This window comes from Halomonas sp. H33-56 (assembly GCF_040147035.1).
Lineage (GTDB): Bacteria > Pseudomonadota > Gammaproteobacteria > Pseudomonadales > Halomonadaceae > Halomonas > Halomonas litopenaei.
The window spans coordinates 225,236-340,158 of record NZ_JAMSHP010000001.1; the positions used below are offsets into that span (position 1 = coordinate 225,236).

At 63.7% G+C, this 114,923-nt stretch carries 92 protein-coding genes, 4 tRNA genes, 3 rRNA genes and 1 other RNA gene (2 of these 100 running past the window's edge); 60 read left to right on the forward strand and 40 right to left on the reverse strand.

Annotated elements, in window-relative coordinates; genetic code table 11:
• From NFH98_RS01030 to NFH98_RS01045, 4 genes are all read right to left on the reverse strand, one after another.
• Window positions 1–1,506 carry the 5' portion of a bifunctional diguanylate cyclase/phosphodiesterase gene (locus NFH98_RS01030; protein ID WP_222516180.1) on the reverse strand. The gene continues 1,014 nt to the left of window position 1, outside the view, so only the first 1,506 of its 2,520 coding nucleotides appear in the window; it begins with the start codon at window positions 1,504–1,506; the stop codon falls past the left edge of the window.
• Between the two features lie 461 nt (window positions 1,507–1,967).
• On the reverse strand, window positions 1,968–3,383 hold the full coding sequence (locus NFH98_RS01035) for an ATP-binding protein (protein WP_348828109.1): 1,416 nt from the start codon (window positions 3,381–3,383) through the stop codon (window positions 1,968–1,970).
• Entirely contained in the window at window positions 3,383–4,057 is a 675-nt protein-coding gene (locus tag NFH98_RS01040) for a response regulator (RefSeq protein ID WP_108131824.1), read from the reverse strand. The genes NFH98_RS01035 and NFH98_RS01040 overlap by 1 nt, the downstream gene beginning before the upstream one ends.
• A 252-nt stretch (window positions 4,058–4,309) precedes the next feature.
• The gene (locus NFH98_RS01045; protein WP_108131823.1) at window positions 4,310–4,498 is read right to left on the reverse strand and encodes a DUF3008 family protein; all 189 of its coding nucleotides are present in this window, start codon (window positions 4,496–4,498) and stop codon (window positions 4,310–4,312) included.
• A gap of 613 nt (window positions 4,499–5,111) precedes the next feature.
• On the opposite strand from NFH98_RS01045, the gene thpD reads away from it, so the two are divergent.
• Window positions 5,112–6,038 (forward strand): ectoine hydroxylase, encoded by a 927-nt coding sequence (gene thpD / locus NFH98_RS01050; protein WP_108131822.1) that lies wholly within the window; start codon window positions 5,112–5,114, stop codon window positions 6,036–6,038.
• A 522-nt stretch (window positions 6,039–6,560) separates the two neighbouring features.
• Here thpD and ssrA read toward each other — a convergent pair.
• Both ssrA and smpB read right to left on the reverse strand, forming a co-directional pair.
• Window positions 6,561–6,940, reverse strand: a transfer-messenger RNA (tmRNA) gene (gene ssrA, locus NFH98_RS01055).
• A gap of 54 nt (window positions 6,941–6,994) precedes the next feature.
• Entirely contained in the window at window positions 6,995–7,486 is a 492-nt protein-coding gene (gene smpB / locus NFH98_RS01060) for an SsrA-binding protein SmpB (RefSeq protein WP_045992293.1), read from the reverse strand.
• 221 nt (window positions 7,487–7,707) lie between these two features.
• Here smpB and NFH98_RS01065 point away from each other — a divergent pair, with 221 nt between their 5' ends.
• Both NFH98_RS01065 and NFH98_RS01070 read left to right on the forward strand, forming a co-directional pair.
• Window positions 7,708–8,142, forward strand: a complete 435-nt coding sequence (locus tag NFH98_RS01065; RefSeq protein ID WP_045992292.1) for a type II toxin-antitoxin system RatA family toxin — start codon at window positions 7,708–7,710, stop codon at window positions 8,140–8,142.
• An 88-nt stretch (window positions 8,143–8,230) separates the two neighbouring features.
• Window positions 8,231–8,530: an RnfH family protein gene (locus NFH98_RS01070; RefSeq protein ID WP_045992291.1), complete on the forward strand. Its 300-nt coding sequence runs from the start codon at window positions 8,231–8,233 to the stop codon at window positions 8,528–8,530.
• Between the two features lie 148 nt (window positions 8,531–8,678).
• On the opposite strand, the gene NFH98_RS01075 is transcribed toward NFH98_RS01070, so the two are convergent.
• The gene (locus tag NFH98_RS01075) at window positions 8,679–9,134 is read right to left on the reverse strand and encodes an outer membrane protein assembly factor BamE (protein ID WP_045992301.1); all 456 of its coding nucleotides are present in this window, start codon (window positions 9,132–9,134) and stop codon (window positions 8,679–8,681) included.
• 72 nt (window positions 9,135–9,206) lie between these two features.
• On the opposite strand from NFH98_RS01075, the gene fur reads away from it, so the two are divergent.
• On the forward strand, window positions 9,207–9,653 hold the full coding sequence (gene fur, locus NFH98_RS01080) for a ferric iron uptake transcriptional regulator (protein WP_045992290.1): 447 nt from the start codon (window positions 9,207–9,209) through the stop codon (window positions 9,651–9,653).
• Between the two features lie 228 nt (window positions 9,654–9,881).
• On the opposite strand, the gene recN is transcribed toward fur, so the two are convergent.
• Window positions 9,882–11,555, reverse strand: coding sequence for a DNA repair protein RecN (gene recN, locus NFH98_RS01085; protein WP_213227359.1), 1,674 nt, complete (start codon window positions 11,553–11,555; stop codon window positions 9,882–9,884).
• 396 nt (window positions 11,556–11,951) lie between these two features.
• On the opposite strand from recN, the gene grpE reads away from it, so the two are divergent.
• The 5 genes from grpE to NFH98_RS01110 all read left to right on the forward strand — a co-directional run bounded on the left by grpE (window position 11,952) and on the right by NFH98_RS01110 (window position 17,414).
• Window positions 11,952–12,596 carry a nucleotide exchange factor GrpE gene (gene grpE / locus NFH98_RS01090; RefSeq protein ID WP_045992288.1) on the forward strand — a complete coding sequence of 215 codons (645 nt, stop codon included), beginning with the start codon at window positions 11,952–11,954 and terminating at the stop codon, window positions 12,594–12,596.
• A gap of 159 nt (window positions 12,597–12,755) precedes the next feature.
• On the forward strand, window positions 12,756–14,681 hold the full coding sequence (dnaK, locus tag NFH98_RS01095; RefSeq protein ID WP_045992287.1) for a molecular chaperone DnaK: 1,926 nt from the start codon (window positions 12,756–12,758) through the stop codon (window positions 14,679–14,681).
• A 90-nt stretch (window positions 14,682–14,771) separates the two neighbouring features.
• A complete protein-coding gene (dnaJ, locus tag NFH98_RS01100; protein WP_045992286.1) occupies window positions 14,772–15,908 on the forward strand; it encodes a molecular chaperone DnaJ in 1,137 nt (378 codons plus the stop codon).
• Window positions 15,909–16,121: 213 nt separating this feature from the next.
• Complete coding sequence (locus NFH98_RS01105) at window positions 16,122–17,036, forward strand: DMT family transporter (protein ID WP_348827431.1); 915 nt, start codon at window positions 16,122–16,124, stop codon at window positions 17,034–17,036.
• Window positions 17,037–17,141: 105 nt separating this feature from the next.
• Window positions 17,142–17,414 carry a DUF2218 domain-containing protein gene (locus NFH98_RS01110; protein WP_045992284.1) on the forward strand — a complete coding sequence of 91 codons (273 nt, stop codon included), beginning with the start codon at window positions 17,142–17,144 and terminating at the stop codon, window positions 17,412–17,414.
• A gap of 22 nt (window positions 17,415–17,436) precedes the next feature.
• Here NFH98_RS01110 and corA read toward each other — a convergent pair whose 3' ends face one another.
• Complete coding sequence (gene corA, locus NFH98_RS01115; protein WP_222569905.1) at window positions 17,437–18,402, reverse strand: magnesium/cobalt transporter CorA; 966 nt, start codon at window positions 18,400–18,402, stop codon at window positions 17,437–17,439.
• A 182-nt stretch (window positions 18,403–18,584) separates the two neighbouring features.
• Here corA and NFH98_RS01120 point away from each other — a divergent pair, with 182 nt between their 5' ends.
• The 3 genes from NFH98_RS01120 to NFH98_RS01130 all read left to right on the forward strand — a co-directional run bounded on the left by NFH98_RS01120 (window position 18,585) and on the right by NFH98_RS01130 (window position 21,004).
• Window positions 18,585–19,115 (forward strand): MarR family winged helix-turn-helix transcriptional regulator, encoded by a 531-nt coding sequence (locus NFH98_RS01120; RefSeq protein WP_124805081.1) that lies wholly within the window; start codon window positions 18,585–18,587, stop codon window positions 19,113–19,115.
• Window positions 19,105–20,040, forward strand: a complete 936-nt coding sequence (locus NFH98_RS01125; RefSeq protein WP_348828110.1) for a DMT family transporter — start codon at window positions 19,105–19,107, stop codon at window positions 20,038–20,040. The genes NFH98_RS01120 and NFH98_RS01125 overlap by 11 nt, the downstream gene beginning before the upstream one ends.
• 142 nt (window positions 20,041–20,182) lie before the next feature.
• Complete coding sequence (locus NFH98_RS01130; protein WP_108450016.1) at window positions 20,183–21,004, forward strand: class I SAM-dependent methyltransferase; 822 nt, start codon at window positions 20,183–20,185, stop codon at window positions 21,002–21,004.
• Here NFH98_RS01130 and NFH98_RS01135 read toward each other — a convergent pair whose 3' ends face one another.
• Complete coding sequence (locus NFH98_RS01135) at window positions 21,005–22,090, reverse strand: esterase-like activity of phytase family protein (protein ID WP_348827432.1); 1,086 nt, start codon at window positions 22,088–22,090, stop codon at window positions 21,005–21,007. It lies immediately after the preceding gene.
• Between the two features lie 152 nt (window positions 22,091–22,242).
• Between NFH98_RS01135 and dapB the strand changes: the two genes are divergently transcribed.
• From dapB to greA, 4 genes are all read left to right on the forward strand, one after another.
• Window positions 22,243–23,061: a 4-hydroxy-tetrahydrodipicolinate reductase gene (gene dapB / locus NFH98_RS01140; RefSeq protein ID WP_287163525.1), complete on the forward strand. Its 819-nt coding sequence runs from the start codon at window positions 22,243–22,245 to the stop codon at window positions 23,059–23,061.
• 376 nt (window positions 23,062–23,437) lie between these two features.
• Window positions 23,438–24,583 (forward strand): glutamine-hydrolyzing carbamoyl-phosphate synthase small subunit, encoded by a 1,146-nt coding sequence (gene carA / locus NFH98_RS01145; RefSeq protein WP_348827434.1) that lies wholly within the window; start codon window positions 23,438–23,440, stop codon window positions 24,581–24,583.
• Between the two features lie 51 nt (window positions 24,584–24,634).
• The gene (gene carB, locus NFH98_RS01150; protein ID WP_108131793.1) at window positions 24,635–27,865 is read left to right on the forward strand and encodes a carbamoyl-phosphate synthase large subunit; all 3,231 of its coding nucleotides are present in this window, start codon (window positions 24,635–24,637) and stop codon (window positions 27,863–27,865) included.
• Entirely contained in the window at window positions 27,862–28,338 is a 477-nt protein-coding gene (gene greA, locus NFH98_RS01155; protein ID WP_108131792.1) for a transcription elongation factor GreA, read from the forward strand. Before carB ends, greA begins: the two co-directional genes overlap by 4 nt.
• Window positions 28,339–28,451: 113 nt before the next feature.
• Here the strand turns inward: greA and yhbY are convergent, their stop codons facing one another.
• Complete coding sequence (yhbY, locus tag NFH98_RS01160) at window positions 28,452–28,778, reverse strand: ribosome assembly RNA-binding protein YhbY (protein WP_045992299.1); 327 nt, start codon at window positions 28,776–28,778, stop codon at window positions 28,452–28,454.
• 282 nt (window positions 28,779–29,060) lie between these two features.
• Between yhbY and rlmE the strand changes: the two genes are divergently transcribed.
• From rlmE to NFH98_RS01250, 18 genes are all read left to right on the forward strand, one after another.
• On the forward strand, window positions 29,061–29,729 hold the full coding sequence (gene rlmE / locus NFH98_RS01165; RefSeq protein ID WP_045992275.1) for a 23S rRNA (uridine(2552)-2'-O)-methyltransferase RlmE: 669 nt from the start codon (window positions 29,061–29,063) through the stop codon (window positions 29,727–29,729).
• A gap of 303 nt (window positions 29,730–30,032) precedes the next feature.
• On the forward strand, window positions 30,033–32,024 hold the full coding sequence (ftsH, locus tag NFH98_RS01170; RefSeq protein ID WP_348827435.1) for an ATP-dependent zinc metalloprotease FtsH: 1,992 nt from the start codon (window positions 30,033–30,035) through the stop codon (window positions 32,022–32,024).
• A 112-nt stretch (window positions 32,025–32,136) separates the two neighbouring features.
• Complete coding sequence (gene folP, locus NFH98_RS01175) at window positions 32,137–33,000, forward strand: dihydropteroate synthase (RefSeq protein WP_181248652.1); 864 nt, start codon at window positions 32,137–32,139, stop codon at window positions 32,998–33,000.
• Window positions 32,993–34,342 (forward strand): phosphoglucosamine mutase, encoded by a 1,350-nt coding sequence (gene glmM, locus NFH98_RS01180; RefSeq protein WP_348827436.1) that lies wholly within the window; start codon window positions 32,993–32,995, stop codon window positions 34,340–34,342. Before folP ends, glmM begins: the two co-directional genes overlap by 8 nt.
• Before the next feature lie 182 nt (window positions 34,343–34,524).
• On the forward strand, window positions 34,525–35,271 hold the full coding sequence (gene tpiA, locus NFH98_RS01185) for a triose-phosphate isomerase (RefSeq protein WP_045992271.1): 747 nt from the start codon (window positions 34,525–34,527) through the stop codon (window positions 35,269–35,271).
• Between the two features lie 4 nt (window positions 35,272–35,275).
• Window positions 35,276–35,710 (forward strand): preprotein translocase subunit SecG, encoded by a 435-nt coding sequence (secG, locus tag NFH98_RS01190; RefSeq protein ID WP_045992270.1) that lies wholly within the window; start codon window positions 35,276–35,278, stop codon window positions 35,708–35,710.
• A 17-nt stretch (window positions 35,711–35,727) separates the two neighbouring features.
• Window positions 35,728–35,814: transfer RNA gene (locus tag NFH98_RS01195), tRNA-Leu, on the forward strand.
• 136 nt (window positions 35,815–35,950) lie between these two features.
• Window positions 35,951–36,027 (forward strand) — tRNA-Met (locus tag NFH98_RS01200).
• Window positions 36,028–36,238: 211 nt separating this feature from the next.
• A complete protein-coding gene (gene rimP / locus NFH98_RS01205) occupies window positions 36,239–36,700 on the forward strand; it encodes a ribosome maturation factor RimP (RefSeq protein ID WP_045992269.1) in 462 nt (153 codons plus the stop codon).
• A 73-nt stretch (window positions 36,701–36,773) separates the two neighbouring features.
• On the forward strand, window positions 36,774–38,267 hold the full coding sequence (nusA, locus tag NFH98_RS01210; protein WP_108131788.1) for a transcription termination factor NusA: 1,494 nt from the start codon (window positions 36,774–36,776) through the stop codon (window positions 38,265–38,267).
• A gap of 27 nt (window positions 38,268–38,294) precedes the next feature.
• Entirely contained in the window at window positions 38,295–40,832 is a 2,538-nt protein-coding gene (gene infB, locus NFH98_RS01215; RefSeq protein ID WP_045992267.1) for a translation initiation factor IF-2, read from the forward strand.
• 21 nt (window positions 40,833–40,853) lie between these two features.
• Entirely contained in the window at window positions 40,854–41,270 is a 417-nt protein-coding gene (gene rbfA / locus NFH98_RS01220) for a 30S ribosome-binding factor RbfA (RefSeq protein WP_108131787.1), read from the forward strand.
• A complete protein-coding gene (gene truB / locus NFH98_RS01225; RefSeq protein WP_222516166.1) occupies window positions 41,270–42,223 on the forward strand; it encodes a tRNA pseudouridine(55) synthase TruB in 954 nt (317 codons plus the stop codon). The genes rbfA and truB overlap by 1 nt, the downstream gene beginning before the upstream one ends.
• Before the next feature lie 90 nt (window positions 42,224–42,313).
• Entirely contained in the window at window positions 42,314–42,583 is a 270-nt protein-coding gene (rpsO, locus tag NFH98_RS01230; RefSeq protein ID WP_045992264.1) for a 30S ribosomal protein S15, read from the forward strand.
• A 234-nt stretch (window positions 42,584–42,817) separates the two neighbouring features.
• Window positions 42,818–44,950 (forward strand): polyribonucleotide nucleotidyltransferase, encoded by a 2,133-nt coding sequence (gene pnp / locus NFH98_RS01235; protein WP_045992263.1) that lies wholly within the window; start codon window positions 42,818–42,820, stop codon window positions 44,948–44,950.
• A 109-nt stretch (window positions 44,951–45,059) separates the two neighbouring features.
• On the forward strand, window positions 45,060–46,292 hold the full coding sequence (locus tag NFH98_RS01240) for an MFS transporter (RefSeq protein WP_348827438.1): 1,233 nt from the start codon (window positions 45,060–45,062) through the stop codon (window positions 46,290–46,292).
• A gap of 115 nt (window positions 46,293–46,407) precedes the next feature.
• Window positions 46,408–46,710, forward strand: coding sequence for a hypothetical protein (locus NFH98_RS01245; RefSeq protein WP_348827439.1), 303 nt, complete (start codon window positions 46,408–46,410; stop codon window positions 46,708–46,710).
• Window positions 46,703–48,244, forward strand: coding sequence for a sodium:solute symporter family protein (locus NFH98_RS01250; protein ID WP_349622111.1), 1,542 nt, complete (start codon window positions 46,703–46,705; stop codon window positions 48,242–48,244). Before NFH98_RS01245 ends, NFH98_RS01250 begins: the two co-directional genes overlap by 8 nt.
• Window positions 48,245–48,405: 161 nt before the next feature.
• Here NFH98_RS01250 and NFH98_RS01255 read toward each other — a convergent pair whose 3' ends face one another.
• From NFH98_RS01255 to NFH98_RS01295, 9 genes are all read right to left on the reverse strand, one after another.
• Window positions 48,406–49,581 (reverse strand): acetyl-CoA C-acetyltransferase, encoded by a 1,176-nt coding sequence (locus NFH98_RS01255; protein ID WP_348827441.1) that lies wholly within the window; start codon window positions 49,579–49,581, stop codon window positions 48,406–48,408.
• Between the two features lie 241 nt (window positions 49,582–49,822).
• Window positions 49,823–50,530 carry an HAD family hydrolase gene (locus NFH98_RS01260; protein ID WP_108450006.1) on the reverse strand — a complete coding sequence of 236 codons (708 nt, stop codon included), beginning with the start codon at window positions 50,528–50,530 and terminating at the stop codon, window positions 49,823–49,825.
• Window positions 50,531–50,588: 58 nt separating this feature from the next.
• Window positions 50,589–51,896: a TRAP transporter large permease gene (locus NFH98_RS01265; protein WP_108131780.1), complete on the reverse strand. Its 1,308-nt coding sequence runs from the start codon at window positions 51,894–51,896 to the stop codon at window positions 50,589–50,591.
• The gene (locus tag NFH98_RS01270; RefSeq protein ID WP_108131779.1) at window positions 51,893–52,498 is read right to left on the reverse strand and encodes a TRAP transporter small permease; all 606 of its coding nucleotides are present in this window, start codon (window positions 52,496–52,498) and stop codon (window positions 51,893–51,895) included. The genes NFH98_RS01265 and NFH98_RS01270 overlap by 4 nt, the downstream gene beginning before the upstream one ends.
• 54 nt (window positions 52,499–52,552) lie before the next feature.
• Window positions 52,553–53,566 carry a TRAP transporter substrate-binding protein gene (locus tag NFH98_RS01275; protein WP_108131778.1) on the reverse strand — a complete coding sequence of 338 codons (1,014 nt, stop codon included), beginning with the start codon at window positions 53,564–53,566 and terminating at the stop codon, window positions 52,553–52,555.
• 71 nt (window positions 53,567–53,637) lie between these two features.
• Window positions 53,638–54,615 carry a 2-hydroxyacid dehydrogenase gene (locus NFH98_RS01280; RefSeq protein WP_108131777.1) on the reverse strand — a complete coding sequence of 326 codons (978 nt, stop codon included), beginning with the start codon at window positions 54,613–54,615 and terminating at the stop codon, window positions 53,638–53,640.
• 119 nt (window positions 54,616–54,734) lie between these two features.
• A complete protein-coding gene (locus tag NFH98_RS01285) occupies window positions 54,735–55,706 on the reverse strand; it encodes a sugar kinase (protein ID WP_348827443.1) in 972 nt (323 codons plus the stop codon).
• Window positions 55,703–56,788 (reverse strand): LacI family DNA-binding transcriptional regulator, encoded by a 1,086-nt coding sequence (locus NFH98_RS01290; RefSeq protein ID WP_108131775.1) that lies wholly within the window; start codon window positions 56,786–56,788, stop codon window positions 55,703–55,705. The genes NFH98_RS01285 and NFH98_RS01290 overlap by 4 nt, the downstream gene beginning before the upstream one ends.
• A 258-nt stretch (window positions 56,789–57,046) precedes the next feature.
• The gene (locus tag NFH98_RS01295) at window positions 57,047–57,739 is read right to left on the reverse strand and encodes an HAD-IA family hydrolase (RefSeq protein ID WP_045992255.1); all 693 of its coding nucleotides are present in this window, start codon (window positions 57,737–57,739) and stop codon (window positions 57,047–57,049) included.
• A 250-nt stretch (window positions 57,740–57,989) separates the two neighbouring features.
• On the opposite strand from NFH98_RS01295, the gene NFH98_RS01300 reads away from it, so the two are divergent.
• Window positions 57,990–58,277, forward strand: a complete 288-nt coding sequence (locus NFH98_RS01300) for a DUF4235 domain-containing protein (protein ID WP_052704310.1) — start codon at window positions 57,990–57,992, stop codon at window positions 58,275–58,277.
• Between the two features lie 42 nt (window positions 58,278–58,319).
• On the opposite strand, the gene NFH98_RS01305 is transcribed toward NFH98_RS01300, so the two are convergent.
• From NFH98_RS01305 to NFH98_RS01315, 3 genes are all read right to left on the reverse strand, one after another.
• Window positions 58,320–59,306, reverse strand: coding sequence for a 3-hydroxyacyl-CoA dehydrogenase (locus tag NFH98_RS01305; RefSeq protein ID WP_348827444.1), 987 nt, complete (start codon window positions 59,304–59,306; stop codon window positions 58,320–58,322).
• The gene (locus NFH98_RS01310; RefSeq protein WP_348827445.1) at window positions 59,303–60,394 is read right to left on the reverse strand and encodes a zinc-binding dehydrogenase; all 1,092 of its coding nucleotides are present in this window, start codon (window positions 60,392–60,394) and stop codon (window positions 59,303–59,305) included. Before NFH98_RS01310 ends, NFH98_RS01305 begins: the two co-directional genes overlap by 4 nt.
• Window positions 60,395–60,516: 122 nt before the next feature.
• A complete protein-coding gene (locus tag NFH98_RS01315; RefSeq protein WP_348827446.1) occupies window positions 60,517–61,038 on the reverse strand; it encodes a 2,4'-dihydroxyacetophenone dioxygenase family protein in 522 nt (173 codons plus the stop codon).
• Window positions 61,039–61,457: 419 nt separating this feature from the next.
• On the opposite strand from NFH98_RS01315, the gene NFH98_RS01320 reads away from it, so the two are divergent.
• Complete coding sequence (locus NFH98_RS01320; protein ID WP_348827447.1) at window positions 61,458–62,477, forward strand: AraC family transcriptional regulator; 1,020 nt, start codon at window positions 61,458–61,460, stop codon at window positions 62,475–62,477.
• A gap of 268 nt (window positions 62,478–62,745) precedes the next feature.
• The gene (locus NFH98_RS01325; RefSeq protein ID WP_045992250.1) at window positions 62,746–63,834 is read left to right on the forward strand and encodes a hypothetical protein; all 1,089 of its coding nucleotides are present in this window, start codon (window positions 62,746–62,748) and stop codon (window positions 63,832–63,834) included.
• A 106-nt stretch (window positions 63,835–63,940) separates the two neighbouring features.
• Here the strand turns inward: NFH98_RS01325 and fba are convergent, their stop codons facing one another.
• The 5 genes from fba to NFH98_RS01350 all read right to left on the reverse strand — a co-directional run bounded on the left by fba (window position 63,941) and on the right by NFH98_RS01350 (window position 68,643).
• Window positions 63,941–65,005 (reverse strand): class II fructose-bisphosphate aldolase, encoded by a 1,065-nt coding sequence (gene fba / locus NFH98_RS01330; protein ID WP_045992249.1) that lies wholly within the window; start codon window positions 65,003–65,005, stop codon window positions 63,941–63,943.
• A 145-nt stretch (window positions 65,006–65,150) separates the two neighbouring features.
• Entirely contained in the window at window positions 65,151–66,314 is a 1,164-nt protein-coding gene (locus NFH98_RS01335; RefSeq protein ID WP_348827448.1) for a phosphoglycerate kinase, read from the reverse strand.
• 67 nt (window positions 66,315–66,381) lie between these two features.
• On the reverse strand, window positions 66,382–67,410 hold the full coding sequence (locus NFH98_RS01340; RefSeq protein WP_348827449.1) for a type I glyceraldehyde-3-phosphate dehydrogenase: 1,029 nt from the start codon (window positions 67,408–67,410) through the stop codon (window positions 66,382–66,384).
• Between the two features lie 136 nt (window positions 67,411–67,546).
• Complete coding sequence (locus NFH98_RS01345; protein ID WP_045992246.1) at window positions 67,547–68,263, reverse strand: LrgB family protein; 717 nt, start codon at window positions 68,261–68,263, stop codon at window positions 67,547–67,549.
• Window positions 68,260–68,643, reverse strand: a complete 384-nt coding sequence (locus tag NFH98_RS01350; protein ID WP_348827450.1) for a CidA/LrgA family protein — start codon at window positions 68,641–68,643, stop codon at window positions 68,260–68,262. Before NFH98_RS01350 ends, NFH98_RS01345 begins: the two co-directional genes overlap by 4 nt.
• A gap of 174 nt (window positions 68,644–68,817) precedes the next feature.
• Here NFH98_RS01350 and NFH98_RS01355 point away from each other — a divergent pair, with 174 nt between their 5' ends.
• On the forward strand, window positions 68,818–69,870 hold the full coding sequence (locus tag NFH98_RS01355; RefSeq protein WP_222516157.1) for a class I fructose-bisphosphate aldolase: 1,053 nt from the start codon (window positions 68,818–68,820) through the stop codon (window positions 69,868–69,870).
• A gap of 165 nt (window positions 69,871–70,035) precedes the next feature.
• On the opposite strand, the gene tkt is transcribed toward NFH98_RS01355, so the two are convergent.
• Window positions 70,036–72,027 (reverse strand): transketolase, encoded by a 1,992-nt coding sequence (tkt, locus tag NFH98_RS01360; RefSeq protein WP_222516156.1) that lies wholly within the window; start codon window positions 72,025–72,027, stop codon window positions 70,036–70,038.
• A gap of 371 nt (window positions 72,028–72,398) precedes the next feature.
• Between tkt and metK the strand changes: the two genes are divergently transcribed.
• The 6 genes from metK (at window position 72,399) to NFH98_RS01390 (ending at window position 80,694) form a co-directional block, all read left to right on the forward strand.
• Entirely contained in the window at window positions 72,399–73,619 is a 1,221-nt protein-coding gene (metK, locus tag NFH98_RS01365) for a methionine adenosyltransferase (protein ID WP_045992242.1), read from the forward strand.
• Window positions 73,620–74,521: 902 nt separating this feature from the next.
• Window positions 74,522–74,989 (forward strand): hypothetical protein, encoded by a 468-nt coding sequence (locus NFH98_RS01370; protein ID WP_348827451.1) that lies wholly within the window; start codon window positions 74,522–74,524, stop codon window positions 74,987–74,989.
• A 262-nt stretch (window positions 74,990–75,251) separates the two neighbouring features.
• Complete coding sequence (ligB, locus tag NFH98_RS01375; RefSeq protein WP_348827452.1) at window positions 75,252–77,306, forward strand: NAD-dependent DNA ligase LigB; 2,055 nt, start codon at window positions 75,252–75,254, stop codon at window positions 77,304–77,306.
• A gap of 39 nt (window positions 77,307–77,345) precedes the next feature.
• Entirely contained in the window at window positions 77,346–78,773 is a 1,428-nt protein-coding gene (gene ahcY / locus NFH98_RS01380) for an adenosylhomocysteinase (RefSeq protein ID WP_108449994.1), read from the forward strand.
• A 193-nt stretch (window positions 78,774–78,966) separates the two neighbouring features.
• Window positions 78,967–79,770: a UDP-2,3-diacylglucosamine diphosphatase gene (locus tag NFH98_RS01385; protein WP_108449993.1), complete on the forward strand. Its 804-nt coding sequence runs from the start codon at window positions 78,967–78,969 to the stop codon at window positions 79,768–79,770.
• A 270-nt stretch (window positions 79,771–80,040) separates the two neighbouring features.
• Window positions 80,041–80,694 carry a glutathione S-transferase family protein gene (locus NFH98_RS01390; RefSeq protein WP_349622112.1) on the forward strand — a complete coding sequence of 218 codons (654 nt, stop codon included), beginning with the start codon at window positions 80,041–80,043 and terminating at the stop codon, window positions 80,692–80,694.
• Window positions 80,695–80,729: 35 nt separating this feature from the next.
• Here NFH98_RS01390 and NFH98_RS01395 read toward each other — a convergent pair whose 3' ends face one another.
• Window positions 80,730–81,659 carry an AEC family transporter gene (locus tag NFH98_RS01395; protein ID WP_348827454.1) on the reverse strand — a complete coding sequence of 310 codons (930 nt, stop codon included), beginning with the start codon at window positions 81,657–81,659 and terminating at the stop codon, window positions 80,730–80,732.
• Between the two features lie 248 nt (window positions 81,660–81,907).
• Between NFH98_RS01395 and metF the strand changes: the two genes are divergently transcribed.
• The gene (gene metF, locus NFH98_RS01400; RefSeq protein ID WP_108131758.1) at window positions 81,908–82,756 is read left to right on the forward strand and encodes a methylenetetrahydrofolate reductase [NAD(P)H]; all 849 of its coding nucleotides are present in this window, start codon (window positions 81,908–81,910) and stop codon (window positions 82,754–82,756) included.
• 261 nt (window positions 82,757–83,017) lie between these two features.
• Here metF and NFH98_RS01405 read toward each other — a convergent pair whose 3' ends face one another.
• The 4 genes from NFH98_RS01405 to prlC form a co-directional block, all read right to left on the reverse strand.
• A complete protein-coding gene (locus tag NFH98_RS01405; protein WP_124805095.1) occupies window positions 83,018–85,204 on the reverse strand; it encodes a TRAP transporter permease in 2,187 nt (728 codons plus the stop codon).
• A 73-nt stretch (window positions 85,205–85,277) separates the two neighbouring features.
• On the reverse strand, window positions 85,278–86,270 hold the full coding sequence (locus tag NFH98_RS01410) for a TAXI family TRAP transporter solute-binding subunit (RefSeq protein ID WP_045992233.1): 993 nt from the start codon (window positions 86,268–86,270) through the stop codon (window positions 85,278–85,280).
• A 277-nt stretch (window positions 86,271–86,547) separates the two neighbouring features.
• Window positions 86,548–86,796: a YheV family putative zinc ribbon protein gene (locus tag NFH98_RS01415; RefSeq protein ID WP_108449991.1), complete on the reverse strand. Its 249-nt coding sequence runs from the start codon at window positions 86,794–86,796 to the stop codon at window positions 86,548–86,550.
• Between the two features lie 60 nt (window positions 86,797–86,856).
• Window positions 86,857–88,905 (reverse strand): oligopeptidase A, encoded by a 2,049-nt coding sequence (gene prlC, locus NFH98_RS01420; protein WP_348827455.1) that lies wholly within the window; start codon window positions 88,903–88,905, stop codon window positions 86,857–86,859.
• A 111-nt stretch (window positions 88,906–89,016) separates the two neighbouring features.
• On the opposite strand from prlC, the gene NFH98_RS01425 reads away from it, so the two are divergent.
• From NFH98_RS01425 to NFH98_RS01440, 4 genes are all read left to right on the forward strand, one after another.
• Window positions 89,017–90,357 carry a sodium-dependent transporter gene (locus NFH98_RS01425; RefSeq protein WP_045992230.1) on the forward strand — a complete coding sequence of 447 codons (1,341 nt, stop codon included), beginning with the start codon at window positions 89,017–89,019 and terminating at the stop codon, window positions 90,355–90,357.
• A 41-nt stretch (window positions 90,358–90,398) separates the two neighbouring features.
• Entirely contained in the window at window positions 90,399–90,983 is a 585-nt protein-coding gene (locus NFH98_RS01430) for a gamma carbonic anhydrase family protein (protein WP_348827456.1), read from the forward strand.
• Between the two features lie 431 nt (window positions 90,984–91,414).
• The gene (locus tag NFH98_RS01435; protein ID WP_349622113.1) at window positions 91,415–91,540 is read left to right on the forward strand and encodes a hypothetical protein; all 126 of its coding nucleotides are present in this window, start codon (window positions 91,415–91,417) and stop codon (window positions 91,538–91,540) included.
• A gap of 121 nt (window positions 91,541–91,661) precedes the next feature.
• Window positions 91,662–92,345, forward strand: a complete 684-nt coding sequence (locus tag NFH98_RS01440) for a metal-dependent hydrolase (protein ID WP_045992228.1) — start codon at window positions 91,662–91,664, stop codon at window positions 92,343–92,345.
• On the opposite strand, the gene NFH98_RS01445 is transcribed toward NFH98_RS01440, so the two are convergent.
• From NFH98_RS01445 to NFH98_RS01455, 3 genes are read right to left on the reverse strand one after another with little or no spacing between them, the layout of a single operon-like run.
• Window positions 92,309–93,697, reverse strand: a complete 1,389-nt coding sequence (locus tag NFH98_RS01445) for a sigma-54-dependent transcriptional regulator (protein WP_213227304.1) — start codon at window positions 93,695–93,697, stop codon at window positions 92,309–92,311. The genes NFH98_RS01440 and NFH98_RS01445 overlap by 37 nt on opposite strands.
• Entirely contained in the window at window positions 93,694–95,589 is a 1,896-nt protein-coding gene (locus NFH98_RS01450) for a sensor histidine kinase (RefSeq protein ID WP_287163486.1), read from the reverse strand. Before NFH98_RS01450 ends, NFH98_RS01445 begins: the two co-directional genes overlap by 4 nt.
• A 3-nt stretch (window positions 95,590–95,592) precedes the next feature.
• On the reverse strand, window positions 95,593–96,369 hold the full coding sequence (locus NFH98_RS01455) for a GntR family transcriptional regulator (protein WP_045992225.1): 777 nt from the start codon (window positions 96,367–96,369) through the stop codon (window positions 95,593–95,595).
• Between the two features lie 428 nt (window positions 96,370–96,797).
• Here NFH98_RS01455 and NFH98_RS01460 point away from each other — a divergent pair, with 428 nt between their 5' ends.
• The 10 genes from NFH98_RS01460 (at window position 96,798) to rrf (ending at window position 110,622) form a co-directional block, all read left to right on the forward strand.
• On the forward strand, window positions 96,798–97,553 hold the full coding sequence (locus NFH98_RS01460) for a (Fe-S)-binding protein (RefSeq protein ID WP_045992224.1): 756 nt from the start codon (window positions 96,798–96,800) through the stop codon (window positions 97,551–97,553).
• Window positions 97,550–98,980 carry a LutB/LldF family L-lactate oxidation iron-sulfur protein gene (locus tag NFH98_RS01465; RefSeq protein ID WP_348815188.1) on the forward strand — a complete coding sequence of 477 codons (1,431 nt, stop codon included), beginning with the start codon at window positions 97,550–97,552 and terminating at the stop codon, window positions 98,978–98,980. The genes NFH98_RS01460 and NFH98_RS01465 overlap by 4 nt, the downstream gene beginning before the upstream one ends.
• Window positions 98,977–99,633: a LutC/YkgG family protein gene (locus NFH98_RS01470; RefSeq protein ID WP_108449986.1), complete on the forward strand. Its 657-nt coding sequence runs from the start codon at window positions 98,977–98,979 to the stop codon at window positions 99,631–99,633. Before NFH98_RS01465 ends, NFH98_RS01470 begins: the two co-directional genes overlap by 4 nt.
• Window positions 99,634–99,774: 141 nt before the next feature.
• Window positions 99,775–101,838 carry a hypothetical protein gene (locus NFH98_RS01475; RefSeq protein WP_349622114.1) on the forward strand — a complete coding sequence of 688 codons (2,064 nt, stop codon included), beginning with the start codon at window positions 99,775–99,777 and terminating at the stop codon, window positions 101,836–101,838.
• Window positions 101,839–101,923: 85 nt separating this feature from the next.
• Window positions 101,924–104,839 (forward strand): FAD-binding and (Fe-S)-binding domain-containing protein, encoded by a 2,916-nt coding sequence (locus NFH98_RS01480; RefSeq protein WP_349622115.1) that lies wholly within the window; start codon window positions 101,924–101,926, stop codon window positions 104,837–104,839.
• Between the two features lie 651 nt (window positions 104,840–105,490).
• Window positions 105,491–107,028: ribosomal RNA gene (locus NFH98_RS01485) — 16S ribosomal RNA — on the forward strand.
• Window positions 107,029–107,132: 104 nt separating this feature from the next.
• Window positions 107,133–107,209 (forward strand) — tRNA-Ile (locus NFH98_RS01490).
• Between the two features lie 38 nt (window positions 107,210–107,247).
• A tRNA-Ala gene (locus NFH98_RS01495) sits at window positions 107,248–107,323 on the forward strand.
• A 200-nt stretch (window positions 107,324–107,523) separates the two neighbouring features.
• Window positions 107,524–110,411 (forward strand): 23S ribosomal RNA (locus NFH98_RS01500).
• Window positions 110,412–110,506: 95 nt separating this feature from the next.
• Window positions 110,507–110,622, forward strand: a 5S ribosomal RNA gene (rrf, locus tag NFH98_RS01505).
• Together the 16S, 23S and 5S rRNA genes with 2 tRNA genes alongside form the textbook arrangement of a ribosomal RNA operon.
• Window positions 110,623–111,380: 758 nt before the next feature.
• Here rrf and NFH98_RS01510 read toward each other — a convergent pair.
• The 3 genes from NFH98_RS01510 to hisC all read right to left on the reverse strand — a co-directional run bounded on the left by NFH98_RS01510 (window position 111,381) and on the right by hisC (window position 113,949).
• Window positions 111,381–112,373 carry a 2-hydroxyacid dehydrogenase gene (locus NFH98_RS01510; RefSeq protein WP_349622116.1) on the reverse strand — a complete coding sequence of 331 codons (993 nt, stop codon included), beginning with the start codon at window positions 112,371–112,373 and terminating at the stop codon, window positions 111,381–111,383.
• A 66-nt stretch (window positions 112,374–112,439) separates the two neighbouring features.
• Entirely contained in the window at window positions 112,440–112,844 is a 405-nt protein-coding gene (gloA2, locus tag NFH98_RS01515; protein WP_108131084.1) for an SMU1112c/YaeR family gloxylase I-like metalloprotein, read from the reverse strand.
• Between the two features lie 49 nt (window positions 112,845–112,893).
• Window positions 112,894–113,949: a histidinol-phosphate transaminase gene (gene hisC / locus NFH98_RS01520; protein ID WP_108131085.1), complete on the reverse strand. Its 1,056-nt coding sequence runs from the start codon at window positions 113,947–113,949 to the stop codon at window positions 112,894–112,896.
• A 136-nt stretch (window positions 113,950–114,085) separates the two neighbouring features.
• Here hisC and NFH98_RS01525 point away from each other — a divergent pair, with 136 nt between their 5' ends.
• A protein-coding gene (locus tag NFH98_RS01525) for an AEC family transporter (RefSeq protein ID WP_045994656.1) crosses the window boundary here: on the forward strand, window positions 114,086–114,923 show its 5' portion. It continues 59 nt past the right edge of the window; the window shows 838 of its 897 coding nt (coding positions 1–838); the start codon lies at window positions 114,086–114,088; the stop codon falls past the right edge of the window.

Genomic DNA, 114,923 nt, shown 5'->3' on the forward strand with positions numbered 1-114,923 from the left:
GCTGCGCGCCTTTTCCCTGGCCTGCCCCATGGCATTCTCCGGGGAGACCGAGAGACCGTCGTAGAGCAGCGCAAATTCATTGCTGCTCAGCCGCGCCAGATCGTTGGCTTGCCTGGCCCAGGGCCTTAGACGGGCCGCCAGCGCCTTGAGCAGGCGATCTCCGGTGGCCTGACCGAGGGCATCATTGATGCCCTTGAAGTTGTCGATATCCACCAGCAGCAACATGATGTGCCGGCCACTGATGTCGCTGGCCAGTTGCAGGGCGTGGATGCGTTCCTGCAGCGAACTGCGATTGGGCAAGGTGGTCAGACCGTCGTGATAGGCCTGGTAACGGATATGCTGCTGGGCGTCATGGTGGGCGGAGGTATCGCTGAGGGTGGCGACAAAATGCCCGCTACCGTCTTCATCGGCGCGTACACGATTGATGCTCAGGCGCGCAGGGAAGCGGCGATCTTGGCGGTGTCGGACCTCGACATCGCCGATCCAGGCGCCATTTTCTCGCAGCGAGCGCAGTACTTGGCTGCGATGCTGATCGAGCCGCAGCAGGGTGTTGAGCTTGAGCATCGAGTGGCCCTGGAGGTCGGTATGGGGCACACCGGTCAGGGTCTCGAAGGCGTGGTTGCACATGATCATGCGGGCACGCTGATCCAGCAGTACGACGCCATCGTGCATCGATTCGATGACATCCACCAACTGGCGGCGTGAGACCTGCATGCGCATGGCGCTGTCCTGTAGCCGCCTGTCGACAAGCACCGTGACCAGGGTGGTCAGCGCAAAAAGAAATGCCAGCACGGCGACGGCGGTGGCCAGTAGCGAGCCGTGATGGGCCATTGGTGTTGTCGCCTGCCAGCCTGGGTCCGGCAGAAAGTACACCGCCATCATGGCCGAATAGTGCATGCTGCAGATGGCCAGGGCGGCAAACACCGCGGCCAGAAGGCTGCCCAGGCGAATGCCCTGCACGCGGGGCAAATGTCTGGACGCATGGAAGCTGTAGATGCTGGCGATACCAAAGGGCAGCGAGATCACCAGTGACAGCAGCAAGGGAATGGGAGCGAAGCGCATGCTGGCAGGCGCCTCCATGGCTGCCATGCCGGTGTAGTGCATGGTGGCGATACCTAGCCCCAGCAGGCATCCCGCGATGATCTTGCGCGTGGTGGACAGTCCCCTGCGAGCCATCGCCGCCACGGCGATCAGGCCGGCGACCACCGCCGGCAGCAATGAAGCCAGGGTCAGCCACAGACCATGATGGGCGGGAAAGGGCAGACGATAGGCGAGCATGCCGGTGAAGTGCATGCTCCAGATGCCGAGCCCCATCATGGTGCCACCGGCCAGCCACCAGGCCCTGCGTCGATGTTGCCATCGCGCAGAGTGAACGCGTTCGCCGACGGCCATGGCCGAATACACCGATACCAGTGCTACCAGACACGACAGGACGACGAGCCAGGGCGTGTGTGCTCCCTGTATGGCCTGGGCGACCTGCGGGTAGGTAATAAAGATGGGCGGCATGGGTCGGGGTGGGTCCCTTGTAGTAAGGCCTTAAGACAACCTCTTCATTGATTAGCATGACCTGGCGCGTAGAGCAAAGGCTCCTGCCGGGCTGAGTGGTCGCCACGCCAGCATGATGGATCCGCGTTTGAGTATAGAATTGTCGGTCAATGCTTGCGTGATACAGGGCGCTATATTGTTGTCCTGGCGGTGAAAAAAGTGTAAATGCCGGCGTCTGGCTCAGAGAAGAAAATCATAGTAGGCAGGCGTTGTCAGGCGCTGAGACAGCGCTGATAAAGTGCCGTTGTCTTTAGTCGAGTCGACCTTGGTTGCCGATTCGGGCAAAGCTTTACGTGGCCCCCTGTTACATCAGGCAAGCATTCTGGTATTTCCGTGCCTCTTCACGATGAGCTTTGGAGCAAATGGGCGGACAGCTGTGACGTTTTCCTCCGGGTGGGCCGGTGACGGCCAGTGAAAGCGCTTCACCTCGCGGCGCTGGCGTGCTGACGCCAGCGGAGCGTGGCGTTCAACCCTCCAGACTCACGGTTGTTCAGGCTGACTTCGACCTCTTGCTGATGAGCCAGTGCAAGCACGATGGAAAGGCCCAGACCGCTACCGGTGATGGTGGCGTCGCTGGCGCGATGGAAGCGCTCGGCGACACGCTCCATGTGCGTATCGGGAATGCCTGGGCCGCTATCGAGGATGCTTAGGCGAACACCCTGGGGCTCTGCCTGGAGGATGGCTTCGATGGTGCCACCGTCGGGTGTGTAGCGCAGCGCGTTGTCCAGCAGATTGCGGATCATGATGCCGAGCTCCGTGGCATTGCCCATGACCGTGGTCGGGTCGACGTCTTCCAGGCGGAGTTGCTGGCCACGGGCGTCGGCCAGCGGCCAGAGCTCGGCCGCGAGGTCCAGCAGCAGGGAGCGCAGGTCTACGCTTTCCGGTGCAGCGGCGGTGTGGCGATCGACCCGTGCGAGTACCAGAAGCTGCTCTACCACGCGCTGGAGTCGTTCGACACCCTGACGAGCCTTGGGCAGGGCGTCGCCTTCGCCCGCCAGGGCGTTGTCCAGGTGGATCTTGAGGGCCGCCAGCGGAGTGCGCAGCTCGTGGGCGGCATCGGCGGTAAAACGTCTTTCCTTTTCCAGGGTCGCCTTGAGTCGCCCGATAAAGTCATTGAGCGACCCTCTGAGGCCAGCCAGTTCCGTCGGTACGTCCAGTTCTATGCGGCTGAGGTCGGCGGAGTCGCGATGCTCCACCTGCTGCGATAGTCGCTCGATGGGGCGCAGGCCGCGACGGATACGGCGCAGCACCAGCAACAGGCACAGCGGCATAAGTAGTAGCATGGGCCAGAGGTGATTGAGCGTAATGCGCTCGATGATGTCGAGAAAGAAGTCCCGCTCGATACCGATCTGTAGCCACAGACCACGACTCGGGTCATGCAGGGCAAAGACCCGCCAGCGAGACTCTCCCAGCGATCGCCACTCGAAACCCTGCTCACCAGGTGGCGGCATCTGGGGCTGGCGATCGACGTCTTGCCATCCAGGGCCAATCACCACCGGCTGGCCGGTCTCGGTCCACAGTCCGAAGCCCATCTTGCGCTCTTCGTGGTGATAGGTCTGGCCGGGTGCGACTGGCAGGTCATCGGACGTGCCGCTGTCGGTGTACAGGTGGGCGCTGGCCTTGCGCTGGTCCATCCATCGGGCCAGGCGTTGATAGTCGTCTGCCTCGGGTGCCTCGGGGAGCATGCTCATCAGCCCCCTGCCGGTGAAGGCGAGCTGGGCATCGAGGATCTCCTCCAGCTCGTTTTGCGAGATCAGCCAGGCGGCCACCACCGACAATAGCGCCACCATGGCCAAGGATAGGGCCAGGGTGCGGAAAAGATAGCGATGGATCGACATCACGGGGTGATGGCCAGGAAGTCGGTATTGAGGCGATAGCCGATGCCGCGCACCGTGGTGATCATCTCCTTGTGCAGCTTCTTGCGAAGATGATGAACGTGAACTTCCAGCGCGTTGGACTCGAGTTCTTCGCCCCAGCCGTAGAGCAGGCTCTCCAGGCGGGGACGCGACAGTACCTGGCCGGGATGACGGGCGAGCTCGATCAGCAGGGCGAACTCGCGACGACTCAGGGCGATACCGCGTCCCTCCCAGTCGACACAATGGCGAGCCTCATCGATGCACAGCGTGCCGACGTCGATGGTGGAACTGGCGCGACCGGCCGCTCGTCGAATCACCACGCGCAGGCGCGCCAGCAGTTCCTGGAGGTCGAAGGGCTTCAGTACATAGTCGTCTGCCCCGGCGTCCAAGCCCTGGATACGTTCTTCCACGGCGTCACGGGCGGTCAGGATCAGGACCGGCAGGGCAGTTTGCTGGCGCAGGCGTCTCAGGATCTCCAGTCCATCGCAGTCGGGCAGTCCAAGGTCGAGGATCACCACCGAGAACGCCTCCAGGGCCAGAGCCTCGAGAGCCGGCTTGCCGCAGGTGAACCAGTCGACTGCATAGCCCTCTCGTTCAAGTGCGACCTTGATACCGTCCCCCAACAGAGGGTCATCCTCCACCAGTAGTGCCCGCATGGCGTCTTCTCCGTCGATCTACCCAACTGTCTCTCAGGCAGTATGGGGCGCAAAACCTTAATCTACGCTTAAGCATCGACGGGAGCCTTGATCCGACGCTGTTCTCTGGCTAGGCGCTGTCCGAAAAGTCGACGAGCGAAGGTTAGACAAGGCAAAAATCGGTGAGAAAGCGCAGTTTACGGGGTGTAAATGAGCATTGTGATCCGATTTTTAACGCCGTATTACCGAGCGCAGGCACTTTTCAGACAAGCCCTAGGACTGCGAATCGTGCCTGGGCTTGCCGGTACGCTCGGTCGACGCCATCTTTTCCAGTTCGTCTTCGCTCATCGAGTCGTACATCGACCGGGCGGCACCGTCGAGTTCGCTCACCTTCTGTTCTCCGCGCTTGGCAGCGAGGGCCGCTCCTGCCGCCATCTGCTGGGCTTTCGATTTCGCTGGCATGGTTACCTCCTTGAAGGGAAAGAAGATTGTCGTACCGGCGTAAATAGTTTGCTGCCTGGCAGGCTCTACAGATCCAACGACGAAAAGCCAGACTCCGCCAGGTTCGACCCGGATCAGTCCCAGCATAATCACTTGCCATGAACGTCTTCAACGCCAGTTGCCTGAATACCGAAACGTATCCAGAGGCGAGTGGGCGAAATCACATGGAAGGAAGAGCGACGTTCGCCAGGGAGTGTGTCGGCCTGTGTTCTTTCGTGGAGGTATCCTTTCGCTGGAGGTTTTTGCGCTTTTGCCTGGGCATAGCGGTGCTACCTTGGCCGCCGCCGAATCTGACCGTCGAGATTCGAAGTAATGTGAAGAAGTGAAGTCACACGGCGTTACAACTCTTTTCAATAATAAGTACGAAACAGCGTCCTGCTCTGGCAGCGTCTGATGGCGACGTAAAGGATTACCTTGATGACTTTCGAATTGACGTTGTTCAGACGCTATTGCAACAGCTTTGACATATAGCGCCCATCGAGTCTTGTCCGCGACGGTTCATTGGTGACTCGGCCAGGCATAGCGTCTTCGTCTTTCGTTCAGCGATTCTGCCATGACAAGGGAGCAAGCCACCATGCGAGATACACAGGATCTTTTTCCGACACGCCTGGAGCGCAAGCTGGGCATGTTCGAGCGCATCGACCCGGTCGTTCATTGCGATGAACAGCAGCGAGCGAATGGCCCCCTCAGCGAAGAAGAGCTTGATGAGTTTGATAGAAAAGGCTTTCTCTCTTTCGAGAACTTCTTCGACAAGGAAGAGATGGATGCCTTTATCCAGGAATTGCGGGAGTACGAAGAGGACGAAGACCTCAAATTGTCCGAAGGGACGGTGCTGGAGCCCGGAAAACAGGAGATCCGGTCAATCTTCGGCATACATCAGGTCTCGGATCGTTTCAGCCGTCTGACACGGGACCCGAGGCTATTAGCCATGGTGCAGCAGATACTCGGTAGCGACGTCTACATTCATCAGTCTCGTATCAACTACAAGCCCGGCTTCAAGGGAAAGGGGTTTGACTGGCACTCGGACTTCGAGACCTGGCATAGCGAAGACGGCATGCCTCGGATGCGGTCACTGAGCTGCTCGATCATCCTGACGGATAACGGTGAATTCAATGGCCCCTTGATGCTGATACCAGGGTCCCACAAGCAGTTCGTTCCTTGTGTCGGGCGCACCCCGGAGGACAACTACAAGGAGTCATTGAAGAGCCAGGACATCGGTGTTCCTGATGCCGCCAGCCTGAAGAAACTGATGCTGGAGAACGATATAGAGGCGCCGAAAGGCGATTCTGGCTCATTGGTGATGTTCGAGTGCAATACGCTGCACGGCTCCAATATCAATATGTCCTGCTGGCCGAGGAGCAATCTGTTCTTCGTCTATAACAGTGTCGAGAATACCCTCCACGATCCCTACTGCGGCAACAAGCCTCGCCCCGAGTTCCTGGCCACGCGCAAGGACTACAGCCCGCTCAAACCTGTCGAAGGAAAGCGTCAGGAAGAGTGAGAGCCGACGCCACCTACCTCTCCGCCATGACCGGCACTGTCACTCGCTTACCTGGCCATCGTCGCTGGGACTCGAGAACTTCCAGCAGCAAACGCCACCTTGATACACAAGGTGGCGTTTTCGTCGGTGTTGGTGGAGGCGGCTGGGATCGAACCCCGGGGTCTGTAGAGAGCGCCGACCTCGCCCTTGGCTCTGCTTTTCAGGGGGGGGCTCCCTGAAACGAAAAATGCCACCTTTGGGAAGGTGGCATCTTTCTGGTGTTGGTCGAGGCGGTGGAATCGAACCCCGGGGTCTGTGGAGAGCGCCGACCTCGCCCTTGGCTCTGCTTTTCAGGGGGTGCGCCCTGAAACGAAAAAGACCACCCTTTAACAGGTGGTCTTCTTCTGGTGTTGGTGGAGGCGGCGGGAATCGAACCCCTGGGCCTGTAGAGAGCGCCGACCTCGCCCTTGGGTCTTCTTTTCCGTTGGGATCTGTCGGACACAAAAAAGCCACCTTCAGATGAGGTGGCTTTTTCGTCGGTGTTGGTGGAGGCGGCGGGAATCGAACCCGCGTCCGCCGACACTCGCCCATTGGCTCTACATGCTTAGTTCCGTCATTTGATTTAACGCCTCGGGCTCCGACGGGCAGGATCCCGAAACGCGATTCCTCCAAAGTTTAGCGATTGACGAGAGGACAGCGCCAACCGCGATCTCACCTATCTTGGCTCGTAGCCCATTGGCAACGGATGAGCACGTCGCCGCCGGGTAGGACTAGAAGCTAGCAGTTTTTACGCTGCCAGCGCGCCCTGAGCGTAGTTTTCGTCGTTTGCGACTATTTAATCGTGATGTTGGATTTACGAGATACATCACGCTCTCGGCATGCACCTCAGGGGTTGTCATCGGCGTCGAAACCATGTCGCCCCCGTAACGCCCCGCCAGTGTACCAAAGATCCGGCGGTCTGTACTACATCTGACGGCTCAGGCGCGGTTTTGTTCCCGCATGACGCGGCCCTTCTGACGCTGCCAGTCGCGATCCTTCTCGGTGGCGCGCTTGTCGTGGAGCTTCTTGCCCGTCACCAGCGCCAGCTCACACTTCACCCGGCTGCCTTTCCAGTACAGCTTCAGCGGCACACAGGTGTGCCCCTTGTCCTGGGTGCGCGAGAAGATCTTGGCGATCTCCTTGCGGTGAAGCAGCAGCTTGCGCGTGCGCGTGGGGTCCGCCACCTCGTGGGTGCTGGTGGTGTTGAGCGGCATGATATGGCTGCCGAGCAACCAGGCCTCGCCGTTCTTCACCAGAATGTAGGTGTCGGTGAGCTGGGCCTTGCCGGCACGCAGGCTCTTGACCTCCCATCCCGCCAGCACCAGCCCGGCCTCGAAGGACTCGTCGATATGGTATTCGAAGCGCGCCTTCTTGTTCTGGGCGATGGTGTTGTTGCCGGGACCCTTGTCCTTTCCCTTCTTGCTGGCCATGGAACCTCTTGATGTCTGAATCGGTCGTGGAAGCGGTTTCGTAACCGATGCGGCCCGATATGTAGCCTTCCGGGTCGACGCCAGGCGGTTGCCACGGCGGCGCTGCCCGTCGGTCCCCCTTTCGGCTGTCTCCAGTTCTGCCGGGGAAGCGTGCTACCATTTGAGGCCGAAATAACCGCTCATGATACGCCCTGGGCTTCTGGAAGTCAGCGGAGAGGTCAATGCCAACCGTCAATCGGTCCGCCATGGTGCGGCACACCCCCAAGCAGATGTTCGATCTGGTCAACGATTTCGAGCGCTATCCGGAGTTTCTGCCGGGCTGTCGTCGCGCGCGGCTGCTGGAGAAGGACGAATCGCACCTGATCGGCGAAATGACCCTGGGGCGGGCCGGCATCGAGCAGACCATCGTCACCCGAAATGACCTGCACGAGCCTGACCGTATCGAGCTGTCGCTGGTAAAGGGGCCGTTCAAGCGACTGGACGGGCGCTGGAAATTCATCACCATGGGCGAGAACGTGTGCAAGGTCAGCCTGGAGATGGACTTCGAGTTCTCCAGCCGGCTGCTCGGCATGGCCTTTGGCAAGGTCTTCCAGCAGATCGCGGGCCAGCAGGTGGATGCCTTCACGCGGCGTGCCGATGAGCTCTATGGCCGCTGACAGCGCAAGACCCTCGGCTCCTCGAGTCGAGCCGGCACCTGCCGATCACTCGGCGGGGCCAGATATAAAGGAAGACGCAAGCGACGAGGTGCTTCGCGTGGAAGTGGCCTTTGCCTTGCCGCATAAGCAACGTCTTGTCGCGCTGCGCGTCGCCAAGGGCACGACCGCCAGCGAAGCGCTGGCGTTGGCCGACCTGCCGTCGCTGTTTCCCGAACTGCCTGTGGAAACCTTCAGCGAGGCCAGTCTCGGTATCTTCGGCAAGGCGTTGAAAGAACCCTCACGGCAGATACTGCGTGACGGTGATCGCGTAGAGGTCTATCGACCGTTGAAGATCGATCCCAAGGCGGCGAGGGCAGAGAGGGCGGCTCGTAGCCGCTCTTCCTCCTAGCGACCCTGGGCGGCCGGGGCAGGTGCGTCGCCGTCTGAGCGAAGGCGCTGCGCATGGAAGCACCTAGGTGTAGAACCAACCAGGCGTAGAACCAACCAGGGTGGCCGTTGTGGCCACCCTGATGCGTGTTCTCGCTGGCGCCAACGGCTTACTCGCGCTCGGGATCCACCGTGCGGTTGTAGATCGGCTCGATATTGGCTTCGCCCTCGGGGTTATCGTCGCCGCCGCCGCTGGTGGGGCCTACGCCGTAGCTATGCTTGCCTGCAACGTCCGGGTTCATGCTGAAGTCGCCTTCCCGGTCGATATTGACCAGGTTATTGCCGGCGAAGGTCAGGGTGACGCGTCTTTGCATCACGTCGCCGTAAGCTTCGTCGAGACGGTAGACGTAGTCCCACTGGTCGGCGCTGAACGGGGCCTCCAGCAGCGGCGAGCCCATGAGGTTGATGACCTCCTGTCGGGACATGCCGGGGCGCAGCTGTTCGACCATGCTGTTGGTCACCAGGTTGCCCTGTGCCAGGTCGCGCTTGTACACGCTGAAGTAGGTGCAGCCGCTGGTCAGCGCCAGGGCCAGTGAAAGGGTGACAATTCCGGTCAACTTTTGCATTTGCGCCTGTTCTTCACTATCGTGGGGTCGGTCGATCATACCCGACCCTACCTGATACTGCGAAGAGCAACCATGGCCGACAAGAACCATGAATTGCGCAAGGCTGGACTGAAAGTCACTCTGCCGCGCGTAAAGATCCTGCAGATCCTCGAATCTGCCACCGATCAGCACCACCTCAGCGCCGAGGACGTGTACAAGACGCTTCTCGAAGCCGGTGAAGATGTGGGCCTGGCGACGGTGTATCGCGTGCTGACTCAGTTCGAGTCGGCGGGCCTGGTGATCCGACACAATTTCGACGGTGGCCATGCGGTCTTCGAGCTCTCCCAGGAAGAGCATCACGACCATATGGTGTGCCTGGAAAGCGGTGAGATCATCGAGTTCTTCGACGAGACCATCGAGCGTCGGCAGCAGGAGATCGCCGAGGAGCACGGCTTCGAACTCGTCGATCACGCGCTGGTCCTCTACGTCAGACCCAAGGGTTCCAAGGCGACGCGTCAGGAAGGCATCGCCAAGAAGTAACGGATCCCTCTGCGCGTAGCGCTGAGCAAGAGCCTCTGCCCCCGGGCGGAGGCTTTCTCGTGTCTGGAAGATGTGATCAGCGCTGTGCGGTCAGTGGGTACACAAAAGCGCCACGTCCCCGTCAATTGGGGGCGTGGCGCTTGCGTTGTCGGCTCGCTGTAAAATGCTGCTTTTTCTTGGGTACTGCTCTTCAGTATCGCTTTTCGCTACTGTCTGGGTTCGCCAGACCTAGTGGTGCGCCCGCTGGCTTGCGTCGAGCATCTCGCGGGCATGCGCCAGGGTCTGGTCCGAGAGTTTGACGCCGCCGAGCATGCGCGCCAGCTCGCCGACCCGCCCGGCTTCGTCGAGGTGTGCCATGCGGGTGCGGGTGGAATCCTTGCGCGCCTTCTTCTCGATGTGCAGATGGTGGTGGGCCTGGGCGGCGACCTGGGGCAAGTGGGTCACCGTCAGTACCTGGCCGCCCTGGCCCAGTCGCTTGAGCAGCTGGCCGACGATCTCGGCGGTGGCACCGGATACCCCGACATCGACCTCGTCAAACACCAGGCTGGGGATGGTGGAGTGCTGGGCGGCGATCACCTGAATGGCCAGGCTGATACGCGACAGCTCGCCACCGGAGGCTACCTTGGCCAGCGGGCGTGGCGGCTGGCCGGGGTTGGCGGCGATCAGAAAGCGCACCCGGTCCATGCCCTCTGGGGCGGCGGCATCGCGCCGACTGACGTCGACCTCGAAGCGGGCCTTGCCCATGGCCAGAAACGCCAGTTGCTGCTGGACTTCCTTGCCGAAGCGCTTGGCGGCCTTTTGGCGAGCGGCGCTGACGGTCTCTGCCAGGGCACGCCATTCTGCCTTGAGGGCGTCGGCCTTCTCGGTCAGCGCCTCGAGGTCCTCGTCACCGCCCTCCAGCCCCTGAAGTTCTGCCGTCAGGCGCTGGTGCAGGGCGACGATCTCGTCGGGCAGTACATGGTGCTTGCGAGCGATGCGGTGAGCCTCGCCCAGGCGCTGCTCTACCCAGGCCAGGCGCTCCGGGTCCAGCTCCACGTCGGCGACCACCTGATGCAGTTCGCGACCGGCTTCCTCGAGCTGAATGCTGGCGTCACCGAGCAAGGCGATGGCGTTGGCCAGGGCTCCCTTGTCGCTGCCGGGCAGGGCGGCCAGGCGCTGGCTGGCCTGGTGGAGCAGGGGCAGGGCGCCGCCTTCCTCGCCATCGCAGCAGTCGAGGGCGAACTGGGTCTCCGCCAGGCGCGATTCGGCGTGGGCCAGCAGCTCCTGTTCACGTTCGAGCTGCTCGAGCTCGTCTTCGCCCAGGCCGAGTTGGTCGAGTTCTTCCACCTGATAGCGCAACAGCTGGCGACGGGCGCGGATTTCATCGCCGTCGTCGGCCAGCCGTTTCAGTTGTCGCCGGGTGGACTGCCACTCCCGATAGAGCTCGGCCAGTCGGCTCACCGATTCACGGTGGCCGGCCAGGTCGTCGAGCAGGCGCAGGTGGGTGTCCTCGGCCAGCAGGGCCTGGTGGGCGTGCTGGCCGTGGATCTCGATCAGGGTCTCGCCCAGCGACTTGAGGTCGGCGATGGTGGCCGGCTGGCCGTTGATCCAGGCCTTGGAGCGACCGCTTTTAGTGACCACGCGACGCAGCAGGCAGTCGTCATCGGGCAGTTCTCGGTTGGCAAGCCAGGCCCGGGCGTTGGGCAGATTGGCAATGTCGAAGCGCGCGCTCAGGTCGGCTCTGGACTGGCCGTGGCGCACGCTGCCGGCGTCAGCGCGTTCGCCCAGGCACAGGCCCAGGGCGCCAAGCAGGATCGACTTGCCGGCGCCGGTCTCGCCGGTGATGGCAGTCATGCCGCCCTCGAGCTCGAGTTCGAGGTGGTCGACGATGGCGAAGTCCTGGATCGAGAGTTCGGTCAGCATGCGTGCCTCCTGGTGGCGTCACCGAGCGGTGCGACGGTCAGTGCAAGGGTGGCGGTCGTACAGGGCGATGGGTGCGGCAATCGCTCGCGCAATAGCTAGAGCATCGATATGGCGCAACGGATGGGCTTGTCATTACTGTTTATCCATCCATGTAGTGTCTGTTTATACAGTAGTCCAGGCGCGCCCTCAATGCATCCTTGCGCAGCAGCTTCAGTGGTTGCGGGTCAGCGCTGCGGCAAATCCTGGGCCTGCCGGGGAAAGTCTGATCAGGATCTGCGTCTTTCCCCTTGAGATTGTTGTGGCCAACCCCATATACCTCTGCAACCTCTGGTCCCCGGACCAGCCACTGTACAGGCGGTGCTACCGCAATTGTTGGACTTCTTCAGGAGGCTGCACATGGCCAAAGATCCCCAGACCCCGTTGGATGACGAACTCGCTCGCCAGGAGCAGGAAGGCGAGCCGGAGCAGGCGGTCGATGCTGCCGAGGCCGTCGAGGGCGAACTCGAGGACATCGTCGATCAGGCTGAGGATGAGGCACAGGCCGAGGCCGTGGAAGGCGGTGACAACCCCGAGGCCGAGGTGCTGGCGGCCCGCGTCGAGGAGCTCGAGCAGAGCGTGACCGAGGCCAAGGACCAGGCCCTGCGTGCCGCCGCCGAGGCGCAGAACGTGCGCAGGCGGGCGGAAGCCGAGGCCGAGAAGGCGCGCAAGTTTGCGCTGGAGAAGTTCATCAAGGACCTGCTTCCGGTGGTCGACAGCCTGGAAAAGGCGCTTGAGGCCATGGGTGAGGACGCCTCCGAGGTGCATCGCGAGGGTGTCTCCATGACCCTGAAGATGCAGCTCGACGTACTGGCCAAGTTCGGCGTCGAGATCGTCGAGCCCCAGGGCGAGCCGTTCGACCCGCAGTACCACGAGGCCATGGCCATGGTGCCGAACCCCGAGGTCGACCCCAACACCGTCATCGACGTGATGCAGAAGGGCTACGTGCTCAACGGACGCCTGGTGCGCCCGGCGATGGTGGTAGTGAGCCAGGCGGCCGGCTGAAACATCCGGCCCACGGGGCCTGACCGATACGGGTTGTCGACAGGAGTTGAACATGGGGCCTTGAAATCGGCGGAGACGCCCCCCAGATAGTCGGCAACCCCGCGGCGAACGCCGCAAGCCAAACTTCAGTTACGTAAGACACGAATTCGAGGATTTCCTATGGGACGCATCATCGGCATTGACCTTGGTACCACCAACTCCTGTCTGGCCGTGCTCGACGGCGACAGCGCCAAGGTAATCGAGAACGCAGAAGGCGCACGTACCACCCCGTCCATCATCGCCTACACCGATGATGGCGAGACCCTGGTGGGTCAGGCGGCCAAGCGTCAGGCGGTGACCAACCCGGAAAACACCCTGTACGCGATCAAGCGCCTGATCGGCCGTCGCTTCAAGGACGACGTCGTCCAGAAGGACATCAAGATGGTGCCCTACACCATCACCGAAGCCGACAACGGCGACGCCTGGGTCGAGGTCAAGGGCAAGAAGCTGGCACCGCCCCAGGTCAGCGCGGAAGTGCTGAAGAAGATGAAGAAGACCGCCGAGGACTACCTGGGCGAAGAAGTGACCGAGGCGGTCATCACCGTGCCGGCCTACTTCAACGACAGCCAGCGTCAGGCCACCAAGGACGCGGGTCGCATCGCCGGTCTCGAGGTCAAGCGCATCATCAACGAGCCGACCGCGGCTGCCCTTGCCTATGGCATGGACAAGTCACGCGGTGACAAGACTATCGCGGTCTATGACCTGGGTGGCGGTACCTTCGATATCTCCATCATCGAAGTGGCCGACGTCGACGGCGAGACGCAGTTCGAGGTGCTGGCCACCAACGGCGACACCTTCCTGGGTGGTGAGGACTTCGACCTCAAGCTGATCAACTACCTGGTCGACCAGTTCAAGGCCGACAGCGGTATCGACCTGTCCGGCGACAACCTGGCCATGCAGCGCCTGAAGGAAGCCGCCGAGAAGGCCAAGATCGAGCTGTCCAGCGCCCAGCAGACCGACGTCAACCTGCCTTACATCACCGCCGACAACACCGGTCCCAAGCACCTCAACGTCAAGGTGACCCGGGCCAAGCTGGAGTCGCTGGTGGAAGAGCTGGTGAGCCGTTCGCTGGCGCCGTGCAAGACCGCACTGTCCGACGCCGGCCTGTCCGCCTCCGAGATCGACGACGTCATCCTGGTCGGTGGCCAGACCCGTATGCCGATGGTTCAGGCCAAGGTCGCCGAGTTCTTCGGCAAGGACGCCCGCAAGGACGTCAACCCGGACGAAGCCGTGGCCGTGGGTGCTGCGATCCAGGGCGGCGTGCTCGGCGGTGACGTCAAGGACGTGCTGCTGCTGGACGTGACTCCGCTGACACTGGGTATCGAGACCCTGGGTGGCGTGATGACGCCGCTGATCGAGAAGAACACCACCATCCCGACCAAGAAGACCCAGGTGTTCTCCACCGCGGACGACAACCAGACCGCCGTGACCATTCACGTGCTGCAGGGTGAGCGCAAGCAGTCCAGCGGCAACAAGTCGCTCGGTCGCTTCGACCTGTCGGACATTCCGCCGGCGCCGCGCGGTGTGCCGCAGATCGAGGTCGCCTTCGACCTGGACGCCAACGGTATCCTCAACGTGTCCGCCAAGGACAAGGCCACCGGCAAGGAACAGTCCATCGTCATCAAGGCCTCCAGCGGCCTGTCCGACGACGAGATCGAGCAGATGGTCCGCGACGCCGAGGCCCACGCCGACGAGGACAAGAAGTTCGAGGAACTGGTGGCGCTGCGCAACCAGGCTGACGGCATGATCCACGCTTCTCGCAAGACCCTTGAGGAAGCCGGCGACAAGGCCTCCGAAGACGAGAAGCAGGCCATCGAGAGCGCCATCAAGGAGCTCGAGGAAGCGCTGCAGGGCGACGACAAGGATGCCATCCAGGCCAAGCTCGACGCCCTGACCGAGGCCTCCGGCAACCTGGCGCAGAAGATGTACGCCGAGCAGGCGGACGCTGGCCAGCAGGCGGGTGACGCCGACGCTGGCGCCAAGAAGGAAGATGACGTGGTCGACGCCGAGTATGAAGAAGTCAACGACGACCAGAAAAAGCAGTAACCACGACATCTGAACCTCGGATGACGCCAACGCGGGAGCCGGACTCCCGCGTTGGTGTTGCTGAGCGTCGCGACGGAGGCGGACAGACCCATGTCCAAGAGAGACTACTACGAGGTACTAGGTGTCGAGCGCGGTGCCGATCAGAAGGACATCAAGAAGGCCTATCGGCGCCTGGCACAGAAGTACCACCCGGACCGTAACCCGGACGATGACACCTCGGCGGAAAAATTCCGTGAAGTGTCCGAGGCCTACGAGGTCCTGACCGACAGCGAGAAGCGTGCGGCCTACGACCAGTTTGGCCATGCCGGCGTCGACGGCCAGGGCGGTGGTGGCTTTGGCGGCGCCGGGGCTGGCGGCTTCAGTGACATCTTCGGTGATGTCTTCGGTGACATCTTCGGCGGTGGCGGCGGACGTCGTAACCCCAATGCGCCCCAGCGGGGCAGCGACCTGCGCTACAACCTCGAGCTTGACCTCGAGAGCGCGGTGGCCGGCACCAGTGTCGACATCCGTGTGCCGCGTCACATCGAATGTGAGCGCTGCGACGGCGAAGGTGCCGAGCCGGGTTCCACCAAGGAAACCTGCCCGACCTGTCACGGACACGGTCAGGTTCGCATGCAGCAGGGCTTCTTTGCCGTGCAGCAGACCTGCCCGACCTGTCACGGTAGCGGCCAGCACATCAAGGTGCCGTGCCACGCCTGTCATGGCGAAGGTCGCGTGCGCGAGACCCGCACCCTGTCGGTGAAGATTCCGGCCGGCGTCGATTCTGGCGATCGAATTCGTCTCAATGGCGAGGGCGAAGCCGGTATCAACGGCGGTCCGCCCGGGGACCTGTACGTGCAGGTCGCGATCAAGCCGCACCATATCTTCGAGCGCGAAGGGCGTCACCTGCAGTGTGAGGTACCGATCAACTTCGTCGACGCAGCCCTCGGCGGTGAGCTCGAAGTGCCGACGCTGGATGGTCGGGTGAAGCTGAAGATTCCGGCGGAAACCCAGACCGGCAAGCTGTTCCGACTGCGCGGCAAGGGTGTCAAGCCGGTACGCGGCGGCCCCGCCGGCGATCTGTTGTGCCGGGTGGTGGTGGAAACCCCGGTCAAGCTCAGCGAGGAACAGAAGGATCTGCTGCGCAAGTTCCAGGACAGCCTGGGTGGCAGCAACGCCCAGCACTCGCCGAAGAAGTCGAGCTTCTTCGACGGGGTGAAGAAGTTCTTCGAAGATATGAAGCTGTAAGTCGCGTAGCCTCGGGCCAGGCGTGATCCTGCGCCGACCAGGGCTTAGTGACGATGATCGACCCCCGACGCCTGGCGCCGGGGGTCGGTTTTTTGTGTCGGCTGCACATGGGCCGTCAGCGGGGCGTCACGCTCGGGCGCTTCTGATGGGCAGCTTGATTGGGTGGGGCAGAGCTTGTGGACGGCGCGGCTCTTCTGAACAGGGACGATGATCATGAGTGATAGGGATAGGCCCCTGGCGGGCATCGTGCTGCGCATCGCCTCCGGGGTGCTGTTCGCCGCCATGCTGGTGTGCGTGAAGTGGGTGAGCGACGAGGTGCCGCTGGGCCAGGTGGTGTTCTATCGCTCGGCCTTTGCGCTGTTGCCGATCGTGCTGTTTCTGGCCTGGCGTCGGGAGTTTCCGGCAGGGCTGGCGACCCGGCGCCCCTTGGGCCATCTGCTGCGCTCGAGCCTCGGCGCCGCCTCGATGTTTGCCACCTTTGCGGCCCTGGCGCGCCTGCCCGTAGCCGAGGCCACCTTGCTGGCCCAATTGGCGCCGGTACTGATGGCGATCGGCGGCGTGGTGCTGCTGGGCGAGCGCTTTACCCCACCGCGAGCGCTGGCACTGTTGCTCGCCGTGGGCGGGGTGGCGGTGCTGGTGGTGCCGGATATCGGTAACGCCGACAAGGCCGGCCAATTGTCGGGCTACGCGCTCGGTGTGCTGGGGGCGTCGTTGACCGCCGCAGCGCTGGTCACGGTGCGGCGCATCTCGCGCACAGAGGGGGCCGGTGCCATCGCCTTCTACTTCGTGCTGGCCTGCACCCTGGCGGGGCTGGCGACCCTGCCGCTGGGCTGGGTAGCACTGCCGACCCAGACGCTGACGCTGCTGATCCTGGCCGGGTTGCTGGGGGGCGCGGCGCACATCTGCATGACCTTGGCGCTGCGCTTCGCCGAGGTGTCGAGGCTTGCCCCCTTCGAGTACATCGCCCTGGTGTGGCCGGTGCTGGCCGATCTCTGGCTGTTTGGCCAGCCGTTGTCGAGCGGCTTTCTGCTGGCGCTGCCGCTGTTGCTCGGCGGTGCCGCCCTGGCCGCCATGGAAGGCCGTCGCCTGGGGTGGCCGCGCCGGCGCTCGCCGCCCGAGAACGGCTAGACATGCGTGGGTACGATGAACAGCAACACGCCGTTGCCTGACGCCGAGATGACATGGGGGATATGATTCTGCGATATATTCGTATTCTCAGAAACGGTGGAAAGCATGGTGGAATCCCGAGCCTTCGTCGAGACCGCATCAGGGCAACGCTTGATCAATCGCCTGTGCAAGCACTGGGCCCACAAGCTCGAGGTGGATGCCGAGAGCGGTCACGTGGTGTTCCCCGGCGGCGAGTGCTGGATGAAGGCGTCCGACTCGCAGCTCAGCGTCGATCTCCAGGCCGAGGACGCCGAGCGGCTGGAGCGCCTCAAGGACGTGGTGGCCAGCCACCTGGAGCGGATGGCGGGCAAGGAGCCGCTCAGCGTCGTCTGGCAGTGAGTTTGGCTGGACGCGATTGGCGCTATAGCCAGCCGGTGCGACGGAAGCGTCGGTAGAGCGCGCCGCAGCACAGCACCATCATCCCCAGCGCCAGCGGATAGCCCAGTCGCCAGTCCAGCTCCGGCATATGGGTGAAGTTCATCCCCCAGATGCCGGCGAGGATGGTCGCTACCGCGAAGATCGCCGCCCAGGAGGCTAGGCGCTTGTGCACCTCGCTCTCGTCGATCGCCACCATCGACAGGTTGACCTGGATGGCGGTAATGATGGTTTCGCGAATGGTATCGATGGCCGCCTCGATTCGATGCAGGTGGTCGTAGACATCGCGGAAGTAGTCCTGGGTCTCGTAGCACAGCGTCGGGACGCGTCCACCGAACAGGTGGGAGCTGGCTTCGGCCAGTGGGGTCACCGCGTGCTTGACGCACATGGTGCGGCGCTTGAGCTGATACAGCCGCTCAAGGCTGGCGCGGGCGCTGCCACGGACGAAGATCTGGTCCTCGATACTTTCCAGTTCGGCCTCGAGTTCTTCGAGCACCGGGAAGTAGCGGTCCACTACGACATCCATCAGCGCATAGAGCACGAAGGCCGGCCCCTGCTTGAGCAGTTCGGGCTCGCGCTCGCAGCGGGCGCGCACGTCGGTGAATCCACGCCCGGAGTGCTGACGTACCGACAGTACATAGCCGGGACCGGCAAAGATGGCCAGCTGGCCATGCTGCACCTCGCCCTGATTGACGCTGATCACTTGGGTGACGACGAACAGAGCGTCGCCGTATTCCTCCACCTTGGGGCGCTGTTCGCCGACCAGGGCATCCTCCACGGCCAGTTCATGCAGCGCGAAGATGTCCTGAAAGGTGGAGAGCTCCTCGGCGTCCGGGTCGTGCAGCGCCACCCAGACAAAGCAGTTCGAGCGCGAGCGGTAGTCATCGATCTCGCCTCTGTCGATGTTGCAAAGACGCCGTCCTTCTTCATACGCCACGCAGTTGACGATCATCGTTGTCCCCTTGCGGTTGTTATCGTGGTTCTGAGGAAAAGGTAGACGCTACGTCGCGGTTGCCGACTGCATGTTGCGCCCAGGCGACCATCGCTGTTCGGCGTTGTGGGCATGAGGGGCTTGGCATTTTGCGTCGGAATAACTATCTTCAAGTGAAGATACTTTTCTTGGAGATAAGTGATATGCAGGTTCCGTCCACCGGGCCTAACGATGCCATCGATCGACTGATGGCGGAGTGGTGCAGGGTTCTCCCGGATCGCGACCCTGGCGACATGGGCATCTTTACCCGGCTGTATCGCGTGCTGAAGCATGTCGACCGTCGGGTTCAGGCGGTATTCCGGCAGCACGGCTTGAAGGAAGGCGAGTTTGACCTGCTGGCGACCCTCTACCGGCGCGACGTGCACGAGGGGCTGACACCGAACGCCCTGTGCGAGGCGGTGGTGCTGAGTTCAGGGGCCATGACCCACCGCCTCGATCGGCTCGCCAGTCGTGGCCTGGTGGAGCGTGTTGCCAACCCTGAAGATCGTCGCAGTGTCCTGATTCGTCTCAGTGAGTCGGGAAAAGCCATGATGCCGGCGCTGCTGGACGCCTACCTGGCTGAACTCGCTTCGATGCGCGCCACCCTGGCAGATGATGAAGCGGCAGGCCTGGCAGCTGGTCTTCGCCAGTTGCTGTTGGCGCTGGAAGGGGAGGTCAGCCGTGATGACGACTGAATGCCGGGTGTCCAGCGATAGCAGTGTGTGGTGGGCCCACGCCGGGATGCTGGTGTGGGCGACGCTGGTGGGGCTGTCCTTTCCGGCGGTGGGGATGTTGAGTGAAGGGCTTCCGCCACTGTCGCTGACCGCACTGCGCTTCGTGATTGCCGCTCTGGCGGTGTTGCCGCTGGTGTGGGGTGCGCCTGGTCTCCGGCCGAGTCTGGCCGGGCTCGGGCTCTATGGGTTGATGGGTCTCTGTCTGGCGAGCTTCTTCGGCACCATGTTCTGGGCGGCGCACCTGACCACGGCGCTGTCCATGGCCACGCTGTTCGTCAGCGTGCCGCTGCTGGCCTACGGCCTGGGCCGGCTGGTGGGGGTCGAGCATCGAGCCCTGGCGCTGCTGGCCCTGCTGGTACTTGGCGCCGTCGGCGCGGTGGGGCTGGCCTGGGCCGAGGCCGGTGGCTCCTTTGCCCGCATGCAATTCGGCGTGGGCGAAACCGCCTTCTTCGCTGGCTGCATCGCCTCGGCGATGTATCCGGTGTTGTCCAAGTTGGGGTTGGCGAAGGGCTGGCTATCCGAGCACGCGGGGGTGCGTACCCTGTGGAGCCTGGTGATGGGGGCACTGCTGATCGGGTTTTCGGGTCTGGTCTTCGGGGATCCGGCCGCGCTGGGCCGTATGACGCTGTTCGATCTGGCGGTGGTGGCCTATCTCGGGCTCTTCTCCAGCGGAATGACCTTCTGGCTGCAGCAGCGGGCGACCGCCATCCTGACCCCGGCGGCGGTTACCGCCTACGGCTATCTGGTGCCCTTTGTGTCGATGCTGTTGCTGTTTGCCCAGGCGCCTGAACGCCTTGCACTCGAATGGCTGCCGGGCAGTCTGCTGGTCGTGCTGGCCATCGCGCTCCTGCTGCGGCGGGACGTCAAGCTGCGCAGCCAGGCGTGAGCAGGCGAGTTTTACTCAGACATCTTTGCATCATTGGGCAAAGAGGTGGGCGGTGTACGGATTTAGCCTAGTGCGGTGTGGTGGTGGTTATATGAAGCTGTAAAGGTGGGGCAAAGGCGCATCAATGCCAAGGAGCCCCCCCATGCCGTCAGCCAGCCCCCTTCTCGGCGCACAAGCCGTTTCCCCTTGTCAGCAGCCTGGCGACCGCGGCCTTGCCAACGACGTCTTCTCCGAGGCGCTGAGCGAGCGCTACGACCAGCTGGCCCGCGACGAGCGATACGGCACCTTCACCGGTTCCGTTCTTCACTATCTCAATCTGGAGGAAGATCTGGTCGGCAAGCGTCTTCTTGATGTGGGCTGTGGCAACGGAGCGCTGGCGGCCGAGCTCAAAAGCAAGGGTGCGCAAGAGGTGCTGGGTATCGACATCAGCCCCTCCCAGGTCGCGCTGGCCAGCCGGCGCCACCAGGCACCGGGCCTCGGCTTTCGGGTCGAGGACGCCTATCGCAAGCTTGTTCTGCCGGAGGCGCCCTTCGATACCCTGGTCAGTGTCTTCGCCTTTCACTTCATCCAGCACCAGGCCATGCTCACCCGTGCCTGCCGAAACCTGTTCGAGGCGCTCAAGCCCGGCGGTCTGCTGGTGTGGCTCGATATCACTCACGACTATGTGCTTGACCCGGCGCGCATGGATCGCCTCGAGGCGTTGACCAGCTATCGCTACGACCCGGGTGTGGCGCCGGGTGAGCGGCCCCGGCCCTGGAGCCTGGTGCCTGGTCAGGTGCGCGCCGGTGACGACGTCTTGCCGGTGGACCACGTGGCGATCCCTGGTCGCACCGTGGTCACAACGCTGCAGTCGGTCGGCTTCTCTCAGGTCAGGCGCGAGCCGCTGCGCTTCACCGATGCTGAGTCGGCCTGGCTGTGGGGCCCCGACGGCTTCAATCACCACCTGTTGGTGGCCCGCCGCTGATCAGCGGGCAGTGACATCACCGGCTGTTGGCACGGGTAGATCCAGTGTCGAGAGAGCGCGCGCCTTATCGGGCAGTCGAAAGCAGCCGAGCAGGTTGCGCTGCAGGGCGCTGAAGTTGTCGTCGCTGACCATCAGAAATTCGCCACCGGGCAATTGCGCTAGCCCCTCCATATTGTCGACGCGCCAGCCTTCTCCGGCGGACAGGCTGGCCAGGCGTGTCACCCGTACCTGCGGCGGTGGCAGCAGCTCCACCAGGCTTAAGCTGATGGTCAGCGGACGTGGCGGGGAAAAGGCGCGTTCCAGCGCCAGCAGCCGCGGTGGCGAATTGGTGACGGTGTCGCCCAGTGCCAGCAGGTCGGTCAGGGCGCTGGCGACCGGTGAGGCCAGTGGGTAATGCCACCGGCGCGTGTCGGTAGCGTTCTCCGCCAGGCTGAACAGAAGGGTGTGCCTGACGCCGTTTTGCGCGCTCATGCCATCGGGCGGTGACTCCAGACCCGCCACCAGTCCGATGCCCGGCACCCGGGTGAGTGCTTCCAGGCTTTCGTTATCACCGGCGTTGTGGCTGGCCGTGGAGCGCAGTGGTTCGCCTTTCGGCATCCCGTCGAGAGCGAAACGCTGCACGCGATGATCCTGCTCGAAGCCGATCAGCAGTTCGGTGTTGCCGGTGACGCCATCATCGGCCCTCTCCAGCACCAGCGACTCGGCGTCTGCTGCCTTGCCCTCAAGCGGCGTACCGTCCTGCGCCTTCAATCGATGGCTGGTGATCGGGCGCAGGTCTACCAGGCGGCCGTGTTCAAGTACTGGTCGTGCCTGGTGCACCCGCCCACGATCGGATACCAGGTGCAGCAGGTTGTCGTCTGTGTCCCAGGCCATGGCCGAGAGTCCCCCAAGGGGAACGCCGGATTCGTTTTCGGTAGGGCGCCACTGGCTCGGTAGTGCCAGGGTGCCGCACATGCTCAGCCCCGGCTGGGCGGGGGCCTCGCCCTGCAAGCTGGTCGGCTTGACCTGGGCGGTGCAGCCGCCAAGCCACAGGGTCGCTGCCAGCGTGCTGATAAGGGGCAATCGGAGCATTTTTCTGAACGGCATGGGGCGGTCCTGTCGGGCGGGAATGTCAGCGTGATGGCCAGGGCGAGGCAAGAGGGAGCGACGTTGGTATACTGCGCCGAATCCCTTTACATTTTGGCGTATCTACGTTGATCCGCCTGTCTGTTCGAACTCTCGTTTCTCCAGGAGATTGCATGAGCCGTACCGCCCCCCGTATCGCCATCGTCGGCGTCGCCGGCCGCATGGGCCGCACCCTGGTCAACGCCGTGATGCAGGACGACGACGCCGTCCTCGCCGGCGGCATCGTCGAGCCGGGTAGTTCGCTGGCTGGTGCCGATCTGGGCGAGCTGGCCGGCGTCGGCCGCCAGGGCGTGGCGGCGGTGGACTCCCTCGAGGCCATCGTCGATGACTTCGACGTGCTGATCGATTTCACCGCACCCAAGGTGACCCTGGCCAACCTGGCCTTCTGTGCCGAGCATGGCAAGGCCATCGTCATCGGCACCACCGGCCTGTCCGATGACGAGCAGGCCGAGCTCGACGATTATGCCGAGCGAGTGCCCACGGTGTTTGCGCCCAACATGAGCGTCGGCGTCAATCTGACCCTGAAGCTTCTGGAGACTGCAGCGAAGGCGCTGGGCGACGAGGGCTATGATATCGAGGTCATCGAGTCCCACCATCGTCACAAGGTCGATGCGCCGTCCGGTACCGCCCTGCGCATGGGCGAGGTGGTCGCCGGGGCGCTGGATCGCAACCTCAAGGAGCACGGGGTGTTCGAGCGGGTAGGCCAGTGCGGTCCTCGCGATCCCAAGGAAATCGGCTTCGCCACGGTGCGTGCCGGCGATATCGTCGGGGAGCACACCGTGATGTTCGCTACCGAAGGCGAGCGCATCGAGATCACCCACAAGGCGTCCAGCCGCATGACCTTCGCCCGGGGCGCGGTGCGCGCAGCACGCTGGGTCGCCGAGCGTGAGGCGGGACGCTACGGCATGTCCGACGTGCTGGGCCTGGACTGAGTTTTGTGAGCCTCTGGCGACGTCGCGGGTGGTGTTGCCCATGGCAAAGTGCTTGTTCCGGGGTAGTCAGCTCGGCCCAGATGCTGTAACATTCCAAAAATTTTGGCCGGGCCGGGCATGAAAGTGTCGCGTCGAGAGCGTTTAGTACGTCTCTCGCAGCATAGGTGCCGGCTCTGCATTCCGAGCGAATGACAACAAGCGGGATGAAACCGGTCAAACACCGGGTTTCGTCCCGCTTTTTTACGGCCCGGCTCCTTGTGTGCTTGACGCACGATGGGCCGGGTCGGTGCCGAATGGCCTGGCGACAGGTCGCCGACGCCGGCGAGCGTATGGCGGCGGTCGTAGATACCTTGACGAGCTTTGGGAGGACGTAGCGTTGAACAAACCCGCAATCTTGGCCCTGGAAGATGGCAGCGTATTCCACGGCACGGCCATTGGCGCTGATGGGCAGACCAGTGGTGAGGTGGTGTTCAATACGGCCATGACCGGCTATCAGGAAATTTTGACCGACCCCTCCTATTCCCGACAGATCGTCACCCTCACCTATCCCCATATCGGCAATACCGGCATCAATCCCGAGGACGTCGAGTCCGCCAGCATCGCCGCCGCGGGCCTCGTCATCCGCGATCTGCCGCTCGTCGCCAGCAACTTCCGATCTACCCAGAGCCTCTCGGACTATCTCGCCAGCCAGAACGTGGTGGGCATCGCCGACATCGATACCCGCCGGCTGACTCGAATCCTGCGCGACAAGGGTGCCCAGAACGGTGCCATCGTGGCCGGCGACGAGGCCCTGGGTGACGACGCCGAAGCGCGCGCCCTGGAAGCCGCCCGCGCCTTCCCCGGGCTCAAGGGCATGGACCTGGCCAAGGTGGTGTCCTGCAGCGAGCGCTACGTCTGGAACGAGGGCGAGTGGACGCTGGGCAAGGGCTACGCCGATACCGAAGGGGCCGAGCGGCCCTTCCATGTGGTGGCCTACGACTACGGCGTCAAGTTCAACATCCTGCGCATGCTGGCGAGTCGCGGCTGCAAGCTGACCGTGGTGCCGGCCCAGACCCCGGCGTCCGAGGTGCTGGCGCTCGACCCCGACGGCGTCTTTCTGTCCAACGGACCCGGCGACCCCGAGCCGTGTGACTACGCCATCGACGCCATCCGCGAGATCCTCGAGACCGAAGTGCCGGTGTTCGGCATCTGCCTGGGCCACCAGTTGCTGGCGCTGGCCAGCGGTGCCACTACGGTCAAGATGAATCACGGCCACCACGGCGCCAACCATCCGGTGCAGGATATGGACAGCGGCCACGTGATGATCACCAGCCAGAACCACGGCTTTGCCGCCGACGAGACCACGCTGCCGGATAACCTGCGCGCCACCCACCGCTCGCTGTTCGACGGCACCCTGCAGGGGATCGAGCGTACCGACCGTCCGGCGTTCAGCTTCCAGGGCCACCCCGAAGCGAGCCCCGGCCCCCGCGATGTGGCGCCGCTGTTCGACCGCTTCATCGACATGATGCGCAGCCGTCGCTAAGGCGCCGACACAGACTCCGGTTCATCGTCCAATTTTCTTGCGGGAAGCACCATGCCCAAGCGTACAGACCTGAAAAGCATCCTTATCATCGGCGCTGGCCCCATCGTCATCGGCCAGGCCTGCGAGTTCGACTATTCCGGCGCCCAGGCCTGCAAGGCGCTGCGCGAAGAGGGTTTTCGCGTCATCCTGGTCAACTCCAACCCGGCCACCATCATGACCGATCCGGCCATGGCGGATGCCACCTACATCGAGCCGATCACCTGGCAGGCGGTGGAGAAGATCATCGAGGCCGAGCGTCCCGACGCCGTGCTGCCGACCATGGGCGGCCAGACCGCGCTGAACTGCGCGCTGGATCTCGATCGCCACGGCGTACTGGAAAAGTACGGCGTGGAGATGATCGGTGCCAACGCCGACACCATCGACAAGGCCGAGGACCGCGATCGCTTCGACAAGGCGATGAAGAATATCGGTCTCGAGTGCCCCAAGGCCAAGGTCGCCCACAGCATGGATGAGGCCTGGGAGATCCAGGGCGAGCTGGGCTTCCCGGTGATCATCCGGCCGTCCTTCACCATGGGTGGCTCCGGTGGCGGCGTGGCCTACAACAAGGAAGAGTTCAAGGAGATCTGTGGGCGCGGCTTCGAGCTTTCGCCGACCCACGAGCTGCTGATCGACGAATCGTTGCTGGGCTGGAAGGAATACGAGATGGAGGTCGTTCGTGACAAGAACGACAACTGCATCATCGTCTGTGCCATCGAGAACTTCGACCCCATGGGCGTGCACACCGGTGACTCCATCACCGTGGCGCCGGCCCAGACGCTGACCGACAAGGAATACCAGATCATGCGCGACGCATCCCTTGCGGTGCTGCGTGAGATCGGTGTCGAGACCGGTGGCTCCAACGTCCAGTTCGGCGTGGACCCCGAGACCGGCCGCATGGTGGTCATCGAGATGAACCCGCGGGTGTCGCGTTCCTCCGCCCTGGCCTCCAAGGCCACCGGCTTCCCGATCGCCAAGATCGCCGCCAAGCTGGCGGTGGGCTACACCCTGGACGAGCTGCAGAACGACATCACCGGCGGTCGCACCCCGGCGTCCTTCGAGCCGTCCATCGACTACGTCGTCACCAAGATTCCGCGCTTCACCTTCGAGAAGTTCCCCCAGGCCAACGACCGTCTGACCACCCAGATGAAGTCGGTGGGCGAGGTCATGGCCATCGGCCGCACCTTCCAGGAGTCGCTGCAGAAGGCGCTGCGTGGCATGGAGACCGGCAACGACGGTCTCGATCCCATCGTCACCGAGTTCAGCGACGAGAACATGGCGCTGATCAAGGGCGAGCTGCAGGCCGCCGGCGCCGAGCGTATCTTCTTCATCGCCGATGCCATGCGCTCCGGCATGTCGGTGGCAGAAGTGTTCGAGCTGACCAACATCGACCCCTGGTTCCTGGTGCAGCTCGAGGATCTGGTCAAGATCGAGCAGGATCTGTCCAGCCGTCCGCTGTCGTCGCTGGACGCGCGCGAACTCTATCGTCTCAAGCGCAAGGGCTTTGGCGATGCTCGCCTGGCCAAGGTGCTGGGCGTGTCCGAGGACGATGTGCGCAGGGCGCGCCATGACGCCGGTATCCGTCCGGTCTACAAGCGCGTCGATACCTGCGCCGCCGAGTTCGCCTCCGACACCGCCTACATGTACTCCACCTACGAGGAGGAGTGCGAGGCCGAGGTCAGCGATCGTAAGAAGATCATGGTGCTGGGCGGTGGCCCCAACCGTATCGGTCAGGGCATCGAGTTCGACTACTGCTGCGTCCACGCCGCCTTCGCCATGCGCGACGACGGCTACGAGACCATCATGGTCAACTGCAACCCGGAGACCGTGTCCACCGACTACGACACCTCCGATCGTCTGTACTTCGAGCCGGTGACCCTGGAGGACGTGCTCGAGATCGCCGACAAGGAGAAGCCGGTCGGGGTGATCGTGCAGTTCGGCGGTCAGACGCCGCTGAAGCTTGCACGTGCGCTCGAGGCCGCCGGTGTGCCGATCATCGGTACCACCCCGGACGCCATCGACCGCGCCGAGGATCGCGAGCGCTTCCAGCAGATGATCGACAAGCTGGGCCTCAAACAGCCGCCCAACGCCACCGCCAGAAGCTTTGACGAGGCCTTCAGCAAGGCCGAGGCGATCGGCTACCCGCTGGTGGTGCGCCCGAGCTACGTGCTCGGTGGGCGCGCCATGGAAATCGTCTATGACGCCAGCGAGCTGGAGAACTACATGACCCACGCGGTCAAGGTCTCCAACGACTCGCCGGTGCTGCTCGATCACTTCCTGAGCGCCGCCATCGAGATCGACATCGACGCGGTGTCCGACGGTGAGCAGGTGGTGATCGGCGGTATCATGCAGCACGTCGAACAGGCTGGTGTGCACTCAGGCGACTCCGCCTGTGCGCTGCCGCCGTACTCGCTGCCGGCGGAAGTGCAGGACGAGATGCGCGAGCAGGTCAAGCGCATGGCCGTGGAGCTTGGCGTGAAGGGCCTGATGAACGTCCAGCTGGCCTGGCAGGACGGCGAGATCTACGTCATCGAGGTCAACCCGCGCGCCTCGCGCACCGTGCCCTTCGTGTCCAAGTGCATCGGTACCTCGCTGGCCCAGGTGGCGGCCCGTTGCATGGCCGGCGTCAGCCTCAAGGAGCAGGGCTTCGAGCGCGAGATCGTGCCGCACTTCTACAGCGTCAAGGAGGCGGTGTTCCCGTTCAACAAGTTCCCTGGCGTCGACCCGATCCTGTCGCCGGAGATGAAGTCCACCGGCGAGGTAATGGGGTCCGGCGACACCTTCGCCGAGGCCTTCTACAAGGCCCAGCTCGGTGCAGGTGAGGCGATTCCGGCTCTGACCGGCGATCGCAAGGCGTTCCTGTCGGTTCGCGAGCCGGACAAGGCGGGTGTTATCGAAGTGGCGCGTTCTCTGGTAACATTGGGCTTCACACTCTGTGCGACCCGAGGAACGGCGGCAGCCCTTGAACAGGCTGGTCTGCCCGTCGAGGTCGTCAACAAGGTTTACGAAGGCCGGCCACACATCGTCGATTCCATCAAGAACGACGAGATCGCCTATATCGTCAATACCACCGAGGGCCGCCAGGCCATCAATGACTCCTCGGTGATCCGCCGCACCGCACTCGCCCGCAAGGTTCCCTATGCCACGACGCTGGCAGGGGCCAGTGCCGTTTGTTTGGCGCTCGAGTACGGCAATGCCGTGACCGTGCGGCGGCTACAGGAACTGCATGCAGGAGCGAATACATGAACAAGGTCCCGATGACCGTCGCCGGTGAGCAACGCCTGCGTGAAGAGCTCGAACAGCTCAAGAGCGAGGCTCGCCCGACAGTGATCGCTGCCATCGCCGAAGCGCGTGAGCACGGCGACCTCAAGGAGAACGCCGAGTACCACGCCGCGCGCGAGCAGCAGGGCTTCATCGAGGGGCGTATCCAGGAGATCGAGGGCAAGCTGTCCAACGCCCAGGTCATCGACGTCACCAAACTGCCCAAGACCGGCAAGGTGATCTTCGGCGTGACCGTCGAGCTTCTGAATCTGGATACCGACGAAGAGGTGACCTACCGCATCGTCGGTGAGGACGAGGCCGACATCAAGCAGCGTCGCATCTCGGTCACCTCGCCCATCGCCCGTGCCTTGATCGGCAAGGAAGAGGGTGAGGTCGTGCTGGTCCGCACCCCCGGTGGTGAGGTCGAGTACGAGATCACCGGCGTCGAGCACATCTAGACCCGGATCCTTCGATCCAGACGACACCGCCCCGCCAGGAATCCTGGCGGGGCGGTGTCTTTTCTGGCGACAGGATCGTCGGCGCCCGGTGGTGGCGCAGCGACGCCGGTGCGTCAGTGGCGGCCGTGGTGGTTCTCGAAGCGGGTGATGTTGGACAGCTTCGGATTGGCCTTGGGGTTCTTGCGGTACAGCAGGGCCACCTTGCCGATCTTCTGGATCAGCTCGGAGCGGCTCTGGGCGACGAGTTCGTCGAGCACTGCGGTGCGGTCGTCGCGGTCGGGGATCGCGAGCTTCACCTTGACCAGTTCGTGGTCGTTCAGGGCTCGTTCGAGCTCGGCCAGCATGCCTTCGGAAATACCGTTCTCCGAGGCCGTCACCACCGGGTCGAGGTGGTGGCCGATGCTGCGCATTGCTTTCTTTTGTGCCTGTGACAAGCTCATGGTATCTTGCTTCATTCCGTTTTGGCCGTAGGGCGCGTGACAGCACATGGTACGGGGATTCCCCGTGCGGTGAAAGCGCTTGTGCATGACAATCTCCAGGCAGCCGTTCGCTGGCGGTGGCAAAGCCGCTCGATGCGTCGTGCAGCCCACCCCTCGGTTCCTGCGGCGAGCCTCCCCGCCACGCGGTTCGGCTCCGGCGGCCATGCCGGGTGTCCGCAGTAAATGCACTTCGAGCAACGCCCTTCCGGCAATTGTTCAGGAAATCTTCTTTCAGGTGGCTCAGTGGCAGCATCCCGTCCCCCCTCCGGTAAAAAATCCTCATCCGGCAAGAGCAGCGCGAGCAAGACCAGCGCCAGCTGGTTGAAGGAACACTTCGATGATCGCTACGTTCAGCAGAGCTGGCAGGACGGCTACCGTTCCCGGGCCAGCTATAAGCTGGTGGAGCTGGACGACAAGGACAAGCTGTTCAAGCCGGGCATGACCGTCATCGATCTGGGTGCGGCGCCGGGCGGCTGGAGCCAGATCGCCGCAGAGCGTGTCGGTGACGCCGGCGTGGTCATCGCCTCGGACATCCTCGAGATGGACGCCCTGGCCGGGGTCGACTTCGTACAGGGTGACTTTACCGAGGAAAGCGTGCTGGAAGAGGTGCTGGCAAGGCTCGGTGATCGCCCGGTGGACCTTGTGATGTCGGACATGGCCCCCAATATGAGTGGTATGGCGGCCATCGATCAGCCCCAGGCAATGTACCTGGTGGAGCTGGCGCTCGACCTGGCTCGCCAGACGCTGCGTCCCGGGGGTACCTTCCTGGCCAAGGTGTTCCAGGGCGAAGGCTTCGACGAATATCTCAAGGAGCTGCGCGGCGCCTTTCAAAAGGTGGTGACGCGCAAGCCGGGGGCATCGCGGGCACGCTCCCGCGAGGTCTACCTGCTGGCCCAGGGATTCAAGGGCTGAGCATCGGCGCCGGTCGACGTCTGATAGACCGCGCCTACCGGAGCGATACCGGCAAAAGTGGCCTGGCTGTGCCAGTCTTGAGGCATGGTACAGGCAGGAAAGGACACATGATGGCGTGCGATGGCCTGCCAGGCAGTCATCGCATCGACATTTTTTCGGCATTTTCCGAGGGTGAGTCCCGGCGGAAGGGGCGCTTGCGCCGCTTCGTTGGATCCGATCAGGCTGGCTGAACCAGGCCGGGTCATGTAGTGTCGAACCCTTAGGCACCTAGGCCGACAGATTCTTGCAATTGAGGGTGGTCCCTTGAACGACATGGCGAAGAACCTGATTCTGTGGTTGGTCATCGCGGCGGTGCTGCTGACGGTGTTCAACAACTTCAGCGTCGAGAACGCACCCAACCAGATGAACTACTCCCAGTTCGTCGAACAGGTGCAAAACGAGCAGGTACGCAGTGTAACCATCGACGGTTACACGATCAGCGGTGAGCGCAACGATGGCTCCAGCTTCCAGACCATCCGCCCCTCGGCGGAGGACCCGAAGCTGATGGACGATCTGTTGTCCAACAATGTCACCGTGGTGGGCAAGAAGCCGGAACAGCAGAGTCTGTGGACGCGACTATTGATCGCGAGCTTCCCGATTCTGCTGATCCTGGCCATCTTCATGTTCTTCATGCGCCAGATGCAGGGCGGTGGTGCCGGCAAGGGCGGCCCCATGAGCTTCGGCAAGTCCAAGGCCAAACTGCTGTCCCAGGATCAGATCAAGACCACCTTTGCCGACGTGGCGGGGTGTGACGAGGCCAAGGAGGAAGTCGAGGAACTGGTCGACTTCCTGCGTGATCCGACCAAGTTCCAGCGGCTGGGTGGCACCATCCCCCGCGGTGTCTTGATGGTCGGGCCTCCCGGTACCGGCAAGACCCTGCTGGCGAAGTCCATCGCCGGCGAGGCCAAGGTGCCGTTCTTCTCGATCTCAGGCTCTGACTTCGTCGAGATGTTCGTCGGTGTGGGTGCTTCCCGTGTGCGCGACATGTTCGAGCAGGCCAAGAAGCAGGCACCCTGCATCATCTTCATCGACGAGATCGACGCCGTGGGTCGTTCGCGCGGCGCCGGCATGGGCGGCGGCAACGACGAGCGCGAGCAGACGTTGAACCAGCTGCTGGTCGAGATGGACGGCTTCGAGGCCAATGAAGGCATCATCGTCATCGCTGCCACTAACCGTCCCGACGTGCTCGACCCTGCGCTGCTGCGCCCGGGCCGCTTCGACCGTCAGGTGGTGGTGCCGCTTCCCGATATCCGTGGTCGCGAGCATATCCTCAACGTGCACCTGCGCAAGGTGCCGCTGGCCGATGACGTCAAGCCGACCTTTATCGCCCGTGGTACCCCTGGCTTCTCTGGTGCCGACCTGGCCAACCTGGTCAACGAGGCTGCGCTGTTCGCCGCTCGTCGTAACAAGCGTCTGGTGGGCATGGAAGAGCTTGAGCTGGCCAAGGACAAGATCATGATGGGGGCCGAGCGCCGCTCCATGGTCATGACCGAGAAGGAAAAGCTCAACACCGCCTACCACGAGTCGGGCCACGCCATCATCGGTCTGGTGATGCCGGAGCATGACCCGGTCTACAAGGTGACCATCATTCCGCGTGGCCGCGCCCTGGGTGTGACCATGTTCCTGCCGGAGCAGGATCGTTACAGCCTGTCGCGCCAGCAGATCATCAGTCAGATCTGTTCGCTGTTCGGCGGTCGCATCGCCGAGGAGATGACGCTGGGGCCGAACGGTGTCACCACCGGCGCCTCCAACGACATCAAGCGTGCCACCGAACTTGCCCACAACATGGTGGCGAAGTGGGGCCTGTCCGAGGAGATGGGGCCGATCATGTACGACGAGGACGAGTCTCACCAGTTCCTCGGCGGCCCTGGTCAGAGTGGTGGCAAGCTGAAGTCGGGCGAAACCACCTCGCGTCTGGACAAGGAAGTGCGCAAGATCATCGACGGCTGCTACGAGCAGGCGCGTCAGATCCTCGAGGACAATCGCGACAAGCTCGACGCCATGGCCGAAGCGCTGATGCAGTACGAGACCATCGATGCGGATCAGCTCAAGGACATCATGGAAGGGCGTGACCCGCGTCCGCCCAAGGACTGGGATGAGCCCGGTTCCGGCGGCGGCTCTCCGGTCACCGGTGATCCCGAGCCGTCGAAGGAGCCGGAGTCCGGCGCCGACACCAGCGACGGGGACGAGGAAGAGGATGACAAAGGCTCCGGCCGTCGCCCCTCCGACCCCCTTGGCGGCCCCGCCGGTAGCTGACGGCCCGCCCGCTCACAGAGGCGCCCCGCGGGGCGCCTCTGGCGTTGCATGACCCGCCTCTCGCATTAGTATTCTTTGGTGAATACCAGATTTTCCCAGGACATCCTCTTCGATGGACGCTCGTTACCCCGCTGTACTGCCCTGTGGTCGACACCGCCTCGATCTGACCTTTCCCCGCATCATGGGGATCCTCAACGTCACTCCCGATTCCTTTTCTGACGGTGGCCATCACGTGGTCATCGACGACGCCCTGCGCCATGCCGAACAGATGCTTGCCGAGGGTGCCGCCATCATCGACGTGGGCGGCGAGTCCACGCGGCCCGGTGCGACGCCGGTCACCGCGCAGCAGGAGCTCGACCGGGTGATCCCGGTGGTCGAGGCGCTGGTACGGGAGCTGGATGCCCTGGTGTCGGTGGATACCTCGACGCCGGAGGTCATGCGCGAAAGCGCCCAGGCCGGGGCTGGCATGATCAATGATGTGCGCAACCTGCGTCGTGAGGGCGCCGTCGCGGCGGCGACCGGCACCGGGCTGCCGGTGGTGCTGATGCATATGCTCGGCGAGCCGGGCGACATGCAGGACGCGCCCCGTTATGACAGGCCGGTGGAGGAAGAGGTCGCAGACTTCCTCGAAAGGCGCATCGCCGAGTGCGAGGCCGCCGGTCTCAAGCGAGAGCGACTGTTGCTTGACCCAGGTTTTGGCTTCGCCAAGACCGTGGAGCATAATCTTCGCCTGTTGCATCGCCTGGAGCGCCTGGAAGCCCTGGGGCTTCCGCTGCTGGTGGGGATGTCGCGCAAGAGCATGATCGGCAAGGTGCTCGACCGTGCGGTCGAGGAGCGCCTGTCGGGCGGTCTGGCCTTGTCGGCACTGGCGGTGGAGCGAGGCGCACGGATACTACGCGTTCACGATGTGGGGCCCCATGTGGACGCGGTGAACATGACCTGGGCCGTTCTCGAGGAAGGAGAACACCATGGCTAGACGCTATTTTGGCACGGATGGCATTCGCGGTACTGTCGGTCAGGCGCCGATCACGCCGGACTTCATGCTCAAGCTGGGCTGGGCTACCGGCCGCGTGCTCGAGCCACGCCGTCAGCGGGCGCGGGTACTGATCGGCAAGGACACCCGGATCTCCGGCTACATGTTCGAGTCGGCCCTCGAGGCGGGACTTTCGGCGGCGGGCGTTGACGTGATGCTGCTCGGTCCGATGCCGACACCGGGTATCGCCTACCTGACGCGGACCTTTCGCGCGGATGCGGGGATCGTCATCTCCGCTTCCCACAACGCCTACCAGGACAACGGCATCAAGTTCTTCTCGGCCGAGGGCGCCAAGCTGGGCGATGAGATCGAGGAGCGCATCGAGCGCGCACTGGATGAGACCCTGACCACGGTGTCACCGGGGGAGTTGGGCAAGGCCAGCCGGGTCGACGACGCCGCCGGGCGCTATATCGAGTTCTGCAAGTCGACGATCCCCGACCGGGTCAACCTGCACGGCCTGCGTATCGTGCTGGACTGCGCCCATGGCGCGACGTATCACATCGCGCCGGCGGTGTTCAAGGAGCTCGGGGCCAAGGTCAGCCTGGTCGGGGCCGAGCCCGACGGCCTCAATATCAACCAGGAGGTGGGCTCGACCCATCCCGCGGCGCTGCGCGCGGCGGTGATCCAGCAAGGCGCCGATCTGGGTATCGCCTTCGATGGCGACGGCGATCGAGTACTGATGGTGGACGCCGACGGTCACGAGATCGACGGTGACGACATGCTCTACCTGATCGCCAAGGACCGTCACGAGCGTGGCGAGTTGGGTGGTGGTGTGGTCGGTACCCTGATGAGCAACTTCGGGCTGGCTGCAGCGCTGGAGTCCATGGGCGTGCCCTTCGAGCGTGCCAAGGTCGGCGATCGCTACGTGATGGAGCGCCTGGCCGCCAACGACTGGCAGCTGGGTGGCGAGTCCTCGGGGCATATCGTCTGTCGCCACGTGCAGACCACCGGCGACGGTATCGTCTCGGCGCTGCAGGTGCTGTCCTACATGGTGCGTGAGGAAAAGCCGCTGTCACGTCTGCTGCACGGCTTCGAGAAGGCGCCCCAGTCGCTGGTCAACGTGCGCTTGTCGGCGGGCGTCGACGCCAAGGCGGTGATGGCCGACCCGAATCTCGAACAGGCCACCCGTGCGGTCGAGGCCGAGCTTGGCGATGAGGGCCGCGTGCTGCTGCGCCCCTCGGGTACCGAGCCGCTGATTCGCGTCATGGTCGAGGGGCGCCCTCATCTGGATGTCGAAGGGCTGGCCAGGCGTCTGGCCGATGACGTGCGTGAGCTGGTCGGCTGAACCCTGATCTCACCGCCCGGTTTCGCGGTGCCATGACGCGAGGCCTGGTGGACCCTGATGCCGGCGAGAGCGCCTTGTCGGCTTGCTCCAGCGCGGGACCGAAGGCTTCGATCCCGCGGCAAATCTTGTCTTGACAGGGCCGCTCCTATACCATTTCGGCCCACCTTGAAAGAGGATGTTCCATGCGTGCACCGCTGATCGCCGGCAACTGGAAGATGAATGGCTCGCTGAGCCTGATCGATACCTTCGCCGAGGCGCTGTCCGGCGCCGAATTGCCGCAGGCGGTGACGCTGGCCCTGGCGGTTCCCTTTCCCTATGTCGGGGTGGCCAGGGAGCGGTTGCCGCAGAGCGTCAGGCTGGCCGGCCAGACCCTGAGCGACCAGCCGAGCGGAGCCTTCACCGGCGAGGTGAGCGGCGCCATGCTTGCAGACGTCGGCGCCGACATGGTGCTGGTCGGACACTCCGAGCGGCGCACCCTGTTCGGTGAAGACGACGCGGCGGTGCTGGCACGGGTGCAGGCCGCGCTGGGTCAGGGGCTGACGCCGGTGCTGTGCCTGGGGGAAACCCTGGAAGAGCGCGACGCCGAGCGTACCGAGGCGGTGGTGCTCGGTCAGCTCGAGGCGGTGATGGAAGCCCTCGACGGTGACGAGCGCGCGCGCCTGGTATTGGCCTACGAGCCGGTCTGGGCGATCGGCACCGGTCGTACCGCAACGCCTGAGCAGGCGCAGCAGGTGCATGCGGCGATTCGTGCACGACTCGAACGTTACGATGGCGCCCTGGCGGCGTCCATGCAGGTTCTCTACGGCGGCAGCATGAAGCCCGACAACGCGGCGGAATTGCTGGCCCAACCGGACATCGACGGCGGCCTGATCGGCGGAGCATCGCTGAAGGTCGACGATTTTCTAGCCATTTGTCAGTCAGCAGGTTGAATCCATGCAAGTTGCCATTCTCATGATCCATGTGGCGATCGCCATCGCCCTGGTCGTTCTTATCCTGCTGCAGCAGGGCAAGGGCGCCGATGCCGGCGCCTCCTTCGGTGGCGGTGCCTCCCAGACCGTCTTCGGTTCCCGTGGCAGCGGCAGTTTCCTGTCCAAGGCGACCGGGGCGCTGGCGGCGTGTTTCTTCGCCACTTCCCTGACCCTGGCCTACTTCGCCTCCGAGGCGGGCAATTCCGCGCCAGAAGCGGGTATTCCCGACGCCGAGGTGATCGAGCAGCAGAACAGCGCGCCGACCCTGGATGACGAAAGCACCCAGAACAGTGCGCCTGCGCTTGAGGAAGAAAGTCAGGAAAATTCTGCGCCTACGCTTGACGAAGGTTCAAGCGACGTGGATAATGCAGCGCCAGTGCTGGAGGACAGCCAAGGCTGATCTCCGGAACTCCCCTAGCCGAAGTGGTGGAATTGGTAGACACGCTATCTTGAGGGGGTAGTGACCTTACGGTCGTGCGGGTTCAAGTCCCGCCTTCGGCACCATCCTCGTCTTCTGCAATGACGGCGTGGATGACAAGCTCTCCCGGTGATGACCGGTGATCTTCTCTCAGGGTTGGCGGTTCGGTGAAATGCCTTGACGCCCTGGTCAAGGCGCAGTATACTCACCGGCCTAGATTGATGCGGGGTGGAGCAGTCTGGTAGCTCGTCGGGCTCATAACCCGAAGGTCATCGGTTCAAATCCGGTCCCCGCTACCATCTTCTTGGCAGGCATGCAGGTATCCTCAAGGGGCATGCGAACTTCTGCCAGATGGTGACAGGTTTCTTGGAAAAAGCCCCTTCCTGTGAAGGGGCTTTTTGTTAGCAGCTTGCCGGGGCTCGCCCGGCGGCGCGAACGCCAATCAGCCACCTGACTTTCCTGTTCACTCCCGGCCAGGTGCTGATGCAACGGCTGTAGGAGCTTTCATTCGTGGCGACCAAAGATGCTGCGCTCAATGCGTTGATCGAACCGGTGGTAACGGCCATGGGGTTCGAGCTCTGGGGTATCGACTATCTGTCCCAGGGAAAACATTCCCGTCTGGTGATTTACATCGATCACGCCGATGGCGTCAGTGTCGACAACTGTGCCGATATCAGTCGACAGGTCAGCGCCATCATGGATGTCGAGGATCCCATCGCCGGGGAGTACCGTCTCGAGGTGTCTTCGCCCGGGATGGATCGTCCGCTGTTCCGTCTCGATCAGTTCTCCCGTTACGCTGGCCATCACGTGGCTCTGAAGCTGCGCGCTCCCTTCGAGGGTCGGCGCAAGTTCCAGGGCGTGCTCGCCGGAACCGAGGGTGACGAGGTGCTGGTGCAGATCGACGGTGAGGAATACTGCTTTCCGATCGACGGCATCGATCAGGCGCGGGTGGTTCCTCAGTTTGACGAGTGACGCTCACTGATGCGCGACGACTGATGCGCGACAAGAGAGAACAAGGATCGGTTTTTTGGCGAGGCTTTAAGGCATGAGTAAAGAAATTCTGGCGGTCGTTGACGCGATCTCCAACGAGAAGGGTGTCCCCCGCGAGGTCATCTTCGAAGCCGTCGAGGCGGCGCTGGCCAGTGCCTCGCGCAAGCGCTTCGAGGATGAGGAAGCCAGCGTCCGCGTACACATCGACCGGATGACCGGCGAGTACGAGACCTTCCGCCGCTGGGTGGTGGTCGAGGACGATGACTTCGACGGACCCGACGCCGAGATCAAGCTGACCTTCGCCGAAAAGCGGGATCCGCCGCTGGGCCTGGGTGACGTGGTCGAGGAGCGCATCGAGAATGCGGCCTTCGGTCGTATCGCCGCCCAGACCGCCAAGCAGGTCATCGTGCAGAAGGTGCGCGAGGCCGAGCGTGCCGAGGTCGTGCGCATCTATGCCGAGCGTGAAGGTGAACTGGTCGCGGGTATCGTCAAGAAGACGACACGTGACGGCCTGATCATTGACCTGGGCGACAACGCCGAGGCCTTCCTGCCACGCAGCGAGATGATCCCCGGTGAGCGCTACCGCATGAACGAGCGGGTGCGCGCACTGCTGGTCAAGGTCGACGCCGAGGCGCGTGGCGCCCAGTTGATCCTGTCGCGCACCAACCCGCAGATGATCATTGAGCTGTTCAAGATCGAGGTTCCCGAGATCGCCGAGCAGCTTATCGAGATCAAGGGTGCGGCGCGTGATCCGGGCTCCCGGGCCAAGATCGCGGTCAAGACCAACGACCGTCGCATCGACCCGGTGGGCGCCTGCGTCGGCATGCGCGGTTCGCGCGTGCAGGCGGTGTCCTCGGAGCTGCAGAACGAACGCGTCGACATCGTGCTGTGGGACGACAATCCCGCACAGCTGGTGATCAACGCCATGGCCCCGGCCGACGTCGCCTCCATCCTGGTGGATGAGGATGCCCACGCCATGGACGTGGCCGTCGCCGAGGACAACCTGGCCCAGGCCATCGGCCGTAGTGGCCAGAACGTGCGTCTCGCGTCCGAGCTGACCGGCTGGCGTATCAACGTCATGACCGAAGCCGACGCCGAGGCCAAGCGCGACCAGGAAATCGACAGTCTGGTCGAGCACTTCGTTCAGCACCTGGACATCGATGATGATGTCGCTCGGCTGCTGGTCGAGGAAGGTTTCACCTCGCTTGAAGAGGTGGCCTACGTACCGGTCGAGGAAATGCTGGAAATCGAAGAGTTCGACGAAGACCTCATCGAGGAGCTTCGAGCTCGCGCCAAGGACGAGCTCTTGAACCTGGCCATTGCCTCCGAGGAGGAACTGGACGGAGCCCAGCCGGCGGATGATCTGCTGGAGATGGACGGAATGGAGCGCCATCTGGCCTTCATCCTGGCCAGCCGTGGCATCAAGACCATGGAAGATCTGGCTGAACAGTCTGTCGATGATCTGGTGGACATCGAAGAGGTGGACGAAGAGCGCGCCGCGGCATTGATCATGACCGCCCGTGCGCCTTGGTTCGAGAGCGAACAGTAACAGGGTCACGGGCTGAGGAGGGTCGTAATGTCAGAGATGACCGTTAAGGATTTTGCAGCGAAGGTGGGGCGTGAAGTGCCCCGTCTGCTGGAACAGATGAAAGAAGCCGGACTCGAGCACAAGTCGGAAGCCGACGCCGTGTCTGAGGAAGACAAGCGCAAGCTGTTGGACTTTCTGACCAAGAGCCATGGCGGTGGCAGCGGTGTGGGCGCGGCTGCGCGCAATCGCATCACCCTGACCCGCAAGACGCGCAGCAAGATCAAGACCAGCGAGCGCGGCAAGACCATCGAGGTTCAGGTCCGCAAGAAGCGCACCTACGTCAAGCGTGACGAGGCCCAGGAAGAAGCCCCGGCGCCGGTCGAGGACCACGGTCCGCGTCAGCTGGTCGGCGACATGGCCGATTCCCGTGCACGTCGCGAGGCTCAGGAGGCCGAAGAAGCCAAGCAGCGCGCCGAGCAGAAGGCGAGCCAGGACGCCGAGCAGGCCGCCAAGGCCAAGCGCGAGGCCGAAGAGGCCGCCGTCGTGCCCGACATTCCGGTGCCCGAGCTCGACACCTCTGCTCCGGCTGGCGACGAGCCGCCGGCGCCGCCCAAGGAAGGTCGTGGCGACGTGCGTCGTGCCGCCGTCAAGAAGGCCGCCGCCAAGACCGGCAAGAAAGGCCGTGGCGAGCGTGACGACGATGATCGCAGCGACCGCGAAGAGCGTCGTCGTGGCGGTGGCAAGAAGGCCAAGCGCGCCGAGCGTCGTGGCAGCCGTCGTGGCGGCAGCCAGGGCAACGGCAAGCATGGCTTCCAGAAGCCGACCCAGCCGATCGTGCGTGAGGTCTCGATTCCCGAGTCCATCTCGGTGGCCGAACTGGCCGACAAGATGTCGATCAAGGCCAACGAGGTCATCAAGGCCATGTTCACCATGGGCGCCGCGGTGACCATCAACCAGACCATCGACCAGGACACCGCGGCTATCGTGGTGGAAGAAATGGGCCACACGCCCAAGCTGGTCAAGGACGATGCCCTCGAGACCGAAGTGCTCGAAGCCATCTCCTACGAGGGCGAGGAAATCACCCGCTCTCCGGTGGTCACGGTCATGGGTCACGTCGACCACGGCAAGACCTCGCTGCTCGACTACATTCGTCGTGCCAAGGTGGCCACCGGTGAAGCCGGCGGTATCACCCAGCACATCGGTGCCTATCACGTCGAGGACGACAGCGACGGTGTGACCTTCCTCGACACCCCTGGTCACGCGGCGTTTACCGCCATGCGTGCCCGTGGTGCCAAGGCCACCGACGTGGTCATCCTGGTGGTGGCGGCCGACGACGGCGTCATGCCCCAGACCATCGAGGCGGTGGAGCACTCCAAGGCTGCCGAAGTGCCGATGGTGGTCGCGGTCAACAAGATCGACAAGCCGGAAGCCGATCCCGACCGGGTCAAGAACGAGCTGTCCCAGCACGGCGTGATCTCCGAGGAGTGGGGTGGCGACACCCAGTTCGTCCACGTCTCCGCCAAGTCTGGTGAAGGCATCGAGGAGCTGCTGGAAGCCGTTCACCTGGTCTCCGAGGTGCTCGAGCTCAAGGCGGTGCCGAGCGCACCCGGCAAGGGTGTGGTGGTCGAGTCTCGCCTCGACAAGGGCCGAGGCCCGGTGGCCACCGTGCTGGTCCAGAACGGTACCCTGAAGAAGGGCGACATCGTACTGGCCGGTCTGCACTACGGCCGTGTGCGTGCCCTGACCAACGAACTCGGCAAGCAGGTCGACGCCGTGGGTCCCGCCATGCCGGTGGAGATCCAGGGTCTCGATGGCACCCCGGAAGCCGGTGACGACTTCATGGTCGTGGCCGACGAGAAGAAGGCGCGTGAAGTCGCCAACTTCCGCCAGGGCAAGTACCGCGAGATTCGCCTGGCACGCCAGCAGAAGGCCAAGCTGGAGAACATGTTCTCCCAGATGGGCCAGAGCGAGGCCGCCAAGGTCAACATCGTGCTCAAGGCCGACGTCCAGGGTTCCCTGGAAGCGATCAAGGGCGCCCTCGAGGAGCTGTCCACCGACGAGGTGCAGGTGTCCGTGGTGTCCTCCGGCGTTGGCGGTATCACCGGTACCGATGCCAACCTGGCACTGGCCAGTGAGGCCATCGTGGTCGGCTTCAACGTGCGTGCCGATGCGGCCGCCCGCGAGATCATCGAGCGTGAAGGTCTGGAGCTGCGCTACTACAGCGTCATCTACCACCTGATCGACGAGGTCAAGCAGGCCATGAGCGGCATGCTCGAGCCCGAGTGGAAGGAAGAGATCGTCGGTATCGCCGAGGTCCGTGACGTCTTCCGCGCGCCCAAGATCGGTGCCGTGGCTGGCTGCATGGTGGTCGAGGGTACGGTCTTCCGTAACAAGAAGATCCGCGTGCTGCGCGACAACGTGGTCATCTACGAAGGCGAGCTCGAGTCGCTGCGCCGCTTCAAGGACGACGTCCAGGAAGTGCGCAACGGCATGGAGTGTGGCATCGGGGTGAAGAACTACAACGATGTCCAGGTCAACGACAAGATCGAGGTCTTTGACCAGGTCAAGGTCGAGCGCACGCTGTAAGCGTTCGAGGAGTCGTCATCCATGCGCGAATTCAAGCGTACCGACCGAGTGGCCGACCAGCTCCAGAAGGAGCTGGCGGTCCTGATCCAGCGCGAGGTCAAGGACCCGCGCCTGGGGATGGTCACCGTGAGCGGGGTCGAGGTCAGTCGTGACCTCGGCTACGCCGACGTCCATATCACCCTGCTGGGTGAGCAGGACCCGGAACGGATCAAGGAAAACCTCAAGGTGCTCAAGCGCGCCGGTGGTTTCCTGCGTAGCCAGGTGGCGCGTCGCATCAAGCTACGTCACGTGCCGGAACTGCGCTTTCACTATGACGAAAGCGTGGTGCGTGGTCAGCACCTGTCATCGCTGATCGAAGAGGCGGTGGCCAGCGATCGCTCTCGCCAACCCGAGGGGGATGACGAGAACGACAGCGGCGAGGACGGGGCCAAGGACTGATGGCCCGTCGTCGTCGAGGACTGCCGATCGATGGTGTACTGCTGCTGGACAAGCCCAAGGGCATGTCCAGCAACTTTGCACTGCAGCGGGCGAGGCGCCTGTACCAGGCCCAGAAGGCCGGTCATACCGGTACCCTGGATCCCATGGCGACAGGTCTTCTGCCGGTGCTGTTCGGCGAGGCCACCAAGTTTTCCAACCAGCTGCTCGAAGCCGACAAGGTGTACCGCACCCGGGTCGAGCTCGGGCAGAGCACCGATACCGGTGACGCCGAAGGCGAGGTCATCGCCGAGGCGCCGGTGCCGGCGCTGGAGCACAGCGACGTCGCGTCGGTAGTGGCGAATTTCATCGGCGAGCAGGATCAACTGCCGCCGATGTATTCCGCGCTCAAGCACCAGGGGCGCAAGCTCTACGAACTGGCGCGAGAGGGCAAAAGCGTAGATCGTGCAACCCGGCGGATAAGGGTGTATGATGCTCGGCTACTTTCCGCCAGCCTCGAGGGCGAGTCCCCAGGATTCGACCTGGAGGTCCGGGTCAGCAAAGGCACCTATGTGCGTACGCTGGCCGAGGACATGGCCAAGGCGCTGGGTTGCGAAGGGCATATCTCGCAGCTCAGACGGCTGAAGACCGGCCCCTTCGATGCCGACGGCATGGTCGATTTCGACACGCTCGAGGCCCAGGACGACGGCCAGCGCCAAGCGCGCCTGGCACCGATCGACAGTCTGCTTCAACACCTCCCGGCTCATCGCCTCAGTGAGGCAGGTGTCCAGGCCCTGCGCTTTGGACGCCCGGCACGCGGTGAGCTCGAGGGCGGCGATTCGGCCATGGCCGAGGAGTCGTTGTATCGCCTCTATCAGGGTGAGTCCTTTATCGGTCTCGGTCTGGTCGAGCCTACCGGGGATATCGTGCCCCGGCGCCTTCTGAGCACGTTCGTCGCGGGCTCAGGGCAAGACTGACCCCCTCAAGGGGTTGCGGCAGCTGGAGACTGCAAATATGCGTGGTCTCCGACATTCATCATTCAGGCATATTGCTTACTGGAGAGACAGATGGCACTTACCGCCGAACAGAAGGCCGAAATCGTCAACGAATACGGCCGTGGTGACAGCGACACCGGTTCCCCCGAGGTTCAGGTGGCCCTGCTCAGCGCCAACATCAACGGCCTGCAGGATCACTTCAAGACCAACAAGCAGGATCACCACTCCCGTCGTGGCCTGATCCGCATGGTCAACCAGCGCCGCAAGCTGCTTGACTACCTCAAGCGCAAGGACTTCGAGCGCTATCAGTCCCTGATCCAGCGTCTGGGTCTGCGTCGCTAAGACGTATTTGCAGCAAGCGCGACAAGGCTTCCTTCGGGAAGCGGCGTCAGACAACGGGCAGCCCCACGGGGCTGCCCGTTGTCGTTGGTGGTACAGCGTTGTGCGCGGTCGCGGCAGGCAGCGGCGGCCACTTGAAACTCCCTTGACCTTTGTGGTGGCCCTCACGGGCTTGACCCCCTAAAATAGTCGCCGAGTCAAAAACGACCCAAACATCGAAAAGTAAAGGAAGTCGCCGTGAATCCGGTCAAGAAGACGTTTCAGTACGGTCGCAGCACCGTCACCCTGGAAACCGGGCGCATCGCCCGCCAGGCCACCGGTGCCGTGATGGTCACCATGGACGACACCGTGGTGCTGTGCACCGTGGTGGCCAGAAAGGAGGCCAACCCGAGCCAGCCTTTCTTCCCGTTGTCTGTCCACTACCAGGAAAAGACCTACGCGGTCGGCAAGATTCCCGGCGGCTTCTTCAAGCGTGAAGGGCGTCCCACCGAGAAGGAAACCCTCACCTCGCGACTGATCGACCGTCCGATCCGTCCGCTGTTCCCCAAGGGCTTCATGAACGAAGTCCAGGTCATCTGTACCGTGCTGTCCACCGATCGCAACCACGATCCGGACATCGCCGCGATGATCGGCACCTCGGCGGCGCTGGCGATTTCCGGCGTGCCCTTCAATGGTCCCATCGGCGCCGCTCGTGTGGGCTTCAATGAAGAGCGTGGCTACTTCCTCAACCCGACCGTCGAGGAGCTCGGCGGCTCCGAGCTGAACATGGTCGTGGCCGGTACCGAGAAGGCCGTGCTGATGGTCGAGTCCGAGGCCGAAGAGCTGCTCGAGGACGAGATGCTGGGCGCCGTGCTGTTCGGCCACCAGGAAATGCAGACCGTCATCCAGGCGATCAACGAGCTGACCGCCGAGGCCGGCAAGGCCAAGTGGGAGTGGCAGCCCGCCGCCGAGAATACCGCGCTCAAGGAAGCCCTGGCCCAGGGCTTCGAAGCCAAGGTCGGCGAAGCCTACCGCATCACCGACAAGATGCAGCGCCAGGATGCCCTGTCCGCACTCAAGGCCGAGGCCGTCGAGAAGCTGGCCGGTGAAGAAGACGGCAAGTTCGAGGCCTCCGAGGTCGAAGGCGCCTTCGCCGGTCTCGAGAAGCGCGTGGTACGTGCCCGCGTGATCAAGGGCGAGCCGCGTATCGACGGCCGTGACCACAAGACCGTGCGTCCGCTGGCCATCGAGGCCGGCACCCTGCCCAAGACCCACGGCAGCGCCATCTTCACCCGTGGCGAGACCCAGGCGGTGGTGGTCGCGACCCTGGGCACCCTGCGTGACTCCCAGCTGATCGAGTCGCTGGAAGGCGAGCGCAAGGACCGCTTCCTGCTGCACTACAACTTCCCTCCGTACTCGGTGGGCGAGGCTGGCTTCATGGGCGGTCCCAAGCGTCGCGAGATCGGCCACGGTCGTCTGGCCCGTCGTGGTGTCCAGGCCATGCTGCCGGCGGAAGAGGACTTCCCCTACACCATTCGCGTGGTCTCCGAGATCACCGAGTCCAACGGCTCCAGCTCCATGGCCTCTGTCTGCGGCACCTCGCTGGCACTGATGGACGCCGGCGTGCCGATCAAGGCACCGGTAGCGGGTATCGCCATGGGCCTGGTCAAGGACGCTGACGGCTACGCCGTGCTGACCGACATCCTCGGCGACGAGGATCACCTCGGCGACATGGACTTCAAGGTGGCCGGCAGCGCCGAGGGTGTCACCGCCCTGCAGATGGACATCAAGATCGAGGGTATCGATGAGCAGATCATGGAAACGGCCCTGAACCAGGCCCATGAGGCGCGGATCAGCATCCTCGAGCAGATGAACACCGTGATCGCCGAAAGCCGTGCCGAGGTCTCCGACAACGCGCCCTCCATGGCCACCATCAAGATCGACCCGGACAAGATCCGCGACGTCATCGGCAAGGGTGGCGCCACCATCCGCAAGATCTGCGACGACACCGGCGCCTCCATCGATCTGGACGACGACGGCACCGTGCGCATCTACGCCGAGGACAAGAAGGCCGCCAAGAAGGCCATCGATACCGTGCTGGCGATCACCGCCGAGGCGGAAATCGGCAAGCTGTACCGTGGCAAGGTGGTGCGTATCGCCGACTTCGGCGCCTTCGTCAACATCATGCCGGGTACCGACGGCCTGGTGCACATCTCCCAGATCGTGCCCGAGCGCGTCAATGACGTGCGTGACTACCTCAATGAGGGTGACGAGATCGTGGTCAAGGTGCTCGACATCGACAACCGCAATCGCGTCAAGCTGACGATCAAGGAAATGACCGAAGAAGAGAAGGCTGCCTTCGAAGCCGAGGAAGCCGAAACCGAGATCTGATCGCACTCGGTGTCTGACGCCCCCGTCGCTGACGCCACGGGGGCGTTTTTGTGTGTGTCCCGCTGATCTCGGCCTGTCGGCGCGATCACCGGGCGGTAATGAGATGGACATGACGCAACTCGATTCCTCTTCGGCCGCGCCCGCCAAGGCCACCACCCGTCGCCGCGATTGGTGGGCCGTGGTCAGTGTGATGGCCGGCATCTTTCTGCTGGTGACCGCCGAGCAGCTCCCCATCGGGCTGTTGTCCCAGCTCGCTTCCTCGCTGGACGTCAGCGAGGGCAAGGCGGGTTTGATGATCACCGTGCCCGGCGTAGTGGCGGCGTTCGCCGCGCCGCTGTTGCCGGTGGCGGTGGGGCGCCTCGATCGTCGCTACCTGCTGACCGGGCTGATGGCCTTGATGGCCCTGGCCAGTGTCCTCGGTGCGTTGATGGACAGCTTTGGCTGGCTGCTGGCCACCCGGGTGCTGATCGGCTGCTGCATCGGTGGCTTCTGGGCCATCGCCGGCGGACTCGCCGGCAGACTGGTGGCGCTCGAGCAGGTGCCGCAGGCGATGTCGCTGATCTTCAGCGGTGTCGCTGCTGCCACGGTGCTGGGGGTGCCGGCGGGGACCTGGCTGGGCGACGTCAGTGACTGGCGCACCGCCTTCGCCGCTCTTGGCGGGCTGAGTGTGGTGGTGTGCATCGGGCTGTGGCACCTGTTGCCGAGCCTGCCCGCCCGCAAGCCGGTACGACTGGCGAGTCTTGGTGGCCAGCTCAGGGTGCCCGGCGTGTGCATCGGTGCCCTGGCGACCGCGCTTATCGTGGTGGGCCACTTTGGCGCCTATACCTTTGTCAGCCCGATCCTGCAGCGTCTTGGCGGGGTAGCGCTGGGCGACGTCTCTCGCCTGTTGCTGCTGTTCGGTGCGGCGGGACTCGCCGGCAACTTCATTGCCGGTAGCCTCGCCGGTCGCCGGCCCTACCTCACGGTGCTGCTGATACCGCTGGTGCTTGCCGGCACCACGCTGGCCTTTCCCTGGCTGGGTACTGGCCCAACCAGTGCAACCGCACTGCTGATGCTGTGGGGGCTGGTGTTCGGTGGTATCTCGGTCAGCCTGCAGACCTGGATCCTGCGCTCGGCCACCAATCCCGAGGCGGCCACCGCCATGATGGCCTTCGTGTTCAACCTGTCGATCGGCCTCGGCGCCCTGTCCGGCGGCCAGGTGGTGGATGCGCTCGGGCTATCGGCGGTGCTGCTGGCGGCGGGAGGGCTGTTCGTGGCGGCGGCGCTGCTGATCGCGGTGACCCCTGCGCGGGTGGTCAGCCGGCAGGAAACCAGGCCGCCCGGGACGACGTCGCGGACTTGATCCCGGGCATGGCGCAGGGCGTCAGCCCTTATGGCGAGTCGTGGCAGAGGGTAACCTCGGCTCGCTTTCGTTTTGGTTGTTTGATGATGGACTTACCGTGAGTCGAGGAGCCTCGATGTCTTCTTCCCTTGTTGTGCCAGCGAGCCTGCGTGGCTGGCTGGTGCTGGTGGCGGCTGTCGCCGTCTTTGCTGCGGGTATCTGGCCCGTGATCGCGCTGGTCAATCAGGCGCGGCTGGTGCTGGGCCTGCCGGCGCTGGTGGCCTGGAGCTACCTGATCCTGGTCGGCTGTACGCTGACGATGCTGCTGGGCAATCGACTGCTCCATCGAGGTCAGGACGAAGCCGGCGAGCAAGCTGGCAATGGCGAGAAGGGCGCAAGGGTCGGAAAGATGGGAGAGGGCGAGGTCGACGATGAGTGAGTGGTTGCCGCTGAGTCTGACCCTTGGCTACGTCCTGCTGGCCCTGATCATCGGCCTGGGCGGTCGCGCCGGGCGCTCGTCGAACGCGCTGGAGGAGTGGGGCGTGGCCGGGCGCAGCATGGGCCCGGTGACGCTGTATCTGTTGATCGCCGCCGGCAGCGTCAGTGCCTACACCTTCATGGGGGCGCCGGGCTGGGCCTACGCCAAGGGCGTGCCGGTGTTCTACGTGGTGGTCTACCTGGGCTATCTGGCACTGGTGGCCTGGTACTTCGGCCCCCGGGTGTGGGCTTTCGGTGCCCACTTCGGCCATGTTACCCAGGCCAGTGCCATCGCCGATCGTTACCAGAGCCCGGGGCTCGGTGCGCTGGCGGCGCTGGTGATGGCGATCGGCTCCTTGGCCTACGCGGTGCTGCAGACCATCGGCTCGGCCTACATCCTCAATGTAATGAGTGGTGGGCGCATCCCGATCTGGCTGGGTGTGGTGATCGTGCTGGGCGCCATTGCGGTCTATCTCACCCTGCGCGGACAGCGGGCCATCGGTCGTACCAACGTCTTCCAGGGCATATTGATGTTCGCGGTGGCCTGGTCCGTCGGTCTGTGGGCCACCCACAGCGCCACCGGCCAGTGGGGGTTTGACGAGGTGTATCGCCAGGCCCTCGCCCAGCGCCCGGAATTTCTGACCCTTCCCGGCGCCGGCGGCGACATGAGCTTCGCCTTCTGGACCACCTCGATCATCGTCTCGATGCTGTCGTTCATGCCGCCGGTGTGGACCCAGTGGATGAGTGCTACCTCGGCGCGCACCCTGCGGCTCTCTGCCACCTGGCTGCCCAGCTACTATCTGGTGATCCTGCCGCTGGTCACGGTGGGCTTTATCGGCGTCTTCGCCCTGCCGGGGCTCGAGCGTGCCGATACCGTGGTGCTCGAGTACGCCATGGCCAACTTGCCAGTGCTGCTGGTAGGGCTGCTCGGCGCCGGCACCCTTGCCGCCTCGATGTCCTCGTCCGAGCCCTTTATCCACTCGGTGGCGCTGAGCCTCAGCCGCGACGTGATCGGGCCCTGGGCAGGCTTCAGCGATGAGCGTGCCGGGCGCTGGGCCAAGCGCTTGATCGTGCCCTTGATGGCGTTGGTGATTGCGCCGCTGGCGATCGCCGAGCCGGGGAGTCTGGTGATGATCCTGCTGATCGGTCTCGGCTTCGCCTCCCAGGTGCTGCCAGCCTTCATCGGCATGTTCTTCTGGCCCCGGGCCAACGCTCGCGGCGTGACCGCCGGCATCCTCGCGGGCTTCGTGGTGACCGTGGCCTGCATCACCCTGTGGCCGCATCCGTTGGGCATCCATGCCGGCTTCTGGGGGCTGTTGGTCAACCTGCCGGTGTTCGCCGTGACGAGCCTTGCAAGCGCCCCTACCGATCGTGCCGTGGTCGAGCGCTTCTTCCGACTGGCGGCGCCGGCCTGGGCGGAAAAGCGGTGGGGAGCCCACCGGGAAGAGCGTCAGGGTCGGGGGACAAGAGGTAGGGCGGTAGACAATGGGGTGTGATCCCTGGCGCCCGAGGCGACAGCGAGCGCGTCCTGGGAGGCGCTCAAAGTGGCATGAAAAAGGCCCCTGCTGGGCAGGGGCCTATCTGGGCAGTGCTTACTTCGCAAGTGCTCGATTGGCGAGGGCCTGTCGGTCAGCGCCCTCTTGCGTCGAGGCGCCGATCAGCGCTCGATGGCGAGCGCCACGCCCTGACCGCCACCGATACACAGGGTAGCAAGGCCCTTCTTGGCGTCGCGGGCGATCATCTCGTGGACCAGGGTCACCAGCACGCGGCAGCCGGAGGCGCCGATCGGGTGGCCGAGGGCGATGGCACCGCCGTTGACGTTGATCTTGTCGGTATCCCAGCCGAGCTCCTTGTTGACCGAGATGGCCTGGGCGGCGAAGGCCTCGTTGGCCTCGACCAGATCCAGCTCATCGATGCTCCAGCCGGCCTTCTCGAGGCAGCGGCGGGTGGCCGGCGCCGGGCCGATGCCCATGATCGCCGGGTCGACGCCGGCGTTGGAGTAGGCCTTGATGCGTGCCAGCGGCTCCAGGCCGAGCTCCTTGGCCTTTTCGGCGGAGCACAGCATGACCACGGCGGCGCCATCGTTGAGCGAGGAGGCGTTGCCGGCGGTCACGGTGCCGTCCTTCTTGAACGCCGGACGCATGGTGCCGAGTTTTTCTGCGGACACTTCGCGGGGGTTCTCGTCGGTGTCGAAGACCACCGGGTCGCCCTTGCGCTGGGGAATCTCGATCGGCACGATCTGGCCCTTGAAGCGGCCTTCCTTGATCGCGGCGGCGGCCTTCTGCTGGGAGGCGGCGGCGAAGGCGTCCATCTCCTCGCGGGTGACACCGTACTTCTCGCCGAGGTTCTCGGCGGTGATGCCCATATGGTAGTTGTTGAAGGCGTCCCACAGGCCGTCATGGACCATGGTATCGATGGCCTTCCAGTCACCCATGCGCTGGCCGTTGCGTGAATTGGGCAGCACGTGCGGGGAAGCCGACATGTTTTCCTGACCGCCGGCGATGATCACCTCGGCGTCGCCGAGCATGATCGCCTGGGCGCCCAGATGCAGGGCCTTGAGGCCGGAGCCGCAGACCTTGTTGATGGTCATGGCGGGCACGGCGTCGGGCAGGCCTGCCTTGATGGACGCCTGACGGGCGGGGTTCTGGCCGACACCTGCGGTCAGCACCTGCCCCAGCAGGACCTCGTCGACCTGTTCCGGCTTGACGCCGGTCTGTGCCAGCACGTCCTTGATCACGGCGGCGCCAAGGTCGCTGGCGGGAATGCCGGCGAGGGAGCCACCGAAGGCGCCAACGGCGGTACGGCGTGCAGCAACGATCACCACTTCTTGCATGGAGTGTCTCCTGACTTTAAGGGGCTGTCCCGTCAGCATAGGGAGCCTTGTGCAACGCGGCAATCCCTGTATGCCCGGTTTCGACGGGGGACTTTAGTATAGCGATCAAGATCAATTCGCGAGCCGTTGTGGTCAATCGCGCATAGAGCGCCGACGATCGCTAAAGTAGCAAAGAGTGGCGAAAAGACCTCCGGTTGGCCTGGGGGGGCCTGGACGAGTGTCTCGCAGCGCCCTGGCCCGGTTACTCGGTGGCGGCGACGCCCCGCTGGTGACCTCGCCGCTCCAGGTTCAAGCGCTCGATGGCTGTCACCAGTTCGCTGGCGTGGGTGATGGCGATGGCGCCCTCCGGGGTGTGCTCCTCGTCGGGAAAGTGGTTGATGTGGATGACCTGCATGCCGGCCTTGAGTCCGGCTTCCACCCCTACCGCAGCGTCGTCGATCACCACGCAGTTCTCCGGTTCGGCGCCCATGCCTTCGGCGGCGGCGAGATACAACCCGGGGTCCGGCTTCCACACCTGCAACTCGTAGGCGCTGTAGAGATTGTCGCCGAAGTGCGGCGCCAGTCCACTGGTTGCCATGGCCAGTCGGATCTTGGCCAGCGGGCCGTTGGAGGCCACCGCCTTGGGGTGGCCGGAAAGCGCTGCAAGGGCTTCCGGGATGCCCGGAACCGGGGTCAGCTCGGCCTTCATGCGCGCGGCCATATTGTCCCGCAGGCGATCCTCCATGACGTCGCGCCGGGCGTCATCGAGGGCGCCGAAGCGTTGCTCGAGTTCGAGCACGATGTCGAGAAAGCGCACGCCGCGAAACTCCTCCATGTACTGCTCGGGCGTGAACGGCAGGCCGAAGTCGGGGAAGGTCTCGGCCATGGCCCGGGCGAGCAGCGGCTCGCTGTCGACCAGGGTGCCGTCGGAGTCGAACAGCAGGCAGAGGGGGGCGGTGGTGTCGGACATGGATACCTCAGAACAGGAGGAAGGCCGCGACAGTGGGGACGGTCGCGGCGGATGATGATCAGACGAAATCCGGCGCGATCAGGCGCGGGATTGCCAGAACGATGTCGGGAAAGACGATCAGCAGCAGAATCACTGCCAGCATTACCGCTAGATACAGCAGGGTGGTGGCGAGCGCTTTCAGCAGCGGAATGCCTCCGATCTTGGCGGAAATCATCAGGCAGAGTCCATAGGGCGGCGTAATGAGGCCGAGCCCCAGCGCCATGACGCCGATGACACCGAATTGCACCGGATGCACCCCGGCCTGCATCGCCAGCGGCTGGAAGATCGGTGCCATGATGGCCATGGCGGGCAGCGAATCCATGAAGGTGCCGATGAGCAGCATCACCAGCGTCATGATGATCAACAGGGTCACCGGGTTGGTGATGTTGACGCCTTCCATCAACTTGGGCGGGATCTGATAGAAGCTGATTAGATAGCCGAAGATGGCCGCGCCCACCAGACTGAAGAGCGAGAGCGAGCACAACCGCACGGTATCGGTCGAGGCATCGAGAACCTGGCGAAAGCTCAGCTCCCGGTAAACGATGAAACCCAGTATCAGAGCGTAAAGCACGGCGATTACCGCCGCTTCGGTGGGGGTTACGATACCCAGGGTAATACCGCCGATGATCACCACCGGGATGCCTGCGGCGAGTAGTCCGTCCTTGCTGGAGCTGGCCAGTTGGCGCCAGCTGGCTCGGGGGCGTACCGGCACCTGGTAGCGCCGCACGTAGCCCATGTTCATCAGCAACTGGGCGACGCCAATCATTACCCCCGGAAGAATCCCGCCCAAGAAGAGCCCGGCGATGGAAGTATTGGTCAGGGCGCCCCATACGATCATGTTGATCGATGGAGGAATGATGATGCCCATGACTGAGGATGCGGCGGTCACGGCCACAGCGAAGTGCGTGGGGTAGCCTTCACGCTGCATGGCCGGGATCAGCACGGTACCGACACCGGCACTGTCGGCGGTGGACGAACCCGACACGCCGGCGAACAGCATGCTGACCATGACGTTGACGTGGGCAAGCGCCCCCTTGACGTGACCGACGAGACGCATGCAAAGAGTGATCAGGCGGTCGGTGATGCGTGCGGCGTTCATCAGATTGCCGGCCAGCAGGAACAACGGCACAGCCAGCAGCACAAAGGAGTCCATGCCGTTGTACATGCGCTGGAACATGACCCAGTAGGTCAGGCGAGGATCGAGGATGACCATGCCTACTGCGGTCAGCACCAGGGCCATGGCGATGGGTACACCAACAACGATAAGCACGCCGAGCAGGCCAAACAGCAGCCATGGCAGGATAAAGATGGCATCCATGGAGATCATGATGGCCTCCCGGCGCCGGTACTCTGTTGAGGCGCATCCAGGTCGAGATGGTGTTCTTGCTGGGCCGCGATGGCCTCCTGCACGGGATCTGGCGTGTTCATGGCGGCTTCCATGGCATCAAGGCCGTCGAGCACGGCCCGGGCCAGACGCTCAAGTGCGAATAGCACAATGAATAGGCCACAGACCATAAAGGCCGAATAGACGAAGATCATTGAAAGCCCCGAGGCGGTAGCGCTGCGGCGCAGGCCTGAGGCGGCGAATTCCTGGCCATACACGACGAAGATGACACCGACTGCAAGGCATGCCAGGTCACGGATCCAGCGGGTTAGGCGATCGGCACGAGTGCCACGGGGAAAGGCCTCGAGTACGAAGTGGTCGGCGTGAAGCACGCCGATGGCGGTTCCCAGCATGATCATCCACTGGAAGGCAAACCGGCTGAATTCTTCGGTCCAGTAAAGGCGTGGCAGCAGCGGCAGGTTCCGGCTGACGATCTGGTAGATGATCATGGCGATAAAACCGAACAGCAACGCCAGCAATATCCAGTGCAGTAGTTTCTCGAGCGCGCGATTCGCGCGCGAGAGCACGTTCAGGAAGAGCCTCATGGTCTCATCCTCTTGAAGGTAGGCACCGGGGCTTGCCCCGGTGCGGGGGGGAGGTTACTCGGCGTTGACGATCATTTGATGCAGCTCGGTCAGGCCCATCTCCTCGATCACCTCGGCCAGCGGCTCACTGACGATTTCCTGCATCTTCTCGCGGTCGAGTTCATGCAGGGTCGCACCTTCTTCGACCAGCAGGTCGAGCGCCTCGGAGTCCTGATCGAGCTGTACCCCGCGGGCATAGCTTGCGGCCTGGTAAGCCGCATCCATGACCGCCTCCTGTTGCGCTTCGTCCAGCCGGTCCCAGGTCATCTCGGACATGGTCAGCAGGCGCACGGTGATGTCGTGTTCGGAAAGGCCGATGTGCGGCGCCACCTCATGGAAGCGCATACGGTGGATCCACTCCGCCTCGTTGAGCAGGCCATCGATGGCGCCCAGTTGCAGGCCGGTATAGATTTCCTTCCAGGCCATCACGGTGGGCTCGGTGCCGAGGGCAGACCAGGCGGTGATCAGCGGCTTGGTGGGGTTGGTGCGAAGCTTCATGCCCTCGAGATCTTCGAGGCTGTCGAGTGCCCGACTGGAGACGATCTGGCGCTTGCCACCGCCGAAGAATGCCAGCACTTTGACTCCGGTCTCGGCGGTGATCTGGTCGGCAATCTCACGGCCAACCTCACCGTCGAGCACGGTTTGCCAGTGCTCCTGGTCGCGGTACAGGAAGGGAATGGAAAAGACGTTGGCGGTATCCGAGAAGTCGGTGATCAATCCCGGGTTGATGATCGACATGTCGAGGGCACCCGCCATCTGCTGCTCGAACATTTCTGTCTCGTGCCCGAGCACGGAGTTGCCCATGATCTGCACTCCGAGGTCGGTGTCGGACTGTTCGAGCAGTTCCTTAAAGCGGGTGGCACCGAGATGGTAGGCAGTGTCCTCGGTGCCGCCGTGACCGAAGCGCAGATCGAAGGCTTGGGCGCTGGCACCGAGGCCGAGCCCGGCGAACAGGGTAGCGCCGACCAGCAGACCGTGGCCGAGGCGCGCAATGGAGGTGCGGGAAAGGGGCTTGGGGGTATGAGTCATGTAAACCTCGATTTATTGTGTTGTCAGGCGTTGGCCGATTCAGGGGATGGGGCCGGCCACCCCATGGATCTTCAGTCGTTCAGCACTTCGTCGTTGACTGGACTCAACGGGCGTTCGCCCTTGAGCGCCAGGCGGATATTGTCCACCGCGCGCTGGGCCATGGCGGTACGCGTCTCGTGGGTGGCCGAGCCGATATGGGGCAGGGCGACCACATTGGCCATGTGCGGCAGCGGTGAATCTGCGGGCAGCGGCTCCTGCTCGTAGACGTCGAGGCCGGCGGCGTGCAGGGTGCCGTCTTGCAGCGCCGCGATCATGGCGGCTTCGTCTACCACCTTGCCACGGGCCAGGTTGACGAAGATGGCGCCGGGCTTCATGCGCTGGAACTCGGCGGCTCCAAAGAGCTTTTCGGTCTCGCGGGAGAGCGGCACCGTGACGCAGACGAAATCGGCCTGCTCGAGCAGCTCTTCCAGCTCGCGTCGCTGGGCGCCGAGTTCTCGCTCGAGCTCAGGCTTGGGTGAGGCCTTGGTATAGAGGATCTTCATGCCGAAGCCCAGGGCGCCGCGGCGGGCGATGGCGGCGCCGATGCGGCCCATGCCGACCATGCCCAGGGTCTTGCCGTGGACGTCGCTGCCATAGAGCGGCTTGCCGATGCTTTCCTTCCAGTTGCCTTGCTTGACCAGCTCGGCCAGTTCGACGGCTCGCCGTGCGGTGCTCATGATCAGCAGAAAGCCCGTATCGGCGGTGGTCTCGGTCAAGACGTCAGGGGTGTTGCACAACAGGATGCCGCGGCGGGTCAGCTCGTCGAGGGGATAGTTGTCGTAGCCCACCGAAATACTGGCGATAGCCTCGAGGTTCGGCGCCCTGTCGAGCAGCGAGGAGGTGATCTTGAGGCTTGAACCAACCAGGCCATGAGCCCGTGACAGGGCGTCGACAAAGGCCGGGTCCTCCGTATGCGAGACGCCCGGCAGGTAGTCCACGTGGAACTCCTCGCGCAGGGCGTCGAGCTGCTCTTGGTTGATCTCGCGAAATACCAGGATGCGTTTGGTCATGGGGTGCTCTTGTCGTTGTGGTGCGGTGGGTTGCCGGCCGTCCTTTTCGGCATGGGGCAGCCGGGGGCCGCGTCGGGTGACGTCTGCCGAAGGCAAGGGGGCCTTCGGCAGTCGGCGCGTCAGGCCGCGGTTGCGGCTTCCAGTTGGTCCAGGCGCTCGCGGTCGGGGAGTCCTTCCATGTCGCCCGGTACCTGGACCTGCTCGGCGCCGATAAGGTTGGCGCGCTTGAGCGCCTGGCGTGGATCGAGACCATCGAGCATGGCGCTGACGAAGCCCACGGCGAAGCCATCCCCGGCGCCGACGGTATCAACCACCGTCTCCACCGGGACGCCGGCCACGGTGAAGGCTTCGTCTTGCCCTGTCAGGGAGCCGCGGTAGTAGCTGCCCTCCGGGCCTAGCTTGATCACCACGGCATCTGCACCCTGATCCAGGTAGAAGCCGGCGATATCGTGGGCGCTGGTCTGGCCGGTCAGCAACTGGCCCTCGGACAGGCCGGGCAGCACCCAGTTGGCCTGGGCGGCCAGGCCGTTGAGGGTGTCGCGCATCTCGCTTTCGCTGGCCCACAGGGTCGGACGCAGGTTGGGATCGAAGGACACGCTGGTGCCATGCTGGCGGGCCTTTTCGAGCAGAAACTGCGAGAGTTCACGGCAGCTGGCGGACAACGCAGGCGGGATGCCGGTTGCGTGCAGATGGCGCAGGGTGCTGAAGTCGACGTCCTGGGCGTCGGCCGGCGACAGCTTGCTGGCGGCGCTGTTGTGGCGACGGTATTCGACTCGGGGATCCGCGCCGCCCACCGCGCGCTCCTTGAACACCAGACCGGTGGCGTGCTCGGCGTCGGTGATCAGGTAGCGACAGTCGAGGCCTTCGCGCTCCAGGCTCGCACGCAGGTAGCGGCCAAAACAGTCTTCGCCGACCCGACTGAGCCAGCCCACCTTGAAGCCCAGCCGTGACAGGCCGATGGCCACGTTGGTGTCGGCGCCGGCACAGCTGCGCGAAAAGCGCTCGACCTCGGCCAGGTCGCCAGGGGCGTCGGCGGCGAACAGCGTCATGGCCTCGCCGAAGGTAAGGATGTCAGGAGTGTTCTGGTTCATGAGGAGGTCTCTGAGGTGGAAGACGAAGAGGACACTGAGGAAGGCTCCGCAGTGGCGGAAGGGGTGGCAGCGGGCTGGGTGGAGCCCCTTGCCGTCAGCGTCGGGGCGAAGGTCGCACGCTGCGGCGCCTGCCGAGGCCCGACGGCACGGGCGCGCAGGCAGTCGACGGCGGCCTGACCGATGGCACCGGTGGGCTGGGCAAGGGTGGTGATGCCCGGTTCGGTCAGGTCACACCACTCTAGCTCGTCGATGCCCATCAGCCCGATCTCTCCCAGGAGGTAGCCGAGGGCCTTCATGCGTCGGGTCAGTGCCAGGGTTACCTGGCCATTGGCGCAGAGGATCGCCGGGCGGGAATCGCCTGCGCTATCGACAAATCGAGCCAATGCCTGGTCCAGGCGTTGGCGATCGCCAAGCTCGATGACCAGGGTGTCGCCGGATAGCGAGCCGTCACGGCAGCGCTGGTTGAAGCGCTCCAGACGAGCTTGACGAGAGCTGGCCTGGGCCGGCGGTTCGGTAATGAACAACAGGCGCCCGTAGCCCTGTTCGCGCAAGTGCGCGATGGCCATGTCGATGGCGGCGTCGTTGTCGAGCCCTACCTCGTCGGCATGGACGTCGGCGAGGCTGCGATCGAGCAGTACCAACGGCGTGCCGCTGTCGGCCAGCTGGGCGAGGGCGTCGCTGTGGCGGCCGGTCGCGTTTACCACCAGGCCCTCGATACGGTAGGACGACAGCAGCGCCAGCTGCTGGCGCTCCTGCTCGAGGTCGTTATCGCTGTTGCACACCATCAACGACAGTCCCGCCTGACGACAGGCCTGTTCGACGCCATGCATGATCGCCACCGAAAAAGGATTGCGGATATCGGCCACCAGCATGCCGACCAGGCCGGAGGGGCCTCCCTTGAGGCCCCGGGCCATGGGATTGGGCTGGTAGCCCAGCGCAGTGGCGGCAGCGACGATACGCTCGCGCATGGCCCCGGACAGCCGTTCTCGTTCACCGCTGTAGTAGCGCGAGACGCTGGTCTTGGAGACGCCAGCCTGGCGGGCGACTTCGAGGATGGTGGCGGGTCGACGGCGGTCATTCATGGGGCGGCTCTTGGATAAGATGGCATCGTCCGTTTACAAGGGCGACGCTGGCGAGCCCTGTCGAGGTGGGCAGGCCAGGTGATGCGACAACGGCAGGACGTCGAGAAGTCCGTATGGGAACGTTCCCATTGGCTGACAAGCTTAGGCGCTAAAGGCCGAAGCCAGCAACAAGGCGTGCCTTAGACAATGGTCTTGAGGTGATGTAGAGCAATGAAAAGGCCCGACAATTGCCGGGCCTCAGGGTATATGCAGCGGAATTTAGCCGCTGGAGAGCATGGCGTGTCTGTCGCGATCCTTCTGCAGCCGTGAGATGACCGTCGGCAGCTGGAACATGCTGGTGATCATGTGGGCGCCTTCGGGCGTTTCTTCGGCATCGGCGAAGCGATTGAGGTGGACCACGGTCATGCCTGCGGCCAGGGCCGCGTTGACGCCGACGATGGCGTCATCGATGGCGATGCAGTCCTCGGCGGCGAAGCCCATGATGCTGGCGGCATGCAGGTACAGGCAGGGGTCCGGCTTCCAGCAGTTGGCCGTGTAGCCGCTGAACAGGCGATTGCCGAACACCTCGGTCAGGCCCACGGTGGCAAGCGAGGTGCGCACCTTGTTTTCGGGGCCGTTGGAAACCACGCCCATGGGGTAGTGCGACAGCGCGGCGAGGGCCTCGGTGGCACCGGCGATGGGGGTCAGGTCGGTGGCCAGGCGGCGGTTGAGGTTGGCGCGCATGCTCGCTTCCAGCACCTCGAGGTGGTCCGGATCGACCTGACCATGTTGTGCCTCGAGGGTGGCGACGATGTTGCGAAAGCGCGCGCCGCGAAAGTCGCCCATATAGTCCTCGGCCCGGAACGGCAGTCCGGCGGCGGAGAGGCTGACGGCCATCTCGGCGGCCAGCAGGGGTTCACTGTCCACCAGGGTACCGTCACAGTCGAACAGCAGGCAGAGGGGGCGAGCCATGGAGGCGACCTCGCGATTCGTTGCGTTATCGAACAGTGTTGCAGATTTCTGCGGAGTCTGCCTGTGTTCGAAGTCGAAAACCACAATTTTTGAACACTGTTTTTTCACGCTGCGCAGTCCGCACTATTGCGGTGCGGAAAAGGGGAATTTGAGGCGGCGAGGACCTCTTCGCTATGCTGAAACACTGCGGTGTTCGAAACACCACATTCTCGGGGCGGGATGGCCCCGGCCATGGTTCAAGGAGGTACTCATGAAAGAAGAGACACTGTGGTCCATCGTGGGATCCGCGGCCGCGGTGGGGGCCAGCGTGATGTCACGCAAGGCCGCCAAGCGTGCCTATCAAAAGGTATCGGACAAGGAACCGCCGGAAAATCCGGATCGCGACGACGTCGAGTGGCGCGAGGCGATCCTGTGGGGAGCCGCTACCGGCGTGATGGTCGGCGTGGCCCGCGTAGTGGGCCGTAGCGCCGGGCGCAAGGCGCTGGACAAGACCCGCAAGGGCGGGCGTTCTGCCAGGCTGCTGCCCGGCAAGCGTTGATCACAGTACAGCAAGGGGCGTCGCCCACCGCCCCTTCCTGGGTCAACCCGTCATGCCCTTGAGCACCTGGGCCGCGATGTGACCTGCTTCGCTGTGGTCGGGGATCGCCATGAAGGTGCTCTGGGAGTAGGCGGGGTCGGGATAACGATAGAAGCCTTCGCCACTGGGCAGACCTAGCTTTCCGTTGGCAAGAAAACGCTGATGGAGGAAGTCGGCGTTGGCCCGCATCTCGTCGTTGTCGTCGACCTCGCCCCAGTGGTGGCTGACGTCGAAGCACGTCTTCATGCCGATGATGTCCATCATGCCGCAGGGCCCCGCTGCAGAGCTCCACATTTTCATGAAGGTGCGGTCGATCATCTCGGCGCTGCCGACGCCCTCACGCAGCAGGGTCAGGGAAGCTGTCAGCAGTGGCACCAGCCAGCTGTTGATCAGATAGCCGTTGCGCGGCTTTTCGACCGGGATGGGGATCATGCCGATGTCGATGGCGAAGCGCGTAACCGACTCCAGGGTAGTGCGTGATGTGCGTGGGTGAGCCATCACCTCGGCCACATTCATGATCCACACCAGGTTGGCGAAGTGCAGCGCGCAGTAGCGCTCCGGGCGTCCGCTGTCATCGGCGAAGTCGGCGGGTAGCAGGGTCGAGGAATTGGTTGCCACCAGGGTCTCGGGGCTGAGCAGCGGTGACAAGGTCCGGTACAGCTGGCGCTTGATCTCGGGATCTTCGGGTACGGCTTCGATCACCAGTTCGGCGTCGGCCACCGCTTCGGCCAGGTCGCTGGTGTAGGCGAGCCGCGCGCGGGTGGCGGCGATGGCTTCGGGCTTGGCGCACACGTCGGCCTGATAGATGCCGGCGTAGTGGTCATGGCTTGCGCGGCAGCGCTCCAGCGCCGTGTCGTCGATGTCATAGACGATGACACTCTTGCCCTTGAAGGCGCTGTGCCAGGCGATCTGGCCACCCAGGACGCCGCCACCCAGCACGCACAGCCTGTGTGGTCCATTTTCGAGAGAAGAGGAAAGGCTCGGGGTCATGTTCTGTCTCCGTGCTGGATCAGAATCTTGGCGTGATCACCGGGATGGCGAAGCGTCTCGAAGACCGCAGGGACCCCGTCGAGGGTGACGCGGTCGGTGATCAAGGGGGCGGCGTCGAGGCGGCCGTCGGCGAGGTCGGTGAGGGTGGCAGCGAACTCCTCGGGGCGGTAGCCGAACGAGAAGCTGAGGTCCAGCTCCTTGCCAATACCGACGATCGGCTCGATCTGATCGGTCTGCATGCAGACGCCGACCACCACCAGCCGGCTTCTTGGTGGCAGGTCGAGCATGGTCCGGGCGATCAGACCGGGCACGCCGACACACTCGAAGGCCACGCAAGGCCTGGGCTGAGCGCCGATCGACAGCATTGCCATGGGGCCGTACATGTCGAAGCCCTGTGGCGCTTCTGCGGCCTCGAGCCAGCAATCAAAGGGGGCACGTTCGGCCGGATCGACAACGATATCGGCACCCAGGCACTCGGCCAGTTGGCGCCGATGGGGGGAGAAGTCGGTGGCCACCACCGGGCCAAAGCCGGCCGCCTTCAGTGCCATCACCACCGACAGGCCGACCGGACCGCAGCCGATCACGATCGGCACTTCGCCTCCGGCGAGCCGGGCTCTGGCGACGGCGTGGCGGCCGATGGCCAGTGGCTCGGTCAGTGCCGCCAGTTCGCTGGGCAAATCGCCGGGCACCTCCAGCAGACTGTGTTCCTGAAGGCGCATCAGCTCACCGAAGCCGCCGGGGTAGGCGTTGGCATAGCCGATGTGATGAAAGCCTTGGGCGTTGACCGCGTAGGGCACCGAGCAGACGCGGGTTCCGGCCTTGTATCGCTTGTCGCAGCCGGGGCCGTGGTCGAGGATCTCGGCACAGAATTCGTGGCCGAAGACCACGCCCTGGTCCGGTTCGAAGGCCACCGGAACGCGGCCCTTGCGAAGCCCCGCCAGCGCATCGTGACAGTGATCTGCCATGTGCAGATCGCTGCCGCAGATACCGCAGGCCAGGGTCTTGACCAGCACTTCTCCCGCTTCCGGCGTCGGGTCGGGCAGTGACTCGAGGCCGAGTCGCTCGTTGCGCAGGACGATCGCGCGCATGGGGAATCTCCTTGGCGTCGATGACGGGCCCCGCGGCACCTGCCTGGCGGGACACATACCGAGCGCAATTGTTGTAGGGAGTCTTGTCGATTGACGCCGCGTGGAGGCGTGATCTTGGCGGGCTAGCGCGGCGCGTCGGTGTAGTGCGGTTGGGGAGGCGTGACATAGCGCGCCGGGTCGAGGCCGCGCTCGGTGATCAGTGCATCGATGAGCCCCATGATGCTGCTGGCGTCCATCAGCCCCAGATAGTTGCCTTGCTGATCGAAGTTGACGTTGGCGCCCTCGACGACCATGAAGGTGTCGGTGATCCCGTCATTGTCGGCGGGAGTGGCGAAGGTATGGATGGAGCCGCCGGGCTCGTACAGGTAGCAGCCGGCGGTCTGGGGTTGATCGGGATACTCGAGATAGTGCCAGCGTCCCGACAGGGTGAAGAAGTGCACCGTACCGGTGTGGTAGTGCTTGGGCAGCACCACACCGGGTTTGAACTTCACCCGCAGCACCCAGACGCCGTTGTGCGGGTCGAGAAACAGCGGCTGGACGTCGACGCCGGGGATGCCTGGCAGCGCGTCTTCATAGATGGGGAGTTCCTGGGTATCCAGGGTCAACAGGGCATCATGGGTCGAAAACTGGAAAGGAAATGGCATCTTGTTGTCGCTCTTGTCGTGGATGGATCAAAGAAACGTCTTCGAAGCATCATCCTCGTCTGCCTGACATCCTCCGATTTGACATTTGATGACAAGGATTTGACCTAGCGCGACACTTAGGGCTAGACCTTAGATGGAGAGGGCTAGGGCTTGTCTGAAAAGTGCCTGCGCTCGGAAATACGGCGTTAAAAATCGGATCAAAATGCTCATTTACACCCCGTAAACTGCGCTTTCTCACCGATTTTTGCCTTGTCTAACCTTCGCTCGTCGACTTTTCGGACAGCGCCTAGTCCAAGCGCGCTGGAGGCAAGAGCCCAAGGATCAACCGCCTCGAAAACGATGAACCGCTTCGAAAATTGAAGAGAGAATCAGCATCCGAGCAACGTAGGTGGTAAGGAAGTCAGGCTGAGGGAGAGAGCATGGCCGACTATTCGCGAGCGTCGTCACTGCACGGTTTTGCCAACTTCGCGCGCCAGCAGGGCATCGACCCCGAGGCCCAGCTTGCCAGGGTGGGGCTATCGCTCTCGTTGCTGGAGTCGCCGGAAAGCATCATCGAGTTCTCGAGTCTGGCGATGCTGCTCGAAAACTGTGCCGAAGCATCCGGAGATTCGCTGTTCGGCCTGAAGTTCGGCCAGTACCAGGGAGTCGATATCTTCGGACCCTTGCTCTACCTGATTCAGAATGCCGCTACGGTCGGCCTGGCGCTGGAGGAGCTGGCACATCACTTTTCCGCCCACTCGAGCAGTGCGGTCATCGACATCGAACGTGGCCCCCGCCAGGCCTTTCTCAGCTACACCATGGTGGGGGGCGGGGCGGCTCCCGGTCGCCAGATCAGCGAGTTGCCGGTAGGCGTCGGCCAGCGCCTGCTGTCGTTGCTGCTGGGGCCGCAGTGGCGTCCCAGGGCCATCTATCTGGCGACGTCCCCCAGCGTGCCTGCGCTCCTGTATCAGCGTTTGCTGGGGGTGGTGCCGACCTTCAACAGCCCTTCCGATGGCTGGCTGCTGGAATGTTCCGACCTCGAGCGTCCTCTGGTGACCGCCGACGGACGTCTGCATCGCTTGATGGAGCAGTATCTGACCTATCGGCTGGAACAACTCCCTCAAGATCTGGTCGATGAAGTGTCGTGGCAAATCCGTCAGCAGCTGGGGCAGGGGGGCGCTGGACTCGATGACATCGCCAGGCGACTGGCGCTGAACCCGAGAACGCTGCAGCGACGTCTGGCCACCAGGGGGCGATGTTTCCAGGATCTGGTCGATGAGGTCCGCAGGCAGTTGGCGATTCATTATCTTCGGGAAACGTCGCTGCCGTTGACCGATATCGCGAATCTGCTGGGCTACTCCGAGTTGAGCGCGCTGACGCGAGGTTGTCGCCGCTGGTTTGGGGTTGCGCCGAGTCGCTGGCGCCAGCACCAGCGGCGGAGATCGAACGGCGCAGGTTAGGCGCTGGTCTTCGAGTCGGCAGCCCGGGTGGTGGGCGCGAGGCGATTGCGCTGAAGTGCGCTTAGGTTATCGCTTCAGCACAGCTGCAGCCGGGTGTGGTCCGAAGGATGTGTTTCACTCTCCATGGGGACGGCCCGTGTACCCCTGATGTGGCCATGCCAAGGGGCGCCCAGGTCTTGGTGGACACTAGACTTGTTGCTGCTGACATCACTGTCATCAAGGTTGCCATCAAGAGAGCTATCACCATGAGCGAAGGAGAGGCGCGACGATGACGCCGCTATGGAAGGCATATCGGTTTACGCGCCGCGAGCAGCATGCCGCGGAAGCGGCCAGATCACGGGAGTCGCTGATCCAGATCCTGGATCGCGCCCGGGACGAGGACGTGTCGCTCAACCCGCGTCCTTCCTCCACGATTCTGGCGCTGGGGCTTCTCTGCCTGTTGCTGGGCACGCTCGGCTTTATCATCACCCTGGCGGGAGGGCTCTCCTGGCCGTGGCTGATTCCGCTGGCGCTGGTCGGGGCAGCCTTGCTGGGTTTCGACTGGCACGCCACCGAGCGGGTGGCCGCCTTCCTGCGACTGTTGGTGCGGCGTGCGGCGGAGCTCGACTTTCGACTGGCCGAGCCCGATGTCGATCTTGATGCGATGCTGACGACGCTCCGGCGAAAGATCACCGACTTTCAGCGTACCTATGCGGACAATGGCGAGCTTGAGTACTGCCGCAGGGCTGCTGATGAGCGCGTCGGTGGCGAATACTGGGTCTATCGCTTCGCCTATGACGAGGGCATGGACAAGGACCGTCGGACCTATCATCGCAACGGCCTGATCTGCGATCTCTTCGAGGTGGCGGCGGTGGATCTTTGCAACCCGCGAGAGGGCAAGTGGCGACTGTTGCACCACGGTTCCACTGGCGAACGCTGGGGAGAGGGTGCCTTTTCTCGCTATTTCGTCGCCTGCACGGCGGAACATGACGCCCTGGCGGCGTTTCTTACCGATGATGTCGTTGACTGTCTCGTGCGTCTTGCCCGCAGTTATCCGGAACTGAACGTTCAGGTCACCCGGGATCATCTGCTGTGTCTGACCTGGTCCGGCGAAGACCCCTACGCGCGGTTATTCGAGCCTGTCTCGGTGGCGCCTGCTGCGCGGCGGGCACCCTTTACCTCGAGCCAGGCGCCGGGGGAAGACCCCGATGAGGTCTATCGGGCGCTGGAGCGACGACTGCGTGCTCCGCGCCATCTCACCGCGCTGGAGCCGCTGCTCAATGCCATCGAGGACATTCGCGCCGAGCTACCGGTGTCCTCGGCCCGCACGGAGGCCAATATTCCGTTGCGGCGACGGCTGGAAGAGTCCACCTGCTGACACCTGACGAGCGGTTTGGTGTTGTGCCAGCGGCGCACAACGAAACGCCCCAAGCCTTGCCGGCATGGGGCGTTTTGCGTTACCGCTGCGGGAACCTGATCGACGCTTACTTCACCTTTGGATCAAGTTCACCTCGGGCGTAGCGCTCGAACATGCCCTCCAGGCTGATCGGCTTGATCCTGCTGGCGTTGCCGGCGGTGCCGAAGGCTTCGTAGCGGGCGATGCAGATGTCCTTCATGGCGCTGACGGTAAGCTTGAGGAACTTGCGCGGGTCGAACTCTGCCGGGTTCTCGGCCAGGAAGCGACGTACCGCACCGGTCGAGGCCAGACGCAGATCGGTGTCGATGTTGACCTTGCGCACGCCGTGCTTGATGCCCTCGACGATTTCTTCCACCGGGACGCCGTAGGTCTCGGGGATGGCACCACCGTTGGCGTTGATCACCTCGAGCCACTCCTGGGGCACGCTGGAGGAGCCGTGCATGACCAGGTGGGTGTCCGGGATGCGCTCGTGGATTTCCTTGATACGCTGGATCGACAGGGTGTCGCCGGTGGGCGGACGGGTGAACTTGTAGGCGCCGTGGCTGGTGCCGATGGCGATGGCCAGGGCGTCGACGCCGGTGGCCTTGACGAAGTCGGCGGCCTCTTCCGGGTCGGTCAGCAGCTGGTCGTGGCTCAGCTTGCCCTCGGCGCCGATGCCGTCTTCCTCACCGGCCATGCCGGTTTCCAGGCTGCCCAGGCAGCCGAGCTCACCTTCTACCGAGACGCCACAGGCGTGGGCCATCTCGACGGTGCGGCGGGTGACATCGACGTTGTAGTCGTAGTCTGCCGGGGTCTTGCCGTCCTCGCCCAGGGAGCCGTCCATCATCACCGAGGAGAAGCCGAGCTGGATCGAGCGCTGGCACACAGCGGGGCTGGTGCCGTGGTCCTGGTGCATGACCACCGGAATATGCGGAAACTCTTCCACGGCGGCCAGGATCAGGTGGCGCAGGAAGGGGGCGCCGGCGTATTTACGGGCGCCGGCGGAGGCCTGCAGGATCACCGGGGAATCGGTGGCGTCCGCGGCTTCCATGATGGCGCGAACCTGCTCGAGGTTATTGACGTTGAAGGCCGGCACGCCGTAGCCATGTTCGGCGGCGTGGTCCAGCAATTGGCGCATACTGACGAGTGCCATGGAGGTACCTGATTCTTGAAGAGGTCGAGAGCGCGATGCTGTCGCGCCCATGTCGCTTGGGTTGTCAAAGGGCCGGCGATGGCCGGCCCCGGGGCTTAGGCTTGGTAGAAAGCACCGGCGAGCGCCGCTGCTTTTTCGGCAAACCTCAGCGAGCGGCCGCCTCGAGGGCGCTGACCGCCGGCAGTTCCTTGCCCTCGACGTACTCGAGGAAGGCACCGCCTCCGGTGGAGATATAGGACACCTGCTCGGCGATGCCGTACTTGTCGATGGCTGCCAGGGTGTCACCGCCGCCGGCGATGGAGAAGCCGTCGCTTTCGGCGATGGCCTTGGACAGGGCCTCGGTGCCGCCACCGAACTGGTCGATCTCGAACACCCCGACGGGGCCGTTCCACAGGATGGTGCCGGCGCTCTTGAGCATGTCGCCCAGGCGGGCGGCGGTATCCGGGCCGATGTCGAGGATCATTTCGTTGTCGGCGACCTGGTCCACCGGCTTGGTGACGGCTTCGGCGGAGTCGGAGAACTCGGTGGCCACGACCACATCGGTGGGCAGCGGAATCTCGACCCTGGCCATCAGCGCCTTGGCCTTGTCCACCAGGTCGGCCTCGTAAAGAGACTTGCCGACGTTGTGACCCGCCGCGGCGATGAAGGTGTTGGCGATACCGCCGCCGACGATCAGCTGGTCGCACTTCTCGGACAGGGCGTTGAGCACCTCGAGCTTGGTCGAGACCTTGGAGCCGCCGACGATGGCGGTCATCGGGCGCCTGGGAGTCGCCAACGCCTTTTCCAGGGCATCGAGTTCGGCGGCCAGCAAGGGGCCCGCGCAGGCGGTCGGTGCGAAGCGGGCCACCCCGTGGGTGGAGGCCTGGGCACGGTGGGCGGTACCGAAGGCGTCCATCACAAAGACGTCACACAGCTCGGCGTAGCGCTTGGCCAGGGCTTCGTCGTCCTTCTTCTCGCCCTGGTTGAAGCGCACGTTCTCGAGCAGTACCACGTCGCCGTCTTCCAGGCTCGGCTCCTGCTCGAGATAGTCGGTCACCAGGCGCACTTGGCAGTCCAGCAGGTCACCGAGGTAGGCCGCCACCGGTGCCAGGGTGAACTCGTCGGCCGGCTCTCCTTCGGTGGGGCGGCCCAGGTGGCTCATCAGCAGCACCTTGGCACCTGCGTCGCGAGCTGCCTTGATGGTCGGCAAGCTGGCGCGCAGACGGGCATCGCTGGTCACCTGGCCGTGTTTGACAGGTACGTTGAGGTCTTCGCGAATCAGTACCCGCTGACCCTTGAGGTCGAGATCGGTCATCTTGCGCACGTTCATGTCGGCAGATCCTCGTCTGGAAAGTCTGAGGGAGACAGCGAATGGCAACGGCTGGTCAGTGGAAGTGTCATCGCTCGGGAACCCGGGGAAGGCTGGCGAGGCGCCCGGCCACGTCCAGCATGCGGTTGGCGAAGCCCCATTCGTTGTCGAACCAGCAAAGCAGCTTGAGCAGGCGGCCACCGGCCACCCGCGTCTGAGTGGCGTCTACGATACCGGAGCGGGGATCGTGGTTGAAGTCGATGGACGCCATGGGCTCCTCGGTATACCCCAGCAGGTCAGGAAGCCGTGACTCGCTGGCCTCGCGCAGCAGTCGATTGACCTCGCTGGCCGAGGTATCGCGCTTGACGCAGATGGACATGTCCATGGCCGAGACGTTGATCGTCGGCACCCGTACATGGAGGCACTCGAAGCGCTCCGCCAGGTGCGGCATCAGGCGATTGATGCCTCGGGCCAGGCCGGTGTCCACCGGCACGATGGATTGCATCGCCGAGCGGGTCAGGCGCAGATCGGTCTGGTGGTAGGCATCGATCACCGGCTGGTCGTTCATGGCCGAGTGAATGGTCGTGGTCACACCGTGCTCGATGCCCAGCGCCTCGTCGAGCACGGTCAGGATCGGCACCAGGCAGTTGGTGGTGCAGGACGCTGCCGAGACCACCCGGACGTCGGGCGTCAGGTCGTCGTCATTGATGCCGCTGACGATGGTGGCGTCGACGTCGCTTTCCGCCGGCTGGGAGAACAACAGCCGGCCGGCTCCTGCCGCGAGATGGCGCTCGGCGGTGGCGCGATCCTTGAAGCTGCCGGAGCACTCCAGCACCAGGTCGATGCCTAGCGCCCGCCAGGGCAGGCGGTCAGGGTCCTCTTCGGACAGCACCCGGATCGCATGCCCGTTGATGATCAGATGGCCGTCGCGGCTTTCCACCCGGCCGGGGAAGCGTCCGTGGGTGGTGTCGTAGCGCGTCAGGTAGGTAATGGTATCGAGTCCCGAGAGCTCATTGATCGCCACCACCTCGAAGCTGGGGTCGTTGCGTTCGATGAGGGCTCGCAGGACGCACTGGCCGATGCGGCCGTAGCCATTGATGGCAATACGCTGGGCCATGGGGCTCGATACTCTCCACGGAGGGATGGACACAGGCGCGAAAGTCTATCTCAAATCGCCCCGCGCGTCGCGGCTCCAGCGGCGTCACACTGGGCATAAAACCGCGCAGGTAGCATAAAAATAAAGCTGAATCGGTTCAGCCGAGCATGCCGGCCAGGCGCCAGGCCAGCGGCATCATCAGTGCCGTCAGCACCCCGGTCAGCGTCATGCCGAGAGAAGCGAAGGCGCCGGCGGTGGGGCCCAGCTCGAAGGCGCGCACAGTACCGATGGCGTGGCCGTTGATGCCCAGCGCCAGCCCCAGCAGGCGCTGATCGGTGATCTTCAAGAGCCGGCCGAACAGGCTGACGCAGGCGGTGGCCGCGACGCCGGTGATCAACAATCCCCCCATCAGGATCGGCACGGAGCCGCCCAGGCGCTCGGTGATGCCCATGGCGATGGGAGCGGTCACCGATTTGGGTGCCAGCGAGGCCAGCAGTTCCGGCGGCGCCCCCAGTGCCCAGGCGATCAGCAACGCATAGCAGGCGGCCAGCACCGTCGACACCGGCAGGCAGACCAGCAGCGGCCTCCACAGCGCGCGTATGTGGTGCATCTGCTGGTAGAGCGGTACCGCCAGGGCCACCGTGGCCGGGCCCAGCAACAGCATCAGCCACTGGGCGCCCTGGCGATAGTCGACGTAGGCGATGCCGGCCGCCTTGAGCGTCGCGGCGAGCAGCAACGAGGCCAGCAGTACCGGCGGGCACCAGCCGGGAGAGCCGAGCCGCCGAAACAGCGCCATGCCGGCCAAGTAGGCGCCGATGGACAGGGCGATGGCCAGCATCGGGGTATCGAGGTGATCGACCACGGCGAGGTTCATGAGGTCTTATCCTGGGCGGTGGTGGTCGCCTCGGAGGGCGTCGCCGGCAGCAGGCGGCGCATCAGCCACAGGGTGCTGGCAACGCTCAACAGGGTGCCCAGGGTCAGCGCCAGCCCCACGGCGAGCCAGTGCCCCGAGATCTGGTCGAGCACCCAGAACACCCCGACCACGCCGGGCATGATCAGCATCGCCAGCAGCATGATCAGCGGCTGTGCCGCCGCTGCCACGTCTTCGTGCATGCGGCCTCGTAGTACGAAGACACCAGTCAATAGCATCAGTCCGACGACGCCGGGGGACAGCGGCAGTTCACCCAGGCTGACCACCAGGTCGCCGACCAGCCACAGCAGCGAAAGCCATAAAAAGCCTCGTAACACGGACATTGCAATCCTCTTGGGTCATTGTCACTGGCCGGGGCCAGGGGAATTGAGCCATTGTGCCGACTCATGGTGCCTTGGTCAGCAGGGGCTCTCGTTGCAGCGCGTCATCCGCTACCCTGTGTAGACTGACTATTCGCCTACCGCCCGACTGGGTCGGGCATGACAGGGAGATTGATGATGAGTGATATTGCCAGCTGGCTGGGTGCCGAGGCAGAGGACCTTTTGACTCATGAATGTCGCGGTATCGCCAAGGAGCAACTCCACCTGCCGGGATCGGACTTCGTCGACCGGGTGATGATGGACTCCGACCGATCGCCAGCGGTGCTGCGCAGCATGCAGTCGATGTTCAACCATGGCCGCCTGGGCGGCACCGGTTACCTCAGCATCCTGCCGGTGGATCAGGGGATCGAACACTCCGCTGGCGCCTCTTTCGCGCCCAACCCGATCTACTTCGATCCGGCCAACATTGTGGAGCTGGCGATCGAGGGCGGCTGCAACGCCGTGGCTTCTACCCTGGGTGGCCTGTCGTCGGTGGCGCGCCGCTATGCCCACCGCATCCCGATGATGCTCAAGTTGAACCACAACGAGACGCTGACCTATCCGGCGATCTACGATCAGACCCTGTTCGCCGAGGTCGACCAGGCCTTCGACATGGGGTGCGTCGCCGTGGGTGCGACCATCTACTTCGGTTCTCCCGAGAGCCGTCGCCAGATCGAAGAGATCAGCGCGGCCTTCGAGCGCGCCCACGAGCTGGGCATGGTGACGGTGCTGTGGGCCTATCTGCGTAACCCGGCCTTCAAGCATGAGGGCACCGACTATCATGTGGCCTCCGACCTCACCAGTCAGGCGGTCCACCTGGCGGCGACGCTCAAGGCGGACATCGTCAAGCAGAAGCTGCCCGAGAACAACGATGGCTATCGTACCATCGGCTTCGGCAACACCCACGAGAAGGTCTACAGCGAGTTGACCAGCGATCACCCGATCGATCTGGCCCGCTATCAGGTGGCCAATGCCTACATGGGGCGTGCCGGGCTGATCAACTCTGGCGGTGCCTCCACCGGAGAGGGCGACCTGACCCAGGCAGTGCGTACCGCGGTGATCAACAAGCGGGCCGGTGGCATGGGCCTGATCTCCGGTCGCAAGGCCTTCCAGAAGCCGATGCGCGACGGGGTAAGCCTGCTCAACGCCATTCAGGACGTCTATCTGGCGCCGGATGTCACCATCGCCTGATCCAAGCCTGCCTCAACAACCGCGCAGGATAGAGGATCAGGCCGCCTAGGCCGACCATCAAGGTCGCTAGATACAGCAGGGGCACGGCGTAAGCCGTGCCCCTGCTCGTTTCTGCTGGTCACGCTTTTGGTCGCAACAGGCCGGGCGTGCCGGCCTGCGCTGGACTTAACCCAGCAGCGTCTTGGCGCGTTCCACCAGGTTGTCCACGGTGAAGCCGAAGTGCTTGAACAGGTCGCCCGCCGGAGCCGACTCGCCGAAGCTGGACATGCCGATGGTGTCACCGTCGAGGCCCACGTACTTGCTCCAGTAGTCGCGATGGCCGGCCTCGATGGCCAGGCGAGCGCGAACACTGCGCGGCAGTACGGACTCACGGTAGTCGGCGTCCTGGCTGTCGAAGACGTCGGTGGCCGGCATCGATACCACGCGCACCTGTTTGCCTTCTGCTTCCAGGGCTTCGGCGGCCTGCATGGCCAGGGTCACCTCGGAGCCGGTGGCGATTAGGATCAGCTCAGGGGTACCTTCGCTGTCCTTGAGTACGTAGCCACCGCGCTGGATGTTGGCCAGCTGGCTCTTGCTGCGCTGCTGGTGGGGCAGGCCCTGACGGGACAGCACCAGCGCGGTGGGGCCGGCGCTGCGCTTGACCGCGTGGGCCCAGGCAGCAGCAGTCTCGACCGCGTCGCAGGGGCGCCAGGTGCACAGGTTCGGGGTGGTGCGCAGGCTGGTCAGCTGCTCGATCGGCTGGTGGGTCGGACCGTCCTCGCCCAGACCGATGGAGTCATGGGTGTAGACGAAGATCGCACGCTGGTTCATCAGCGCCGCCATGCGCACGGCGTTGCGCATGTACTCCATGAAGATCAGGAAGGTGGCGCCGTAGGGCACGAAGCCGCCGTGCAGGGCGATGCCGTTCATGATGGCGCCCATGCCGAACTCGCGGACCCCGTAGTGCAGGTAGTTGCCGCCTGCTGCTTCGGCGCTGATGGCCTCGGCACCCTTCCAGAAGGTCAGGTTGGAAGGCGCCAGGTCGGCGCTGCCACCCAGCAGCTCCGGCAGTTGCGGGCCGAGCTCGTTGAGGCAGTTCAGCGAGGCCTTGCGTGAGGCCACGGACTCGCCCTTCTCCTGGGCGGCCTCGACCAGCGCTTCGCTGTTGAGCTCGCTCGGCAATTCACCCTTCTGGCGACGCAGGAATTCGCGGGCCAGCTCCGGGTGCTCCTGCTGGTAGCGCTCGAAGCGAGCCTGCCAGTCGGCCTGGTGCTTCTGGCCACGCTCGCAGGCGTCCCAGCCCTGGTAGATATCCTCGGGGATATGGAAGGGCGCGTGGGGCCAGTCGAGTTGCTTGCGCGCCGCTGCGACTTCCTCTTCGCCGAGTGCCGCGCCGTGGCATTCTTCCTTGCCCTGCTTGTTGGGGGCGCCGAAGCCGATGACGGTCTTGCAGATGATCAGGGTCGGGCGATCCTGCTGGGTGCGGGCCATCTCGATGGCGGCCTTGATCTCCTCGGGCTTGTGCCCGTCCACCGCCGGTACCACGTGCCAGCCGTAGGCTTCGAAGCGCTTGGCGGTATCGTCGGTGAACCAGCCTTCGACCTCGCCGTCGATGGAGATGCCGTTGTCATCGTAGAAGGCGATCAGCTTGCCGAGCTGGTGGGTGCCGGCAAGCGAGGCGACCTCATGGGAGATGCCTTCCATCAGGCAGCCGTCGCCGAGGAAGCAGTAGGTGTAGTGGTCGACGATCTCGTGGCCCGGGCGGTTGAACTGACCCGCCAGGGTGCGCTCTGCCATGGCCATGCCGACGGCGTTGGCCAGGCCCTGGCCGAGGGGGCCGGTGGTGGTCTCGACGCCGGGAGCGTAGCCGTACTCGGGGTGACCAGCGGTCTTTGCGTGGAGCTGGCGGAAGTTCTGCAGTTCTTCCAGACCCAGGTCGTAGCCTGACAGGTGCAGCAGGGAGTACAGCAGCATGGAGCCGTGGCCGTTGGACAGCACGAAACGGTCGCGATCGGCCCACTTGGGATCGTCAGGGTTGTGAACGAGGTAGTCGTTCCACAGCACCTCGGCGATATCGGCCATACCCATCGGGGCTCCGGGGTGGCCGGAGTTGGCCTTCTGGACGGCATCCATGGAAAGGGCGCGAATGGCGTTGGCCAGTTCGAAACGGGACGGCATTGAGGGCTCCTCGCCTGGGGCAAAGTGGCAATCTGACGTTGGCCTGCCCGGTGGGGGCGGCGCAGCGGCGTCAAGGATAGGCGCCGCCTGTCGTGCCTGTGGACAACGAGGGCGGGAGGGGCGGCGCGGATCGATCGGGGACATATTGTCGCCGGAAATGACAGATCCATCAAATGCCGGGGACTTGATCCATGCCTGGCAGGGTCTGCCATGGCCCGGCCTGTCGCTAGGAACCGGACGGTCGAGCGTGTAGAATTTCGTCCCGCCAGGTCCACGCGGAATCTGCATAGTGCGATCGTCGATCACGGTCGCTCCCGTTTCCATCTTGCCAGGCCCGCCTGCCGATTATCCTACAGAGGGTCGAGGACGCCATGAGCGAATACTCCCTGTTTACCTCCGAGTCCGTGTCCGAAGGACACCCGGACAAGATTGCCGATCAGATTTCCGATGCCGTGCTCGATGCCCTGATCGCGCGGGACAAGAATGCCCGTGTGGCCTGCGAGACCCTGGTCAAGACCGGTGTCGCCATCGTGGCCGGCGAGATCACCACCTCCGCCTGGGTGGATCTCGAGGAGCTGGTGCGCAAGGTGATCATGGATATCGGCTATACCTCCTCCGACGTCGGTTTCGACGGCGAGACCTGCGGGGTGCTCAACCTGATCGGCAAGCAAAGCGTCGAAATCGCCCAGGGCGTCGATCGCGAAAAGCCCGAGGATCAGGGCGCCGGTGATCAGGGCCTGATGTTCGGCTATGCCACCAACGAAACCGACTCTTACATGCCGGCGCCGATCCACTACAGCCATCGGCTGGTGGAGCGCCAGGCCGAGCTGCGTAAGCGTGGCCTGCTGCCCTGGCTGCGTCCCGATGCCAAGAGCCAGCTGACCTTCCGTTACGACGATGCCGGCAAGCCCTGCGCGGTCGATGCCGTGGTGCTGTCCACCCAGCATGATCCGGACATCGACCAGGAGCAGCTGCGCCAGATGGTCCAGCGCGAGATCATCGAGCAGGTACTGCCGGCGGAGTGGCTGTCCGACAGCACGCGTTATCACATCAACCCGACCGGCAAGTTCGTCATCGGCGGCCCGGTGGGTGACTGTGGCCTGACCGGGCGCAAGATCATCGTCGACACCTACGGCGGCATGGCGCGACATGGTGGTGGCGCCTTCTCCGGCAAGGACCCGTCCAAGGTCGACCGCAGCGCCGCCTACGCCGGCCGCTACGTGGCCAAGAACGTGGTAGCGGCGGGACTGGCCGAGCGTTGCGAGATCCAGGTGTCCTACGCCATCGGTGTCGCCGAGCCGACCTCGGTGTCGATCAACACCTTCGGCACCGGTCGTATCGATGACGAACGTATCGTCGAGCTGGTGCGCGATCACTTCGACCTGCGCCCCAATGCCATTACTCGCATGCTGGATCTGCTGCATCCCATGTATCAGCTGACCGCAGCCTACGGTCACTTTGGCCGTGAGCCCTTCGAGACCAGCTATAGCTGGACCGATACCGAAGGCGAGATCCACACCGAGACTTTTACCGCCTTCCCGTGGGAGAAGGTCGACCGGGCCGACGCTCTGCGCGCCGCCGCCGGTATCTGAGCCCTCATCCGACAGTATCGGCACGGTGTCCGCGCCTGCCGACATGACAAGGCCCGCCTGGTTCGCCAGGCGGGCCTTGTCGCATTGTGGCGGCGGGGGGGCCGCGAATGTGCGAAGAGACGTTGGCAGAGCGGTCGCAAGTCTTCTGGTGACCTGGTGGTAATTGTGCGTCTTTGCCTACCTCTTTGTCGCCGGGTTATGCGTCAAACGGCGACATCATCTCATTCCTTTTCATATCCGCGCATGCGGGCGGAGAAGCCTTTGGCTCACGGCTAATATTAGATGGAGACAGGATGCAGATGCCGCTTAGTCGGCAGCGCGGTATCGCATCAGCGCGTCATCATCTGTCAGGCAGCCAGTGATGGTCGTTGGTTCTCGGTAGTCAAAGGTTCGATGTGTCGTTGTCCATCGCCAGATCGTTGTCGAGAAACCACTGTCGAGAAACCGCTGTTCGAGAAACCATCGGCGGCCAAGTGGCCTGCACGGGAAAGTGACGCCCACGTCGCCGGAAAAACGGTTAGAAAGCGGTTGGAAGGCGGCCAGAACGTGAGAATGATTAGCGATAAAAAACGCCGGCGAGCCGCCTGAAAGATGTCAGGAAAGAGGCGCTTTCGGCGACAGGCATATATGGCCTGTGTGAGTTGGACGTCGGTATATATCCATGTCCTTGGCATTAGGGGCGCTGGACAGAAGGCGGTTCGTGGAAGCACATGTCTTGGCCACGATTGAAGTGTGGCCGGCACGATGGTGTGGTCGGCACGATGGAAAGAGGCCATAGCGCCCGTGACAGGAATACTGGCTGGTGCCCCGGGCGGCACGAAGAAGAGCCGATGTGCGGGTGAGACAGGATCAGGGACATGAGCGCTGCGCCAAGACGGTAGCAACGACAGGGGGATCAGAAGATGGGCGAAGCAAGGCACCACTATCACTTCTATCAGCGCCATCATCAGGGGCACTTTCAGCGTCTTCACGCGGACCCGACCTGCTCGCGAACCAGGCTGGCGTCACAGCAGGAACTCTGGCGCAAGGAGTCGCCGTCGCGCAAGGGGGCTGGCGATGACGGGACCACTGAGGCTGGAGGGCGATACTCCCATGACGTGGTATCGCCGGAAGGTGACGATGATTATCTCCAGTATCGTGAGCTATTCATGACCAAGCTGGCGCTGGAGGCTACCGCCGCACTGGCAACGTTTCTGGTGACTGCCGCCGCCATCATGATGATTCTGCTTCAGCACCAGGGACTCTTGACCGCCGTCATCGTCATTGCACTGAGCGTGCCCGCCTTTGTGCTGTCGACGCAGCGCCTTTCGAGCCTGGGGCATGATGCAACGATGTTCGAGAGCGAACCCTTGGGAGATATTCGATTATGAGCATCGGTCAACAGGTGCTGCTCGGCGTCGCCATCACCTCGCCGTTGCTGGTGCTGACATGGTGGTCGGTACGACGTACCGATCGCCATCTGAGAAAGCGTCGCCAGTAGCACCTCAGCATACGGGCTCTCCGTACAGCCGCGCCGTTCAGGTATGCCGTCTGATCACGCCGTTCGAACGTGCCGATCGGTCGAGGCGTTCGGCCGTCATGTCAGGTCGTGGTCTGCGATGGTGACCTTCGGTCGTGACCAAGGAGGGCCAGATGGCCGGGCGTCTCGTCTCTTGTCAGAGTTTCGTATCTCGTCAGAAAAGCACCACCCTCTCGTCTCTCCATTCCTCAGCCAGCTGGCGATGCCTGCTGTTCGTGGTGTCGCTGGTCCTGCCGTCGTGGGCCAACGCCAGCTGTCCTGACTGGACGGCGAGCACGGCGTCCAGTCGCATCACCGAGTTGACCAGCCACCTGCGGCAGTGGGAGCAGGCCTACCGAAAGGACGGCAGCTCGCCGGTCAGCGATGATGTGTTCGACCAGACCGAACGTCGGTGGCGCGAACTCCAGCGCTGTTTTCCCGAGCTCGAGGTGGCGGACTTCAAGGATAGGGCTTCCGCGCCGACAGCGGATAGTGCCATCCCCTGGCAGCGCCATCCTGTGGCGCATACTGGGCTGCGCAAGGCGCAGGACGCTGCCGAGGTGCAGCGTTGGCTGGTGACTGAAGGTCCAGGCTCGCCGCCTGCGGCACCGGCCGACCGCGCTACCGATGTCTGGATTCAGCCCAAGGTAGATGGCGTGGCGGTCAGCCTTGTCTATCACGAAGGCCGCCTGGCGGGCGTGTACAGTCGTGGGGACGGGCGGACCGGCCAGGACTGGACACGCCATGCCGCGGTCATCCCGTCGATTCCCCAGCGCCTGGCAGGTGATTGGCAGTCGCTTGCCGACGGCGATGGTCTGGTGTTTCAGGGTGAGCTGTATGAGCGCCTTGAAGATCATGTCCAGCAGCGGGATGGCGGGGCAGGGGCACGCTCCCATGTGGCCGGCTGGCTTGCCCGCGATGAGTTGTCCCCTGCGCTGGGCCAGCGTATCGGTCTGTTCGTCTGGTCCTGGCCGATGGGGCCGCGGGCGCTCGAGGAGCGACTGTCAGGGCTCGAGCGCCTGGGCCTGGGTCAAATATCGCGATACACCCACCCTGTTGAATCCCAGGAGGACGCCGCCGCCTGGCGCGAGCGCTGGTATCGCTCGCCGCTGCCCTTCGCCACCGATGGCGTGGTACTACGGCGTGGGCGCAGGCCCGACGGTGTGACCTGGCAGGCCGAGCCGCCGCACTGGGCACTGGCCTGGAAGTATCCACCGCGAGAGGCCCTGGCGGAGGTAGCCGACATAGCGTTCCGCATTGGTCGTAGCGGTCGCATCACCCCGGTGGCCCGGCTTGTGCCGGTGGAGGTGGATGGACGCAGGCTGAGCCAGGTCAGCCTGGGGAGCCTGTCACGCTGGCGTGAGTGGGATCTGCGGCCCGGCGATCAGGTGATCATCGAGTTGGCCGGGCTGATCATCCCTCAGCTTAAGGGGGTGGCCTGGCGCGCAGCCGAGAGGCTTGACCTCGAGGTTCCCGCGGAATCGGACTTTCACCTGCTGAGTTGCTGGCACCCGACCCCGGGCTGCCGGCAGCAGTTTCTGGCTCGCCTGGCCTGGCTCAGTGATTCATCGGCGCTGGATCTCGACGGCGTCGGGGAAGGCACCTGGAAGGCGCTGGTGGACGCTGGCCTGGTGGCGGGGTTGCTGGACTGGCGGGAACTGTCGCCAGAGCGACTGGCCCAGGCAAGCGGCATCGGCAAGGTCACCGCAGAGCGTCTTGGTGTTGCCTTCTCCGAGACCAGCCATCGCGGCTTCCCGCGGTGGCTAAGCGCCCTGGGAGCGCCCTCGGCCGGGGGTATCTCCGAGCACGACTCCTGGCGCACGCTGTCTGCGTTGGACGCAGCCGGCTGGCGCCACCGCCCCGGCGTCGGTGATGTCGGCGCCAGGCGCTGGCGCGCGTTTCTATCGCATCCCGAGGTCGACGCCCTGGCGCGGCAACTGGCCGACGCCGGTATTGCTGGCTTCGTCGGGGCCTTCGACGATGACGCGACACGTTCGATTGCCACGCCGGGCTCAGCTAGCCCTTCGCATGGCCATTCGCATAGCCCTTCGCATAGCCCTTCGAACCGCTCTCCAGCTAGTCTCTCACACCGCGCACCAGCTTCCCCCTCAGCGACTCGACTGAAAAGTGATGCTGGCGCCCGGCTAGAGATCGGCGCAGCGCCCTGGTTGGCGAGTCCGCCATGGTGACTCCTATAGTGAAGGCTGGATAACCAGCAGGAGGCGAGCATGACTCCGACCGAGGCTTCGCAAAGGGCGCAGTGGGCTCAGCGTCAGGGTGACTACCGGGTCGCCGATATCGGCCTGGCCGACTGGGGGCGCCGCGAGATTCGCATCGCCGAAAGCGAGATGCCGGCCTTGATGTCCCTCAGGGCCCGGTACCGTGAGGTCCAGCCGCTGAAGGGCGCACGTATCGCTGGCTGTATCCATATGACGATTCAGACCGCGGTGCTGATCGAGACCCTGGTCGACCTTGGTGCGAGCGTACGCTGGTCGTCCTGCAATATCTTTTCCACCCAGGACCACGCCGCCGCGGCCATCGCCGCAGCAGGCATCCCGGTATTTGCCTGGAAGGGCGAGAGCGAGGACGAGTTCTGGTGGTGTATCGAGCAGACGGTGGATGGCGCCGACGGCTGGACCCCCAATCTGGTGCTGGATGATGGCGGAGACCTGACGCTGCTGTTGCACGAGCGACATCCGGACAAGCTTGACGCCATCCACGGCATCAGTGAAGAGACCACCACCGGTGTCCATCGACTGCTCGAGATGCTCAGGGCAGGCACCTTGAAAGTGCCGGCCATCAACGTCAACGACGCCGTCACCAAGTCGAAGAATGACAACAAGTATGGCTGCCGTCACAGTTTGAATGACGCCATCAAGCGTGGGCTCGATCACCTGCTGGCGGGCAAGCAGGCATTGGTGATGGGCTATGGGGACGTGGGCAAGGGGTCGGCGGCCTCGCTGCGCCAGGAAGGCATGATCGTGCGGGTCGCCGAGATCGACCCGATCTGTGCCATGCAGGCCTGCATGGATGGCTTCGAGGTGGTTTCTCCCTATCGCGGCGGTGTCAATCGTGGCGTCGACAGTCTCGATCTCGAACTGCTCGGCAAGACCGACCTGGTGGTGACCTGCACCGGCAATATCGGCGCCTGTGACGCCGCCATGCTGGGCGCTCTCAAGAATGGCGCGGTGGTCTGCAATATCGGCCACTTCGACAGCGAGATCGATACCGCCTACATGCGCAAGCAATGGCTCTGGGAGGAGGTCAAGCCCCAGGTGCACAAGATCTACCGTGACGCCGGGCCGGGGCAGACGTACGATCCCGACAGCCGCAATGTGATCTACCTGCTGGCCGAGGGGCGTCTGGTCAACCTGGGCAACGCCACCGGCCACCCCTCGCGGGTGATGGATGGCTCCTTCGCCAATCAGGTGCTGGCGCAGATGCACCTGTACGCCCGGCGTTTTGCCGAGCTGGGCGCCGACGAACGCGACGGCATGATTGATGTCACGGTGCTGCCACGCCATCTCGACGAAGAGGTGGCGCGCTACATGGTGGAGGGCTTTGGCGGCGTGATCACTCAGCTGACCGAGGCCCAGTCGGAGTACGTCGGAGTGCCGGTGGAGGGGCCATACAAGCCCGATCACTATCGTTACTGAGGCTTGCCGGATAGGGGGCTGTGCGCCCCGCCAGCCTTGATCGGGGCAGGGAATCAGGGCTGGGTAGTCAGCCTGGGGCGAGCCTGGGGAATAGCGGGGCAGGGGGCGGCACCGGTCATCGTTTCGTCATGGCCGCGCCATGGCAGTGTCACCGGGACAGGACAGGCTGGGTGGGCGTCACAGGAGACTGCCCATGGCCACATCACTGACCGCTCGTACCCTGTTCATTTCCGATCTTCACCTCGGCACCCGGGATTGCCAGGCCGCCTTGCTGTCGCGGCTGCTGCGCCGCGTGCGCCCGGAGCGCCTGTATCTGGTAGGGGATGTGATCGACCTTATCGCCATGCACCGTCGGGCGTCACTGCCGGCGGAGCAGCAGCGTCTGGTGGGGCGACTGTTGCGCCTGGCCAAGGGCGGATGCGAGATCATCTACATCCCCGGCAACCACGACGCGGCCTTGCGTCAGCTGTGTGGCATCCGTATGCACCGGGTGCGCATCGAGCGCCGGGCGATCCACGAGACCGCCGATGGTCGCCGTCTGCTGGTCAGTCACGGCGACGAGTTCGATACCCATGTGCGCCTGGCCCCCTGGCTGATGGCGCTGGGTGATGGCATGCATCAGTTTGTGCTGTCGCTCAATCGCTGGTGCAACAAGGCGCGCAGCCTGCTGGGCCTGCCTTACTGGTCGCTGGCGGCGGCGGTCAAGGGGCGCATCGGCGCGGCCCAGCGCTATGTCGAACAGTTCGAGCAGGCGGCCATCCACCAGGCGGCCCGGGAAGGACTCGATGGCTACGTCGGCGGGCATATCCACAAGGCCGGATTTCGTGCCCAAGATGGCGTGCTCTACTGCAACGACGGTGACTGGGTGGAGCATTGCACGGCGCTGATCGAGCGCCCCGACGGCAGCCTGGCGCTGATCGACTGGGAAGGGCAGGTGATCGAGGCCGAGCCTTCGATGCCCCGCGCCTGCCCCGAGGGCGTCCTGGCGGGGGCCTGAGGAGCGCTTTTGAGCCTTCCTTCACCACTTCGATTTGTCTAACGGGCGGGGCGCTGGCCTTCGCCAGCGTTCTGCTGGCCACCCGCAATTTCTTCTTCAGCCGCGGGTCATTGACCGTGCCTGCCATGTGGCGTCGTCTGCGGCGTAAAAATAAGTTGTTGAACTCATGCTGCCAGCGGCCATGCTGCAAGACGAGCGCGACGCGCGCACACGTCGGCGTATGTATCGGTAAGCGCCGGCGGTTTTTCGTCTGGTAACCAGGAGGTTGGCATGGCAAGCGTACATATCGTGGGTCCCGCGTTCTCGAACTTCGTGCGCAGCGTGATGCTGGTGTGTCACGAGAAGGGCATCGAGCACAGTGTCGGGATGGAGGTCGAAGGACGTCGTGTCGAGCTGCATTCACCGGAGTTCAAGGCGCTCAATCCCTTCGACAAGATTCCCGTGCTGATTCACGGCGAACGACGCCTGTACGAGAGCGTTGCCATCTGCCGCTACCTGGAGGGCGCCTTCGATGGGCCAGACCTGCTAACCAGGGATGACTGGACGCGGGCCCAGGTGGACCAGTGGTGTGCTGCGCTGGCCACCCAGGCCGACCAGGCCATCGTGCGGCGCTACCTGCTGGAACTGGTCTTTCCCAAGGGGCCCAATGGCGAGGTGAGGGAAGACCGGGTTCGCGAGGCGGCCCCGGAGGTGGCACGGATACTGGCCATCCTGGAGCACCAGTTGGCGGGGAGAGACTTTCTCGTCGGTGATGGCTTCACCCTGGCCGATGCCCTGGCGGCGCCGATGCTCGACTATCTGGAGGCCACGCCGCCCGCCGCCTCGCTGATGGAGGCGGCGCCAAATGTTCGAGCCTACGTGGAGCGTCTGAGATCGCGGCCTTCCGGCAAGGCGGTATTGGTAGCGCCCGTGTTTCCCCGCTAGTTACTCTCGGCGTTAGCGACTTTCGCCTTTCAGCTTTACTGCACCAGTCCAAGCATCCCGCTCAGGTACAGCGGGATCACCAGCGGCGCGGCCAGTGTAGTGATCAACACCGCCAGGGCGCCCTTTTCGGGCGCGATGCCGAGCTCCATGGCCACCACCACTACGTTGGCGGCCATGGGCACCACCCCGATCAACAGCAGCGCCAGCGCCATGTCCTGTGACAGCCCGGTGGTGGCCTTGAGCAACAGGACGGCGCCCAGCATCAGCAGTGGCCACAGCGCATAACGCACCGCCACGCAGGCGCCGATAAAGCGCCCATCCAGCGAGCGCACAGAAACTCGGCCCAGGGTCATGCCGATGATCATCATGCCGAGCAGGGTGTAGGTTGCCGGAAACACCGACATGGCATCGGTCACCGCCGCTGGCACCGTCATGCCGACCCCTTCCACCAAAAGCGCCGCCAGGAAGGCGTAGATCAGCGGCAGCCTGGCGATCTTGAGCAGGCTGTCGCGCACCGTAAAGCGGCCGCGGGCGCTCAGATAGAAGCCGACGGTGAACTCGTAAAGGGTGACGCCGAGTGCGCAGAACAGGTACAGGGTGACGCCGGAGGGGGGCAGCAACACCAGCGCCACCGGCAGACCAAAGTAGCCGGTGTTGCCGGTGCCGGCAGAAAACGCCAGCACCGAGCCTTCCTCATCCCCCAGCCAGCGCTTGCCCAGCCGATTGATGAGCACGGCCACCAGGCTTGCGATCACGAACAGGGCGGCGGTCAGGGCGAGGTAGACCGGCGTCGGACCGCCCAGTACCAGCGCGCGGAAGAAGGTCAGCGGAGCGATCAGGTAGATCAGCATGGTGGCGATGGGACGAGGGTCGACCTTGAGCCGCCTGGCGGACAGGACGCCGAGGGCGACAAAGGCGAGCAGGGTCCACAGGGGGCCCATCAGCGAGGTCGGGTCGACGGCCATGTTCATCATCCTTGGGTGCCAGGCCCCGTATCATGCCGTCTGGGCGCGCCGGTGTCAGCCCGGGCCGGCTGCCGAGGTCATTTTTTAGAACACATGGTTATGAGTCTCACTTTTCTTATATGAAGAGAATTGAAGTTTACCCGCGAAACTTTCATTGGTCGGGGTGAGGCCGAGTCGCCACAATGGCACCCATCACCTTTACGGCCGCCGATTTGCGGTAGCCTGACACGCTTCACGAGGACCCCGAGATGAGCGCACAAGAGCACCCGCTGGGCATCAGCTTCGAATTCTTCCCCCCGAATACCGACGCCGGGCGGGAGAAGCTGATGCGCAACCGGGACCTCTTGGCCGAGCGCAACCCGCGGTTCTTTTCCGTCACCTACGGTGCCGGCGGTTCCACCCAGAATCGCACCATTACCACCGTCAATGCGGTGCGCGAGTGCGGCATCACCACCGCGCCGCACCTGTCCTGCGTCGGCAGCGAGAAGGCCCAGCTGCGCGAGCTGCTGACCGACTACAAGGCCCAGGGCATCAATAGCCTGGTGGCCCTGCGCGGTGACCTGCCTTCCGGCATGGGCGGCATCGGCGAGCTGCGCTACGCCAACGAGCTGGTGGAGTTCATCCGCGAGGAGACCGGTGATCACTTCGAGATCGCGGTGGCGGCCTACCCGGAGTCTCACCCCCAGGCGGCGAGCTTCGAGTCGGATCTGCAGAACTTTGCCCGCAAGATGAATGCCGGTGCCAATCTGGCGATCACCCAGTACTTCTTCACCGCCGACGCCTACTTCCACTTCGTCGAGCGGGCCCGACAGCTTGGCGTGGAAGCACCGATCATCCCCGGCATCATGCCAATCACCAACTACTCCAAGCTGGCGCGCTTCTCCGACGCCTGCGGTGCCGAGATCCCGCGCTGGATTCGCAAGCAGCTCGAGGCGTACGGTGATGACAGCGCCGCTATCGCCGACTTCGGCGAAGAGGTGATCTCGCGTCTGGCCCAGCGCCTGCTCGACGGCGGCGCCCCGGGGCTGCACTTCTACACCCTCAACCAGGCCGAGCCGACGCTGAAGATCGTCGACAACATCACCGGCCGCTCATGACACCAACAACAACGCTGGACGGGTCGCGCTAGCCAGTCGCGACCACAACAACAAGAACGTCGGCCCCGCCCTGTGCGGGGCCGACGTCGTTCTGGGGGAGGGTAGAGAAACGAAGAAGCCTGGCCGTTGGGCGCAGGCTAACGGCGGGCGGCCGTCGTCATGAGGGGAGTCCCAGGCACGAAAAAGCCCCGCCATGGGGCGGGGCCAGAGGGCGGGGCCAGAGGGCGGGGCTCAAGGTGCGGGGTTAAAGGGGGGCGGGGTTCAGCCTGCGGTGGCGCTGCGGGTGCCGCCGCCGCTGGCGCGCTGCATCACGAACAGGCCGATGGCGATGGCCAGCCCTGCCAGGTCGGTGACGATGCCACCGTAGATCAGGCACAGGGCGCCGATCAGCATCACCAGCCGCTGCCAGGCCTTCACCGGTCCGAAGAACCAGGCCTGGACGGTGGCCGCCAGCAGCACGATGCCGATGGTGGCGGTGGTGCCGACCCGCAGGATCTGGGGCCAGTCGCCTTCCATCAGCATGGCCGGGCTGTAGAAGAACATGAACGGCACGATGAAGGCTGCCAGACCGATCTTGAACGAGGCCACCGAGGTGCCCATGGCGTTGTCGCCGGAGATACCCGCCGCCGCGTAGGAGGCCAGCGCCACCGGCGGGGTGATCGCCGAGACCACCGCGAAGTAGAACACGAAGAAGTGCGCCACCAGCGGCTGGATGCCGATGTCGATCAGGCCTGGGGCGACCACCGAGGCGGCCACCGCGTAGGCGGCGGTGGTGGGCATGCCCATGCCCAAGAGGATCGAGATGCACATGGCGAAGAACAGCGCCAGCAGCTGGCTGACACCGGCCAGGCCCAGCAGCAGCGACGAGAAGCGCGCGCCGACGCCAGTCAGGGCGATGACGCCGACGATCAGGCCGGCGCAGGCACATACCGCGATGATCTGGATCGACATGGTGCCGGCCAGGCTGAGGGCCCGCAGGATGGAACGAATGCCCATCTTGTGGGGTGACAGCCAGCTCACCACCGCGGCGGAGGCGGTCGCCAGCGTGCCGGCGCGGATCACCGAGTAGCCCATGAACAGCGCTGTAATCAGGATGATGATCGGGGCGAACAGGTAGACCTGCTTGATCAGCTTGGAGAACTGCGGAATCTCTTCCTTGCGCATGCCGCGCATGCCCTTGCGGGCCGCCTCGAAGTCGACCATGAAGTAGACCGAGGCGAAGTACAGGATCGCCGGGATCAGCGCGGCCACCGCGATCTCGGTATAAGGAATACCGGTGATCTCGGCCATGATGAAGGCGCCGGCACCCATGATCGGCGGCATGATCTGGCCACCGGTGGAGGCGGCCGCCTCGATGGCGCCTGCGCTTCTGGCCGGATAGCCGACCTTCTTCATCAGCGGGATGGTGAGCGAGCCGGTGGACACCACGTTACCGGCGCTGGTGCCGTTGATCATGCCCATCAGGCCGGAGGCGAAGATCGAGACCTTGGCGGGGCCGCCACGGGCGCGACCGGCGCCGGCGAAGGCGAAGTTGACGAAGTAGTCACCGACCTTGGAGGCCTGCAGGAAGGCCGCGAAGATGATGAACAGGATGATATAGGTGGAGGACACCGCCGTGGTCGGGCCGAGGATGCCGGCGTCGGTGTAGACCTGGCTGAAGAAGCGCCCCAGCGACAGTCCCGGATAGCCGAGGAAGCCCGGCAGCCAGGGGCCCATGAAGACGTAGGCCAGGAAGATGGCGGAGATCACCACCAGCGCCAGACCGGCGACGCGGCGGGTCAGCTCGAGGATCAGCAGCGAGCCGGAGATGGCGGCCCAGCTGATGCCCATGGGCGCGAAGGAGGTGCCGGTGGAGGCGCGCAGCGGACTGTTGAAGACCACCAGCAGGTAGCCGGCCACGGCGGCGGCGCAGACCATCAACACGACGTCGGCCAACAGCAACTGGTGGCGGGCCTGACGGGGAAACCAGGAAAGCGCAATGGCACCGACGGTGGCCAGGATCAGCGGCGCGCCGTAGTGCCAGTTTTCGATGGCCGGCTCGATGCGCATGGCGCCGCCGGCCATGGTCTGCTGCATCAGCACCACCTGGATCAGGGCGTAGCCTGCGGGCAGCAGCAACGCCAGGGCGATCACGCTGGCCCAGCGCGGCGCACCGTCCTGGCCGTCCTCGACGAAGCGCGAGCCGGTGTAGAGGCCGAAGCCGAGGATCAGCGCGCCGGCGATATGGATGATGCGAAACGACCAGGTCTCGATGGGGTAGATATTGAGCGAGACCAGGTGAAAGACGGTGTAGGCCACGGCGAGTACGCCGAACAGCCACCACTTGCCGCCCTGGAAGACACGGCGATTGGGTTCGACGGCTTCGTCGTCGACGCCTGAGGCGACGATGGGTTCGACCGAAGCGTCGGTCGCATCCTCGTCGCGGGGAGAATCTGGGGTGTGGGTCATGGAGCGATACCTTGAGAAACGGACGACCGGCCGGGTGCCCGCCCGCGGACTGGCCACGGGCGGGTGATCCTGATTACTGCTTGATCATGGACGGATCGATCTCGTAGCCGTTTTCCTCGTACCAGCGCGCGGCGCCGGGGTGGAACGGCAGCACGGTGTTGTACTGAATGTTCTCGGGAATGGTGGTCGCGGCACTGCGGTGCACGTCGAGCATCTTGTCGTTGTTTTCCATGGTCAGCTTGGTGACCTCGTAGACGAAGTCCTCGGGCAGATCGCAGCCGGCGATGGCGAAGTTCCACATGGACACCGCACGGGCGTCTTCCTCGAGGGTGGTGTAGGTGCTGGCCGGGATCTGGAAGGCCGAGACCGGGAACTTGTCGAGGACCTGCTGCTGCTCTTCCTCGGTGAATTCAACGATGTTGACGTCGGTCTGCACCTCGAGCTGGCTGACCGCGGGGATCGGAATGCCGGCGGCGAAGGCGATCACGTCGAGCAGGCCGTCCTGCAGCTGCCCGCCCAGGTCGGACCAGCCACCGTTGCGGCGATCGAAGTTGACGCCCAGCTCTTCGAGGATGGCCGGGAAGTAGGTGTCGGAGGTGGAGGCTGCCGGGCCGAAGCCGATACGAGCGCCGTCGGGAATCTCGGAGATCGAGGTGATGCCGCTGTCGGACAGGGCGGTGATGGAGAACGGCGTCTCGTACATCGGGAACATGGCGCAGACGTTGTCCATCTTCACGCCGGGGGCCAGCGGGCTCTTGCCGTTCACCGCGTCGGAGGCGGGACCCATGGTGGTCAGGCCGAAGGCCACGTCACCGCCGTGCACCAGCGCCAGGTTCTGGGTCGGGCCACCGGTGACTTCGCCGCCGCCGGACAGACCGAGCTGGTCGGCGACCAGGTTGGCCCAGCCGGAGCCGTAGACGAAGTAGGTGCCGCCCTGGCTCGCGGTGCCCACGGTGAAGCTTTCAGGCCAGTCTTCACGGTCTGCCTGGGCGGCAGCGGACACCAGCAGGGTGCCGGCGAAGGTGGTGGCGAGGACGCCGGTGAGGAGCCGGGTAGAGGTGCTCATGCAATGTCTCCCAATGCGATGGACGTTGTGGTTATCGTGCTGCGGTCTCAAGCCTAGACGCCAAGACCGAGCCTGACCGGACGTCGGTCAACGCAAGAGGTATCGCAAGGGATGTGCCCGACCCAAGGATTTATCTGTAAATCAGTTGGTTATTAAAGAGGCTTTAGACATTGGTCGAAAATGTCGACAAGGCCTTTGTCCGAAGTTTCGCACGTTTGCCGAATTAGAGTGTGCGGATATCCGCACACCCTTGAGCGTAAAAGCGTCGCGTGCTGAATCAGTGGCGTTTGCCGGGGTCGAGAATGCGAACCGGCTGGATCTCTTCAGTGGCGGGGGCTTCGGACTCCCGGTTGACCCGTGTGGCGAGCTCTTCGACCACGTCGTCCTCGATCGGCAGCTGTTCGAAGAAGTCGCAGCTGACGCACTCACGGTAGCGCACGCCATTCTGCTCCCAGGCGCGGATACGGTCCATGGCGGCGCAGCGGGGGCAGACGACGCCGGCGATAAAGCGTTTCTTGACGGTCATGTCGGTCTCCACAAATGGCAACGCCCCCGCTGTCGGCGGGGGCGTCGACGAGACGGATGGTCAGGCGGCGCGGATGCCGCTGTGGCGCAGCAGCGGTTCGATGCTCGGCTCGCGGCCGCGGAAGGCCTTGAACAGTTCGGCGGCATCCCTGGCACCGCCCTGCTCGAGGATCTCGCGGCGGAAGCGAGCGCCGGTCTCGGCGTCGAAGGTGCCGGCCTCCTCGAAGGCGCTCCAGGCGTCGGCGGACAGCACCTCGGCCCACTTGTAGCTGTAGTAGCCCGCCGCATAGCCACCGGCGAAGATGTGGCCGAAGCTGTTCTGGAAGCGGTTGAATTCGACCCGCGGTACCACCGAGACCTTGGCGCGGACATCGTCCAGCAGCGCCTGGATGTCGGCGGCAGACGGCGCTGCTGGCTCCAGATGCAGGCGGAAGTCGAACAGCGACAGCTCGACCTGGCGCAGCATGCCCATGGCGGACTGGAAGTTCTTGGCCGCGGTGAGCTTGTCGAACAGCTCGTCGGGCAGCGGCTCGCCGGTGTCGACGTGGCCGGAGATCAGATCCAGCCCTTCACGCTCCCAGCAGAAGTTCTCCATGAACTGGCTCGGCAGCTCCACCGCGTCCCAGGCCACCCCGTTGATGCCCGAGACGTCGGCCACCTCCTGGCGGGTGAGCATATGGTGCAGGCCGTGGCCGAACTCGTGGAACAGGGTGGTGACCTCGTCGTGGGTCAACAGCGCCGGCTTGTCGCCCACCGGGCGGGTGAAGTTGCAGGTCAGGTAGGCCACCGGCAGCTGCAGCTCGACGCCATGACGACGACGCACCCGGCACTCGTCCATCCAGGCGCCGCCGCGCTTGCCTTCCCGGGCGTACAGGTCGAGATAGAAGCCGGCGATGGGCTGCCCGTTCTCGAGCACCCGGTAGAAGCTGACGTCCTCGTGGTAGCTGGGGGCGTCGGGATCCTGCTCGACCTGCACGCCGTAGAGGCGCTCGACCACGCTGAACAGCCCGGCGACCGCCTTGGGCGCGGGGAAGTAGGGGCGTAGCTGCTCCTGGGAGATGGCGTAGCGGGCCTCGCGCAGTTTCTCGCTGGCGTAGCCCACATCCCAGGGGGCGAGTTCCTCGAGCCCCAGCTCGTCACGGGCAAAGGCCTCGAGCTCGCTGAATTCCTGTTGGCCCTGGGGCAGGGCCCGTCTGGCCAGGTCGTCGAGGAAGCCGATGACCTCGCTGGGGCTGTCGGCCATCTTGGTCGCCAGCGAGTAGTCGGCGTAGCTGGAGAAGCCCAGCAGCTCGGCCATCTCGCGGCGCAGCGCCAGGGTCTCTTCCATGATCGGGGCGTTGTCGTACTCGCCTGCGTTGGGGCCTTTCTCGGAGGCCCGGGTGACGAAGGCGGTGTAGACCTCACGGCGCAGCTCGCGGTCTTCGGCGTAGCTCAGCACCGGGAAGAAGCTGGGGAAGTCCAGGGTGATGCGATAGCCCTTGTTGCCCTTGGCCTCGGCGTTGGCCGCCAGGGTGTCCAGGGCGCTCTGGGGCAGGCCGGCCAGACGGTGGTCGTCGTCGAGTTCCAGCGCCCAGGCCTGGGTCGCGTCCAGCAGCTGGTTGGAGAAGGTGCTCGACAGACTCGACAGGCGCGTGCGGATTTCCGCCGAGCGCTGTTTCTTGTCTGCCGGCAGGTCGACGCCGGCCAGGCGGAAGTCGCGCAGGGCGTTGTCCACCGAACGCTGGCGAGCCTCGTCGAGCTCGGCAAAGGCCGGGCTGTCCTTGAGCGCCTGCCAGGCGCGGAACAGGCCTTCGTGCTGGCCGATCCAGGTGCTGTAGGCGGAGAGCTTCTCGAGACAGCCGTCGTGGGCCTCGCGCAGCTCCGGTGTGCTCATGGTCGAGTTGAGGTGCGATACCGGCGACCAGGCCTGGGCCAGGCGATCGCTCATCTCTTCCAGCGGCGCCGCCAGGCTGTCCCAGCAGGGGGTGTCGCGCTCGGCTTCGGCCACCAGCTTCTCGACGCCTTCGCGCAGCTCCTCGAGCAGTGCTTCCACCGCAGGGGCGACGTGCTCCGGGCGAATTTCGCCGAAGGGCGGCAGGGTGTGGCGTTCTAGCAGCGGATTGCGGGACATGGGCACCTCTCGGGAATTCGACAATGGTTCAGTAAATGCGGGCGACTGCCGGCGGTTTCAATGTGCTAGTCTTGCGGCCTTCGTTTTTCTCGATCTGGACACCGAAAGACCATGAACCAAACGCTGGAACGCTGGAGTTCGCGCCGCGCCTTTATCCTGGCCGTGACCGGGGCCGCCGTCGGTCTTGGCAATATCTGGCGCTTCCCCTACATCACCGGGGAGAACGGGGGCGCCGCCTTCCTGCTGCTCTATGTAGGCTTCGTGGTGGTGCTGGGCCTGCCGGTGATGATGGCAGAGATCATGATCGGCCGGGCCGGTCGGCGCAGCCCGATGCAGTCGCTCGCTGAGCTTGCGCGTCAGCGCGGCACCTCGAGCCACTGGAAGTGGCTGGGGCTGTTCGGCGCCTTCACGGTGTTCTGTATCCTGTCGTTTTACTCGGTGGTGTCCGGCTGGTCCATCGACTTTATGGTCAAGGCCTTCAGTGGAGGCTTCGCTGGCCAGAGCGCGCCGCAAATCGGCGCAGGCTTCGACGCCTTCCTGGCTGACCCGCTGCGGATGACGCTCAACCATACGCTGTTTCTGGTGATGACCATGGTGGTGGTCGCCGCCGGCGTGGCCAAGGGCTTGGAGCGCCTCAATAACCTGCTGATGCCGGCGCTCTACCTGCTGCTGATCGTGCTGGCCGGCCACGCCGTGACCATGGACGGCTTCGGTCCGGCCATGGCCTGGCTGTTCACCCCGGATTTCTCGGCGCTGACGCCGATGGTGCTGGTGCACGCCATGGGACATGCCTTCTTCACCCTGGCGGTGGGGGCCTGCGCGCTGATGGCCTACGGCGCCTATATGCCCGACCACCAGAGCCTGCCTGGCGCCGCCGGCGCGGTGGCGGTGCTTGATGTGCTGGTGGCGCTGCTGGCCGGTATTGCGATCTTCTCGGTGGTGTTCACCCAGGGCATGGACCCGGGGGAGGGCCCGGGGCTGGTGTTCGTGACCCTGCCGGTGGCCTTCGCCGAGCTGCCTGGCGGGCCTTTCTGGCTGGGGCTTTTCTTCCTGCTGCTGCTGCTGGCGACCTGGACCTCGTCGATCAATCTTGCCGAGCCGATGGTCTCGACCCTGGTGGGCTGGGGGCTGTCGCGGCGCATGGCCGCCCTGGCGGTGGGCCTGTGCGTATGGTTGGTGGGACTGCTGTGCGTGCTGTCGTTCTCGAGTCTGAGCGACGTCCACCTGATCGGCGAGATGAACTTCTTCGGCGTGGTCAGCACCATTCCGCCGGAGATCTTCCTGCCGCTGGGCGGTCTGCTGATCGCCATCTTTGCCGCCTGGGTGATGCCTGAACAGGAAGCGCTGCGGGCTCTGGATGCGGGGCCCAATGGCTTTCGCGTGTGGCGCGCCGTGGTACGCTGGGTGTCGATTCCGCTGGTACTGGTGGTGCTGTTCAGCGGTCTGCTGTAGTGCCGCGACCGACCGGCGCACAACCTTCAGGAGAGACAGCGATGGCAGACAGGGTGGCAACGGAAGCGCACGATGGTACGCCGGGGTATCCGGTGATCCGTTCCTGGCAGGGCGTAAGCCCCAGGCTGGGCGCGCGGGTCTATATCGACCCCCAGTGCATGGTATTGGGTGACGTGGAGCTGGGCGACGACTGTTCGGTGTGGCCGATGGCGGTGATTCGCGGAGACATGCACCGGATTCGCATCGGCTCGCGCACCAGCGTGCAGGACGGCAGCGTGCTGCACATCACCCACGCCAGCGACTTCAATCAAGGCGGCTGGCCGCTGACCATCGGCGATGAAGTCACCATCGGCCACAAGGCGGTGCTGCATGGCTGCACCCTGGGCAATCGGATTCTGGTGGGCATGGGCGCCATCGTCATGGACGGGGCGGTGGTCGAGGACGAGGTGATCATCGCCGCCGGTGCGGTGGTGCCCCCCGGCAAGCGCCTGGAAAGCGGCCACGTCTACGCCGGCAACCCGGCCAAGGCGCTGCGCCCGCTGAAGGATGCAGAGCGCGCCTTCTTCCCCTACACCGCGGGCAACTACGTCAAGCTCAAGGATCAGTACCTGGCCTCGGCCGGATAGCCCCCGGACACAGTACCGTGTGAGTGACAGTGTTCAAATGGCCGCAACATTTTGGATGCAGCGTTCCGATCTAAAATGTTGCGTGTCATGCCGTTCCTACGCTCAAGAAATAGCTGCCGACCGAGTGCATGACAAAAATTGTCATCATTAGAAAAAAGCTAACCATCCTGTAAAGGAGGCTTTCTCGACAGCGACGAAATAATCCCAGCAGTGCAACGATAAAGCAGAGAATGGCGATTGTGCCAAATAAGTCGCTGTCAGCAAGAACGGCCAAATAGCCATCGACTCCAAAGTTTGTCACCGATCGAATTCCATAAAGTTCTGAATCCTGGATTCATAGAATAATTGCAGCACTTTGGACCACGAGGCAGAGGGCTCGTGCGCCAGTAAGTCGATGCGGAGGAGAAGCGAGGCGAATTCACCAGAGTGGAATGGCGTTTTGCCTACGCGGCGTCGCGAAGACTGGATCATGGGCACCGCTGCCGCTGCCGCTGCCGCTGCCGCTGCCGCTGCCGCTGCCGCTGCCGCTGCCGCTGCTCGTGAGGCTGAGGCTGTGAGTGCGGCAAGGTGCAAGATGCGAATTCCCCGCGTTTTACTCAACCGATTGTTTCTATTGAACTGCCGGGCGATAATCTGGTCATTTATCCAGTATATGCCTTTTCGAGGAGCCCGCCCGGCATGGCCAACTTCCGCACCCACCTCAGCGTGGCCGCCGCCGGCGGCGCGGTGCTGGCCCATGGCGGCTGGCAGGCGGGGCTGTGGTCGGCGCTCGACAGCCTGCCGATGCTGGCGCTGACGACCCTGGGCGGCATCCTCCCCGATATCGACTCCGACAGCTCCAAGGCGATCCGGCTGATCTTCAATCTGATGGCGGTGCCGGCGGTGGTGGCCGGCGCGGTGATGCTGCAGGAGCGGTTCTCCGACGGCACCTTGCTGCTGGTGTGCGGCGCCATCTATCTGGCGGTGCGCTATGTGGCCGGCGCGATCTTTGCCCGCTTCACCGTCCACCGGGGGCTTTGGCACTCGCTTCTGGCCGCGGCCATGTGCGGCCTGGCGACCGCGGCGCTCAGCCACCATCTGTTCGCACCACCGGACGCCATGGCCTGGGCCCACGGCGGCGCCCTGACCTTTGGCTTTGCCATCCATCTGTTGCTCGATGAGCTCTACAGCGTGGATCTGAACGGGGCGCGACTGAAACGTTCCTTCGGCACCGCCTTCAAACCGTTTGACTGGGGTGATCCCGGCAACTCTCTGGCGATGCTGTGCGTGACCCTGAGTCTGGCGCCCTGGCTGCCGTCCTGGGACGCGCTGCAGGGGCTGGTCGATCAGGGCGTGGCGCTGGTGTCGGGGCGCTGGCGATAGTCGTCGGGCTTGAGGGCGTGCTTCTTGAGCTTGTCGTAGAGGGTCTTGCGCGGGAGTCCCAGGTGCTCGCAGACCTCGTTGATACGGCCGTGGTGGCGGGCCAGCGACTGGCTGACCAGCTGTTTCTCGAACAGCTCCACCTGCTGGGGCAGCGGCAGCTCGCCACCGTCGCTGCCGACGCCTTCCATCAAGGCGTCGAGGCGGTAGTCGCAGGTGCTGCCGAGCAGCACGTAGCGCTCTGCCAGGTTGCGTAGTTCACGGGCGTTGCCGGGCCAGTCGTGGGCCAGCAGCGCGGTGACGCCGGCCGCGTCCAGCGGCGGCGCTTCCATGCCGCTGCGGCTGGCGGCCACCGCGGCGAAGTGGTGAAACAGCAGCGGGATGTCCTCGCGGCGCTCGCGCAGCGGTGGAATCATCAGGGTCACCACGTTGAGGCGGTAGTACAGGTCCTCGCGGAACTCGCCGGCCTCGGCGGCCGCCTTGAGGTCGATCTTGGTGGCGGCGATCACCCGAATGTCGAGTGTCACCGGGGTATTGCTGCCCAGGCGCTCGACCTGGCGCTCCTGCAGTACCCGCAGCAGCTTGACCTGCAGCGCCAGCGGCATGGACTCGATCTCGTCGAGGAAGACGGTGCCGCCGGCGGCATGCTCGAACTTGCCGATGCGCCGCTCCACCGCGCCGGTAAAGGCGCCTTTCTCGTGGCCGAACAGCTCGGATTCGATGGTGCTCTCGGGCACCGCGCCGCAGTTGATGGCGACGAAGGGCTTGCCGCCTCGGGCGCTGCGCTCGTGGATCGCGCGGGCCACCAGGTCCTTGCCGGCGCCGGTCTCGCCGAACAGCAGCACGTCGGCCTCGACCTGGCTGATGCGCTGGACCATCGACGACAGCCGCTTGATCGCCGGGGTGCGCCCTACCAGACGTGGGCCTGGCGCGGTCTGCTGGGCCTCGAGCTCGGCCTTGAGGAAGCGGTTTTCCAGGCTCAGTCGACGCTTCTCGACGCCTCGCCGCACGACCTCGCCCAGGCGTTCACCGGGAAACGGCTTCTCGAGAAAGTCCCAGGCGCCTTCCCGCATGGCCTCCACCGCTGTGGATACATCGCCATGACCGGTAATCAGTACCACCGGCAGGTCCGGGTCGCGCTGACGAATCTCTCTGAGCAGGCTCATGCCGTCCATGCCGGGCATGCGGATATCGCTGATCACCACCCCGCTGAAGTCCCGGTCCAGGGTGGCCAAGGCCTGTTCGGCGCTGGGAAAGGGCAGCGGTCGATAGCCTGCCAGTTCCAGCGTCTGGCCCAGGGTGACCCTCAGGTGCTCTTCATCGTCGATGATCATCACGGGGGCTTCGTCGGTCATGTGGCGTGGCTCTCATCGTGGGGCGGGAGGACGTGCTCGGCCTGGGGCAGCTCGATGGTAAAGCGTGCTCCGCCCAGAGGCGAGACACCGGCCTGCAGGCGGCCGCCGAGATCATCGATGATCCGTGCGGAGATGGACAGCCCGAGCCCCAGTCCGGCGCCGGGGGCCTTGGTGGTGTAGAAGGGCTCGAAGACCTGGCGGCGCTGGTCCTCGGGGACGCCGGGGCCGTTGTCGTCGACCCATAGCCTGACGCGGCCATCGGCGGCGGCCACGCCCAGTATCAGCTGTGGTGACGGCGTCTGTGCCATGGCCTGGAGCGCATTGCCGATCAGGTTGACCAGCACCTGCTCGAGTCTGACCAGGTCGGCCAGTACCCAGGGCGCTTCCTCCGGGGTGTCGAACACCACCTCGACCTGCTGCTCGCCGAGGCGTGCCTTGAACAGGCGCAGGGCGTAGTCGAGGCAGGCACGGGTCGACACCGGGCTTGGCGGCTCACCGCTCTTGCGCGAGAACTGGCGTAGCTGGGCGCTGATCTCGGCCATACGGCCGGTGAGTTCGATGATCTCGCCGAGGTTGGCGTCGACGGTGTCGTGGCGCTGTCGGGCGAGAAAGCCCCGGGCGTTCTCGGCGTAGGCGCGGATGGCCGCCAGTGGCTGATTGAGCTCGTGGTTGATGCCGGCGGCTAGCTGGCCGAGCACCGCCAGCTTGGCGGCCTGGGTCAGCTCGTCACGGGTCTGGCGCAGGGTCGCCTCGGTGCGCCGGCGCTCCTCGATCTCGTCGGATAGCCGGCGATTGGTGGCGAGCAGGTCGCGGGTCCGGCTGGCCACGTTGCGCTCGAGCTCGTCGCGGGCTTGCGCCAGGGTGGTGCGCTCACGCTCGGCGAAGGCTTCGCGCTCCCGGCGCAGTCGGTGGCGCTGCCAGCCGATGCCTCCGGCCAGTGCCAGCAGGCCGTATAGACCACCCCCCATCAGCATCGCCTGCCACTGGGCCTCGATCACCGGGGCCATGGGCTTGAGGATATGCATCTGCCAGCCCAGGGTGGGAAAGTCCCGAGTGACGCCAAGGTAGTGCCCGGACGCCAACGGGCCGCTGTCGAAGCCCACCAGTCTGGCGTCGTTGGCGAGGTGATCGACGACCTCGAGGCCGCTCGGTTTCAGCGCTTCATCGGCGTAACGCCGGGAGTCGCGCAGCTCGGCCAGGCGCGGTGGCGCCAGCGGGGTGAGAGAGGTCAGGCGCAGCTCGGGTTGGCTGGCCATGAACACGATACCGTTCTGATCCACCACCAGCAGGCTGGTCCCCGGACTCTGCCAGCTCGCCTCCAGCGTATCGACGCGGACCTTGACCACCATCACCCCGGCCGGGGTGGCGTCGGGATTGACCTCGTCGAGCCAGACCGGTGCCGAGAAGTAGTAGCCGCGATCCATCGATACCACGCCGAGGCCGTGGAAGCGGCCGTAGTGCCCGGCGATGGCGTCCTGGTAGTAGGGGCGAAAACGATAGTTCTGGCCGATGAAGTTGTCGGGGCGGTGCCAGTTGCTGGCCGCCAGGGTGGTGCCCTCGGCGTCGAGCAGGTAGATGTCGGAGACGCCGGTGGTACTGCGGAAACGGTTGAGCAGTCGGTTGAGCGGCATCACGTCCTGGCCGTCCGGGGCGCTCAGGTATCGCTTGACGGTTTCCCGGGTGGCGAGCAGTTCCGGCAGGTATTCGTGGCGTGACAGGTAACCGGTCAGGCCAGTGGCGGAAAGCCTGAGTTCGGTATCGGCATCACGCTTGAGCGAGGCCAGCGCCTGTTCACGGGCCAGGGTGGCGCTCTGCCACAGCACCAGGGCGAGACCCAGCGCCAGCGCCAGCGCCAGGGTGCGGCGATTCAGCCAGCGTGACCAGCGTCGCATCGACTAGCGCGACCGGCGCGGCGGCATGACCTGGGCACGCCGCAGCGCTCGCTGCGAGCGGGTCTCGGCGCGCTCCATCTCGAGCAGACCCTCTTCGACGTAGACCAGGTGTTCGTGGGCCAGCGCCTGGGCGTCTTCGGCGCGCCCCTCGAGGATGGCGTCGAGCAGTGCCCGATGCTGCTGCATCAGGCGGGGGCGTGCCTCTGGCTTCTCGAACAGATGGGCGAGATTGTCGACGATACTGCGTTCCAGCAGGTGGAAGATGCCGCGAATGGTGTGTAGCAACAGGACGTTGTGGGCGGACTCGGCGATCGCCAGGTGAAAGGCGGCGTCGGCCTTGGCCTCACCTTGGGGGTCCTCGCCGAGAAAGGACGTCTCGAGCTCTTCGAAGCGCTGAATCAACAGCGCCCTGTCGGTGGGTGTCGAGCGCAGCGCCGCATAGTAGGCTGACAGGCCTTCCATGGCGTCACGGAATTCGAGCAGGTCCAGGTGGAACTCGCCGTGGCGAGACAGCATTTCCAGCAGCGGGTCGCTGTAGCCGCTGTTGAGGGCCTCGGTGATATAGGTGCCACCGCCCTGGCGGCTGACCAGCAGGCCGCGGGCGGCCAGTTTCTGGATCGCTTCGCGCAACGACGGGCGCGAGACACCGAAGCGCTCGGCCAGTTCGCGTTCGGGGGGCAGGCGCTGGCCGGGGGTCAGGCTGCCTTCCAGAATCAGCGCCTCGAGGCGCTCGGTGATCACATCGGCCAGGCGAGGCTGGCGCACGGGCTGGTAGGCCATGGCGGTTTATCATCGACGTGGGAACGAGGCCGCCAGTGTAACGACAACTAATTGGTATTACCAATAAACGGGGTTGTCCTGTTGCCTGTCCTGATCCTCGTTCTTCCCAGATTATCAACCTGTTACGTTCACAGCCATCGGGACATAGACCAAAGTATAGCGCAAAGTCCGAGCAAAAATCGGCGTCTGGTTTGACACTCTGGAAGAGCGAACCTACTGTGCCTAGATTCGGCGTTGTCAATTGGTTTTACCAATTTACTCCAACTCTATCCCTGGCGGTCGTTGGCAAGACCGATGATGCTCCGGGGGCCTCGGTTCCGGCGGTGCAGACGAGGCGTGCAGCGGTAGCCTGCTCGCCTCTGTTGTGCCGCTATTGATACCGGGAACAACGACAACGTCCTGCCGTGCCTGACCCTGAGGACCCCGCGATGACCGCCGTCAAGCTTTATCCCCCTCGCCCCGACAAGGTCTACCTGTTCGGAACCTGTCTGATCGACATGCTCTATCCCGAGGCTGGCCTCGATGCCGTTCGGCTGCTCGAGCGGGAAGGGATCGAGGTGATCTTCCCCGACGACCAGACCTGCTGCGGCCAGCCTGCCTACACCTCGGGCTATCACACCGAGGCCAGGGCGGTGGCCAGGGCCCAGCTCGATCTGTTCCCCGAGCCCTGGCCGATCATCGTGCCGTCCGGCTCCTGCGGCGGCATGATGCGTACCCACTATCCCTCGCTGTTTGCCGGCACCCCCGAGGAGGCAAGGGCCAGGGAGGTCGCCGATCGGGTGTTCGAACTGACCGAATTCCTGGTGCACGTCTGCCACCTGACGCTTGAGGATCGAGGCGCGCCGGAGAAGGTCGCCATGCATACCTCGTGCAGCGCCCGTCGCGAAATGGGCCTCGCCGAGACCGGCCCCGCGCTGCTGGCCAAGCTCGGCCAGGTCGAGCTGGTGGAGCAGGAGCGGGCCAGCGAATGCTGTGGATTCGGCGGGACCTTTGCGGTGCGCCATCCGGAGGTGTCCGGTGCCATGGTCGAAGACAAGAGTCGTGCCATCGAAGCCGCCGGCGCCGAGCGTTTCGTGACCTCCGACTGTGGCTGTCTGATGAACATCGCCGGGCGTCTGGCCCACCGCGACAGCACGCTCGAAGGCGAGCACATCGCTTCCTATCTGTGGCGGAGGACCTCATGAGCCAGCCTGTTCAGACCTTTACCCCCCAGGCGTTCCATCGTCAGGCCCACGAGGCGCTGGAGAATCCGCAGATCCGTGCCAACTTCCGCAAGGCGATGGACGGCCTGATGGGCAAGCGGCGCAAGGCCTTCGACGACTGGGACCTGGAGACCCTGCGTGAGCTGGGGGCCAATATCCGGCTACGTGCGCTGTCGAAGCTGCCCGACCTGCTGGAGCAGCTCGAGGCCAACTGCGAGGCCAATGGCATCCGCGTGCACTGGGCCGAGAATGGCGAGCAGGCCTGCGAGCTGATCACCGAGATCTGTCAGCGTCATGGTGCGTCCTCGGTGATCAAGGGCAAGTCCATGGTGTCCGAGGAAATGCACCTGAACGCCCACCTGGAGAAGGCTGGCATCGATGCCCTGGAGTCGGATCTGGGCGAGTACCTGGTGCAGCTCAACGAGCAGACGCCGTCTCATATCATCATGCCGGCGATTCACCTCAATACTGGCGAAATCTCCGACATCATGCACGAGCGCACCGGGACCGAGCGCACCACCGACGTGGACGCGATGACCGCAGCGGCCAGGGCCCAGCTGCGCGAGCGTTTCATGACGGCGGATGTCGGGGTGTCCGGGGTCAATTTCGCGGTGGCCGAGACCGGTACCCTGTGCCTGGTGGAGAACGAGGGCAACGGGCGCCTGACCACCACCGCGCCGCCGGTGCACATCGCCGTGACCGGCATCGAGAAGGTGGTCGAGCACCTGGCCGACGTGCCGCCGCTCTACGCCCTGCTGACGCGCTCTGCCACCGGCCAGCACGTGACCACCTACTTCAACATGATCAGCTCGCCACGCAAGGCCGACGAACACGACGGTCCCGAAGAGGTGCATCTGGTGCTGGTCGACAGCGGTCGCTCGCGGGTCTACCAGGACGATGAACTGCTCGACACCCTGCGCTGCATCCGTTGCGGCGCCTGCATGAACCACTGCCCGGTGTACACCCGGGTCGGCGGTCACACCTACGGCACCACCTACCCGGGGCCGATCGGCGCCATCCTGATGCCGCACCTCATGGGGCTTGAAGCGACCAAGGATCTACCGTCGGCGTCAAGCCTGTGCGGCGCCTGCGGTGAGGTGTGCCCGGTCAAGATCCCGATTCCGGACCTGCTGGTGCGACTGCGGCGTGAGGCCGTGGGCGACGGCGTCGGCAACGTGCCAGGGGCCGGGGTCAAGCGCTCGCGCAAGGAGGTCGCCGCGTGGAAGAGCTGGCAGTGGCTGGCTACCCATCCCGGAGCCTGGCGAGGCGCTACCCTGGTCGCCGGCAGCTTCCGTGCGCTGGCGCCGTCCCACCTGGGGCCCTGGACGCAGTACCGCAGCGCCCCGAAGCCGGCCAAGACGTCACTTCACACGCTGATCAAGCGTCATCGCAAGGAGCAGGGCGAATGAGTGCCAGAGACAATATCCTGGGTCGCCTGCGCGATCGCCAGGGCGGACCGCTGTCGGCCCCCGACAGCGACTTCGGCGTGGTCACCGGGCGCCAGTGGTCGCGCCACGAACGACTCGAGCGCTTCGAGCACTGGATCTCCTCGGTGCATGGCGAGGTGATTCACTGTGACTCTGCCGGCTGGACCGAGACCCTCGCCAGGGTGCTGGCGGACAAAGGCGTCAAGCGCCTGGCGCTGGGCCGGGAGCATCCGGTAGCGCAGCAGGCCCGTGAGGCCCTGGCGGATCATGAGGTCGAGCTGGTCGACGCCGACCGTGACATCGAGGGCTGGAAGCGTGAGCTGTTCGACGGCGTCGAGGCTGGCCTTACGTCCACCCGTGGCGCCATCGCCGAGACCGGCAGTCTGTGGCTGTGGCCGACCCCGGATGAACCGCGTCTGCTGAGCCTGGTGCCGCCTTTGCATATCGCCGTGCTCGATGCCGACAGCGTCGAAGACACCTTCTTCGATGTCGTCACCGGGCAAGGCTGGGCGAGCGCCATGCCGACCAATGCGCTGCTGATCTCGGGGCCGAGCAAGACCTCGGATATCGAGCAGACGCTGGCTTACGGCGTACACGGTCCAAGAGAACTGGTGGTCATCCTGCGCGACGCCTGATTCACCGTGCTCGCGTGCGACACCTGCGACATCGGAGTGGTTTGCGTCCTGACGCGCGTCATGCAAGTTGGCTATAGTGTGCGTTCCCGACGATGTTCTGTTGTCGGCGCAGGAAGCGAAATTCAACTGATGGAGGCAGGCATGTCCAAGCAGCAGTGTCCGGGGCCGAAACGCCCACTTTGCAAGGCCATTTCCCCGTTGCTGGTGGTCAGCGGGGTGTCCATGGCGGTCTTGCTGAGCGGATGCCAGGACGACGGCGGTAGCCAGGGCGGGCGGTTTGTCGAGGCGCCGGATGTTGCGCTGGGCGAAACGATTGAGGGTGAACTGACCTCGCAAAGCGGGATCAACCTCAAGGATGGCTCGCGCCACGACCGTCGCTGGGTCTGCGGCGAGGCCGAATCTGGTGTGCTGTACCGGCTAGATTCACCCTTTGCCGCCAGCCTCTCGGTGTATTCCGAAGACGGCAAGTGGCAGGGAGGTGCGAGCAGCACCCAGGAGGCGCCGGCATCGCTGTTGCTGTCTTCCGCCGAGGGGTGCTCGCTGGTGGTCGTCAGCAGCGACGACATGGCAGGCTTCGGCCCCTACTCGCTGAAGCCGACTGAGGCCCAGGCGTCCGAGACGCTGGGCGACGATCAGGACGTCGTCGGGGCGCTGGGAGGCGAGGCGGCGAGCTACAGCTTCTCGCTGGAGCAGGCTCGCCAGGTCTCTCTGGTGCTTGCCGGGGCGTCTGACGCATCGCTGGTGCTCAGTGGCAATGGTGTCGAGCATAAGGCCGCGCGCTGCGGTGATGACCAGCAGACCCTGAAGGCGTTCCTCGATCCTGGTGACTATGAGGTGCGTGTGACGCCTGGTCAGCCGGTCAAGGAACGCGTGGACGTGGAATGCCAGGATGACTTCGTCAGCGTCGGTGACGGCTATCGTCTGTCGATGCAGCAAGCCGATCTTTCCAGCGGCGAGCGTAATGCCGGACCGCTGCGCGCCGGTGACAGCATCACCGGTACCCTGGCCGACGCCTCCTCCAGCAACACCTACAGCCTCAAGATCGACGAGCCCGCCAGCGTCAATCTGGCGCTCGCCTCCAGCGATTTCGACACCGTGCTGCGGGTACGCGGCGGCCAGACCAATATCGAGGTCGATGATTCGGGCAGCGGTACCGACTCTCATCTCGACAGCGTGCTGATGCCGGGCGACTACCGGGTGGTGGTCAGCGGCTACGGGGGCGAGTCCGGCGGCTATTCGCTGGAACTTTCGACCTCGCCCTTCGACGGCGAGTTGAAGAACGAAGGGGCCATCGAGCCAGGTGAGTCTGTGCAGGGCATGGCCGGCGGGTTTCAACCTAACGCCTACACCCTGGACATCGAGCAGCCCTCCGAGGTGACGATTGCACTGTCGTCCTCTGCCTTCGACACCCAGCTCTATCTCGAGGGCAACGGTGTGTCGCTCAGCGACGATGACGGCGGCGGTGGTACCAATTCGCGGCTGAGCGAGGTGCTCGAGCCAGGCAGCTATCGCATCGAGGTGGCAAGCTACTCGGGTGTCGCTTCCGGCATGTTCCGGCTGGAGACCGACGTCACTGCCTTCGATGGCGAAATGCGCAACAGCGGTGAGCTGCAGCAGGGAGAGACGGTGCGCGGCATGGTGGGGGCCAGCGGTGTCAATCAATACAGCTTCACCCTGGAAGACGCCGCAGAGGTGACCCTGGAGATGAACTCCAGCGCCTTCGACGCCATGCTTGGCCTGCGCGGCGAAGGAATCGACACCAGCGATGACGATGGTGGCTCGGGTACCAATTCGCGTATCAGCGCGATCCTCGAGGCTGGTACCTACAGTGTCGATGCGCGAAGCTTCAGTGGCTCCGGCACCTACTCGCTGAGCCTGTCGCAGACGCCCTTCAGCGGTGAACTGCGCTCCGAGGGTGAGATTCGCACCGGCGAGACCCTTTACGGTCAACTCGATGCCAGCGGCAGGCTCAACTACCAGCTGGTGGTCGAAGAGGCTGGCGTCATCAGCATCGAGACTCAGTCCGACGCCGTGGATACGCTGTTGGAGCTCGAGGGTGAGGGCGTGTTCTTCCAGGACGACGACGGTGGCAGTACCCAACTCGGGTCGCTGATCGAAACCCGTCTGGAGCCAGGTGTCTATGACGTTACCGTCAGCGGCTATGGCGGGGGCGGCGGCATCGTCCAGATCGACGTCAGGGGCTAACCCCTAGCGCCAAACGCCACTCTTCGGAGTGGCGTTTTAGTATCTGAACGGCTGCAATAGCGAATAATCAGACAGGGAGCGCACCATGACGGCCATCACCACCACCAAGCCCAGCATTTCCATCGACGAGTTGACGGCGATGCTGACCGAACGCCTGCCCACCGAGCGATTGGTCCAGGATCCGCTGCGCCGGCTGGCCTACGGTACCGATGCCAGCTTCTATCGGCTGGTGCCGAGCCTGGTGGTGAGGCCGGAGACCGAACAGGAGCTTGTCGAAGTCATTGGCGCCTGCCGCGAGGGCAACTGGCCGATGACCTTCCGCGCCGCAGGTACCTCGCTGTCCGGTCAGGCCATCACCGATGGGGTGCTGATTCAGCTGGGACGTGGCTGGCGCGATGCTCGTGTGCTCGATGACGGTGCCAGAATTGACCTGCAGCCAGGCGTTATCGGCGCCAGGGCCAACGAGCTGCTGGCGCCCTTTGGGCGCAAGATCGGGCCGGACCCGGCGTCCATCGCCAGTTGCATGATCGGCGGCATCGCCGCCAACAATGCATCGGGCATGTGCTGTGGCACCGCCCAGAATACTTATCGGACCCTGGACAGCCTGCGCATGGTGCTGCTCGATGGCACGGTACTGGATACCGCCGATGCCGACAGCGTGGCAGCCTTTCGTCAAAGCCATGCGGCCCTGCTCGATGGGCTGGAGCGACTGTCGACCAATGTGCGCACCGATCTCGAGCTGGCCAAGCGCATTCGCCACAAGTATCGCCTGAAAAACACCACCGGCTACGCTCTCAACAGCCTGGTGGATTTCCGTGACGGTGTGGACATCCTGGCCCACCTGATGATCGGCTCCGAGGGTACCCTGGGCTGTATCACGCGGATTACCTATCAGTCGGTGCCGGAGCCGCCACGCAAGGCCGCCGCCCTGATCTTCTTCCCGGATCTCGGCAGCGCCTGCCGTGCCACCATCGCCTTGCGGGGCACCGGCGTGGCGGCGGTGGAACTGATGGATCGTGCGGGGCTGCGTTCGGTGGAGCGGCAGCCGGGCATGCCGGAGCAGCTGCGTGAGCTACCGGACGGCGCCACGGCATTGCTGGTGGATGTCCGCGAGGAGGATGGGCCTCGGCTGGAGGCGCGTATCGAGGAGGTCGGCCAGGCGCTGGAAGGCATCACCACCCTCGAGCCCATCGCCTTCACCGAAGACCCGGTCAGCTACGCGCTCTACTGGAAGGTACGCAAGGGACTGTTCCCCGCCGTCGGTGCTGTGCGTGATCTCGGAACTACCGTGGTGATCGAGGACGTGGCTTTTCCCATCGAACGGCTGGAGGAGGGTGTCGCCGCCCTGACCGAGGCGTTCAAGCGCCATGGCTACGACGACGCCCTGCTGTTTGGTCACGCCCTGGAAGGCAATCTGCATTTCGTCTTCCCTCAGGGCTTTGAGCGTCCGGGGGAGAAGGAGCGCTACCAGGCGCTGATGGCAGATGTCGCCCAGTTGGTAGCCGTGGACTTCGGTGGCTCGCTCAAGGCCGAGCACGGCACCGGCCGCAATATGGCACCCTTTGTGGAGCTGGAGTGGGGCGAAGAGGCCTATGCTCTGATGTGGCAGATCAAGGCGTTGTTCGATCCGGGCCATCTGCTCAACCCCGATGTGATGCTGACGCGCAACCCGACGCTGCACCTCGAAAATCTGAAGCCATTGCCCGAGGCCGACCCCATCGTCGATCGCTGCATCGAGTGTGGCTTCTGCGAAGCCGTGTGTCCTTCACGCGAGCTGACGCTGACGCCTCGCCAGCGCATCGTGCTGACCCGCGAGCGAGCTCGACTGGCAGCCCTGGATGAGTTGAGCGATGAAGAGCGAGAGCGTCGCGATGCCTTCGAGCAGAGTGCACTTTACGATATCGATGTCACCTGCGCCGCCGATGGCATGTGCGGGACGCGCTGCCCGGTCGGTATCAATACCGGCGAGATGGTGCTCGCCATGCGCCAGGAACGTCATGTCGGCAAGCAGGAATTGGCAAGGCGAATCGGGCGTCACTTCTCCGGGGCTACCAAGATTGCCCGGGGCGGCCTGCGTGCGGCCAGCCTGGGGCGTGGGATCATCGGCGACGCTTTGATGGCCCGAGCCAGTCAGGGTGTTCACAAGGCCAGCGGCAAGCGTGTCCCACAGTGGATACCGGCGATACCCGCCGCCGCCCCGATTCGGGTGCTCAAGTCGTCGCGGCCATCGGCGGGCGCATCGTCCACCGAGGGGCCGCGCGATTCGGTGGTGTACTTCCCTTCCTGCGCCACTCGGGTGTTTGGCGCCGACAAGCGGGACGACTCGGCGCGTGCGGTGATGGAGATCGTACTGAGTCTGCTCGACAGAGCCGGGTATGACGTCATCATTCCCGAAATGCCAGGCCACCTGTGTTGCGGGATGGCGTTTTCCTCCAAGGGGATGGATAACGAGGCGACGCACAAGGCGCGCGAACTCAACCGGGAGTTGCTGGTCGCGAGCCAGAACGGTCGTTTCCCGGTGCTGTTCGATACCAGTCCTTGCAGCTTGCAGGTCGAGGGGCATCTGGATGAGCGCTTGAAGGTGCAGGAGCCGGTGGCCTTCGCCCATGACCACCTGTTGCCGCGCCTGGAGGTGACGCCGCTGGACTGCAAGGTGGCGGTGCACGTGACCTGCTCCAGTCATCGCAAGGGGCTGACCGACTCCTTCGTGGAGCTGGCGCGTGCGTGTGCCAGGGAGGTGGTGGTGCCGGATGGTATCAGTTGCTGCGGATTTGCCGGCGACAAGGGCTTGCGCGTACCGGAACTGACGGCTTCATCGCTGCGCGATCTGTCGGGGCAGGTGGCGGGCTGTGACTTTGGTGTCTCCAATTCGAGAACCTGCGAGATGGGCATGACCCAGCACTCCGGCCTTACCTATCACTCCATACTGGAGTTGCTGGACCGCGCGAGTCAGCCGACTGCTCAAGGGGGCGTATCGAAAGAACGCACCGTCTCGCTGTAAGGCCCTGCTCCAGGTCGCGACTGAAGCCTGAACCGCTGTCGATGACGCCCCGAAGACAGCTCGATGAACTTTTTTGCATAAGGGTATTGCCAAGGGCGGAGGGGATGCGTAAAGTACGCATCCGCTGCCGGCGACGAGCAAACGTCACAGGCGGTGAAGGGTGGTAAAAGTGATTGTTTTGAAAAGGCTTTTTAAAGTCTTCGAAAAATTCTCCACTTGACGGGCAACGAGAAATCGGTAAAATGCGCGCCACTCGATCGGAGTCGCCAGGACGGCATCGCAGGATGCGCGTCAGGCTCGCTTCGCTTTCTCTTGGGTCCTGCAGGCATCGCTTGCACGGCGAAAAAAGAAAGCCTTGACGAAACGCTTCGATTCTGTAGAATACGCCTTCCTCGCAGGGCGCTGCGACAAGCTTTCGGGCTGCGGCGCAGCAAAGCGAGATGCTCTTCCGGCCAGGTGCCGCAAGAGCCGCTCTTTAAGCTCTGTATAGAGCCCAGAGCACGCTCTTTAATAATTTGATCAGGTAATTCATGTGGGCGCTTGCCGATGAGTCAGTGGCACTGTCACTGAAATATCAAGGCAAGCGACTCGTCAAACGAGACGTTTGAACCTTGAGCCAAGTTTGGTCCGCTTAACGGACTATCAGACTTTAAACTGAAGAGTTTGATCATGGCTCAGATTGAACGCTGGCGGCAGGCCTAACACATGCAAGTCGAGCGGAAACGATCCTAGCTTGCTAGGAGGCGTCGAGCGGCGGACGGGTGAGTAATGCATAGGAATCTGCCCGGTAGTGGGGGATAACCTGGGGAAACCCAGGCTAATACCGCATACGCCCTACGGGGGAAAGCAGGGGATCTTCGGACCTTGCGCTATCGGATGAGCCTATGTCGGATTAGCTAGTTGGTGAGGTAACGGCTCACCAAGGCTGCGATCCGTAGCTGGTCTGAGAGGATGATCAGCCACATCGGGACTGAGACACGGCCCGAACTCCTACGGGAGGCAGCAGTGGGGAATATTGGACAATGGGCGAAAGCCTGATCCAGCCATGCCGCGTGTGTGAAGAAGGCCTTCGGGTTGTAAAGCACTTTCAGTGAGGAAGAAAGCCTTGAGGTTAATACCCTCGAGGGAGGACATCACTCACAGAAGAAGCACCGGCTAACTCCGTGCCAGCAGCCGCGGTAATACGGAGGGTGCGAGCGTTAATCGGAATTACTGGGCGTAAAGCGCGCGTAGGCGGCTTGATAAGCCGGTTGTGAAAGCCCCGGGCTCAACCTGGGAACGGCATCCGGAACTGTCAGGCTAGAGTGCAGGAGAGGAAGGTAGAATTCCCGGTGTAGCGGTGAAATGCGTAGAGATCGGGAGGAATACCAGTGGCGAAGGCGGCCTTCTGGACTGACACTGACGCTGAGGTGCGAAAGCGTGGGTAGCAAACAGGATTAGATACCCTGGTAGTCCACGCCGTAAACGATGTCGACTAGCCGTTGGGCTCCTTGAGAGCTTTGTGGCGCAGTTAACGCGATAAGTCGACCGCCTGGGGAGTACGGCCGCAAGGTTAAAACTCAAATGAATTGACGGGGGCCCGCACAAGCGGTGGAGCATGTGGTTTAATTCGATGCAACGCGAAGAACCTTACCTACCCTTGACATCGAGAGAACTTTCCAGAGATGGATTGGTGCCTTCGGGAGCTCTCAGACAGGTGCTGCATGGCTGTCGTCAGCTCGTGTTGTGAAATGTTGGGTTAAGTCCCGTAACGAGCGCAACCCTTGTCCCTATTTGCCAGCGATTCGGTCGGGAACTCTAGGGAGACTGCCGGTGACAAACCGGAGGAAGGTGGGGACGACGTCAAGTCATCATGGCCCTTACGGGTAGGGCTACACACGTGCTACAATGGCCGGTACAATGGGTTGCGAATCCGCGAGGTGGAGCTAATCCCATAAAGCCGGTCTCAGTCCGGATCGGAGTCTGCAACTCGACTCCGTGAAGTCGGAATCGCTAGTAATCGTGAATCAGAATGTCACGGTGAATACGTTCCCGGGCCTTGTACACACCGCCCGTCACACCATGGGAGTGGACTGCACCAGAAGTGGTTAGCCTAACTTCGGAGGGCGATCACCACGGTGTGGTTCATGACTGGGGTGAAGTCGTAACAAGGTAGCCGTAGGGGAACCTGCGGCTGGATCACCTCCTTAAACGACACAGTCATCTGACTGTCGGTAAGTGCTCACAATGAATTACCTGATCAAGCAAGAGCAGTGACTGTTTGGGTTAAATGCTAAGACCCAGCGTGACAAATGGGTCTGTAGCTCAGTTGGTTAGAGCGCACCCCTGATAAGGGTGAGGTCGGCAGTTCAAATCTGCCCAGACCCACCATTTCTCAGCTGGTTCTAGTCAACAACCCAAAGCGATATGGGGCCTTAGCTCAGCTGGGAGAGCGCAACACTGGCAGTGTTGAGGTCAGCGGTTCGATCCCGCTAGGCTCCACCATTTCTTCGGTCTCAAGTAAACAGTCGTCAAGTTCTAAGCAAGATACTTGTTCGCCATCAGGCGGTATCAAGTATCTCGCTTAGAGCTTTTGCTCTAACGCTCTTTAACAATGTATATCATGCTGACAAAGTAAGATACGTTTCAAGCGTATCCGGCAATTGTCGTGACATCATCGATTGACAGACCCTTTGGGGTTATATGGTCAAGCGATGAAGCGCATACGGTGGATGCCTAGGCAGTCAGAGGCGATGAAAGACGTGGAAGCCTGCGATAAGGTTCGGCGAGGTGGCAAACGACCTGCGACCCGGACATCTCTGAATGGGGAAACCCACCCAAGGTAACTTGGGTATCTCATGTTGAATATATAGACATGAGAGGCGAACCGGGGGAACTGAAACATCTAAGTACCCCGAGGAAAAGAAATCAACCGAGATTCCCCTAGTAGCGGCGAGCGAACGGGGACCAGCCCTTAAGCAACACAACTGGTAGGTGAACAGACTGGGAAGTCTGGCCATAGTGGGTGATAGCCCCGTAACCGAAACCTGAGTGTTGTGAAATCGAGTAGGTCGAGGCACGTGAAACCTTGACTGAAGACGGGGGGACCATCCTCCAAGGCTAAATACTCCTGACTGACCGATAGTGAACCAGTACCGTGAGGGAAAGGCGAAAAGAACCCCGGAGAGGGGAGTGAAATAGATCCTGAAACCGTATGCGTACAAGCAGTGGGAGCCAACTTGTTTGGTGACCGCGTACCTTTTGTATAATGGGTCAGCGACTTATTTTCAGTGGCGAGCTTAACCGTATAGGGGAGGCGTAGAGAAATCGAGTCTTAACTGGGCGACCAGTCGCTGGAAATAGACCCGAAACCGGGCGATCTATCCATGAGCAGGTTGAAGGTTGAGTAACATCAACTGGAGGACCGAACCAGGATCTGTTGAAAAAGATTTGGATGACTTGTGGATCGGAGTGAAAGGCTAATCAAGCCCGGAGATAGCTGGTTCTCCTCGAAAGCTATTTAGGTAGCGCCTCACGTATCACCGCCGGGGGTAGAGCACTGTTTCGGCTAGGGGGTCATCCCGACTTACCAACCCGAGGCAAACTCCGAATACCGGTGAGTGCAAGCGTGGGAGACACACAGCGGGTGCTAACGTCCGTTGTGAAAAGGGAAACAACCCAGACCGTCAGCTAAGGTCCCGAAATCCTGGTTAAGTGGGAAACGATGTGGGAAGGCTTAGACAGCTAGGAGGTTGGCTTAGAAGCAGCCATCCTTTAAAGAAAGCGTAATAGCTCACTAGTCGAGTCGGCCTGCGCGGAAGATGTAACGGGGCTCAAACCAGGTACCGAAGCTACGGGTTCGCCGAATGGCGAGCGGTAGAGGAGCGTCGTGTAAGCCGATGAAGGTGTGTTGAGAAGCATGCTGGAGGTATCACGAGTGCGAATGCTGACATGAGTAACGACAAGGGGAGTGAAAAACTCCCCCGCCGGAAGACCAAGGGTTTCTGTTCGACGCTAATCGGAGCAGAGTGAGTCGGCCCCTAAGGCGAGGCCGAAAGGCGTAGTCGATGGGAAACGGGTCAATATTCCCGTACCTCACAGTATTGCGATGGGGGGACGAAGAAGGCTAGGTGAGCCAGGCGTTGGTTGTCCTGGTGAAAGCCGGTAGGCTGAGGATTCAGGTAAATCCGGATCCTCAAGGCCGAGAGGCGAGACGAACTGACTACGGTCAGGAAGTCATCGATGCCACGCTTCCAGGAAAAGCCTCTAAGCTTCAGATACTGTGAGACCGTACCCCAAACCGACACAGGTGGTCAGGTAGAGAATACCAAGGCGCTTGAGAGAACTCGGGTGAAGGAACTAGGCAAAATGGTGCCGTAACTTCGGGAGAAGGCACGCCGCATTAGGGTGAAGGTCCTCGCGACCGGAGCCTGACGCGGTCGAAGATACCAGGTGGCTGCAACTGTTTATTAAAAACACAGCACTCTGCAAACGCGCAAGCGGACGTATAGGGTGTGACGCCTGCCCGGTGCCGGAAGGTTAAGTGATGGTGTTAGCTCACGCGAAGCTCCTGATCGAAGCCCCGGTAAACGGCGGCCGTAACTATAACGGTCCTAAGGTAGCGAAATTCCTTGTCGGGTAAGTTCCGACCTGCACGAATGGCGTAATGATGGCCACGCTGTCTCCACCCGAGACTCAGTGAAATTGAAATCGCAGTGAAGATGCTGTGTACCCGCGGCTAGACGGAAAGACCCCGTGAACCTTTACTACAGCTTCACACTGGACGCTGATGTTGCTTGTGTAGGATAGCTGGGAGGCTTTGAAACCCTGTCGCCAGATGGGGTGGAGCCAACCTTGAAATACCAGCCTGGCATCATTGGCGTTCTAACTCAGGACCGTAATCCGGTTCGAGGACCGTGTGTGGTGGGTAGTTTGACTGGGGCGGTCTCCTCCCAAAGAGTAACGGAGGAGCACGAAGGTACCCTCAGCACGGTTGGAAATCGTGCAGTGAGTGCAAGAGCATAAGGGTGCTTAACTGCGAGACAGACACGTCGAGCAGATACGAAAGTAGGTTCTAGTGATCCGGTGGTTCTGTATGGAAGGGCCATCGCTCAACGGATAAAAGGTACTCCGGGGATAACAGGCTGATACCGCCCAAGAGTTCACATCGACGGCGGTGTTTGGCACCTCGATGTCGGCTCATCACATCCTGGGGCTGAAGTCGGTCCCAAGGGTATGGCTGTTCGCCATTTAAAGTGGTACGCGAGCTGGGTTTAGAACGTCGTGAGACAGTTCGGTCCCTATCTGCCGTGGGCGTTGGAGATTTGAGAAGCGCTGCTCCTAGTACGAGAGGACCGGAGTGGACGTACCTCTGGTGTTCCGGTTGTCACGCCAGTGGCATTGCCGGGTAGCTATGTACGGACGGGATAACCGCTGAAAGCATCTAAGCGGGAAGCCCCCTTCAAGATGAGATCTCCCTGAGGCCTTGAGCCTCCTAAAGGACCCAGCAAGACCAGCTGGTTGATAGGCCGGGTGTGGAAGCGCTGCAAGGCGTTGAGCTAACCGGTACTAATGGTCCGTGAGGCTTGACCATATAACACCCAAAGGGTTTTGGTCGATGATGTCTCGAATCAATTGACGGATACGATGAAGCGTATCGTCAGCATGGTGTACGTTGTCTTTTTTCCGCCTGACGACCATAGCGAGTGGGAACCACCTGATCCCTTGCCGAACTCAGAAGTGAAACCGCTCAGCGCCGATGGTAGTGTGGGGTCTCCCCATGCGAGAGTAGGTCATCGTCAGGCATTTACATAAACAAAAACCCCCAGCTCCGAAGGAGTTCGGGGTTTTTGTTTATGTCTGTACGATGACCCTTCCTCGCATGCGAGAGTAGGGTGAGAGCCGCCCGGACAATGCAACGCATTGTCAGGCTCGAACGGGCGAGGGATGTAAAGCCGCTTGCGGCGCCCCGAGCCCAGGCTCAAGGCCACGAAGTGGCCGCAGAGGCGTCAGGCATTTATTCAGAAGAAGCCCGGTTATCGAGAGATAACCGGGCTTCTTCGCATGCATGGGAAGACCCCGCTTTTTATTTGTGGGGCCGCACTGCGTGCGGTCCGGCCGCTCGCAGGCTCGCGTCGTTCGTCACCCCTTGCAGCTTCGCTGCAAACCCTGGGGTGACTCACCCCCATGCGAGCGACCTTGCTGTCTAAGCGTCATCGTCAGGCATTTATTCAGAAGTAGGCCCGATTATCGAGAGATAGTCGGGCCTTCTTTTTGTAGAGAGCGCATGCATGGCTCTCTACAAGTTCAGCCCCGCTCTTTATTTGTGGGGCCGCGCCGATAACCCCCTAGGTGCGGTCCGGCCTGGCTCTTCTCAAGGGCGGGCTCGCGTCGTTCGTCCCCCCCTTGCGGCGTTGCCGCAGCCCTTGTAAAGAGCGCTGGGGTGACTCACCCCCATGCGAGCGACCTTGCTGTCTACGTGTCATCGTCAGGTATTTATTCAAAAGAAGGCCCAACTCCAAGAGGAGTTGGGCCTTCTTTTGTTCAGGGCAGCGTCGACTCTCTAGAGCTGACAGTGCTGATCGAGGGGACGCCCTTCCTCGAAGGCGGTGAGGCTTTCCAGCGTGGTCGATGCGATCTCACTCAGGGCTTCCCGGGTGAAGAAGCCCTGGTGGCCGGTGACGACGACATTGGGGAAGCTGATAAGGCGGGCAAAGACGTCGTCCAGCGGGATGTCGTCGCTGCGGTCCTCGAAGAACATGCCGGCTTCCTGCTCGTAGACGTCGAGACCCAGGTAACCGAGCTTGCGACGCTTGAGTGCCTCGATACAGGCGCGTGTGTCGACCAGGGCGCCGCGGCTTGTGTTGATCAGCATCACCCCGTCCTTCATTCGGGAAAAGGCCGACTCGTCGATCAGGTGGTGGGTGTCTGGGGTGAGCGGACAGTGCAGCGAGATGATGTCGCTGTGTGCCAGCAATTCATCGAACTCGACCTGCGCGATGTCGGCTTGGTTAGGGATGCGGATGGGGGCTGGGTCGGTGACCAGCACGCGGCAGCCAAAGCCGCTCAGGATACCCGCCAGGGAGCGGCCGATCTGGCCGAAGCCGACGATCCCGACGGTCTTGCCGGCGAGGTTGAAGCCGAGCAGGCCATTGAGGTCGAAGTTATCCTCACGCACCCGGTTGTAGGCCTTGTGGATCTTGCGGCTGAGCGTGAGCATCAGGGCGACACAGTGCTCGGCAACGGCGTCGGGGCTGTAGGACGGTACGCGACACACCTGGATGTTGAGCCGGCGAGCGGCGTCGAGGTCAACGTTGTTGAATCCTGCACACCTGAGCGCGACCAGGCGTACCCCTACCACGGCCAGACGCTCGAGTACGGTGCGATCGAGCTCATCGTTGACGAATATGCACACTGCATCGAGTCCCTGGCAGAGGGTCACGGTGCGGGCGCTGAGGCGTTGCTCGAAGTGCACGATACTTAGCTGCGGGTGATGCTCATCGGAAAAGAAGGGGCGTTCGTAGGGCTGAGAGCTGAAGAAGCCTACCTTGAGCATGGTGCTTGCCTCGCGGGTCAGGGACAGTGGCGGAATCGGCTGAAGCGCTGTGTGGTTGCGGTGACGTCAGGCTTGCGTCTCGTAGAGTTCGATAGGCGTTCCGTCAGGATCGGCGAAGAAGGTGAAGCGGGCACCGGTGAACTCGTCGACTCGGATAGGTTCGGGTCGCGCGCCACGCCGCTTCAGCAACGCGACGCTGGCCTCCAGGTCTGATGTTGCCAGGGCAAGGTGACGAAGACCGCAGGCCTCGGGATAGCTTGGCCGAGGCGGCGGAGAGGGAAAGGAGAACAGCTCGAGCTGGATGCCTCCAGGCAGGGCAAGGTCCAGCTTGTAGCTGTCACGCTCGTGGCGGTAGGCCTCGTTGAGGATGCGGGCGTCGAGCACCTCAATATAGAAGCGCCGGGCGCGTTCGTAGTCGGCGGTGATCAGGGCGACGTGGTGCACTCCGGTCAACGGCAGACGCTCACTCATGGGGGCCTCTTGCAAAGAAGGGGCGCCGCGCGGCGCCCGATGTTGTGGCCTAGCGACAGAGGTCGCTGAGCACCTCGATCAGCGAGTCCATCTCGTCATCGGTGCCGATGGAGATACGCAGATGATCGCGCAGCGTCTCGGTATTGAAGTGGCGTACCAGGATGCCGCGCTCGCGCAGACCGACGAAAAGCTGGGCTGCGTCGTGCTTGGGGTGTGACGCCAGCACGAAGTTGGTCTGTGACGGCAGCACCTCGAAGCCCAGGTCATCGAGACGCTGGCGAGTGCGTTCGCGTGTGGTGATCACCGCCTGACGCGTGGCCTCGAAGTAGTCGCCGTCTTCCAGTGCGGCGATGCCGATGGCGCTGGCCAGGGCGTCCACCGGGTAGGAGTTGAAGGAGTCCTTCACCCGGGTCAGACCCTCGATCAACTCCGGTGAGCCCACCGCATACCCAAGACGAAGCCCTGCCAGGCTGCGCGACTTGGAGAAGGTGCCGGTCACCAGCAGGTTGGGGTAGCGTTCGACCAGGGGGACGGCGCTCTCGCCACCAAAGTCCACGTAGGCTTCGTCCACCAGCACCACGCGGTCGGTGACCTTGTCGAGCAAGGCCGCGATGGCCTCGCGGCCATGGCCGTGACCGGTGGGGGCATTGGGGTTGGCAAAGATCACGCCGCCGCTGTCGCTGGCCAGGGCGTCCAGGTCGACACGCCACTGATCGTCCAGCGCGAAACGCTGGCTGTCGATGTCGTACATGCGGCAGTAGACCGGATAGAAGCTGTAGGAGATATCCGGCATCGCCAGCGGCTTGTCCTGGCGGAAGAAGGCCTGGAAGGCCAGCGCCAGCACCTCGTCGGAGCCATTGCCGGCGAAGACGTTGGCGGAAGTCGTGCCGAGGGCCTGGGCCAGGGCCTCACGCAGGGCGCTCGAGGTGGGGTCCGGGTAGCGCCGCAGATGATCCGCCGAGAACTCGCGCAGGACCCGTTCCACGCCAGGCGCGGGCGGGTAGGGGTTCTCGTTGGTGTTGAGCTTGATCAGCTTCTCGCGGGGCTGTTCGCCCGGCACGTAGGGGGTCAGTTCCCGAACGTTGGGACTCCACAACTGGCTCATGGTCTCTCGCTTGGCAGGCTTGGCAGAATCGAAGGCTTGATTACCACTTTGGTCATGGTGACCGCTGCCAGGGCCCTGCGCAAGTCGCTGACGTGCTAGGCTGCGAGCGCTGACCGTTTGCCGCCTAAGAGACTCCATGACCGCTCAGATCCTCGCCACTCTGCTACCGGTATTTCTGATTTCGGGGGCCGGTACCCTCTATGGCAAGTTGCGCTCTCCCGACATCCGTAGCCTCAACACCCTCAACATGGAGCTGTTCGTGCCCATGCTGGTATTTGTGGTGCTGGCCGACCGCCAGGCGCCGCTTGAGGACTACGCCTGGCTGGCGTTGGCCGGCGCCGTGGTGGTAGTGGGGTCGGGGCTGCTGGTATGGCCGGTGGTGAAGTGGCTCAGGCTCGAGCCGAAGACCTTTGTGCCGCCAATGATGTTCAACAATTCCGGCAACATGGGCATCCCGCTGCTGATCCTGGCCTTCGGCGAGCAGGCGCTGCCGGCGGCAGTGGTGCTGTTCATCGTCGAAATGCTGCTGCACTTCTCGCTGGGACTGAAGATGCTCAGTCCCCATACGCCGTTGTGGCGCCTTTTGCGCATGCCCATCGTGCTGGCGAGCCTCGCTGGCCTGGCGGTCAATCTGTCCGGGCTTTCGCTACCGGGTTGGCTGCTGGAGGCGATGCATATGCTGGGTGGTGTGTGCATCCCGCTGTTGCTGTTCGCCCTGGGCGTGCGGATGCTCGACATCGACTTCGGCGACTGGAAGACCGGGCTGCTCGGGGCCGTGCTGTGCCCGCTGTCCGGGTTATTGCTGGCCTGGCCGTTGATCATGCTGCTTGAACTAGAGGGGCTCAAGGCCGCGTCGCTGTGGGTGTTCGCTGCCCTGCCGCCGGCGGTGCTCAACTACCTGGTGGCCGAGCAGTATCGCCAGCAGCCGCATTCGGTGGCGTCGCTGGTGCTGATCGGCAACCTCGGTAGTCTGA

What these genes read in the sequence shown, in the direction of transcription:
- greA (WP_108131792.1), top strand. Translation starts at nt 27,862, where the DNA reads ATGAACAAGGTCCCGATGACCGTCGCCGGTGAGCAACGCCTGCGTGAA.
- NFH98_RS01325 (WP_045992250.1), top strand. Translation starts at nt 62,746, where the DNA reads ATGACGCCGCTATGGAAGGCATATCGGTTTACGCGCCGCGAGCAGCAT.
- NFH98_RS01260 (WP_108450006.1), bottom strand. Translation starts at nt 50,530, where the DNA reads ATGTCCGACACCACCGCCCCCCTCTGCCTGCTGTTCGACTCCGACGGC.
- NFH98_RS01405 (WP_124805095.1), bottom strand. Translation starts at nt 85,204, where the DNA reads ATGACCCACACCCCAGATTCTCCCCGCGACGAGGATGCGACCGACGCT.
- NFH98_RS01245 (WP_348827439.1), top strand. Translation starts at nt 46,408, where the DNA reads ATGTCTTCTTCCCTTGTTGTGCCAGCGAGCCTGCGTGGCTGGCTGGTG.
- NFH98_RS01450 (WP_287163486.1), bottom strand. Translation starts at nt 95,589, where the DNA reads ATGCGACGCTGGTCACGCTGGCTGAATCGCCGCACCCTGGCGCTGGCG.
- NFH98_RS01385 (WP_108449993.1), top strand. Translation starts at nt 78,967, where the DNA reads ATGGCCACATCACTGACCGCTCGTACCCTGTTCATTTCCGATCTTCAC.
- NFH98_RS01045 (WP_108131823.1), bottom strand. Translation starts at nt 4,498, where the DNA reads ATGCCAGCGAAATCGAAAGCCCAGCAGATGGCGGCAGGAGCGGCCCTC.
- NFH98_RS01035 (WP_348828109.1), bottom strand. Translation starts at nt 3,383, where the DNA reads ATGTCGATCCATCGCTATCTTTTCCGCACCCTGGCCCTATCCTTGGCC.
- NFH98_RS01455 (WP_045992225.1), bottom strand. Translation starts at nt 96,369, where the DNA reads ATGGCCTACCAGCCCGTGCGCCAGCCTCGCCTGGCCGATGTGATCACC.
- NFH98_RS01345 (WP_045992246.1), bottom strand. Translation starts at nt 68,263, where the DNA reads ATGAACCTCGCCGTGGTCGATCACCTCGATACCCCGATGCTGGCCATC.
- NFH98_RS01255 (WP_348827441.1), bottom strand. Translation starts at nt 49,581, where the DNA reads ATGCAAGAAGTGGTGATCGTTGCTGCACGCCGTACCGCCGTTGGCGCC.
- NFH98_RS01125 (WP_348828110.1), top strand. Translation starts at nt 19,105, where the DNA reads ATGACGACTGAATGCCGGGTGTCCAGCGATAGCAGTGTGTGGTGGGCC.
- NFH98_RS01120 (WP_124805081.1), top strand. Translation starts at nt 18,585, where the DNA reads ATGCAGGTTCCGTCCACCGGGCCTAACGATGCCATCGATCGACTGATG.
- NFH98_RS01355 (WP_222516157.1), top strand. Translation starts at nt 68,818, where the DNA reads ATGAGTGATATTGCCAGCTGGCTGGGTGCCGAGGCAGAGGACCTTTTG.
- NFH98_RS01295 (WP_045992255.1), bottom strand. Translation starts at nt 57,739, where the DNA reads ATGGCTCGCCCCCTCTGCCTGCTGTTCGACTGTGACGGTACCCTGGTG.
- NFH98_RS01410 (WP_045992233.1), bottom strand. Translation starts at nt 86,270, where the DNA reads ATGAGCACCTCTACCCGGCTCCTCACCGGCGTCCTCGCCACCACCTTC.
- rbfA (WP_108131787.1), top strand. Translation starts at nt 40,854, where the DNA reads ATGCGCGAATTCAAGCGTACCGACCGAGTGGCCGACCAGCTCCAGAAG.
- NFH98_RS01350 (WP_348827450.1), bottom strand. Translation starts at nt 68,643, where the DNA reads ATGTCCGTGTTACGAGGCTTTTTATGGCTTTCGCTGCTGTGGCTGGTC.
- NFH98_RS01340 (WP_348827449.1), bottom strand. Translation starts at nt 67,410, where the DNA reads ATGGCCCAGCGTATTGCCATCAATGGCTACGGCCGCATCGGCCAGTGC.
- NFH98_RS01395 (WP_348827454.1), bottom strand. Translation starts at nt 81,659, where the DNA reads ATGGCCGTCGACCCGACCTCGCTGATGGGCCCCCTGTGGACCCTGCTC.
- fur (WP_045992290.1), top strand. Translation starts at nt 9,207, where the DNA reads ATGGCCGACAAGAACCATGAATTGCGCAAGGCTGGACTGAAAGTCACT.
- NFH98_RS01290 (WP_108131775.1), bottom strand. Translation starts at nt 56,788, where the DNA reads ATGAATGACCGCCGTCGACCCGCCACCATCCTCGAAGTCGCCCGCCAG.
- NFH98_RS01390 (WP_349622112.1), top strand. Translation starts at nt 80,041, where the DNA reads ATGGCAAGCGTACATATCGTGGGTCCCGCGTTCTCGAACTTCGTGCGC.
- NFH98_RS01265 (WP_108131780.1), bottom strand. Translation starts at nt 51,896, where the DNA reads ATGATCTCCATGGATGCCATCTTTATCCTGCCATGGCTGCTGTTTGGC.
- NFH98_RS01370 (WP_348827451.1), top strand. Translation starts at nt 74,522, where the DNA reads ATGGGCGAAGCAAGGCACCACTATCACTTCTATCAGCGCCATCATCAG.
- dapB (WP_287163525.1), top strand. Translation starts at nt 22,243, where the DNA reads ATGAGCCGTACCGCCCCCCGTATCGCCATCGTCGGCGTCGCCGGCCGC.
- NFH98_RS01065 (WP_045992292.1), top strand. Translation starts at nt 7,708, where the DNA reads ATGCCAACCGTCAATCGGTCCGCCATGGTGCGGCACACCCCCAAGCAG.
- NFH98_RS01335 (WP_348827448.1), bottom strand. Translation starts at nt 66,314, where the DNA reads ATGAACGTGCGCAAGATGACCGATCTCGACCTCAAGGGTCAGCGGGTA.
- NFH98_RS01075 (WP_045992301.1), bottom strand. Translation starts at nt 9,134, where the DNA reads ATGCAAAAGTTGACCGGAATTGTCACCCTTTCACTGGCCCTGGCGCTG.
- rpsO (WP_045992264.1), top strand. Translation starts at nt 42,314, where the DNA reads ATGGCACTTACCGCCGAACAGAAGGCCGAAATCGTCAACGAATACGGC.
- NFH98_RS01240 (WP_348827438.1), top strand. Translation starts at nt 45,060, where the DNA reads ATGACGCAACTCGATTCCTCTTCGGCCGCGCCCGCCAAGGCCACCACC.
- NFH98_RS01445 (WP_213227304.1), bottom strand. Translation starts at nt 93,697, where the DNA reads ATGACCGACGAAGCCCCCGTGATGATCATCGACGATGAAGAGCACCTG.
- carB (WP_108131793.1), top strand. Translation starts at nt 24,635, where the DNA reads ATGCCCAAGCGTACAGACCTGAAAAGCATCCTTATCATCGGCGCTGGC.
- ahcY (WP_108449994.1), top strand. Translation starts at nt 77,346, where the DNA reads ATGACTCCGACCGAGGCTTCGCAAAGGGCGCAGTGGGCTCAGCGTCAG.
- metF (WP_108131758.1), top strand. Translation starts at nt 81,908, where the DNA reads ATGAGCGCACAAGAGCACCCGCTGGGCATCAGCTTCGAATTCTTCCCC.
- secG (WP_045992270.1), top strand. Translation starts at nt 35,276, where the DNA reads ATGCAAGTTGCCATTCTCATGATCCATGTGGCGATCGCCATCGCCCTG.
- smpB (WP_045992293.1), bottom strand. Translation starts at nt 7,486, where the DNA reads ATGGCCAGCAAGAAGGGAAAGGACAAGGGTCCCGGCAACAACACCATC.
- thpD (WP_108131822.1), top strand. Translation starts at nt 5,112, where the DNA reads ATGCGAGATACACAGGATCTTTTTCCGACACGCCTGGAGCGCAAGCTG.
- NFH98_RS01305 (WP_348827444.1), bottom strand. Translation starts at nt 59,306, where the DNA reads ATGACCCCGAGCCTTTCCTCTTCTCTCGAAAATGGACCACACAGGCTG.
- folP (WP_181248652.1), top strand. Translation starts at nt 32,137, where the DNA reads ATGGACGCTCGTTACCCCGCTGTACTGCCCTGTGGTCGACACCGCCTC.
- NFH98_RS01475 (WP_349622114.1), top strand. Translation starts at nt 99,775, where the DNA reads ATGTCCAAGCAGCAGTGTCCGGGGCCGAAACGCCCACTTTGCAAGGCC.
- tpiA (WP_045992271.1), top strand. Translation starts at nt 34,525, where the DNA reads ATGCGTGCACCGCTGATCGCCGGCAACTGGAAGATGAATGGCTCGCTG.
- dnaK (WP_045992287.1), top strand. Translation starts at nt 12,756, where the DNA reads ATGGGACGCATCATCGGCATTGACCTTGGTACCACCAACTCCTGTCTG.
- fba (WP_045992249.1), bottom strand. Translation starts at nt 65,005, where the DNA reads ATGGCACTCGTCAGTATGCGCCAATTGCTGGACCACGCCGCCGAACAT.
- NFH98_RS01425 (WP_045992230.1), top strand. Translation starts at nt 89,017, where the DNA reads ATGAACCAAACGCTGGAACGCTGGAGTTCGCGCCGCGCCTTTATCCTG.
- grpE (WP_045992288.1), top strand. Translation starts at nt 11,952, where the DNA reads ATGGCCAAAGATCCCCAGACCCCGTTGGATGACGAACTCGCTCGCCAG.
- corA (WP_222569905.1), bottom strand. Translation starts at nt 18,402, where the DNA reads ATGATCGTCAACTGCGTGGCGTATGAAGAAGGACGGCGTCTTTGCAAC.
- NFH98_RS01315 (WP_348827446.1), bottom strand. Translation starts at nt 61,038, where the DNA reads ATGCCATTTCCTTTCCAGTTTTCGACCCATGATGCCCTGTTGACCCTG.
- NFH98_RS01300 (WP_052704310.1), top strand. Translation starts at nt 57,990, where the DNA reads ATGAAAGAAGAGACACTGTGGTCCATCGTGGGATCCGCGGCCGCGGTG.
- NFH98_RS01275 (WP_108131778.1), bottom strand. Translation starts at nt 53,566, where the DNA reads ATGACTCATACCCCCAAGCCCCTTTCCCGCACCTCCATTGCGCGCCTC.
- prlC (WP_348827455.1), bottom strand. Translation starts at nt 88,905, where the DNA reads ATGTCCCGCAATCCGCTGCTAGAACGCCACACCCTGCCGCCCTTCGGC.
- NFH98_RS01110 (WP_045992284.1), top strand. Translation starts at nt 17,142, where the DNA reads ATGGTGGAATCCCGAGCCTTCGTCGAGACCGCATCAGGGCAACGCTTG.
- NFH98_RS01430 (WP_348827456.1), top strand. Translation starts at nt 90,399, where the DNA reads ATGGCAGACAGGGTGGCAACGGAAGCGCACGATGGTACGCCGGGGTAT.
- NFH98_RS01435 (WP_349622113.1), top strand. Translation starts at nt 91,415, where the DNA reads ATGGCGTTTTGCCTACGCGGCGTCGCGAAGACTGGATCATGGGCACCG.
- NFH98_RS01320 (WP_348827447.1), top strand. Translation starts at nt 61,458, where the DNA reads ATGGCCGACTATTCGCGAGCGTCGTCACTGCACGGTTTTGCCAACTTC.
- NFH98_RS01310 (WP_348827445.1), bottom strand. Translation starts at nt 60,394, where the DNA reads ATGCGCGCGATCGTCCTGCGCAACGAGCGACTCGGCCTCGAGTCACTG.
- yhbY (WP_045992299.1), bottom strand. Translation starts at nt 28,778, where the DNA reads ATGAGCTTGTCACAGGCACAAAAGAAAGCAATGCGCAGCATCGGCCAC.
- NFH98_RS01470 (WP_108449986.1), top strand. Translation starts at nt 98,977, where the DNA reads ATGAGTGCCAGAGACAATATCCTGGGTCGCCTGCGCGATCGCCAGGGC.
- NFH98_RS01130 (WP_108450016.1), top strand. Translation starts at nt 20,183, where the DNA reads ATGCCGTCAGCCAGCCCCCTTCTCGGCGCACAAGCCGTTTCCCCTTGT.
- infB (WP_045992267.1), top strand. Translation starts at nt 38,295, where the DNA reads ATGTCAGAGATGACCGTTAAGGATTTTGCAGCGAAGGTGGGGCGTGAA.
- NFH98_RS01250 (WP_349622111.1), top strand. Translation starts at nt 46,703, where the DNA reads ATGAGTGAGTGGTTGCCGCTGAGTCTGACCCTTGGCTACGTCCTGCTG.
- NFH98_RS01440 (WP_045992228.1), top strand. Translation starts at nt 91,662, where the DNA reads ATGGCCAACTTCCGCACCCACCTCAGCGTGGCCGCCGCCGGCGGCGCG.
- hisC (WP_108131085.1), bottom strand. Translation starts at nt 113,949, where the DNA reads ATGAGCCAGTTGTGGAGTCCCAACGTTCGGGAACTGACCCCCTACGTG.
- nusA (WP_108131788.1), top strand. Translation starts at nt 36,774, where the DNA reads ATGAGTAAAGAAATTCTGGCGGTCGTTGACGCGATCTCCAACGAGAAG.
- recN (WP_213227359.1), bottom strand. Translation starts at nt 11,555, where the DNA reads ATGCTGACCGAACTCTCGATCCAGGACTTCGCCATCGTCGACCACCTC.
- ligB (WP_348827452.1), top strand. Translation starts at nt 75,252, where the DNA reads ATGGCCGGGCGTCTCGTCTCTTGTCAGAGTTTCGTATCTCGTCAGAAA.
- tkt (WP_222516156.1), bottom strand. Translation starts at nt 72,027, where the DNA reads ATGCCGTCCCGTTTCGAACTGGCCAACGCCATTCGCGCCCTTTCCATG.
- NFH98_RS01510 (WP_349622116.1), bottom strand. Translation starts at nt 112,373, where the DNA reads ATGCTCAAGGTAGGCTTCTTCAGCTCTCAGCCCTACGAACGCCCCTTC.
- metK (WP_045992242.1), top strand. Translation starts at nt 72,399, where the DNA reads ATGAGCGAATACTCCCTGTTTACCTCCGAGTCCGTGTCCGAAGGACAC.
- glmM (WP_348827436.1), top strand. Translation starts at nt 32,993, where the DNA reads ATGGCTAGACGCTATTTTGGCACGGATGGCATTCGCGGTACTGTCGGT.
- NFH98_RS01465 (WP_348815188.1), top strand. Translation starts at nt 97,550, where the DNA reads ATGAGCCAGCCTGTTCAGACCTTTACCCCCCAGGCGTTCCATCGTCAG.
- gloA2 (WP_108131084.1), bottom strand. Translation starts at nt 112,844, where the DNA reads ATGAGTGAGCGTCTGCCGTTGACCGGAGTGCACCACGTCGCCCTGATC.
- NFH98_RS01105 (WP_348827431.1), top strand. Translation starts at nt 16,122, where the DNA reads ATGAGTGATAGGGATAGGCCCCTGGCGGGCATCGTGCTGCGCATCGCC.
- NFH98_RS01285 (WP_348827443.1), bottom strand. Translation starts at nt 55,706, where the DNA reads ATGAACCAGAACACTCCTGACATCCTTACCTTCGGCGAGGCCATGACG.
- NFH98_RS01480 (WP_349622115.1), top strand. Translation starts at nt 101,924, where the DNA reads ATGACGGCCATCACCACCACCAAGCCCAGCATTTCCATCGACGAGTTG.
- dnaJ (WP_045992286.1), top strand. Translation starts at nt 14,772, where the DNA reads ATGTCCAAGAGAGACTACTACGAGGTACTAGGTGTCGAGCGCGGTGCC.
- NFH98_RS01460 (WP_045992224.1), top strand. Translation starts at nt 96,798, where the DNA reads ATGACCGCCGTCAAGCTTTATCCCCCTCGCCCCGACAAGGTCTACCTG.
- NFH98_RS01280 (WP_108131777.1), bottom strand. Translation starts at nt 54,615, where the DNA reads ATGACCAAACGCATCCTGGTATTTCGCGAGATCAACCAAGAGCAGCTC.
- NFH98_RS01270 (WP_108131779.1), bottom strand. Translation starts at nt 52,498, where the DNA reads ATGAGGCTCTTCCTGAACGTGCTCTCGCGCGCGAATCGCGCGCTCGAG.
- NFH98_RS01415 (WP_108449991.1), bottom strand. Translation starts at nt 86,796, where the DNA reads ATGACCGTCAAGAAACGCTTTATCGCCGGCGTCGTCTGCCCCCGCTGC.
- truB (WP_222516166.1), top strand. Translation starts at nt 41,270, where the DNA reads ATGGCCCGTCGTCGTCGAGGACTGCCGATCGATGGTGTACTGCTGCTG.
- NFH98_RS01040 (WP_108131824.1), bottom strand. Translation starts at nt 4,057, where the DNA reads ATGCGGGCACTACTGGTGGAGGATGACCCTCTGTTGGGGGACGGTATC.
- NFH98_RS01135 (WP_348827432.1), bottom strand. Translation starts at nt 22,090, where the DNA reads ATGCCGTTCAGAAAAATGCTCCGATTGCCCCTTATCAGCACGCTGGCA.